Source organism: Corynebacterium freiburgense (genome assembly GCF_030408815.1).
Lineage (GTDB): Bacteria > Actinomycetota > Actinomycetes > Mycobacteriales > Mycobacteriaceae > Corynebacterium > Corynebacterium freiburgense.
In genome coordinates this window covers 2,824,498-2,939,840 of record NZ_CP047355.1, presented here as the reverse complement: position 1 = coordinate 2,939,840, position 115,343 = coordinate 2,824,498, and the positions used below count along the sequence as shown (strand labels likewise).

Genomic DNA, 115,343 nt, shown 5'->3' with positions numbered 1-115,343 from the left:
CTGCGAGCAACATAGAGAAGTTTGGTCATATGCCCCTGAATGAGTTTGTTAAATGCCTTTTGATCCCCGTCAAGGTAGAGCTGAATAAGCGAAGCCTCGTTTAATTGCATCGTCCCCCCAAGAGCCCGATAGATCCCGATTTGTTGTTTTAAAAAAGTTAAGCCCCAGCTATTCCTCCCGAGCTGGTATTTCCATTATTGGAGAAAAACAGGCTAAATTCCATGAACAGTGACAAAGAAGCTAGATTGCTACTACTTTTGGGGGGTGTGGGGGTGTGAAAAGACCTGCGAAGGTTTGGTACAGGGATGGAGAAGGCAGATTTGTGTTGTGGGTTCCTGGTTTGAGGGTGTGAGCTGGGGAAATGTTGTGGTGGGTTGTGGGTGATGTGAAATCTGCCTGATTTTCGGGGCAGGTGGGCTGAAAATCCAGGGCTTCCCGGTGGTTTGAGCTGGTTTTCGGGGTGTGCAGCGCTTTGCCTGGGTTTGGAGCTAGCTTCCTGGGGTACTGGCTGGTTTCCGGGGTGTTTGATAGGCTCACCCTATCAAACTAGTGATGTTTTCATCCCCACTGTCGTAGATTCCATAAAATCGCCTGAAAAAATGGAATTTGTGACAGCAAGCAACATTGCACACAATCGTTGACCTGGGGTTTGTCGCAGATTCCATAAAAACAGCGAAAAAAATGGAATTCGTGACAGGTTCCCTACCTATCGTGTCGCAGATTCCATAAAATCCGCCGAAAAAATGGAATCTGTGACAACACGCCCAACCGGCACCCAACCAGCACCCAAAAAGACCAAGCACCTCCCGACGAGAGCCCACCCAACCCTAACCAAATCCCAGGTCACCAGACGCACACAACCAAACCACCAGCCCCAAGAAACCACCAGCCTTAAAACCTAACCCACATAAATGTGGGGCGGGCCTCAAGAAAAAGGAGTCAAGTTGTGTTGTTTATGGGCCAAACAAGACCATGGTGGATACGGCGGCGATTGATACAACGAGGACGGTAACTACGGCAATTACGATTGTCATGACGCGCGAGTAGCCGTCGCCGAATCCAGCCTGGTTTTCAGGTTCTGGTGTTACTTCAGCTACGGGATGGATCTTTGCGTAGTCTTCGGTGAGTTCTAGTAATTGGTGTACGGTCTTGTCGGTTTCCACTACGGCATGTAATGCATCATCAAGTCGGTCTGGATGATTTGAGATGATGGCTGGGAATGCCAGTACAGCTTTGCCTTCACTGGTGATTCGTAGGCGCTGAGGGCTGTCTATTCCGAGGGGGCGTTGCGACGTCGCTAATGCTTGCAGTGCATGGGCGGCTGCGCGTGGGCTTGCCTCCTGAATGCTGGTCCAACTTACTCCTGGTGTCCACTCAGCAACAACGACACTTCCCCAGTGGTCGGTGAATACCTCCGAAATAGGTGCAACGCCTTTGAGTTTTTGATTGCCTAATTCGACAGTTCGTTTTGCAATCTCATGGGTGGGATCATCGACGAAAACCAGTGCAACTTCTTTTTCGGTTGCTTGCTCGCGAGCGTGCCAGAATTTCGCGCCATCTACGTGCCCATGGGATGCCAATAGTCGGAATCTTCCGTCCATAATGAGGGCGCCAGCCATCAATCTTGGACCGTGTACTGCACCACCGGACATAGGGCCAGGTGTGGCGCTTAAAGAGTCGAGTGTAAGCAGCTGAGTAGCTTCTACGGATGTTGTGCGGAGTCCTGGAATTCGGTTCACAATAGCGCCGAGGGAACTTAACTCGTCTAGTCCTGAACGGGAAAGCACCAGGCCGGTGCCAATAAGGAATACAATGCCGCTTAGGGCGACTCGTAACATAAACCAATAGTTGGTTTCGGAGGTGATTGCGGCCAATCCAAAATCAATGAGCCAAGCGAAGATAATACCAATCAGTGCGGAACCAATGGTCCATACGCAGGTTCGAAGAAGGTCTCGAGTACCCAAAGGCCCTAATTTGCGGCGAAGCAGGAAACCGCCAATGACCGCGCCGGAAATAAATCCACAACCGTTGGCCGCTCCCAGAAGAATCACAACATGGCTGGGGGTGGAAGCCATATAGATTGCCAAGTAGCTCAATACAACTTTAGTGCCGGTAATGCCAGCGATAATAAAGGTAGGAGTCCAAGCTTCCTCGCGGGCATAAAACACGCGTAGATGCAGGAGTACCAGGGCATATGGAATAAGTGTAAAAGCAGAGTAGCTAAGTGTGGAACCAAGTAAATCTGCGGAGCGGGAATCAAATTCCCCATAGGCGAAAAGCGCGTATGCGATTTGGCGGCCAAAGGCGGTAAAGAAAACAATGATGGGCAAAAGTGCCATCATGGTGAGTTTGGTGGCGACCTTAAGGTCATGAACAACCGCTTCATTATCGCCGTCTGCGGCATTGCGGCTTAGCCTTGGCATGATTGCCGTTAGTAGTGTCACGCCAATAACACCGTATGGAACTTGAAGAAGCAGCCAGGCAGATTGGTAAATGGTAATGGCGCTGGCATCGCTTTGGGAGGCAATGCGAGTAGCAATCACTAGTCCAGCTTGTGAAATTGCAACATAGACTACAATGGCCAGCGCCATACCGCCGAATTGTTTGAGCCGGTCATCGATTCCCCAGAGTGGTTTTAGGCTAATGCCTTCTCTGCGTAGTGAAGGCAGCATAATGAGTGCCTGCACAACGACACCAAGTGTTGTGCCTATGCCCAAAAGCAAAATATGGGGATCAGCAATACTTACTGGATCATTGGGGTCGAGTTTTCCAGGCAGTAACCAGTATGTTCCCAATACGGCAAGGCAGATTATGTTATTGATGACCGGAGCCCATGCGCCCGGACGGAACACGCCTTTGGTATTAAGCACCGCAGTAAATAGCGAAAACATTCCATAAAACAAAATCTGTGGTAGCACTAAAAACGCTATTGCAGTTGCTTGGCTTAGGTTCACTTGCCCATCAGAGCTAAGTTGCAATCGAGTAATCCATGGCGCCGTGGCTAGGGAAATTACTGTGACGCTTAATAAAAGCGTGAGTGAAAGTGTAAAGAGGCGCCGAATAAACGCAGCACCTTTATCTTCGTCTTCTTTCTCAGCCCGAACGAGTACCGGAACTACAAGTGAGGTTAATACCGCACCGAGCACGATTTCAGTGATTAGGTTCGGTAAGGTGTTTGCCGCATTAAAAGCGGATGCAACTGCAGTGCCCAGTGTTGAGCCAATGGCTACTGTCCTTAAAAAGCCGGTAATTCGGCTAAACAGTGTGGCAATGGCCATCGACCCTGTAGAGCGCACCACGTCGCCATCTGAGCTTTGTTCGACTTCGTCGATCGCTTCGATGACCTGTGGCTTCGGCTTAATCACGGGCGCTGGTGGCGCGGGAGTGATAATGCGGCTACGTTGCCAGGATTGGTTCTGGTTCACTCCACCATTGTGAGTGATTGCCGTCAGAGTTGCACATTTATTCTTTACGCGGCGCGCGTACTTGGGTTCGAGCGCTAGAATGCACCCGTTTTTGGGGAGCACGTTTGCGATTTTGTTTTCGTCGGTTGCTTCGAATGATTCTTGCTGCCAGTGCTACGCCTAGAATGGCGGCGGCGAGTAGTCCACTGATACTGGCGAATCCAGATCGTGTTTGCACACTGATTTCTACGGGGTCGCTAATTGCCGCACTATCTGGTGAGGCCAGCCACACGGTGAGGTCAGCGCGATCTCGTTGAGATTCCAGATCGGCGGTCATTTGCGTTGTAATTGATCCTTTGGCAGGGATTCGCAAAGATTCTGGGGTGTGGATAATGCCATCGCCGGTATAGCGAATATTAGCTACTACTGGAAGTGGTAAGCCATTGCGGGCAACAATAAGAAGGGGGGATGATTCGGAGATTCGGGTGTATACATTTCCTGGTGGCAATAGCGATACCGATGCGCGCAGTTGCTGCAGCATATCTCGGTTTCCATTGAGCGTCTGATCTGCCCTGCTGGTGACTGCAAGATAGTTTTCGCGATCCCTTCGACTTGCGGCGCTAAGCGCGCGTAGAATATCGCGTCGCAGGGGCGTCGTAAAGTCATATCGGCTCATTGCGATCATGGGGTCATTGACCATTAGGCCTGTGAGATCATCAATATAGTTCGCTTGCTGCGTTGCGCGTAGGACTTCGGTATCGCTAGGTGCTCCAGGGTCTGAAAATGGCACTCCATTCCCCTCCCCTGGGTCCACTTCCTCAATGTATTTTCGCAGTGTTTGCGGTTTCGCCAAACCTTCCTTCATTGCGGTTGCGGCGGCGTCGAGAAGCGAGGCGCCAGCTGTTGGCGATGCAATAGTTGAGGGTGGTACCGCGAGCACAGGTTTACCCTCCATAAGGGCCAAGCGTAACGACGTCGCGGCCACCAATGTTCGCGCATGTTCACCGTCCGCATAGTGGTTATAACGCCGAGCCTCATTGCTAAAACCCAAGGTCAGTGGTTTATCTCCTACCTCTGATAAGGTTTCCGCAAGTGATGCCTGGTATGGAATTGCATGTACACCTGGGGTTCCGGGTGGTAGTGCATTATCCGCAACCAGTACCTGAACCAAAGATCCGGATGGTCGGGCATGGGCAAGCCTATTAGGCATCTGGGGATTATTGAGTGAAGGTTCTGGGCCCATCCCCTGCTGCTCCGGTGGGGTTTGTTTTTCCCATTCGGTGGCAGGATCTTGTGAAGTCGCATATACAAGTGGACCAAGGTGCTGGACATATCCAGACCCAGGAATAACAATATTTTGTTCCGGGCGAACCCCTAAGATTCGTTCAATAACCTTCGGTCCACGAGCAATTGCCTCCCGCATGAGCCATTCATTGCCTGTCCGCGAGACTGCGTCAACATCCGTATCTGACCAAGGCAATGAGACCGTGCACCCGCCTTCGGCCAGTAGCCTAACCTTAGCGATCCACTCTCCCGCAACTAATTGGCCTGTTCCCGGAGTCAACTCCATATTATTGGCTGATCCCCAACTATCCCGGAGTCGTTTCTTTTGAGAAACTGGACTGGGCCGCTGCGAACCAACCGAATAACCACGGCTCATGCGTTCAACAACATCAAGGAGCTCTGGATCAATAGCCAAGCACATTGCATCCCGTAGTCCGCGATTGTTCGGATCCGATGTAGCTGCAAGTGCATCATCTACTAATTGGTCTAACCTGCCGCCATCAATGAGCTCGCCAGCAAGGCGTTCATCTTGGAGAATAAGCGGCGAAGTTCCAGGTGCTTCTCCAGTCTCTCCTGCAACCAAACCGGTATCTGCACTCAGTGGCCACAACATGGTAAACCCTACTGGATCTGCGGGTTTTTCCTCCCCTGGAACATGCAATAATACGCGGCTGGAATGCAGATATGACTCCATTTCGCCACCTATTTGTCCATTAAGGTTCACTAATAGCGGATATATTCCGGGTTCTGTAATACCCAATGACTCAAGAGACAGCGACCAAGATGCATCCTTTGTTTCACCAGGATCTAAATCCCACCCGAGACTACGAAAATCACCGGCATGAATATTGAAATTAGATTCCTGCTCGGACAGAATTTGTTTGGCATCAGCGACATTATGTACTTGTCCGGCTCGCTGAATTCGAACGGATAAATCAGTTACTTTTTGCGTTTCATTACTTTGAATCGCTGCTTTAATTCGAACATTTTTATCAACGGTGAATGCTTCGTTTATATCGATTCGGACGCTAGCTTGAGCGTCTTTTGCGCGCACCTTTGGCGCAGTCCATTGACTAACCACGAGAGGGTCATCAGGGCGTGTGGGTACCGGAATTGCATCAGCGGTGGGAACAAGCAAAAGCGGTGCTATGGCAAGCGGAATCCAACACCTCACTGTGGCGTCGCCCTTCCCTCCATATGCTCTTTTCGAGCGAGATCAGGCAATAGATCATGTGCCTTACGTGCTAGTTTTCGCTCATCCGCGTAGGCCAGGCGTTCAATAAGTTCACTCACAGGAATCCAGGAAACTTCTGTAACTTCCGGATCCTCGTCATTGAGGTCGCCATCCAAATAACGAAGCAAATGGTGATGGACGGTCTTATGAATGCGCATACCATCAGAAACAAACCAATAATCAATCACGCCAAGATCTGCAAAAACCTGTCCGTGAACTCCTGTTTCTTCCCAAACTTCACGTTCTGCAGTTGTGGCACGGTTTTCGCCTTGTTCAACATGTCCTTTAGGCATGGACCACAATAGCCGTCCACGACGGTCGAGGCGCCCAATAAGAGCAACATAGATTCGGCTGAGATCTACCGTCCCATCTTTTTGTACAGCCTCAGCTAAACCTGAGACGACTAATCCGCCAGCAGAGGTTTCATTGCTGGTTCGCATGCGTGTGGACTGGCGGCGAGGCTTTTGTGCCTTACCTTGGGGAGAACGACGTCGTGACTGTGCCGGACGCTTCCGGCGGCGACGGCGCTTACGATGAGCACCATCTTGTTGACGTTCCTTCTCGTTCATCCTCCTGATGGTATCAAACCACCGAGTAGACTCATCTGCGTGACAATAGAGGAAAACCAGCTCAAAGAACTCGAAGCCGTCCAAGAAGTATTAACGCCGCTCGCTCAAGCATTCGCAGAGCGTGGTCATAGTGTCTTTTTAGTAGGCGGGTCCGTCCGGGATGCCCTTTTAGGTGAACTTGGTCATGACCTTGATTTCACCACTGATGCACGCCCGGACGTGGTGCGAGAGATACTGGATTCCTATGCTGATACTGTCTGGGATACAGGCATTGAGTATGGCACATTGTCAGCGGAAAAAAATGGTCACCAAATTGAAGTTACAACCTTCCGCTCAGATGTTTACGACGGAGAATCACGAAACCCCGAAGTGACCTTTGGCGACACTTTAGAAGGTGACCTTATCCGACGCGATTTCAAAGTAAATGCGATGGCAGTGGAACTACATCCAGATGGCGGCTTAACGTTCCACGACCCCACAGGCGGTTACGCGGACTTGAAATCGAAACGCATTGATACGCCGTCAACCCCAGAGATCTCATTTAATGATGATCCATTAAGAATGTTGCGTGCGGCACGATTTGTTTCTCAACTCGGTTTTAGTGTGGCAGATCGCGTTCAAGAGGCTTTGGTAGAAATGTCTCCGCAGATTTCCCGTATTACAGTAGAGCGTGTACGGGCTGAGCTGGATAAACTCATGCTAGGCCGGGCACCATGGGCTGGCATCAATCTGATGGTTAATAGTGGAATTGCAGACCATGTGTTCCCCGAGATTCCAGGTATGAAACTCACTCAAGATGAACATATGCAGCACAAGGACGTCTATGCGCATTCGATGCAAGTCTTGCGTCAAGCGATTGAGCAAGAGGAAGAACCGGACCTTGTTTTACGGTGGGCTGCGTTTTTACATGATTGTGGTAAACCCGCTACAAGGGCTTTTAAACCAAATGGAGGGGTAACCTTCCATCATCATGAAGTAGTTGGTGCAAAGCTCGTTAGAAAGCGTATGCGAACTTTAAAATATTCGAAAAGTGTAGTTCATGACGTTAGCCAACTTGTATATTTGCATATGCGTTTCCATGGATTTGGAGAAGGGCGGTGGACTGATTCCGCAGTCAGACGGTATGTCAATGACGCTGGTCCTCTCCTGCCACGCCTTTTGAAGCTTGTTCGTGCGGATTGCACGACCCGTAATCAGCGGAAAGCACAACGACTGCAGCGTACATGCGACCACTTAGAGGAGCGAATTCAGGTTCTAGCCGCAAAAGAAGATCTGGAAAAAGTACGCCCAGATTTGAACGGTAATGAAATCATGGATCTTTTGGGATTGCAACCAGGACCGGATGTGGGTCGCGCGTGGGCTTTCCTTAAAGAACTGCGCTTAGAACAGGGACCTTTAGAGCGTGAAGAAGCAATCTTGAAACTTAAGGCATGGTGGGCCGAACAGAAGTAATATGGCAGGATTAATGGTTAGTTTTTAAAAACCTTAAGGAGGTGTCATGGAAGATTATTTTGCTGATCGACTTTTCCTAGCATTAGAACGAAATACTCCAAAGCCTGGGATGCTGCTTGTTGCGGCTCCTGGTATGTACTCTGATGATTTTGCGCGAAGCGTTGTTCTTATTGTCGAGCACAGCCAGTACATGACTTTTGGGGTTAATCTCACTTCTCGTTTGGATGTAGCAGTTGCAAATGTAATGCCAGAATGGTTGCCTTGTGTAGCTAAACCACAGGCGTTGTACCTAGGCGGGCCGCTTCATCAAGAAAGTGTCGTTGGTGTTGGCGTTACAAAACTCGGCGTTGATGAAAACGCTCATGAAGTGTTTAAGAAGCTGGCGAATCGCATAGTGCACGTCGACTTGCGGGCTGATCCCAATGAAATTGCAGAATACCTCGATGGTATGCGTTTATTTGCAGGTTTCGCCGAATGGGCTCCTGGTCAATTGGATCAAGAAATCAATAGAGGAGACTGGTTTGTTGCACCAGCCCTACCTTCAGACGTTATTGCTGCGGGAAGTACTGATGTTTGGGGTGATGTAATGCGTCGTCAGAACTTCCCTCTCCCCTTGTTTTCGACGTTTCCCATCGACATGATGGATAACTGATCATTGTGTTTCACGTGAAACAGGCTTTACGTGATTCTTGGCCAGTTGCGGTGGGATTAATGCCGCTTGGTTTAGCGTTTGGTTTGCTAATCACAGGTGCGGGGTTTGCTTGGTGGTGGGCACCAATTTTCTCCATCCTTATCTATGCAGGGAGTATGGAATTTCTTGCCGTAAGCTTGATAACAAGTGGCGTAGGAATTGTTTCTGCTAGCTTTACTGGACTGTTGGTCAATTTCCGCCATATCTTTTATGGACTAACATTTCCCCGCTCGGTTATTACGTCACGATTAGGCTTGTTGTACTCTACGTATGCGCTTACGGACGAGGCCTATGCATTAACCGCAGGAAAGGAAAATCCTGACCCCAGATATCTCCTACACATTCAGTGGATATGTCAAGCTATTTGGGTCGTGTCTGGAATTATTGGTGCTATAACTGGTTCGCTGCTGCCATCGTTTACCGGTGCAGAATTCGCGTTGACAGCATTGTTTGTGGTACTTGCCTACGAAGGTTTTCGGGCCAGCAAAGATTGGTCGTTGGTTGTCACCGCGTTTGCGTCATGTTTGGTAGGAAATATGGCGCTAGCTTTTTGCGTCTATTTTTCTGTGCTTGTACTGAGGTACCGAATTCCTCGTTTAGATGCAGTGCTTACTTGGAGGTACTAGTGTTTGGGCTACCAGAAGGAATCTCACTCGGATATACCGTGTCAATTCTATTGTCCATTGGTACAGTGACTGTCTTACTTCGCTGGCTGCCATTTAGGATCGTATCTACGCTTCGAGGTAGCAGTTTTTTAAATCTCCTAAGTCAGACAATGCCTGTGGGCGTTATGCTCATTTTGGTGGTTTACACCGCGCCAAGTTTTTCTTGGGCCTATCTATTTTCTGTTGCTATCACCTTGGCTCTTCATATTTGGCGTAAATCTGCCGTTCTTTCGATCCTTACAGGCACCTCGCTGTACATGCTCTTAATGAATATCTAGGCTGCTGGTTTTTACAACTTCTGTGCAGCTTCTATCCAGAGCGCCTCAAACTCAAGATGGGTTATGAGCTTGAAATCAATGTCCGAGTAAGATCCGTAAGAATCCGGATGTGGTACGTGCTTGTTTGGAACGGTCATAATGCCTTTACTGAGACCCTCAGACGACCAGATTCCAGAAATGCTATTTCCATCCATCATTTCGATGAGTCGCTTCATTTTGCACATATTTGTCCCCTCGATAGGGCTTAGTTCCGCAATATGAACCGGGCTGGCGAGACCAGGAATTGAGTAAGAAGTTTTTACATATACTTGTTTCACGTGAAACACCAGGTTTGTTTCCTATTCAGATAGCCGTGCGTATTGTGATGCTAATGCTGCGCACATCATAAGCTGTACTTGGTGGAAAATCATAAGTGGCAGGATAAGTATTCCAATATTGCTCCCGCCAAAAATAACCGCAGCCATTGGTAAACCGGTTGCAAGCGACTTTTTGGTACCACAGAATTGAATGGCAATTCTATGTGTTTTAGCGAAACGCAACTTCTTTGCTATGAAGTCTGTTAACCATAGCATGGACGCTACAAGCCCTATGGAAAAAATGATTAAACCCAAGATTTCCAAGACCCCGACTCTATTCCATATACCTTCAATTACTCCGGCTGAAAAAGCTGAATAAACCACCATGGCTATAGATCCTCGATCAACAACTTTAGTTGTTTTGTTTTCTGCGATGTCTTTCACTAAAGGGCGGAAGAGTTGCCCGAGGATAAAAGGGAGTAAGAGTTGGATCGAAATATCTAAAAAGACTCCCCCATCGATTATGACTGATTCTTGCGTCATCAAGAGCATCACCAACACAGGCGTAATAACAACACCAAGGAGGTTTGAAGCAGAAGCACTCACAATGGCCCCTGCGACGTCGCCACGCGCAATGGATGTAAAGGCGACAGATGACTGAACAGTTGATGGTACTAATGTCAGATATAAAATCCCAAGATATAACTCCTGCCCTATCCAATTAGCAGAAGGCGCAAGTGCCCAACCGATAAGTGGAAAGAGAATGTACGTAAAGCAGAGGATCGTTATATGTAGCTGCCAGTGTTTAAGCCCGGCTAGCGCTTCCCGTGTAGAGAGGCGAGCACCGTATAAGAAGAAAAGCAGGGCTATAGCTAATTTAATTGCGAGACTAAACCACTCAGCTGCTTGTCCGTGTATAGGAACGAAAATGGCTAAGATTACTGCGATGATTATTAAGGTAATAAGAGGATCTGGCTTTTTAAACGGCATATTGTCACGTTACTTCAAGGCAGTATGTTGCAGTGAATATATGCAAGGTTAATGGAGAGGGCAAGAGCCGGCGGATCAATGAATGTTCGCGCCGGCTCTTACAGTTGTTTCACGTGAAACAATGAGTGCTTAGAGAGAAGCTTCTAAGGTGTCGCCATTTGCAGTTAATGTAGCAGGCATTAATCCAGAGCGAGATGGTCCAGATTGTACTGCCCCATCTTCAATGGAAAAGATGGAGTTATGAGTGGGGCATTCTACAGTTCCGTCGTCGTGAACTATAGAGACGGGAGAGCCCTGGTGTGGGCAACTGGCAGAGTATGCTTTGTAGATGCCTTTGGTGGGTTGGGCAATAATAAATCCATTGACAATAATGGCTTTACCCAATGGAACATCGGAAGCTGGAACATCTTCTGTTTTGGTGCTACCGCAAGCTGCGAGTAATGCACCACCAAATGTTGTTGCTGTAGCAACTAAAAAGAGGCGGCGTGAGCAAGTCATAGATCTAGTATCCCACATAAAGATTAAAGTCACAGTGACGTTATTGGCCCTGGGCTGAGTAGCATAAATGCAGATCTTAATATTTATACAAATTAACCTCTGGGAGTTTCATGTGAAGCGAGGATCCGTTGCGGGTGCTCATTTTGGAAAGGTTGTTTGGCGGTGTTCAAAACCCTGCGGATATCGGTGCTCAGGTGAGGACTATCTCAAAAAGAAATGATTTCTCGTTTTTGAATTACTGGCGGTAATTAATTGGCCTCAAGGTGATGGGCAAGCGTCGCTGACCAATTTGGTCCATGTTCATACTTTCCCGGTTTGCTATTTTACGACGCCGCTTTAGCTTAGCGAGCGTCGATTTCGCTTAAACTGTTAGTAATGGTGCGCTGTGCCCCGCTCTTCCCGTCTTAGGGGCGAATTAAAGGCGAGTAATACGAAGTAATCATTGAGTGTTTCACGTGAAACATTTAGGAAAAGCAGTGGAAAAAAGTACCCATGTTTCACGTGAAACATGGGTACTTTACTGGCAAGGACTTAATCTCTTGTAGCCGATTTCATCTCTGTGACAAACTTCCGGATTCGCTCGAGCAATTCCGGTTCATCGTATTGCTCGATAAGCTTACTTAAAGCCGAACCGCAAATTGCGCCTGCGGCACCTGCTTTCATTGCATTCCGGACGTGTTCGGGGGTGGAAATGCCGAAGCCAAGGAGCGCCGGTGGACCGCCGAAACTTTTTAGGTGTTTCACTATGTCGGATAGTCCGTCGGTAGAAGATTCCCATTCGGTTCCGGTTACGCCGACACGTGAAACAGCGTAAGTATATCCCCTACTGTTTTCAGCTACACCAACAAGAGTGTCTGGTGTGGCGTGAGGTGGAGCAATAAAAATTGGGTCTATCCCCTGCTCGATTGCGGCTTTTGCAAACGGTCGTCCCTCACGTATCGGGACATCAGGCAATAAGACGGAATCAGCACCTGAAGCGGCTACGTCTTTGTAGAATTGCTCGGTTCCACGGGCGAAGGCAACGTTGCCGTAAATCAGAAGCCCAATTGGTATATGTGGATGTGCATCGCGTATTTGTCGAACGATTCGCAGCGCGGTATCTACATCAACGTTAGAATTTAAAGCTCGAATATGTGCCTTTTGGATGGTAGGGCCGTCAGCTACAGGGTCCGAAAAGGGAACCCCTAATTCAAGTGCGTCTGCGCCTGCTTGGATGGCCGTATCAATGATTTTGAAGCTGAGTTCAGGAGTTGGGTCCCCTAGCATGAAAAAAGGCACGAATGCACCTTCATCTCCCAAACGCTCAAACATTGCGGTGTATCGTTGGCTCATTGGTGCTCCTCTAGTTGGTATTCAGGGTGGGTCTCAAGGGTGGAGCGTACGTGATCTACATCCTTGTCTCCGCGACCAGATAATGAGACCAATATTGTGAGGTTATCGTCGGTGGATGTCTTGGCTCGCTTCAGTGCGTATGCCATGGCGTGGCTAGATTCAAGAGCGGGGATTATTCCTTCATAACGGCATAGAAGTTGGAAAGCTTCCAATGCTTCAGCATCTGTAATGCCTACGTATTGAGCGCGGCCAATGGAATGTAAGTAGGCGTGTTGTGGACCGACGCCGGGATAATCCAGCCCTGCAGAAATTGAATAGGATTCCTCAACCTGGCCGTCAGAAGTGCGCATAAGGTAGCTTCGAGCGCCATGTAGGATCCCTACTTTTCCGGCGTGGATTGGTGCTCCATGCTTGCCTGAATCGAGTCCTTCTCCAGCCGGCTCTACGCCGACTAATTCAACAGGATCATCAATAAAATCAGCGAAAATACCTATAGCATTCGATCCCCCACCGACACAGGCTGTGACAATATCCGGTAGGCGGCCGATTCGATCTAGGATTTGTGCCCGGGCTTCTGTTGAAATTACACGGTGGAATTCGCGAACAATTGTAGGGAATGGATGTGGCCCCGCAGCGGTACCTAGGAGATAGTGAGATTCGTGGAATGTAGCTGTCCAATCTCGGAGTGCTTCATTTACAGCGTCTTTAAGAGTACCTGACCCATTTGAAACCGGCACGACGTGAGCACCCATGAGTTTCATGCGATACACATTAGGCTGTTGGCGTCGGACATCCTCCTCCCCCATATAAATCACGCATTCAAGCCCAAGAAGTGAACATGCCAATGCAGTAGCGGTGCCATGTTGACCGGCACCAGTTTCCGCAATAATGCGGGTTTTGCCCATGCGCTTTGCTAATAGCGCCTGGGCGATTACTTGGTTTGTTTTGTGGGCACCGCCATGAACAAGATCTTCTCGTTTCAGAAAGATACGTGCATTGCCCTCTATCGGCAGATTAGAGCATTCAGTCAAAGGAGTGGGGCGTCCAAGATAGTCACGTAAATAGGTTTGCAGTTCTCGTTGAAATGATTCGTCATTCATTGCATCGACGAATGCATGCTCTAGTTGATCCAGCGCTGGGATTAGAAGTTCGGGAACGAATTGCCCACCGAACTCTCCAAAGTATGCGGGCAGAAGTGTCACGGGATTACCTGTCTGTACGGATGGTATGGAAAACGGTCGCCAGTTTAGTAGCGTCTTTATCTACGGAGTGTACGTACTCAACTCCGGAATTTAGGTCTAGGCCAAGGCACCCTGTACGAAGTGCAGAAGTAATATTGGAGGGGCCAATTCCACCAGCAAGTAGAGTTTTGTTCTTGACGTACTGAGGAATCGTAGTCCAGTCAAATTGGGTCCCGGTACCGCCACCACCGGAATCGAGTACCAGCATGTCTACGTGAGAGTAAAGAGCTTGTGCGTATTCGGAACCACGTGGATCACTCATTGAGATCGCCCGCCACATTTGCTTATTGGGAAGCGCTGAGCGCGCGGCGTCGATAAGCGCAAGTTCGTCGGCGACTGTTTCGCTTAATGGTGCATGGATTTGAAGTGCTGTAATACCTGGGGCATCGAGTTCAAAAAAGTTTGCTGTGCGTCTTGTAACCGCAACATAGGTTAAATCAGGTTCTGCGTCTATGATTTTTTGCGCTGTTTCACGTGAAACATTGCGGGGTGAATTAGCCTCGAATATCAATCCTCCATAGATAGCGCCATGCGCTCGCGCAAGCTGAGCTCCGCGAGCGGTAGTAAGGCCGCAAACTTTATGGGTGCCATAGACAAGTTCTCTGCACGCGCGGTCTATATCGGGTTGGCCGGTTAGTTGAGAGCCAACCAAGAATCCATGTACATGTGGTGCGACCTGTCGGACAGAAGCATGATCGCGGATACCAGATTCCGCAATCAACACAGTCCCTGCCGGCGCAAGCGGTGCCAGTGTCGCTGAACGGGATAGATCAATACTTAGATCATGAAGATTGCGGTGGTTAACTCCAATAATCTTTGCGCCTAAAGCGGCGGCGCGTTGCATTTCTTGTTCCGAAATCACTTCGGTCAAGATATCCAAGTTATACTCCTCCGCTAAGGCGGCAAGCTCACGATATTCATTATCTGACAAAATCGAGAGCATAAGGAGAATTGCATCGGCGCCGAAGAGCCGTGCTGCGCGGATTTGCTCGGGGGCAATAATAAAATCTTTACAGAGCACTGGAAGATGCGTGCTAGCGGCAACCGTGGCTAAGTGATCGTAATCTCCACCGAACCTGTCTGGCTCGCATAGTACTGAGATGGCAGAGGCGTAACGTGAGTAAACGCGAGCAATATCGCCAGGACGGTAGTCAGCTCGAATAAGTCCCAGTGACGGCGAAGCGGACTTACATTCCATAATAAAGCGATTTTCGCCATTTAAAGCCTTATAGAGGCTCTTAGATGACCTTTCCGGGTTTGGCATCGCCTGAATACGTTCAGCGATCTCAGGGACGCGCAAACGTCGATTTTGCACAATCTCTTGAAGTATGGTTGGTATCTCAGCCATAGTTCGCCTCCTCGTGGGTCTGTAGCCAACTACGAACTTGGCCGTTTTGGATTAAATCTTTTGCCAAGTCTGTACCTTCTCTAAAGTTTTGAACCCTGCCGTGCAGATAGAACATCGCTGCAGCATTCATGGCAATTGCGTCGGTGTGTGCTTCTGGTGCCTCGCCTGCGAAGACTGACCGTAATAGTTTTGCGTTTTCTTGGCCATCACCACCTTGAAGCGAAGATAATTGATGTGTTTGTACGCCAAAATCTTGTGGTGTAACGGTGTAGTGTGAAATTTCTCCGTCGCGCAATTCCCAAACTTCGGTAGGTCCATGGACAGCAAATTCATCAATACCAGACCCATGAACCACAAGCGCCCGCGAACGACCAAGCTCTCGCATAACCTGAATGACCGGTTCGCCAAGCGAAGGCTTATTTACGCCCATGAGTTGTAATTTGGGCTTTGCCGGACTTAGGAGCGGCCCAAGAATATTAAATAGTGTAGGTACACGTAGTGCTTTCCGTACCGGCATAACTAAAGCGATTGCCGGATGATATGCGGGTGCAAAAAGAAATGTGAAATTTGATGCTCTCACCTGTTTTTCAGCCCGGTCTACATCGAGGTCGAGTGGAATATTTAAAGCTTCGAGCACATCTGCAGACCCAGATTTGGAGCTTACGGATCGGTTTCCATGCTTAATGACCATATTGCCGCCTGCAGCAGTCACAAGGGATGCTCCGGTTGAAATATTGATGGTATTGGAGTTATCGCCGCCGGTTCCGGCGGTATCGAGGATCCCCTCCCCAGTTAGTGGAAAGGGGCGTGCTGCCTTAAGGAATGCTTGAGCTGCGCCGGCGATATCCGCTACGGATTCTCCACGGGTGCGGATGGTTGCTAGCAATGCTGCGATATGTACGTCATCATAGGCGCCCACCGTAAGCGGGGTAAATACTTCTTTTGCTTCTTCAACACTGGGGTTGGGATTATCAAGGTATCGACGAAGTTTTTCGTGGGCGTCGCTCATTTTCCGCCTCCAAGCGTAACTAGTGCTTTTTCTAAAATTTGTGGGCCGGTTGGGCTGAGGATTGATTCCGGATGAAATTGCAATCCCAGAACTTTTTCTTCGGGCGAATAGGCGGCCATAATAACTTTCCCAATTTCTGATTCACAGGTACCCAAAGTAAGAAGGTTTTTCGTCACTGTGACGCAACCGAGTGAATGGTAACGAGCCACCCGAGTTTCACCACCAAAAAATTCTTCGCCAGCTTTGGTTAATGTTAGCGTGTCTGCGACTCCGTGAACGGGCCCACATGGAACCACAGCACAGCCGAGGTGCTCAAGGATTGCTTGGAAACCCAGACAAATTCCAAGCAAGGGAATCTTGCCGTAAGATTCGGCAACAATATTCATTAGATTGCCGGCTTCACGTGGGTGACCTGGTCCAGGCGAAAGGCAAATTACATCTGGCTGTACTGACAATACTTTCTGAACATCGACAGTGTTTCGGAACACCACACAATCATGTTCTGCGAATGCATCCATGAGGTTGTATACAAAAGAATCGCGATTATCTATCAAAACTATCTTCATCGTTTCACCTCAACTTCAGCACCAACAGCGGCGGCAATGGCGTGCAGAACCGCATAGGCTTTATGGAGAGTCTCATCTGCCTCGGCTTGCGGGTCTGAGTCTCGTACTACCCCAGCTCCCGCTTGAACCGCAGCCATACCGTTATGGACGTATGCTGAGCGAATTACAATGCAAGTATCCATATCCCCTCCCCCGCGAAGGTAACCAACTGCTCCGCCGTACGAGCCTCGTCGGTGCTTTTCGACGCCCCGTAGCAGCTCTGTAGCACGAAGCTTAGGAGCACCCGTTAAAGTGCCCATATTCATACAAGCACGGTAGGCGTCAAGCGCGTCTAATTCTGGATGCAGAGTTGCAATTACGCGGCTTACTAAGTGCATAACTCGCGAATAGCGATCGACTTTCATAAGTTCAGCAACCTGTCGCGTTCCCGGTACGGCTACTCTGGCGACGTCGTTACGTGCAAGGTCTACGAGCATCGTGTGCTCAGAAATTTCTTTAGCATCTGTGCGTAGCTCAAGTTCATTACGAATATCGAGTTCATGAGTGCTACCACGTGGTCTTGTTCCTGCAATTGGATAAAGCTCAACTTGGCGCGTAGCAGCAGTGAACTTTAGGCTGGATTCGGGTGATGCTCCGAAAAGTTCAGAGCCGCCGCTACGCACATAGAACATATAAGGACTTGGATTCGTTTCACGCAGTATTCGATATGCTGCGAAAGCATCGTTGCAAGGAATCGTAAACGTTCGAGCTGGCACTACCTGGTAGATATCACCGTTCCTAATGTTTTCTTGTAGCTGAATTACCTGTTCCCTAAACTCTGCATCACTAATATCTGCCGTGGCGGTAAGTTTCGGTGTTTCACGTGAAACAGTCCGTTTAGGAAGCGGAGCGTCGATACGCTTCGCAAAATCTTCAATAACTGGTGACAAATCTTGATCAGGATCCAAAGAGAGTGCTTGGATTTCAGCAGTTTTCGCTTGATGATCAATAACGAGTAACACTTCAGCTACAAGGAATTCGTAATCAGGAAAGCTGTTTACAGAGTCCAAAACTGCCGGGAGTTCTTCAAATGAATCGAGATAATCAAAGGCAAACCCACCAGCAAGAAACGGCCAGCCTTCGATTTCATATCCAGGATCCATTTGTAATTTCCGGAGAACTTCGATGCTGCTCAGCGCAGTAAGCCTATCCCACTCATTGGGAGCATTGCTTACAGGAAATACGAGGTCTTGGCCAAGCTGGTTGCAAATCCTCTGCCGAATAAGCAGCCCGGATTGAGTTAATGGCTCGATGCTCACACGCTGCCCTTTACACGTGACTCGAGCACTGGCCTGCAACACGGCTATTGAAGAGAGACCTTCTTTTGACGTAATGTCTGCACTTTCTAAAAGTACAACATCGTTTCCATGATCTAAATGCTGGAAAAGAGCGGAAGCATCTTCGTGGTAGCGGACTGGTCGCGTAATAACGTTTGGAATCATGCCTCCCCCAAAGCAGTTCGAAGGGAGCCAATAGCTTCAGAGATATCAAGATCTCGTACTGGAAGTTGTTCAGGATCCTCGCCAGCGAGATCGCCTAGCAGTGCTCGAACATAATTTACGTCTTTATCTCCACGACCCGATAGATTAACCAAAATATTTAGTTCCTCGCCAGTCGCTTCTGCTTGCTCGGCGAGCTTCAAAGCGTATGCTAACGCGTGGCTTGATTCAAGAGCTGGAATAATACCTTCGTATCGTGAAAGCATGCGAAACGCTTGAAGCGCTTCAGCATCTGTAATTCCGACGTATTCTGCCCTGCCTGATTCCAGCAGAAAAGCATGCTCAGGCCCCACGCCTGGATAGTCTAAACCTGCAGAAACGGAATGTGATGGGAGAACTGAATCGTCTTCACCGAGCATTACATAGGAACGTGATCCATGGAGTATGCCTACTCGGCCACGGCAAAGAGGTGCTCCATGCTTTCCGGAGTCTAATCCTTCACCAGCAGGCTCGACGCCAATAAGCCGTACATTTTCGTTACCTTCTTTATTCGTTAGGTAATCAGCAAACGCGCCAATAGCATTTGATCCACCACCTACTGCAGCAACAACAACATCAGGTAGCCGTTCAGTAAGTTCCACCATTTGTTTGCGTGATTCACGTGAAATAATCGCCTGGAATTCTTTAACCAATGTTGGAAACGGATGTGGTCCAGCTGCGGTACCAAGGAGATAGTGGGTATTTTTATAAGACTTAACCCAGTCCATCAAAGCAACGTCAATAGCGTTTTCAAGGCCGTTGCCCTGTTCTTCTTCGACGGGAACTACCTCAGCACCCATAAGGCGCATGCGGTAGACATTAGGTTGTTGTCGGGCGATATCACGTGCCCCCATATAGATAGTGCATTTCATACCAAACAGTGCGGCAACCATGGCTGTGGCAGTCCCATGCTGTCCTGCACCAGTTTCGGCTATAAGCCGAGTTTTGCCTAGGCGTTTTGCTAGCAATGCTTGAGCAATAACTTGATTTCCTTTATGAGCCCCACCATGAACAAGGTCTTCACGTTTCAGAAATATCTTTGCTTTACCCTTCCCCTTCCCTGCTAATGGGAGATTTGCACATTCAGTGATAGGGGTCGGTCGGCCAAGATAATTATTGTAAAGTGTCCGCAGCTCTTCTTTAAAAGTAGGATCGTTGATAGCGTCTACATAAGCTCGCTCCAGTTCATCTAGAACTGGGTAGAGCATTTCGGGTACATATTGTCCGCCGAATTCGCCAAAATACGCATTGAGAAGCGTGTCACGGTGTTTAATTTCGGGGGTTTGCATTTAGTCTGCCTTCCTGAGTGAGGTTCCTTCACTTTTCGGCGGGACTTATGCAAACGAAGAAAAAGCCCGTGCTTCAAAGTGAAGCGTGCGAGCCTTAGATATGTCGGTGTATCAGTGGCTCGCTAGTTAGCGCGCCACCACCAGTTGGTAGGTTTTAGATCCTGTACTTTCGACATGCGACTAGATTAGCGTGAGGTGGCTCTCAATAGCAACTCCTATCTTTTGTGGGGAATTGCTAAGTACGAAGCCAATGTTTCACGTGAAACATTCAGTTTCCGAACCTTTGATACTGAATGCTTTTTACCCTCAGGACGATACTTTCGGAAGGGGTGCAGCTCCTTTATAAAAGACCGTATGCAGATAATTATTTGCATATAATTTAAAAGCTTAATTTAGGTATGGCATTTAGTATAAAGTACAATGACGGCAAATTAACTGCAGTTGAAATACTTATAGCGTGTCTTTTGCACTTCAATTACCATGAGTTGGTTGTGTAAAATAAGAATTTGTTTTGAAGGAGTGGGCGAAAGAAAAAATCCGCTATGTTGTTAGAGTGCTGTGCATGTGTGAAAGATTGTAGCTCGGAAAATTGTGAGCCTATAAGCCTTCAACTGCGACTTTGTAGTGTTTCACGTGAAACGTAAGGAAATTTAGGCTGAGGTGGGCAGTGATCCGAAGCCGAATAAACACTACTTTAATTTTTCGGTAACAAAAATATTCGAAACCAACTTTTAATGTCTAGTCCCTAGAATTATTGCTACCTCCGTATCTATAATGTGCTACAAGTGCTATTTTGGCTTTATCGGTCAATAATTATGCGAGCCCGTTGTCGTTCTTGGATAATTTGAGGTTTAGCGATTTCCGCAAGGGAAAGTTCCCGTGCCAGAGTGCAGGGCTTCATTAGCTCGAAGGAAAACTGCATTTTTTGCAGCAACGATTCGACTGTCCTATTTCTGTGGTGTGCAATCGGATTAAAAGTGCCAGGGTAATGAATTTCTAACCTGTTCGGATATAGTTCGATCTGTACCGTGCTGTTATGAGATTGTGGGGCGTAGCTTCGAGTAATAAGGGCTTGGAGCACCAGCTGTCTAGTGATCTTCAAAAGCTTGTTGCGCCGTTTTCCTTCGTAGCTTTTTTGATTCTCTGATGCTGGGAGGAATTGTGCGATTTCTCGCGGCGCGGCCTCGGTAATGTTCTGGATTGTTCCATTTAGCCTTCGAGATGCTAGGAATTTTTTTCCGTCTAAGCCTCTATCGCCGAAATGCAATGTAGGGAGTACTACTATTGTGGCTGATAATTCTGGAAAGAAACGTTGCGGTTCCGAGCCAAGTGTGAGCAATCCAGCGAGCGTAGGGTAGATATTTTCCCCTTTCTGGGTCAATGCGCCGATACGTTGTAAGATTTTCAAGTTGTTCAAGTGAGTTGTGGAATTCTCTGTATCATTCGCTATTCTTTGAACAAGAAATTCAGTCGAATGATGATCAAGATCGGCGGGTGCTGCTTTGACTACGGGTTCCGTATCATATTGTGGTTGTGTCACCATTATTGTGCAGCCGCCTTTTCCCTAAAAACTATAAGTCTTATAGGAATACCGTACACATTTCACCACTAAGTCGTAAGGTGTAGCAGTAAGAGCGAGAGTGCTATTGCCGTAAGTTACACTCGACTTTCAAAATTTGAGCATAAATTTAAAACTATGAGGGTTGATTGAATGTCTTCCGCTGAAGTGCTATCCAAGCTTATGAGGTCTAATTCTGGGATTATTTGTACGCGAGATGCCCTGGCCACGGGCGTTTCAGCGCCAACTTTTCTTACGTTTGTACGTAACCAGGGATTGGAACGGGTGGCGCATGGCGTTTATGCGGAACCGGGTGTGTGGATAGATGAACTTTGGGTTCTTCACCGTCGGGTAGAAAGAATTGTATTCTCACATCTCACAGCACTGTATTTGCATGGTATTAGGGAATATGAGCCGTCAAGTATCAATGTGACTGTACCCACCGGTTATAATGCCACTAATCTTAGGGGCGAGGGTTTTGAGGTATATTCCGTTAAAAAAGCGGCATTTGATTTAGGGAGAACTACAGTACGTACTCCGGAAGGCAATCAGGTTCCGGTTTATGATTTAGAGCGGACGATTTGTGATCTGGTACGTAGTCGTAGCCAAATGGAAAAACGTGAGTTAATTGAAGCTCTGGAACTTTATGTTCAGCGCCCCGACAAAGATCTCAACCAATTAGCGCGTTACGCAGAAGAGCTTCGCGTATGGCGGGTACTTAAGCCTTATTTGGAAATACTTCTATAGTAGTAGAGATTCCCCAGCCGGTTGGTTTGTCTTGTAATGCGTGATTGATTGTTTCAAGAAACCGTGTCTGCATTGGTGGTAGTTGATCGAGTGAAAACCACTTCACTTCAGAGTTTTCATCGTCTGCAACATGGGCTTCCCCTTTGACCGGAATGCAAAGAAATGCTGTGTCCATATAGCGCGCGTGATCACCATTAGAGTGAATGATCGGTCCAACAGCGCGAACCCAGAGAACTTTTACGATCTCTACTTTAACGCCTGTTTCTTCGAGGCATTCTCGGGTGGCAGCATCATTTGGTTGCTCGCCGGGCTCGCAAATTCCGGTAATCGGTGTCCACTGGTCGTTGTCCTTTCGGCGGACCAAAAGGATCTTGCCGTCTTGGATTACATAGGCGGAAACACCTGGTATCCAGAGTTCTGCATGGCCAATTTTTTCCCGTAATTGGAGGATAAATTCTGGGGTTGCCATAGGTATTTATTTATCAGAAGCAGCCGCAGCACGCCGGGTAGCATCAAGATCAACAGCTTGAAATGCCGCTCCCCCACCCTCACATGACCCTTGAAGTGAGCAAGAACCACAACCACCAGTCACGCCACAATCAGCTGCAGGATCGTTGGATTCTGAAGAACCAGAGGAACAACAACCATCACTACTAGCGGCGACTGATTGGGCGTCGATAAGCGCAACGGTGTGTGCTGCCATTCCCGCACCGATTCCAAGAAACGCAAGCCACGCTACAAACGCTAGTGCTACGAGAGCCCACATCCAGCCAGAAGCGGAAATCGCTAGAACAGCGCCAAGGAATAATGAAACACCAGCAAGAACCCAAAGTGGGCCAGCTATACGGTGAGCGGTATCCCAGAGTTCTTGAGTTTTACGTACTTCAGGAACACGAATGCCAATTACAGAATTACCAGGTAGCTTTTGTGCCCATGCTAATCCCCCAATAATGGCGGTAAAAACAGCAATAATGAGTAATGCTACAGCGAACACGATCATAAAAGTCAGCTTAGCCCGCTAACCTACAACGCTAGTACTTGGGCGTGCCTTGCGTAGCAGGAGATATTGCGGCTGGCTGCAGAGATAAGCGGGTGAAATCCACCTCAATAAGTTCTTAAGTGACAAGCCATGCAGTAACGTGACCGTCATGGAACTCAAAACGATGTCGCAGTCACTTCTTTTTCGCATCGCTGTGGCAATCATCCTGGGTATAGGATGCAGCTTCTTTTTCCCGGAAGGACTAGCGAGGGTATTTGTTACCTTCAATGGACTCTTTGGAAACTTCCTTGGCTTCTTTATCCCAGTGCTGATTTTTGCACTGATTACACCAGCGATCGCCGGCATTGGGAAAGGCGCCGGAAAATGGTTAGCAATTACAACTGGTGTTGCCTACACATCCACCATTTTTGCTGGCCTTATGGCATACGGTGCATCAATGGCCTTCTACCCAAGCTTGCTGGCTAATGAATCAGTTATGGAAGCCGAAGACATCGAAAAAGGTGCATTAGAGGGCTACTTCACTATTGAAATGCCACCGCCAATGGGCGTAATGACCGCACTCCTTCTAGCGTTCAGTATTGGCGTTGCCATGACGGCTGTAAAAAGCGAAACACTCTATGCAGGTCTACGTGATCTAGAGCGCGTTATTATGCGGGTGATTTCAAAGTTTGTAATCCCGCTCCTGCCATTATTTATCTTTGGTGTTTTCCTTTCCATGGGGATGAATGGCAGCCTACGAACCACCCTTGAGCAATTTGCAAAAGTACTAGTGTTAGCAATCGTTTTGACCATTGTGCTGCTGCTCATCCAGTTCTTTATTGCTGGAACAATTGCCGGTAGAAACCCATTTACAAGCCTGAAAAACATGATGCCTGCATACGCTACTGCATTGGGTACTTCCTCATCGGCGGCAACCATTCCAGTCACATATGCTTGTGTGAAAAAGAATGATGTAGCTCCGGGGGTTGCTGGTTTCGCCGTCCCACTTTGTGCAACAACACACCTTGCCGGCTCCATGCTTAAGATTGGACTTTTCGCATTTGCAATTGTCTATATGGAGGGCATTGATGTTTCGCCAGGTAAAGCCATTGGTTTTATTCTCATGTTGGGAATCACAATGGTTGCGGCACCAGGTGTTCCTGGTGGCGCTATTATGGCAGCTGTTGGGTTGCTTTCCTCGATGCTCGGTTTTACCGAGGATCAAGTAGCGCTTATGATTGCTGCATATATTGCCATTGACTCTTTTGGCACGGCGTGTAACGTTACCGGCGACGGTGCGATTTCCCTGGTAATAAATAAACTTGCAAAAGGCAATATTGAGCGTACAGCCCAAGAAGACGGGGATAATCGCCTGGAAATTATTGAAGAAGATGTAAAAGCTTCTGAAAAGGCCGAATAACTCAGAGTACTGTGGGTTAGTGCGTGCAATAACAACAGCTCCCCCGCCTAGGTCACCATAAAGGCAGCTATGGATCCTAGGTGGGGGTTGCTGTTTTTTGGGTGCAAGGTAAGTGGACAAGCGGTTACGGATTACACTGTTCTGCATGACCAAACCTAGTGATTCTCCTGCGTACCGTTATTCAGCCGAGCTGGCTGGCACAATTGAAAAGCACTGGCAGCAGTATTGGCGTGAAAATGGGACATTCCATGCGCCAAATCCGGTAGGTGCGCTAGCTGAATCGGGAGAATTGCCCAAGGAGAAACTATTTGTTCAAGATATGTTTCCGTTTCCGTCGGGTGCGGGCCTCCATGTTGGGCATCCACTAGGTTATATTGCTACCGATACATTTGCGCGTTTCCACCGTATGCTGGGGAAAAATGTATTACATACCTTGGGTTATGATGCCTTTGGTTTGCCTGCTGAGCAATATGCGATTCAGACAGGAACGCACCCGAGGGTAAAAACTCAAGAGTCAATTGACAATATGGAGCGTCAGCTTAACCGGCTGGGTTTAGGGCATGATAAACGGCGCGCTATAGCCACCACAGATACTGACTACTACCGTTGGACTCAGTGGATTTTTCTGCAGATTTTCAATTCATGGTTTGATCAAGAAATCCAAAAAGCCCGCCCGATTTCTGAGCTCCTGCCCCTTTTGGAATCCGGCGAACGTGCAATTCCTGCACATCTTGTAGAAGAGTTTGGTACGGCGGAGTTTACGAAGCTAACGAAAATTCAGCGGGCTAAGGTGGTGGACGCCTACCGGCTTGTATACCGCTCGCATTCAACTGTGAACTGGTGCCCAGGTTTGGGCACAGTATTGGCTAATGAAGAAGTTACTGCAGACGGTAAATCTGAGCGGGGTAACTTTCCGGTATTCCGGAAAAACCTTTCGCAATGGATGATGCGCATTACCGCATATGCAGACCGCCTCATCGATGATTTAGATGCCTTGGACTGGCCGGACAAGGTACGCTCTATGCAGCGCAATTGGATTGGTCGTTCTCGCGGCGCCGAGGTAGATTTCAAGGCTCAAGAGCACACACTTACAGTATTTACTACCAGGCCAGATACATTATTCGGAGCTACATATATGGTGCTCGCTCCCGAGCATAAGCTTGTTGACGCCCTGGTCGCTGGCGGGAGCGGCAGTTATGAGGGCGTGGATACGCGATGGACTTTTAATGCATCAAACCCTGCCGATGCAGTAGCGAAATATCGCGCAACAATTGCCGCGAAATCTGATTTGGAACGCCAAGAAAACAAAGAAAAAACCGGTGTGTTCCTCGGCGCATATGCAGTCAACCCGGTCAATGGGCAAGAAATCCCGGTCTTTATTGCAGACTATGTACTTACCGGGTACGGTACCGGCGCGATTATGGCTGTTCCTGCCCATGATGATCGCGACTATGAATTCGCCAAAGCATTCGGTTTGCCAATCCAAGAAGTAGTAGCTGGGGGCAATATTGAGGAAGCAGCCTTTACCGAATCAGGGGTAGCGGTACATTCTGCGAACGAGCAAGGGTTGGACGTTAATGGCCTGGCAAAAGATGCTGCCATTGCCACAACAATTAAATGGCTGGTTGAGCAAGGACTGGGGAAGGAAAAAATCCAGTACAAACTGCGTGACTGGCTTTTTGCTCGCCAGCGCTACTGGGGTGAACCTTTCCCAATTGTGTACGACGAAGATGGAATTGCACACCCCCTTCCTGCGTCAATGCTGCCTGTGGAACTTCCCGAGGTGGAAGACTACAAGCCAGTGTCCTTTGACCCTGATGATGCGGATTCTGAACCCCACCCACCGCTGGCAAAAGCGACCGAATGGGTCAATGTAGAACTTGACCTTGGTGATGGGCTCAAGCCCTACCGCAGGGACACAAATGTAATGCCGCAGTGGGCGGGATCGTCTTGGTACCAACTAAGGTATATCGACCCGGAAAACCACGCCGAGTTCTGCAATATTGAAAATGAGCGCTATTGGACAGGTCCCCGAAACCCCGAAGATTGCGGTGGTGTAGACCTTTACGTTGGTGGTGTGGAACACGCAGTTCTTCACTTGCTGTATGCACGATTCTGGCACAAGGTGCTTTATGACCTTGGCTATGTCACCTCGTACGAGCCATACCGAAAACTCTTTAATCAAGGCTATATCCAGGCATTTGCATATACAGATTCCCGGGGCGTATATGTACCAGCAGAAGAAGTGGAAGAAAAAGACGGGAAATTCTTCTATCAAGGTGAAGAAGTGACCCAAGAATACGGCAAGATGGGCAAATCGCTGAAGAATTCCGTTTCCCCGGATGAAATCTGCGATAACTATGGTGCCGATACCCTACGTGTGTATGAAATGGCGATGGGTCCCCTCGATGCCTCCCGCCCCTGGGCTACTAAAGACGTAGTAGGAGCTCAACGATTCCTTCAGCGACTGTGGCGGCTTGTGGTTAATGAAAACGACGGTGAAATCGTGCCTATCGACGCCCCACTCAACGACGAAGACAACAAAGCTCTACACCGCACTATTGCTGGCGTCCGCGAAGATTATGAAAACCTTCGCATGAATACCGTAGTGGCTAAGTTGATTGAATACGTCAATTACCTCACTAAGACCTATCCTGCAGGTGCCCCACGCGATGCAATCGAACCTCTGGTCCTAATGGTTGCTCCCGTAGCACCACATATTGCTGAAGAGCTTTGGTCACGGTTAGGACATTCGACAACGCTTACCTATGAAAATTTCCCTGTATTTGATGAATCCTGGCTGGTGGATGACCTCATTGAACTACCAGTACAGGTAAACGGCAAAGTACGTGGTCGAATACAAGTGGCTGTTGACGCAGACCAAGAAACTGTAATCAATACAGCTACCAATGATCCCCAAATTGCATCCCAAATCGAAGGAAAGACGGTCGTAAAACACATAGTTGTTCCCGGCCGGATGGTTAACCTCGTGGTGAAGTAATTCGGTAGTGAATAAGCCCTGCGCAGTCTATACAACAAGACAGTGCAGGGTCTTCGTCTATGAAGGCTAAAAACTTTCTGAATATCGAAATCCTTTAATTTTTATACAATAACACTTAAAATAAAAACTTGTAGGAGTGAAACAAAAGCTGCTCGTGGTGTTTGTTATCGTTTGCTTAAAAGGATGAGAAGTCGTATGTCGAGTTCGAAGGCCAGTATTTTAGCGGTACTTCGTACTTTAGCTTGATCGGGGAGGGATATTAGGGCGAGGTATAGAAAGGAAGTGAGCTTCCACGTGTCTTCGGAAGGAATATCGAGTTCATTTAATAAAGTCGAAGAAAATTGTCAATCTGTGCCAGGAAAAAGGATTCTCGCACCAGATTTAGCTCGGGGGTTCACATTGCTAGGTATTGCGGTCGCGAATGTCGTCGATTCTTGGTTGCCTCCTCCTGCAGTTGAAGGAAAAATAGTTAATCCGAATCTTGTTGAGGCGCCTGCGATCGATAAGTTTTTTGTGGTGTTTAATGCAGTATTCGTTCATATACGTGGGTTACCCATGTTTGCGACGTTGCTTGGTTATGGCATTGGATTGTTGACGTTGAGTTTGACCCGACGTGAGTATCCGATCAAAGCTGCTAAACGAGTATTGGTTCGAAGGTACGGCGTACTAGCACTTTTTGGATTGGTACATATGTTTTTCCTCTACTCAGGGGACATTATGTTTTTTTACGGGATCGCTGGGATGCTGCTTGCAGTTATGATCAGTTGGTCAGATAAAAGATTGTTAAAAATTGCTGCGATAGGTTTATGCATTTTTGCTTTCTTTATTTGTGTTTTTGCAGTGGGCTACTACATGTCACTGTTTGACTTGCCTAAGGGGGTTGAGTTTGGTGGGACTGCAGCAATTCCACAATCGTGGCTTGGTTATTTTTTGCAGGGGCCGACATTTCTACTATTCAACTTAACCAATCTGCCTTTTGAACTTATGTCCACAGGCATTTTAATAATTTTGGGTTTCCTTGCAGCTCGCAGGGGAATTTTGAGCCATCCAGAACGTCACAAGCGTTTGCTTACTTGGTTGGTAGTTGTTGCTGCAATCGTTGCACTAGTGGTTGGGACGCCTTTGGGATTAGTACGAATTGGGATGCTTCCTGAGGAGTGGGCGCCACTTCTTATGATTATGAATGGTAGTCTTGGTTTACTTACGGGGCCGGGGATTATTGCTGCAGTCGCCCTAGCTTCGATCTCTTTACAGCGACGACTAGATAGTGGTGAGGCTGATGGTCGTCCTTTTACGCTGCCAGTATTTATAGAAATGATCGTTGCGTTGGGTAGACGTTCGATGACTGGTTATGTCTTGCAATCTATGATTCTTTTGCCGTTAGTTGCTCCTTTTTTGCTTAATGTTTTGCAGTATCACGGAGTGGCTTTTTCAGATTTCGTAGGCTTGAGCGTCTGGTTGATTACACTTTGCGTAGCATATTTGCTTGAACACTGCGGGAAGAAAGGTCCGTTAGAAGCTCTCCACCGCAGACTCTCCTACGGTAAAGATGGACTGAGAAAAAAGTACATGGCTTAAGTTTGTGCGTACGTACTATTTCAAACGTCAGTATTATTTGCATAGATCTTTGACCAGCGCAATATTCCGTGACTAGAAACAATGAGCCTGTTGCACATTGATCCTTCGGACGTGAAGCTACTTCAAAAACTGCGACGAATCTATTATCGTGAGCAATGTTGTTTCATTTCGTTCTTGGGAGTTTCTAATGACAAATCCGTATAACCCTTACGATCCAAATGCACAGCAGCCCCAATTCAATCAAAATTTCGGGGCTGGCATGCCAGGTGGAATGCCCGGTAATGGCATGATGAAGCCTGAAAATTACCTTATCTTTACCATCCTTTCGACAATCATGTGCTGCTTGCCGCTTGGCGCGATTGGTATCTACTACTCACTGCAGGTGGATAAATGTTGGGAGCAGGGGCGAGTGGCGGATGCCGAGGCTGCGGGTAAGAAGGCGAAAAACTTTGCGATCGCAAGTTGTGTAAGCATTGTTATCTTCATGGTGATTTATTTTATTTTTATCGCCTTGGTGGGATTCGCGGGTGTAGCTTCAGAGACTGGCTCTAGCTACTAAACTGGAAAATTTTGCAAAACGAAGCTGCAGTAGAACAGATGCAGCTTCTTTTTGTATATTCACCCGCAGGTCGGGCTTAAAGCTCTTGGCGGTAACTATGTAAACACTTTAAAACGGGGGTAAAAATACCCCCGTTGTGATCTAGGTCATATTTGACTTTATGTAAATAAGCGTGGCGAATGGGGTGGGGTAAAAATCTGTGCGTAGGCTAAGGTACGTTGGCGTTATTGGGGGAGGTTGATATTGGCGTTTGGTAGCTTTGTGGGCGCCCACCCAAATTCAATTGTTGGAGTATGTAATGGCTCAACCAAATAATCCCTACGAACAACAGCGCGACTACAGGCAGTCTCATGGCGCATATGGTTATGGCTATGGTCAACAGGGGCAACCAGGAAACCCCTACAATCAAAATTCATATTTGCATATGGATGGGCAACAACAGTTTCTCCAGCAGCCCCCATACACGATGGGGTATCAGCAGGGAGTCCAAAAACCGGACAACCAGATGTTGTGGACGATATTGTCGGTGCTTTTTAGTGTTGGAGTATGTATGCCATTCGCCATTTTTGGAGCGATTGGAATGTACTTTTCCTCGCAGGTAGACAAACATTGGAGGATGGGGTTTGTTGATGAGGCGCAGCGTGCCTCTAGGCAGGCCAAGCGTTTTGCAATCATTGGTGTTTTACTCTCGATTGCGGTACCTGTACTCTATTTTGTCTGGATTTTTACGATGATAATCACTCAGGATTCTTCCTCAAACATCTATTAATTTTTTAGCTTTTCCCATTAAATAAAATTGGATTCCGAGCCTCAAAACTGCTAGAAACCCCTAATTAGGGGGTGTAATCTTTGCTGATTTGGGGTGGGATACTTGAGAGAGTTTAGTTCGGGTTGATATGGTCGAGACGTTTTTGTGTAAAACAATCGATTCGATAAGGGAGTTCATATGACGAACCCATTCGCTTCGGATGCGGCCGCTACTGGTGGCCAAAAGCCGGATAACTACCTAATTCTAACCATCCTGTCTACTATTTTCTGCTGTCTTCCAATTGGCGCATACTCGATCTACCTTTCCCTTCAGGTAGATAAGCTGTGGCAAGCTGGGCAATATGCTGATGCTGCTCAGGCATCTGAAAATGCTAAGAAGTTCGCTATTATCAGCGCCGTTGTCGGCATTATCGTAATGGTCTTGTACTGGGTACTCAGCATTTTCGTATTCGCAGGCAGCGCCGCAGTAGACACAATGGAAGTTGAGTAAGCCTTTTAGTATTAGGCTAAACACCATGAACACCCACACTTGTAATCATGAAATAGAAACTCATGAATCACCAGCTGCACCATTAGCAGTTGCAGCTGGTGCGGTGTGTGGGTGTTTTTTACTTACATTGGCAGACCCAACAACGCCAGGTGGGCCCACTCCCCTATGTCCTACAAAGTCAATTTTGGGGATTAACTGTCCTGGTTGTGGCAGTGCCCGTATGTTGTATTCAATTTGCCACTTAGATTTTCCTGCTGCAATCCATTACAACATCGTCGGTGTATTCGGATTGATTCTAGTGGCTTGGAGCTGGGTAGCTTGGTTTGCCCGAACCCTTGGGAAACGTATCCCGAAGTGGAATGATTGGAAGCATTCCTCTCTTGCGGTGGGGATTGTTATTACTGTTTGGTTCATTGTTCGATTAATTCCTTGGGAACCTTTTAGTCTGTTGCAAGTCTAGTCACTAGTTGTGCCAAGGTCGGGGGTACGATGGCTCGCATGGTGATTGCCAAACTTCGACTGTTAAATACATCATTTGTGCTGTATATCGTTGCGGTGTTAGCGCTTACGCTGGGAAAAACCTGGTTTACCATCGGTGGGTTATGGAAGACGGGGGCTCATGAAAAACAATCAATCAACTTAATTCCTTTTGAAGATTTTGTTACGGCCACCACTTGGTTTGCTCCGATTTTTAATTTGCTTGGAAACATTGCAATGTTTTTGCCGTTTGGCCTGATGTTGGGCTTAATGTTGCGGCTCCGGAAAACTCGAAGAAATGTAATTATCTTGGTGGCGTTGGCAGGTTTGGGTTTTAGCTTTTCGCTTGAAACTCTGCAGTACATCTTGAAAATTGGCTACTCAGACATGGGCGATCTTCTCTCAAATACTGCTGGGGCTGCAGCTGGCGCAAGGTTCGCGCTTGAGTTAGTGCGGAAAGCATCTCGATTGATTGCGCAACTAATGGTGTATTGCGTTGCGGTGGGCGCTGTGGTGATATTTGCTTTGTTGGGGATGGGGCCGGTATTGCTTGAAATCTTGCCAGAATGGCTTCATTTTGCGCCTAAATCTGGGAGATCGGGTTAAGGCTTAAAAAGCCAATATAAAATCCGGAAAAGGCAGTCAATTAGTTGCCCTCGATTCAAATTGCTTAATATGTTGCAAAGCTGTTATACGAGTGTGATTTTGGCCTATGAATTCTACTTAGGTTGCAGTTTTGAAACGCCGAATAGTGTGGTAGCTAATAAGCTACTGGGAACTATTCCCTGAGCTTTTGGCAGGAGGGACACCAGAATAGATTCCTACCTTCATAGACGGAATGTGAAATTGGTGTCTGACAAATAAAGCAAGGTTCGCCACTACGTCGATAAACATAAACTTCTCCACCGTGATCGTCTTTTCGAGGTTCGCGACCCATCGCTTCTGGTGTGTGCTGAGGGCGGACAGTGTCAATTCGCCCAGTACGTACCCCATCCTGCATAAGTAGAACGAGATCAGCCCAAAGTTCATCAAATTCTTTTGGCAGCAAGTCTCTGCCGGTACGTGTAGGTGAAATGCCGAGGCGAAATAGCGATTCTGCTCGGTAAATATTGCCCACACCAGCGAACAGCTTTTGGTCCATAAGTAGCGAACCGATAGAGCGTGATGAACGTTGCACTTTGTGCCATGTTGCGGTGTAGTCGGCGTCGATACGCAATGGATCAGCTCCAAGCTTTGAGGTAACTTGCGCCATTGCTTCGGGCGTAATTAAACGGCACCATTGAGGTCCGCGTAAGTCTGCGGCTACAGAATCGTTAGCAATACGCAGCCGGACCTGACCGACTGGCGGGGCTAGCGGTGAAAAACGCAAGGTGCCAATTAAGCCAAGATGAATATGGATAATGTGCTCAGGCTGTGGAGCGTCGAACAATATGAAAAGATGTTTGCCCCAAGCTTCAGCCTGGGCAATACGCGTTTGATCAAGGGAATCCGCAGCTGAAAAGCGGCCCTGAGGAGATGTGACCTGCACCGGAGCCCCTGCAAATGTAGTTTTAATTTCCGCGGCTAGGCGGTGAATAACGTGTCCTTCTGGCATGGTGTGTACATCCTAACGCAACGCCAAAATCCATAATGACCAGCACAGCAATTAAGTTGTGCACTTTGGAGACTAAGATATGTACGGTTAAGGAACCGCCATACATACGGAAGGCCAAAAACATGCTGCAAGCCATTGGGTTTGATCGCGAACGTTATATCGAAATGCAATCGCAGCACATTAACGAACGTCGCAGAGCAATCGGAGGCAAACTTTACTTAGAAATGGGTGGCAAGCTTTTTGATGATATGCATGCTTCCCGAGTTCTCCCAGGGTTCACTCCAGATAATAAAATAGCAATGCTGGAACGCATTAAAGACGATCTAGAAATCGTTGTGTGCATTAATGCCAAGGATCTGCAGCGCAAAAAAGTACGGGCAGACCTTGGCATTCCTTATGAAGAAGACGTATTGCGCCTTGTTGACGCGTTCCGCGAAGGTGGGTTTTTGGTCGAACACATCGTGCTTACTCAACTAGAACCCGAAAACCAGGCTGCTTTTGACTTTAAAGACCGACTGCAACGCCTAGGGCTTAAAGTTGCTTGCCACAGAACAATTGCGGGATATCCAACAGATATCAGGCGCATTGTGTCCGAAGAAGGCTTTGGGAGAAATGACTATGTGGAAACAACACGTGACCTTGTTGTAGTAACAGCCCCAGGCCCCGGCTCCGGGAAACTGGCCACCTGTCTTTCTCAGGTGTATCACGAACACCAGCGTGGAGTATCGGCAGGGTATGCCAAATTTGAGACCTTCCCAATTTGGAATCTTGCAATTGAGCACCCTGTGAATTTGGCCTATGAAGCCGCAACCGTGGATCTGGATGATATTAACCTGATTGACCCCTTCCACCTTGCGACCTACGACAAACAGGTAACAAGTTATAACCGTGATGTTGAGGTATTTCCGCTCTTAAAAGCACTCCTACTGCAGATTTCTGGGGAATCGCCCTATGAATCACCAACAGATATGGGCGTGAATATGGCTGGTTACTGCATCTCTGATGATGAAGTATGCCGCGCTGCAGCCGAACAAGAAATCATTCGCCGCTACTACCATGCCTTGGTGGAAGAGCGGCGGTCTGAAACAGATGACACCACCCTTTCAGACCGCGTGGCCATGATTATGAGCAAAGCAGGTATCGACGCCGCGAACCGCAATGTAGTTGCTCCCGCCTTGGCGCTAGCCCAAGAAACTGGTGATCCTGCCGCAGCGATGGAATTACCGGATGGCACGATTATTACTGGCAAGACAACAGAGCTTTTGGGCTGCTCTGCCGCAGTTGTACTCAATGCCTTAAAGCACTTGGCTGGGATTGATCATGGTGTGGATTTGCTCTCCCCCGCTTCCATTGAGCCGATCCAAACACTAAAAACTGAACATCTCGGATCTAGAAATCCAAGATTACACACAGATGAGGTACTTATCGCACTTTCTGTGTCAGCAGCAACTGATGAAAACGCGCGGAAAGCGCTTGATAAATTACAGGGATTGCGTGGCTGTGATGGGCACACTACAACAATCCTGGGCTCTGTAGATGAAAGTATCTTCCGTAACCTGGGAGTTTTGGTAACTTCCGAGCCTGAATATCAGAAGAAATCGTTATATCGTAAACGTTAGTGACGTTTCATCGACAGTTCGCTGAGAATTTTTTATGTAAATTCAGAAAAAAGATAAAGAATATCTTTTAAATTTGCTGGGTTGAAGTACTGCAATTCAGGGTTGAGTGTCCCAAAAGCCGTAGAAATTAGGCTTTTGTTCACTTGGCCCTGTTTTCTTATCGAAGATATTTGCTATCGATTGTGTGGAGTTTGTTTTGTACTTTCATTAACTATGGCTGTTTCTGTGAAGTACCCGCTTCCGCGTGTTTTTGAAGGCGATTTTGTCTTTGGGGGTGAAGGCTATTCTGTGCCCTGGCCTGGCAAGTTCGCTAACCACTACCCCCATTATTTGTGGTCGTTGTTACCTTGAAAGGGGTTCTTCTGTGTTAGCACTAAAAAGAATGTCAGAGTAGCGGGAGAAAAGACTTCGAAAGGAGGGTGTCGTGGTGGTGCGCGATCCCGTAGCTGAAGCACTTGCTTTGCAGGCTGCAACTACTCAAAAGGCTTCGTGGTCATTGTTGCGTTCGCCGCTAGCCCCAGTGATTGCCTCGGTACTAGGGGCCGTATATTCCGGAGATCGTCGTAGCATAACTGGTATCGAACTCATTGATGAATTAGATACTTTGCTTATGGAAATGCGGGAAGCCGGATTTAAGCTTCCTAAAACTACAGCCGAATATGTGAATGAATGGGTGCGCGCTGGTTATTTAATTCGTCATAGTCCAAGGGATTCAATTGATGAGTTTTACCAGCTTTCGGCGGCTGCGCATTGTGCAATGAATTATCTTTTTGAAGTTCAAAGTCCACCACGAACCGCCACTCGTTCGAGGCTGAATACGGTAATTCAGCAACTCGAAAATTTAGCTTCTGATACTGATGCTGATGAAACTAGGGTACTTGCAGGAATTGATGATCAGATCGAAGCACTTGAGCGTAGAAAAGAAATTATTCAGGATCGTGGTGTTGACGTAATTTCAGAATCGGAAGCTCGCGAGCGCGCCGAAAATATTTTGCAACTGGCTGCAGAAATACCGGGCGATTTTGCGAGGGTGCTCAGTGAGACTGAAGAGCTTGATCAGCAACTGCGAGAACAAATCCTGTTAAAAGAGATTTCAGCAGGTGATGTACTGGAGAATATTTTCCGCGGTGTTGATTTGATTCAAAATTCCGAGGCTTTTATGAACTTTTGTTCGATAGGGAAACATCTGCGATGTTGCAAACCACAATGGACGTAATTTTAGAGCGCCCATTTGTTGCTGCACTGACGCCTGACCAACGTTCTCAGCTGCGTTGGCTTATTCGGAATTTAGAAGATCATGCTGGTGATGTCTATGTTGCGGTGAATAGTCTTTCACGTTCACTCCGCCGGTTTGTGCAATCGCGTGACGCGGAATCACAGCAGGCGCTTGCCACCGCTATCGCAGGTGCTCAGGCTAAAGCATGGAAACTTAGCAATAGTCTCGATTGGAACACTCCAGCGAATGTTGATATCGAGTTGACCACTCGAGAGTTTTCTTCGGTGGGAGTTTGGGTCTTAGATGATCCTACTGACTACCGTATTGAAGGCGGGATGGAAGTCGCGCAACAACGTGAAACTGATTTGCTGGAGTTGTTCCAGCGTGTCCGTGAATCTGAGATCGACTGGGGCGATTTGGAATCGTCGTTAAAGCTTGTTCTGTTAGACCACCCCCGAGCCAGTATTGCGGAGATTTTTGAGTTACGGCCACCCACGCAAGGACTAGCTAGTGTTGTGGGCATATTAAAGCTTGCTTTGCAGTATGCAGAACGTGGTGAAGGAACTGAAGAAGTAACCTGGACTACCTCATATGGAAATCGGAAACTTGCGCGTTTACCGAGATATGAATTTACGGAAGCTCCCGATTTTGGTAATGCCAGCTTGAGCTTGGATCGATTGGTGCCATGGACTAGGGCGACCACAAAGGAGCACTCATGACGGAAAGCAAAGAACGTTCCACAACCCTGCGTGAGGGAGATAATGGCACGTTAACCGCAATGCAACGACAGGCGTTTGCTGCGTTGCTACAAGGGCCGTATGTATCGGCAGAACAAACACCAGAGCTTTTTCGAACGATCTCTGCAAACCGAGAGCTGCTTGCCCAACAACTCGATAATCTATTCCTTTCGTTGCATGTCGATGATTCTGCTGGGGTCGCTTATGCCAAAACATGGGATGTAGATGTTGAAGGAAAAACCACCTTAATGCGGCGTACACCCCTAACATTGCTGGAAAGTGCGATCCTATTGCATCTTCGATACGCGCTCGTAATGACAAGCCCGAGTGAGCGTGCAGTAGTCGGAGAAGAAGAGGTATTTGAGGCAATGCTTCCGTACCAGGAAGTTTCCGAAACTGAAGAAGCTGCATTGCGCGAAAAGTTTGATGCTGCGTGGGGCAAACTCATTGAAAACTCCATTATTCGCCCAGCTTCTACCGCGGGTCGTTTCGAGATTTCTCCTGTACTGCGATTGATTTTCAAAGGCGAAGAAATATCAGCGCTCACCGAGAGCTATAACCGATTAATCGGCGAAAATAGCGTGACCTTGAACGAAAACTCTGAGGACGACGATGAATAGTGACGTCAACGGACAATTCCGATTAGCACAAATTCAGCTTTATAACTGGGGCACTTTCCATGGTTTGCACACCGTTGATATTGCGCGTGCAGGTCACCTGATTACCGGTGCTTCTGGCTCAGGTAAGTCAACGCTTATCGACGCCGTGTCAGTGGTTTTGGTGCCACCGGTTACGGTTCGTTTCAATGCTGCGGCCCAGGACTCTGGAACACGTTCGGGCCGTAACCTTATTACTTATTGCCGTGGTGCGTGGCGTCGAGAACACTCCAGTGAATTTGATGAGCTTACCCAGTCTTATCTCCGTACTGGCCCTCAATGGTCGGGTGTGGCCCTTACCTACAATGACGGAAAAGGCAAGGTTGTCACTGCTATTCGTTTGATGTTCTTAAGCGCGCAATGCCATCACCCGAGTGATATTGTCAACCTTTTTTTGCTTTTTCCACGTGCTGCAGATCTTTCCGAATGCGAAAAAATTGCCAAAGACGAGCTCAATCTACGCCAAGCTAAGCACACTTGGCCCGAATTACTCGTTGTACAGCGCAACCATGCGCCCTTTATGAATGCTCTGCGAAAAGAACTTGGCATTGCAGACCAAGGCGCACTTACATTGCTGCACAGAACACAATCAGCAAAATCCCTTGGGGACCTTAATGCCCTTATGCGGGACTTTATGCTCCCCGAACCACCTACGCTCCAGACAGCTGCCGCAGCGGTTGAAGGTTTTACAGAACTTAATGCTGCATACCAGGCAGTGCAAAACTCTCGGCTACAAATCAAAGCACTCTCCCCTATTCGGAAGGCAAACGAACGAATAGCTGAGACCCGCAAAGAGCTTGAACTCACCAGTGCGGATCGGGATCATCTAGAGCGCTTTATCACCGGGCACCGTCTCACCGAGGCTGAGAAGAAAATGCTGGAAGTGCGGGCGTGTGTAACCAGCGTTGAAGAAGAACTCACAGCCGCAAAACAGCGAGTTCAGCATTTCCAACATGAACGCGATCAAGTACGTGATCTGATCCAAGGCCGTGAAGGATTAGGTCTTGTAAATGCACGCCACGACCACGAACGCGCACAAGCCAGGCTAATAGCCACACAAAAAGAGCGCGACGCGTTTGAGGCAAATGCAGAAGTACTCGACGCGACAGTTCCTGAAACCCGTGAAGGGTTTATTGATATGCGCCTGCAAGTTCAAGAACTTTGCGAAGAACTTGAACAAAGTGCGAAGAAATACACTAACCGTAGGCAAGAACTCTATGGTGTGCACCGAGTAATCCAAGACCGGCTGCTTTCCCTACACAAGGAACTTTCAGCGGTGCGAGCTTACCAATCCGCAATGGATAGTGAGCTTTTAGCGGCACGGGATGATATTTGTACCACACTAGATTTGCAGCATAATGATCTTCCATTTATTGCAGAACTCATTCAAGTAGATCCTGAAGAGCATCGCTGGCAAGCAGTGGCTGAGCGGGTTATGCATGATTTTGCCCGCACAATGCTAGTGCCAGAAGAACATTACGCGGCTTTTACTGACGCAGTTGAAGAACAAAATCTAAAAACAAAACTAAACTATGTGCGGCTCACTGGGTCCGATGACCCTAGGAATCAAGCAGTATTCCGTGCTGGCACATTGGCGACAAAAATTCAGGTAGAGCCAGGAAGATTCCATAGTTGGATTCAACAGCAACTTGCTTTGAAATTTGACTACACCTGCGTAGACAATATGGAAGAATTCCGGCGGCAACGCCGAGCAGTAACTCATTGCGGGCACGTAAAACACAACACTCGGCAACATGAAAAAGACGACCGTGAATTGCTTACTGATCGCACACATTGGGTGCTGAGCACAAGTAACGACGATAAAATCGACGCACTTACGTCAGCGATTGCGGCCGCACAACAACGCCTTGCGAAAGCAGATGAAGATGCCGCAGTGTTTGAAGAAAACACGAACCGTGACTACGAATCGCTGCGTGCAGGTAGGCAGATCATTGCGGTTACGGATTTTTCCGCCATCGATATCGAGGCATGTAAGTTTGAAGTCAGCCGATGCCAAGCCCGGATAGACGAATTAGTAGACGCAGAAGTCGAGTTAAAAGAACTTAAACGACGATTTACTGTTGTGGAAGACGAACTCAAGCAGGCAATGGACAATGCCGAAGACTTAACAAGTCAGCGGGGTGGTTACCTGCAAGAATTCCGGCAATCGGAGAATCTTTGCCACGAACTTCAAACAATGGTTGAAGATTTTGGCGAGCTAGCACAAGAAATCAAAGAGCGCCTTAATGCCCGATTCCTAAACTTTACGAGGTCAATCCGGTCTGACAATATCCTCCAGGTAAAGGATCGTGTAAGTAAAGAGCTGAATAAACAGATCACGAAATGTAACCGCGAAATCCAACAACAAGAACGTCTTGCTATGGAAGCAATGCTTGGATTCCTCAGTCGTTGGCCGGAACGGTCTGGGGATCTTGTAGCGGAACAATCGTATCGAGGTGATTTTGCCGCACTATTGGCGCGCCTTGAAGAAGATGACCTGCCGAATTTTGAGGCTCGCTTCCGTGAAATGCTCAGGGATCAAACAAAGCAGAACCTAAACAAACTCCTTTACCAGATTCAAAGTGCTCCACGGGAGATTCGTGATGCGATGGAGTTGATCAACGAATCTTTATCGACAACCGAATTTGAACCTGGAGCACACCTGCAGATCGAAGCCCGCGAAGCACTACCAGCTGAAGCCCGAGATTTTGTGGCGAAACTGCGAGAAGTTGTCGATGGTGTTCTAAATGATGAAGATGCCTTGGATAGCGAAGAACGGTTCTTAAAACTCAAGGAAGTAATTGAACTACTTAAGATTTCGGATGAATCGCCAGAGCGGATTTATCGTTTGCGGCTGGATACCCGTAAACATGTAACTTTCCTGGGCGTCGAATTGAACCTGGATGGTTCCCGAGGCGCAGTTTATGACTCTGCAGAAGGTCTTTCAGGTGGTCAAGCGCAAAAGCTGGTGTTCTTCTGCCTGGCTGCCGCACTACGGTATCAATTGACTGGTGCGGGGTTAAGCGAAGCAAGAGCTCGTAGCTGCGTTGTTGGAGATTGTTCCAGGTATGGAACGGTGATCCTAGACGAAGCCTTTGACCGCGCTGACGCACGCTTTACCCGGCGAGCTATGGACGTGTTTACAAAGTTCGGCTTCCACATGGTGTTGGCTACACCGGAAAAAATGCTACAAACCGTACAGGATTACATTGGTGGCGTTACCGTGGTGACTTGTCCGGACCGCAAGAAATCCACAACAAGTCAATTCCTTATCCAAGATGCCGCGGAAGCTTTAGAAATGGACGCACCCAAAGAAGCACGAGTGGAGCCGCATTCGGAAAGTTCAAAGGAGCGATCCAAAAGCGAGTACAGCGAGCAAGAAAATATTGACGAGGAAATCCCAGCGCCGGAAGATCTTGAATCAGAATCCTCCGGTCAAAGTGAAACGAACGACGCTCACGAGCGCGGGAAAGAATCGAACGAAGATAAAGTAGCAGACCAGATTTCTGAAAAAGAACGTGTGCGAAGTGGGTAAATAGCTCGCGTAGTGTCACACCTAGCAGGTGGTTCCTAAACTTCTAGTTTGTGTGAACCACCTGTACTTTTTTCCAAGCATGTAAAGCTTCAGAAGCTTCTGGCAAAAGAGTTAATGTCTCTATAACCTCAGGTGTTAGTTTTGCAGTATTGATGTAGCCAGAGGGCATAAGCTGCTCCCATAACTCCAATCCTTCAGACTCAAGGAATTCTTCAGCAGCATCGTCCGACAATGATGCCAGTTCTGCGAGTAGTTCTTTATCGGCAACAATTTGAGCTTCCTCTGGTGAAATTGCAACAATCTGAAGGCTTTCGGCAAGGTATTGAAGCCAATCGATTACTCCGCAGTATGCAGTTGGGTCTGCGATGTCATTGTTAGCAAGGTTATTAATGAGTATTTTTGTGACGAAGGGCGCAGCTGGGGAAACGGTTTCTTGGTGCACAATCGCGCCATTAAGGTGGTACAGCGCGGCCTTAATGCTTTGTTTGTCACTACCTAATAATGCGGCTAAATATACGGGTGTGTCGGTGGCTCGGCCATACATGTGAAGTATGCGTTCCCACTGTGGTTTGTTCATTGTGTGTCTTTCTTGCTAGTCACAATCGGTATACACCATGTACTGATGGCATTGCGTGCACTGGAAAAGGTATGCCGTCAAGGAGGAATCGCCGCCAAGGAGGTGTTGCAGGTCTTTATCTACGCCTTCCTGATACAGAAGAGACGACAATCCGGGTATTTTCTGGACATCTTCCCAAGTTGGATTCCCTAGAAATATTCCAGCGTCATTGCAGTGGGTTAACCATATATTTTGTTGCCAGGTGGGAAAACCAGGAGTGCGAAGCGAAACTTCTTCTACAACTTCATGCGGTAGATCTGCTGTTACATCATTAAACTCTGCATCAAATAATGCTGCTGCACTACCATCGGCGATACACCAAGGGCAAAGATCACTGATTTCATCTACAGCATAAGGTTGTAAGGCGTAGACCCAGCCTCGTTGCTGTTTGCAACACGGACACATTGCAGATGGGTTTTCTTCAAATATTCCTTGCGCTGTTGGGTTTGGAAAGTATTTAAATGTGGGAAGCTCTGCTTGTTTTGCTAGATCAGGCATGTTCACTCCTTGAGTTCCGCCATGTTTACAGTAAATCTAATGTATTTCGTGGAGTGAACGGGACGTCGAAAATATGCTTTTTATGTTCGAGCAATTCCCTGCTTCCAATAACCGGAGAACATTATTTTTTGTTTAGGTACATTTTTTGCTACAAGTGCGCGGCGCATGCCGGTCGCTAGCGAAGATTCCCCACATAGCCAGGCGTATTCGAGTGTTGCTGGATCAAAAGGCAGTATTTTTATGTATTCCGAAATTGGAATATTACGGTTGAAAGAGGCCAGATTCGACTCAGGAAAATTCGGTTCTAATTCATTATTGGTACCTTGTAATAGAACGTGAGTTCGCGCCTTTTCTTTGTTTGGGAGAGACGCAACAATATTACGAAGCGCGGGAGCTGCGGTTGGGTCAGCCACATAGAGCTGAGGACCTTCATGTTGGTAATGGCATGAACCAATTAACCGAACGCCGGCTAGATCACCGACTTTTGTGGTTAATGCCCAGATGGAGCCAGGGCCAGAAGTGCCATGCGTGACTATATCGAGGTCAATCTTTGCCTGGTTTTTATGGTGTAGTCGCACGGTGTACCAACGGAGGTTTACTGGCATCCCTTTAATTGCGGAACGGATATTTAAGATTTCTGGATTAGGTAGTTCAAAGGTTTTGCCAGGTTTAGGCATGATAAGGCCAATGTATTCATCGGCGCCGTAGAAATCGATATTTTGGAAGAGCTCTGCTTCTAGAGTGATTCTGCGAAGTTGTGGGGCAAGTTGCTGGGTATCAGTCACTGTCACTTGGGTAAGTTCTTCGCGGGGTTCACGTTCCGGTAGGTCAATTCGGCGTGACATGGCAAGGGACATGCCTTTGATAGTTGCTTTGTATAGTTTGTTTTTTAATGTCATAAGGCGAGGTTAGCCTAACTTTCATAGCGGGGAAGGGATATCCACTCGCTGATAGAGACAGAAAAACAAGGGGCTACACTATGACTATGGTCCAGAGCAAGATTCTCCTCTATTACAAATTTCAACCTATTTCGGATCCGTTTGCTGTGATGCTATGGCAGCGTGATCTGTGTGAATCTTTGGGATTAAAGGGCCGAATTCTGGTTTCGGAGCATGGTATTAATGGCACAGTAGGTGGGGAAATTACTGCTTGTAAGCGGTATGTTCGGAAAACAAAAGAATACTTCAAAGGAATAGAGTTTAAGTGGTCTGAAGGGGGTGCAGAGGATTTTTCAAAGCTCTCCGTAAAAGTTCGCGATGAGATCGTTGCTTTTGGGGCTCCAGGGGAATTAAAAGTTGATGAAGATGGAGTAATTGGTGGCGGAGTACATTTAAAGCCCGCGGAGGTAAATCAGCTGGTAGCTGAACGTGGTGATGAGGTGGTGTTTTTTGATGGCCGAAACGCTATGGAAGCCCAGATTGGCAAGTTTAAGGGCGCAATTGTGCCAGATGTGCGCACAACGCATGATTTTATTCCAGAGATTGAGTCCGGCAAGTACGACCACTTAAAAGATAAGCCAGTGATTACATACTGTACGGGAGGAATCCGCTGTGAGATTCTATCCGCATTGATGATTAATCGCGGCTTTAAAGAGGTATATCAAATCGATGGCGGCATTGTGCGCTACGGAGAGAAATTTGGCAATAAGGGCCTGTGGGAGGGCTCCTTGTATGTGTTTGATCGCCGAATGCATATGGAATTTGGTGACGACGCCGCGCAGCTTGGCCACTGTGTGCAGTGCAATGCCCCCACGAATACTTTTGTGAATTGTGATAATGGCGCTTGCCGGAAACAAGTACTTATGTGTGAGACTTGTGCGGCTTCGATAGAGGATGCGAATTGCGGCAGCGAAGCCTGCCAAGCATAGAAATAAGGGTAGGCTTATTGATATGAGTATTGTAAAGATTAATGCGCTTACTATTCCTGAAGGCCATGGCGAAGACCTTGAAAAAAGGTTCGAGGCGCGCAAACACGTGGTAGATAATGCCCCAGGCTTTGAAGGCTTCCAACTATTGCGTCCTGTAAAAGGCGAAACTCGCTATTTTGTAGTGACACAGTGGGCTGATGAAGCTTCTTACCAGGCATGGCGTGATAGCGATGAACGCAAAGGTAATAAGGATGATACGGCTGCCCATGATGGCAGTAGAAAACCGGTGGCAAAGAGTTTTGAACTTCTCGAGTTCGAAGTAGTTTTGGGGTCAAAGCCCGAGCATGCCTGAATTGCATCTCGCTGAGGATTCTGAATTCCTTTGCCCCCGGGACGTCGATACGCTAGTCCATGGCGTTATTGAAGTGCGGGCACCAGCGATTACTCAGATTGGTGGCGAACTCCTGGTCGCATGTGATGCGCGAATAGCACCTATTGAATCTGACTGGGAAGCAATCGGTGGTGCCATGGCTGCTGATTTACCAAATCCAAACTCATTGATCCTGGTGAAAAACGGCACTCCAAAATTGCTACGACAAGGCAAGGCGGAACCACAGCGCGGTTTTTCTGATCCCTCGTTTTTGACCGACGGCGAGCGGTTGGTGCTTTTCCACGCACGTAGCGCGGATGTTGGATTCTTTGGGTCTACTCCGTGGACATCCAACACCGACCGAGACACTCTTCATGTGGAAATTGGAATCTCAGATGATCTCGGCACTACATGGAAATTTCAAACCATTACCGGTGATGTATCCGCAGAATACCCAGCGGTATTTGCGACTAGTGGGCATGGAATAGTAGCTGGTGACCTATGGTTGCAACCGGCTGTAGTCCGCGCTGCCAATGGCGAAACACAACATATTACGTGGCGAAGTGAAGACCGGGGCGAAACCTGGAAACCTGGCGCAGCATGCGGACACGATTGTGACGAATCATGCATTGAACTCTGGGATGAAAAGCTCATGCTTTCAGCACGTTCCACGGCAGCATTTCAAAGCGGTGCCTTAGGGCGCTGGTATGCGGAATCCACAAACGGCGGAATTACATGGAGTGATGTGCAATGGCACGAAACACCACCTGCAGCCGCCTGCAATGCGAGTTTCTTGAAGACACCTCTAGGCCTCATATTGGTGTATGCGGAAGCAGGGCGAATGGGAGGAAGCATTGACCTTCGGACAGACCACGGTTGGGAAACATTAGTAAAACTAGGAACTGGCCAACCATTCGGATATTCCGACGCACTATGGTTCGATAATGCATTACACGTAGTTTATGAATCAGAAGGTTCACTACGCAAAGCGTGTTTTGTGACCGATAAGTGATACTTTCTGCGTCCTTGAACTTGCTTGCTAACGCTGGCCAATGATCAGCATAGTGCCAAAGCCAGTCATCCAAGCCAGTGTAAAAGGCATCAACACCCAAATTATCGCCAACCAAGGGCGCCACCTGCCATAGGAACGCCACTTTACATACGTAATCCAAGCGGCCAATAGTGTCCCACTAAGAGCGATAACCCCAGGGATAATTGGGAAGAGAATCTCGTATTGTCTGCTGCAAATCCAGTCAGAAATGCCCGCATCACATAAAGGTCCACCGCTGGTACGAGAAATAATCGCAATAATAAACGCGGTGAGAAATGTGACGACTGGGACAGCAATTGCAAACGCGATAGCCTGTCGAGTGGAAGATTGGTTTCGTTCTAAACGCTCTAACGGGTCATCGGTGATCTGCTCAGATGGTTCCTTTCCTGTAGGCAGTTCGATGGCACGACGCAATTCTTCAGAAATTTCCGTGGAACCAGGCAAATCGTTCTCGGGGTGGAAAGGGAATCGTTCTTCATGATTTGGCTTCTGGGGGTCGTGCATACTTTGACTTTAATGCTTGCGAGGCCGGAGTATAACCTCATTTGGATCACAATCATTTGGTGTATGAAGAACATTTACTACAGCACAGGCAACAGTCGAAGCCCGCAAATACTGCGAGGGATCATAAACCCCATCTTCCTGCTCCACAATATGCTGTTGCATTGGCGTATCGATCCTTCCCGGATGGATACTGGTGACCCGAATTTCTGGTTCTTCTGCGCGCAATGCATCACACCAAGCTCTGGCAGCGAACTTGCTTGCGGCGTATGCACCCCAATTCGGATTTGCGCGAAGGCCTGCTCCGGAGTTTAGGTACACTACATGTCCATTACTTGCACGCAGGGCTGGAAGCAGCTGATTGGTCAAAGCAATTGGTGCATATAGATTGATATTCATCGCTGCTTCCCAATCTTCGGTGGTTGTTTCACTCACACGGCCAAGATTTGCAATACCTGCGCAATGCACAAGTGCATGGACTTTTGACATAGGGGGAAGTTCGTAAGGCTTTAAAAGATCGGCTTTCCACCACGTGATACCAGGAACATCGCCTGGCTTGGTGCGATACTGACCTATAACTTGCCAACCCGCTTGATGGAGTTCAAAGGCTACCTCTAAGCCAACTCCACCACTGGCACCTGTAATAAACGCGGTCTTCATGGTTCTGAGGCTACACGCGTTCACTGAGAGGTTTAGTGAGTAACAGCAGGCTTAATCAGCATTGGAACCCGAATGTGTCGTAATATTTCATTAGTCGTAGAGCCGACAAAAACTCGTTCGAATGGCCCGAGTGGGGTTGATCCGATATACAACAAATCTCCCTTTTTCCATTTCAGTGCGTCAATCGCGCCAGACCAACCTTTACCCGATCCGATCTCGGTTGTTACTGAAAGCTGTGGATGTTTGGAAAGGACAAGATCGTGTGCACGATCTAAAAATGCCAATGACTGTTCCCTCCACTCATGAGAAAGCTCGGCCTCGAAATCAATGCTGTGTTCGAGTCCTTCATTGAGTTCTTCGGGAGCAAAGGTGACGATTCGCAGTGGAACTTGCCAATGGGATGCTAAATCTGCGGCACTATGAATCAATTCAGAAGCATCTTCAAAATCAACAAAAGCGCATGTTATACGGGTAACACCGCGTTTTGAAAGTTTAACGGAACGTGGTGTGAGCCCAAGCGGTAATGGGGAAGAGTGAAGCATTGCATCTGCTGTGGAACCTGCACGAAAACGACCCTTGGGTGCTCCTGCATGAGACCCAAGAACTACTAGGTCGGCCTGAAACGAAGTAGCTGCTTGAGTTAGCAAAGCTGTTTCAGAGGTCCCGTCAAGAAAAATAGAGAATTCCTCATCCCAATATTCTTTGGGGACATCGGCAGAAAGTAGTTCCTTTTTAATAGCAGTAGCACAGGCCGCAGACTTCTTTTTTAACCACTTTTGATATTTATTACCCATCTTATTTAAAGACGAAGTGGGCCATGGTCGAGTAAAAACCATTGCGGCTCGAAGGCATATTGGTGTTGTTCGTGCCAACCATGCAGCAAACTGCAAAGCCTCGGCGCCTGAGGCGTCGTTACGCCATGCAACCAGGATTCGCAAAGGCGCCAGCGCCTCGCCTTTTGAAGGAGGGTCGCCAGAGGCGTGTTTCTTGGGCATATATATTCGAACCTATACTGCGAAGCTATTCCATTGAATCCTCTTCTTCATCCTCGGAGGAGGCAGCAGCATAATTGAGTGCTAATTGCTTAATAAGCGGAGCGATGTTTTTTACAGCCTCAAGTTCATCAGGTTCCAAAGTGCTAAGCATCTCCGCTAAATAGCGTGTACGTTCGGAGCCGACGCGTTCTAGTTCGGTGCGTCCTAGAGCGGTAAGTCTGACTCGCACTCCGCGGCGATCCGCTGTATCACGCAATCGTTCGATCATCCCCCGCTGCTCGAGCTGGTGTAGCGCGTTTGAGGCGGTGGGCATTCGAATACCTTCTCGGCGTGCTACCTCGTTGATGCGTGATGGGCCGTTTTCGGCCAGGCGCGACATGATTGTGAGCTGTGGGCCTGTGAGGTCCGATTGGCTAGCGCGACGGAAGTAAGTCACATACAACTGAGTAAGTGACGGGCGGATAAGAGCGGCAATTTCCTCAGGTGAAGTATTCGACATGGCTTATATAGTACTCCTTAGCGCGCAACAATTAGGAATACCTCAACGTATAATTCTTGAATACCTTTGAAAAAAGTCGAGGTCTTGGCTACAAAGCGGCAAATTTGCTCAACCAAAAAAACTTTGAGTTGGCGGTATAAACGCCCAAATAAAATAGCGAACGTGTCGCATAAACGTTCCACTATGTTCTCGGTTGCTATATAAACAACCGTACCGTTGTGGCACAAAGGGGTGTGGAGAAACCAAAAAAATCAGTAGTAATACTTGCATTGGGCGTTAGACTAGCTGGGTGGTCGTATATCGTAACGAAGTCAGTCACCGGTGGGCGCGTCATCGCCTTCTGGAACAATGGCGTTCTGGTGCGGTAGCGAAGGATGCTGTATGCGATGCTAGTTTCCTTTTAGTTACAGCAGCCCGCTTTCATGGTCGTCCTGCTGGACGAAGCTGCCCAATATGTGAAAGTGAAGAACTCCGCACAGTGTTGTGGATTTTTGGCGACACATTAGGGAGAGCTTCAAATACTGCTCGTAATGAAGAGGAAATCGCAGCGTTTGCAGAATCTGGGCATAATGTCACCGTACATACAGTGGAAGTATGCCCTGCATGTAGATGGAATCACCTTCTAATGGCAAACACCGCAACAGTGGCGTAAAAACAGCCATTATCACCCTTAGTATTGGGTGGGAGGCGAATATCAAAATGGAGTGGAACCCTAGGTGAATGAGCAAAAAGAACAAAGGAAAAGGACGAGGACTAAAGCCAAAAAATCCAAAGCTGGACGGATTATTGGTGGCTCGTTTTTAGTAGTTACATTATTAGCGATCGTCGGTCCTATCGTTGCCTTTATGGTTGCGTATTTGACCGCTACGGTTCCGAAACCGGATGAGCTAGTAAACAAGCAGATTTCGTATATCTATGCGGCTGATGGGTCTACTGAGTTAGCGCGAGTAGTCCCTCCTGAGGGCAACCGTCAGCAAGTGAAATTTGACGAGATTCCAAAACATTTGCGAGACGCTGTACTTGCGGCAGAGGACCGTGAATTCTATAGCAATGCAGGTTTCTCAATTTCTGGTTTTGGCCGAGCAGTGTTAGGTCAGATTACTGGTGATAGTACTGCTGGTGGTGGTTCAACTATTACACAGCAGTATGTAAAAAATGCGGTTGTAGGTAATGACCGCACAATGACTCGTAAGTTTAAAGAACTTGTGTACTCGTCAAAGATGGCCAATGAATGGTCGAAAGACGAAGTTTTAGCTGCGTACTTAAATACCATTTACTTTGGGCGCAATTCATATGGTGTTTCAGCCGCTGCACAGGCATATTATGGAAAGCCTCTTGCTGAAATTACGCCATCTGAAGCTGCGTTCCTTGCAGGTGCTATTCAACGTCCAAGTCAATTGGATCCTTGGACAAATCGCGGAGAAGCAGAAACCCGATGGAATTATGTGCTCGATGGCATGGTGGAAACTGGTGCGATCTCTAAACAAGAGCGCGATCAGCAGGTGTTTCCGGAGGTAGTCGATCCAGCTCAAAATAGCGCGTATACCGAAGCGGCGGGAAGCAATGGTCTTATTAAAAACCAAGTAATCGCCGAACTAGCAGCATTAGGTATTTCCGAAAATGATGTGCAAACACGTGGTTTGCGCGTGGTTACCACGATCGATCCCACGGCCCAAGAAGGCGCGGTCGACGCCGTACATAATATTTTGCAAAATCAACCAGATAAATTGCGTTCTGCTGTGGTAGCGATTGATCCAAATACCGGGGCTGTAAAAGCATATTATGGCGGTGAAGAAGCAACCGGTTGGGATTTTGCTAACGCGGCGCTTCAGACAGGCTCCACCTTTAAAGTTTTTGGTTTGGCGGCTGGACTCCAGCAAGGCATTCCACTTTCCAAACTCTACAGTTCTGCTCCAGTCCAAACTGGTAACGTGACCGTGACGAATGTTGAGGGTGTTGGTTGTGGAACATGCGCGATTCAGGAAGCACTGAAGCGTAGTCACAATACGAGTTTTATTCGTTTCCAACAGGATTTGGAAAATGGCCCTCAAGATGTTGCAGACATGGCACATGCGTTGGGAATGGCGAAGTCTTTGCCAGGAATCCCAAAAACTCTTTCAGAAGATGGAGAATCCCCGTATGAGGGCATTATTTTGGGTCAGTACCAGTCACGTCCAGTCGATGTAGCGATTGCATTGTCAACACTTGCAAATGAAGGTGTTTGGCATAAAGAGCACTTTGTGCAGAAAGTTGAGACTGCGGGTGGCGAGGTGTTATACGAACACAAGGATGATGAAGGCGAGCGGCGCGTCTCTGCTGCAGTAGCCAATAATGTTATGGCAGCAATGTTGCCTATTGCGGCGTATTCCAATGGAAATACGCTTGCTGGCGGGCGTCAATCGGCTGCAAAAACTGGTACTACCCAATTAGGTGACACAGGCCAAAATAAAGATGCTTGGATGATTGGTGCTACTCCGCAATTAGCGACGGCCGTGTGGGTTGGAACCGAAGATAATTCCCCGCTGACCAATGCTTGGGGAGGGTCAATTTATGGTTCTGGGTTGCCAGCACAAATCTGGAAAGCCACTATGGATACTGCGCTTTCTGGTGAGCCGTTTGAAACATTCGGAGCACCATCGGGAGACCTTGGCTACAGCCCGAACCCTCAGGTAGTAGTTCCTACGCAAACGGCACCGGCAACTAGTGCTGATGTTGTACCTACAACAGTTGTGCCTGAAGGTGAACTACTAGTTCCCGAGCAAGAGCTTCCGCCGTTGCCAGAAATGCCGCCAGCTGCTCCAGAGCCAGTGGAAATAGCGCCTGGAATTCGGGTGCCCAATATATTTGGTGGACAGCGTTAGCGCTGTGAGAGTGCGACTGTAGCACGCTCGTTCACGACTCTAGGTCTATCGATATTCCGCCAGGTGTTGTGTTTGTTCCACTCCACAGCACCTGGCTTTTTCAATCAAAAGTCAGCAATCGGAGTTTGTATGAAACCCCCCGCCTCCATACTTGATCGCGACGAACAGCGCGTTCAGCCAGCACGAACTGAGCCAGCGGCCCAAGGGTTTACGGAATTTCTGGGTGGCCCTATGGGGCGCTATTCAGCAATTGGTCGTGCAAAGTTTTTGACGCCGCAGCGCACGCTTATTCTTGCGGGCTTATTGTTCCTGGGAACTGGGTTTTTTACTAAAGCTAATTGCACAATAGGGCAGCGCGTTGAGTGGGGTGTGCAGTTAGACTGGTCGGGGCGTCGACAATATCTTTCTGCGTGCTACACCGACATTATTCCCCTTTATGGTGCAGAGGGGTTAGACCAAGGCGGTGTACCGTATTTTTATTCATGGGTTGAAGATGGCGTCGTGCGCTTTATGGAATACCCTGTTCTTGCAGGGCTTTTCCAATGGATTAATGCTTCAATAACCCGCGCTATCTACCCCATTTTCGATGCCGCGTTCCCCGGGCACCTGCTACCTGAAGCAAGCCTCTACTTTTTTATTACTGCACTGGGGTTGACAACGTTTTGGATACTCTCCATCGTTATGGTGCGGAAACTCGCAGGAAATCGCCCTTGGGACACAGTGCTCATGGCGGTCTCTCCCCTAGTATCAGTCCACGCATTTACAAATTTTGATACTCCATCAATCGCTCTAGCACTCGCTGCAATGTTGGCAGTTCAACGTGGAAAAGTCTGGCAGGCAGGAATCTGGATTGGCCTAGGTTGTGCATTTAAAATGTGGCCAATATTCCTCTTAGGTGCGTATTTTGCGCTCGCGCTGCGCAATAAAGCGCTTCTACCGTGGCTGAAGATGCTTGCCACTACGGCTATTTCCTGGCTGGTGGTTAATGTGCCGCTTATTATCTTGGCTCCAGCTGGCTGGGCAGAGTTTTATCGGCTTAACCAACGTCGCGGATGGGAAGGTACAACGATTTACGCGGTAATTTCACGAATTACTGGTTGGCAGGGGTTTGATGCACCAGGTGAATCCGCGATTCTTAATGCTGTGAGCCTTGCGGCATTTGTATTCTGCTGCGTATTAGTGTTGTTTGTGGGGCTGAAAAGTCCGAAGGAGCCACGTGTAGCCGAACTGATTTTATTGATTCTGGTGGCATTTTTAATGACCAATAAAGTGTGGAGCCCCCAATACTCATTATGGCTCGTGCCATTTGTAGTGCTTGCGGTTCCGCGCTGGAAGTTAGTGCTCTGTTGGATGCTCGCCGAAGCCGCTGTGTGGCCGTTTTTAATGTGGCATATGCTCGGCGTTGACGACAAGGGCATTAACCATGAGCTTCTCGACGCCGTGATTGTCATCCGCGGCGCACTACTACTTACGCTCACCATTATTGTGATTCGGCAGCTGTGGAACCGTAGTGTTGATTATGTTGCACAAGCACATAACAATACGGATCCTACAGCTGGTCCCTTTGCCACAAGGAGCAGATCGTCATGACGAATACAGCCATGATCGTCACCATAGCGAGTGTGTTTCTAGGATTTTTATGCTTTGGTGGTTCGTTCGCGAGTTTTATGTACAAGAAACGACCAGTGCAGATTTGGGGCCTGTTTATTAGTGCCATCATTTTTATTACGGTTATTCCGGTCACAATCGCTGTATTCTGGGCGACACTCTTTGTTTCATAACCTAAATGCGCAGTCCTCTAGGGAAATGTGATTCAGGTAATACTATTTTTTTCCTAGGCATTTGTGGGGTACCTTTGAGAGGTTGCTGACGCAACGACCCTCCTGCCACGCCAATCAGGCGTGGCCGAATTGAGAAACACTAGACCACAGGAGGTGATGAGGTCCGTGCGTCAATACGAACTGATGATCATTCTCGACCCTAGTCAGGATGAACGCACCGTAGCCCCGTCCCTAGACAAATTCCTCGAGGTTGTCCGCAAAGAAAACGGCACCGTGGAAAAGGTTGATATCTGGGGCAAGCGTAAGTTGTCCTACCTGATCAACAAGAAAGATGAAGGCATTTATGCCGTCATCAACCTCAAGTGCGAATCTGCAACCGTGCTTGAACTTGACCGCTTGCTGAACCTAAGTGACGACGTGCTTCGTACTAAGGTTCTGCGCATCGACCGCTAATCGGCGACACAACGGCAAAAGCAGTACTATTATCGCTTTTGCTTCGTTGTAGTAACTGAATCCACTCAGCTCTCGCTAGAAAGTCGCATAGAAAGGCACAAGGTCATGGCCCTCGGAGAAACGAACATCACGGTGGTAGGCAATCTCGTTGCCGACCCTGAACTTCGCTTCACCCCTTCAGGTGCAGCAGTAGCAAACTTCCGAATCGCCTCTACCCCGCGGCGTCGAAACCCGCAAACAAATCAGTGGGAAGACGGCGAAGCCATGTATTTGACCTGCAATGTGTGGCGCCAAATGGCCGAAAACGTTGCCGAATCTCTGTCCAAAGGTATGCGCGTCATTGTTACCGGCCGGCTACGACAACGGTCTTATGAAACGCGTGAAGGCGAACGACGTAGCAACTTCGAAATTGAAGTTGACGATATTGGTCCTTCGCTAACCTTTGCGACAGCACAGGTGACTCGTGCCAGTCGAAGCAACCAAGGCGGCTACGGTTCTCAAGGTTCCGCGCCTGCACAGCAGCCAGCACAAAACCAAGGTGGTTTTGGCGGCGGCTTCAGTAATGCAGGGAATCAGCCCCAACAACCTGCACAACATCAAGGCGGTTTTGGCGGCCAACAAGGTGGCTATGGTGCAAATAACACACCAACACCAGATAACGATCCTTGGAACTCCGCTCCGGCAGCTGGTGGATACGGCGGTCCCGCAGACGACGAACCACCGTTCTAATATGCCGGGAGGCTACGCCCTCCCCCAGATCAACCATTAGTTTTCCGTTGATGTCAAAGACGACGTCCACGGAATGTACAACGAAAGGCAGGGATCATGAAGCTGATCCTCACCGCCGCCGTTGACAATCTCGGTGTCCCCGGCGACATCGTCGAGGTCAAGGCCGGCTACGGACGTAACTACCTGCTTCCACGCGGACTTGCAATTCCGGCAACCCGTGGTGCAGAAAAGCAGGTTGAAAGCATCAAGCGTGCTCAAGAAGCTCGTACTATTCGAGACCTTGACCACGCCCGCGAAGTGAAAGCTCAACTTGAAGCACTGGAAGGCGTAACCATTGCGGTTCGCTCCGCTGAAAATGGCAAACTCTTTGGTTCTGTAAAAGCTGACGACATCGCTGTAGCTGTAAAGAAAGCTGGCGGTCCCGCTTTAGATAAACGCTCCATCGAGCTTCCAAAAGCTCATGTAAAGAGCACCGGCAAGTATCAGGTCAACGTAAAGCTGCACGAAAATATCGCAGCTACGGTGAACTTTGAGGTCGTCGCTGCCTAAGAAGGCACGTGACGGCGGCTAATTTATAGCCCAACGACAACAGCATACAAACGGCCTTACGCCTAACCCTTGTGAATTCACACAAAAAGGCGTAAGGCCGTTTGTTTTGCCCAAAAGTTATTCACAAGTTGGCTCTGAACTGGAGTTTTCAACAGATGTTTCACATGTGACTGTGGATAACAATGATAAAGATGGGAAAACCGCAGGTAGGGGGTGGTTTCAGGGGGTAGCTATCCGCCCGTTTTTCACACCTTTTCCACATAGTTATCCACAGGCTAAAGGCGAGTTATCCACAGGGGTTGCAGCCTGTGGATAACTATGTCGAAAATCCACACACTTGTTAGCAAAGTGTTGTAAAAGGGGCGACCTTTACCTTGGAGTTGCCCACACCATCAAACATTTCGGTCGCGGCCTTGTATGCCTTATAAAGCGATGTTTGCGCGCGTTCTAGCCAGTCGCCGTATTTTCCTGTAATACAGCATCGTCATAGGTTCCAACAGTTGGGGGTGTGTCTGAAGGAGTTGGGGCGTCGTTACTTCCTTCCTGAACATCTTCCTCAACCTGCCCGCGATCACCGCGAGGACATGGGTCGTTATTTGAATGTTCTTGGCACGCCAACCAATTAACTGGATGAATATGAAGCTTGGTAATTGCGACAGGATGATCAAAGCACAACATTGTAATTCCGGAAAACTGATCGAAAAGCGAAAAAGAACCCCACGCAATATAAAAAATGATGGGTAAAAGGGTATCCTGGAACGCTGAAGTATGTTTGTGCTGACCTACAGGTGAAAGTCGGCCAGGCAATGGACCCGGAGGAAAAGGAGCTGGTCATTGAGTGATTCAATGAACGCCAGCTTCGACGATGGTTATCTTAATCCTGCGGGATCATACAACGATTACCCTGCTCCACAGGCTATGGGTTTTGAGCAGGGCGGAATCTACCCGCAATCAGACTACGATTTGCCCACTCCTGCGTTTTCCCGTGACCTGAGCCAGCAACGTCCCCCAAAAACGCAGCAATCGTTTCAACCAGGCGGCCCTGAGCATCCTCCAAATAGGGATTTTGGCAGGCAGCCTCCACACGATAATGAAGCTGAACAGGGTGTTTTAGGTGCAATGTTGCTGAGTCCTTCAGCGATTACGGATATCATCGAGACACTGACTCCAGAAGACTTTTACCGGCCTGCCCACCAGCTCATCTATAAAGCGATCCTTGATCTTTTTAGCGACAATAAAGAAGTCGATGCCGTTATTGTTGCTGGGCGTTTAGATCGCCACAATGACCTTGAACGAATTGGCGGCGCACCATACCTGCACACACTTGTACAGGTAGTGCCAACCGCCGCAAATGCCCGTTACTATGCGGAAATTGTTGCGGAAAAAGCTGTACTTCGCCGACTAGTGGATGCTGGAACACGGATTGTTCAACTTGGCTATGAAGGCACCGAGGGTGCGGAAGTTGAAACTGTTGTTGATATGGCACAGCAAGAAGTCTTTGCCATAGCGCAAAAGCGCACCACTGAGGATTATTCGATCCTTGCAGATATTCTGCAGCCAACCATGGATGAGCTGGATAAGATTGCAGCTGAAGGTGGTTTAGCAACAGGCATTCCCACAGGATTTGCGGACCTAGACCATTTGACCAATGGTTTTCATGGTGGCCAAATGATTATTGTTGCGGCGCGTCCGGGTGTGGGTAAATCTACTATTGCCTTGGATTTTATGCGTTCGTGCTCCATAAAGTCGGGGAAAGCTTCGGTGATTTTCTCTTTGGAAATGTCCAAAGTTGAAATTATGTTCCGGCTTTTGTCTGCGGAAACCTCGATTAAGCTTTCGGATATGCGTGGCGGTCGCATGAGCGACGAAGACTGGGCTAGATTAGCTACCCGTGCAGGTGAAATCGAAGAAGCACCACTGTTTATTGATGATTCGCCGAACTTGACCATGATGGAAATCCGCTCGAAATCGAGGCGGCTTAAACAGCAATATGACCTGCAAATGATTGTTGTGGATTACCTGCAGCTTATGAGTTCAGGGAAAAGAGTGGAATCCCGCCAGCAGGAAGTTTCGGAGTTTTCCCGTCAGTTGAAACTTTTGGCCAAAGAACTCGATGTTCCCCTTATAGCCATTTCGCAGTTGAACCGTGGTCCAGAATCCCGGACAGACAAAAAACCTCAAGTTGCTGATCTGCGTGAATCCGGTTCGCTCGAGCAGGATGCGGACATGGTGATGTTGCTCTACCGGCCAGATTCACAAGATCAAGATAGCGAGCGTCTCGGTGAAGCGGACATTATTTTGGCAAAGCACCGTGGTGGTCCGATTGGAACTGTCCCGGTAGCCCACCAATTGCACTACTCACGTTTTGTTGATTTGGCCCGTGGATAAGCTTTCACAAAATCCTATTCAACTGCTTTGCGTACTACGCGCGCCACTGGGACGATCGATGCAGCTGTGACACATGCGCCAAAGATAAGGCACGTGCTGTAACCAAGCCAGGGCCCTAGAATAGATAGCGCAAATGGTGCAAAGAAACCCACATAGGTTAGTGAATAGAACACCGCAATGAGTGCTCCGAGTTCATTAGGTGGAGCGATCTGTTCTACTTCACGTAGTCCGGAAACCATCATTGTGCCGTAGCTTGCCCCTAGGAAGATAGCGGTGGGTATAAGTAGCCAGGGGTTGAGTGTTGCTGCTACCCCAGCACCTAGCAGTAATCCGATTGTCGCTGTACTTAATCCTACGATCGCTGGTGGTACGTACCCATTGCCTAGTCTTGTGGCTAATGGTTGGATAGCAACACCTGTCAGCATGGTTACCGCACCTATTGCACCAGTGTAGGCAATTGGGGCGGGCGTGGTGCTGGCAACCAAGGATGTCAGTGTGGCAAAAGAAATTGTCGCTGTGCCAAAGACCCAAGGAGCCCATGCCGCAACTGTCCAAATAAATCGCGGTGAAAAGGCTGTTTTTGGGAAGAATTTCCGGTCTGCTGTAGTGATGACTGGTGGTGAAGGGGCGTTCCATACGAGCGGTATTACAAGAACCAATAGCGTGAGATGGAAAAGGAAGGGCCAGATATCTGGATTGGGTATCCATTCTGCAATCAAACCGCCAACCAATGGTCCGCCGCCAAATCCTGCGGAAAGTGCGATTGTTGCGCGTCGTGCGCCTGCTTGGGCTGAGTCAGTGGATACTTGTTTCAGCCATGCTGCTCCTGCGGCCATAACAAATCCAACGCCTGCTCCAGCGATAAAGCGCCCTAATGAGAGTAGCCAATTGGGGCCTACTCCCCCAGCAATAATGACAATTGATCCGATTGCTGAACAGACTAGTGCGGGTCGGATTAAAGCTCGCCGGCCTTTCCTATCTGAAAGCGGGCCGCCAATCAGCAATGCTGGGACTAAACCGCCTACGTATATGGCAAAAATCCATGTGACCTGGGTAGCACTAAGGCCATCGAGACGTTGGTATACGGGCAAAAGAGGCGCGAATATATTGGCGCCAAAGGCGATTGCAAATAGCCCAAGTGCAACACGTAACCAGACTGGCATCATCGCCACCTCCACTCGTTTCTTGTGATGCGGATTACATTATTAAAGTTGGTTCGTGCTTTCTTGGCCAAGCGCTCTACCCTACTTAGGGGACATTCGCAGGTTTTTATTTGGAAAGGTAGACCTTGGTATGGAAGCACTCCTAGTGATTATGGGAGTTTTGCTTGCAACAATGATTGTTGTGGCTATCGGTGATCGCATTGGTTTGCCTTGGCCGGTTCTTTTAACACTTGTGGCTGCGGCAACTATGGTTTTGCCTGGTATTCCGAGTTTGCATATTCCTCCCGAGTTAATTCTGCCTATTTTTATTCCACCGCTATTGTGGGCTTTGGCGCGTCGTACCAGTTGGGCTCAGATTCGTGAGCAGCGTGCAACATTGTTGAGCCTTTCGGTGTTTTTGGTGTTTGCTACCACTGCGGTAGTTGCGGGTACAGCAATGTGGTTGTTGCCTTCCTTGGGGGTAGCTGGCGCGATTATTCTTGGTGCCGCTCTTGCACCCCCAGATCCGGTTGCAGTGGATGCCGTCGCTGAACCAGCCGGTGTCCCCAGGCGATTGACCTCAACATTGCAAACTGAGGGGTTGTTTAATGATGCTGCGTCTATTGTGGCTTTTCACGTCGCTTTGGGGGCGTTAACGTTGGGTGAGGACCTAACGCTTCGGAGAGGCGTTTCGGAGTTTTTGTATTCTGCTACGGTAGCAGCGCTTTTGGGCTTGGTTATCGGCTTTTGTTCGGCGAAACTTACAGATTGGATGCATTCAACAGTTGCTCGGAACGCATTGACTTGGGTTATTCCATTCTTGACATATGTGGTGGCCGAAGAATTTCATGCTTCAGGTGTGATTGCTATTGTGATTGCGGCTGTAGAGATGAATTCTCGAGTGAGCGTGGATGCCGAAGATCGGCTTACTGGTCATGCGTTCTGGGAAACCATTGAATTGTTGTTTACCGGTGTTGCCTTTGGATTAATTGGGCTTTCGGTTCGGGATGCTGTGCTTGAAGTTGGGGCAGAGCTTTGGCATGCGGTGTTTGTTGGAGTGGTGTTATCGGTTGTTTTGATTATGGTGCGTTTTGCCTGGATGTGGGTATTTTGGAAGTTTAATATTGCCAAAGGGCGGAAAAATGTTGCACCGTTGCGTTTGCAAGAAGTGTTGTTGCTTACATGGGCAGGAATGCGTGGGCTAGTGACATTGGCATTGGTGCTTTCTATTCCTTCGGGGTCCGTGCCGATGCATCACGAGTTGGCAGTAATTGCTTTGGTTGTGCTTCTCATTACAATGGTGGTGCCAGGGCTGACATTGCCTTGGTTAATGCGGCAATTAAGTCTGGATCGTGGACCTGATGCTTCTGGGGATTTGGCACGTGCGGAATTGTCTAAGCGTGCGCATCACGCCGCTACTGATGTGCTGCACCGCTATACGGATGAATTACCGGCAGGTGTTGTAGCAAGTTTTCAGGAATGGTTAGCTCGTGAAACTGGTACTGAACACGTAGATATCCTTGATGATGCGCGTTTTAGTGAGTTACGACGCCGCGCAGCTCACGTTCGCGCGGAAGCTCTGGCGGCCGCGCAGCAAGAGTTACTAAAAGCTAGACAGGAACCAGGTATCGATCCTGCCGTTGTAGATGAAGTTCTGCATACTGTTGACAAGATGATTGTGGCTTCGCGGCGTCATTAAGTCTTATGAAAAGCGGCGTAGCCGGAGTGAGTTTGTTACCACAAACACTGATGACGCCGCCATTGCTGCACCTGCAAGCATTGGGTTAAGTAAACCGAGGGCAGCCACTGGGATTAGCACAACATTGTAGGCAAAAGCCCAGAATAGGTTGCCTTTAATGGTGGATAAGGTTGCGCGGGAAAGCTGGATTGCTTTGCTTGCTGAACGGAGATCATTGTTCATTAGCGTGATATCTGAGGCTTCGATAGCAACATCGGTGCCAGCGCCCATGGCAAGTCCGAGGTCTGCTTGGGCAAGTGCGGCGGCATCGTTCACTCCATCGCCCACCATGGCTACAATGCGACCTTTATTCTGAAGTTCAGAAACTTTGGTTACTTTGTCTTCAGGAAGCACCTCTGCAATTACTTCTGTGATGCCAACTTCGGCGGCTACTGTTTCTGCCACTTGCTTATTATCTCCAGTCAGGAGAATGGGCTTAAGACCCAAGGATTTAAGTTGCCGAATAGCTTCAGCGGAGGTTTCCTTTACGGTATCGCGAACTGCAATAATCCCAGCTGGGGTGTTGTTTATTGTTACCGCAACTGTGGTCGCGGCGTCGATACGCTCAGTTGAGCGGGTCACAGATACTTGCCGCTTATCGACGACCCCGTGCACGCCTACCCCAGGCTCGTTACGGAAATCATGCACTGGCGACGGTGAACCCGCAGACACAATCGCACGCGCAATAGGATGCTCGCTAGCAGCCTCAACGCTTGCTGCAGCATCCAAAACCTCTTGCTCCGAAAAACCAGCAAAAGTTCGAACCTCAGCCACTGACATGACCCCAGTAGTGACCGTCCCCGTCTTATCCAACACAACGGTGTCTGCCCGACGTGTGGACTCTAAAACCTCAGGGCCTTTGATTAATAAACCAAGCTGAGCACCACGACCCGTGCCCACCAATAACGCTGTAGGAGTAGCCAAACCTAATGCACACGGACACGCAATGATTAAAACCGCAACCGCAGCAGCAAAAGCACCACTCACTGAATTCTGCACAAACAAATGACCAATAAGTGTAAGAATCGCAGCGATTATCACCACGGGGACAAAAATCTGTGCAATCGAATCTACAAGCCGCTGAACCGGAGCTTTTTGAGCCTGAGCCTGAGTAACTAACTGGGCAATTTGTGCAAGCTTTGTGTCTTGTCCGATTCGGGTAGCACGAACAACAAGTCGTCCAGAAGTATTCAATGTTGCTCCAGTCACCGCCGAACCCTCCTGAACCTCTACAGGAATAGATTCACCGGTGAGCATTGATTCATCGATAGCTGAAGCCCCTGCAACCACTACTCCATCTGTAGCGATCTTTTCTCCTGGTCGAACTACAAAAAGATCATCAACCCGTAATGCTGAAATTGGACGGCGAGTCTCACGATCGTCGATAAGTACAGCGACATCTTTCGCGCCTAAATCCAATAATGCGCGCAATGCCTCTGAAGACTGCCCCTTAGCCCGTGCCTCAAGCCAGCGTCCAAGCAGCAAAAATACGATCACCATTGTGGCCGTATCCAAGTAAATATCATGTAGCCCACCACTTGCATGCGCGGTCAAACTGAAGTGCATAATCATGCCCTTCTCCCCCGCGCCACCGACAAACAAAGCGACCAAAGACCACAAAAAAGCTGCCGTTGTACCCAAAGAAATCAACGTGTCCATAGTGAATGCCCCATGGCGAAGATTAGCCCACGTCGCTTTATGGAACGGCCATCCACCCCAAACGAAAACAGGTGCAGCTAAGGTCAAGCAAGCCCACTGCCAGAAATCGAATTGCAGGGCGGGCACCATGGAAAGCACCATTACAGGGACGCCGAGCAGAGCGGAGACAATAAAACGTTGCTTTAGTTCTGCAAGTTCTTGAAGGCGCGCTTGATCAACCGACGGTAATTCTTGAGGGGCCTCCTCGATCGAGTCTTCTTGATTCCCTAATACAAAAGCCCCATAGCCAGTCTTTTGAATTGTTTGTACCAACTGATCCTGTGAACTAACTTCAGGGTCAAAATCAATCGCAGCGGTCTCGGTAGCAAAATTCACAGTGGCCTGGACGCCAGCCAGTTTATTTAGCTTGCGTTCTACCCGTGATGAACAGGATGTACATGTCATCCCCGTCACACCAATATCAATGTGTGCTAGCTCAAGCGTGGGATTAGTCACTGTGCAACCTCAAATTTGTAATCAATATGGCCTACATACGTAATAACCCGCGGAGCTATAGATGCATTCCGCGGGCGATCCAAAACTAAGGCTTAGCTTACTACGGTGTAGCCAGCTTCCTCTACGGCTTCCGATATTGCTGCGTCAGTGAAATCAGCGCCAGATACCGAAACGGTACCTGCTGCTACATCAACTTCAACGCCTTCAATGCCAGCCAATGCAGAAATTTCTTCCTTCACGGCTTGCGCGCAATGTCCGCAGGTCATTCCAGAAACTGTGTATGTTTTCGTGGTCATTCTAGGGATCCTTATCTAGGAAAAGGGAGATCAATAATTCAATACGGTAAGAAACTTCATCATATTATCCGTATCCTGTATACGGTGAGATGTCTATGATGGCAAACCTAGACCAGTACCTCATATGTAAGCACATCCACATTGGAATGAAATACGCCGATTTCCTGTTGGACTCCATGGAAAACACTACTGGTCAATCTGAACACCATAAGAAGGGAACCTTTAATGGCCACAATTGATATCACCGACGAGACATTTGAATCTGTTGTTTCACAAGATGGAATCGTACTTCTAGACTGCTGGGCTGAATGGTGCGGCCCATGTCAGCGCTTTGGCCCTATCTTTGAAAAAGTATCCGAAGCCCATCCAGACATGGTGTTTGCAAAACTAGACACCGAGGCGAATCAAGGCATTGCAGCTGCCCTGCAAATCCAATCAATTCCAACGCTTATGATTTTCCGGGATGGCATCATGGTATTCCGCGAAGCAGGCGCGCTTCCAGCGCCAGCACTGGAGGACCTTATCGGACAGGTTCAAGCACTCGATATGGAGGATGTCCGCCGCCAAATCGCAGAACAGCAAAACAACCAATAACAACATCTCCCCCATAATGATGTTGATACCCCCAACCACATTGGCACCACGCTAAGGGTTGGGGTTGTTTTATGTGTATTACTTATATGTGCACAAACATAAAGGTGCGTAGGATGGGGGCCAAATTTACCCTTTCGAACTCCCCTAAGAAAGGCGGGCTAGGTTCTTATGGCAAATCCATTTAGCAAAGGTTGGAAATACCTCACCGCGTCACTTGATCACGCTATTGATGAAAACGCTGATCCGAAAATTCAGCTCCAGCAAGCGGCGAATGAAGCGAAAAGACAGCATAAAACAATAGTTGAACATGCTGCGGTCTTGCTTGGAGATCGACGACAGTGGGAAATGAAGCTTCACCGGCTGCAGGAAGAGCAAAAGAAACTAGAAGGCCAAGCTCGCGCCGCAATTAGTGCGGGTGATAACCAAGTAGCAGAAATCTATGCCACCCAATTGGTGACTGTTGAGCAACAATTGCAAGACGCAAAGACCATGCATGCGCAAGCAGTCGACGCGGCGACTAAAGCGCAACAAATGGTGAAGGAATCTGAATTGCGTTTACAAGATCAGATGGCGCAATTCACCCAATTGCAGGCTCAAGCGGACCAGGCTGCCATGCAGCAAGCAAATGTACAGGCTATGGGCACTATGGAAAGTATGGCAGCCCGTCCAGATGCAAGTGTGCCCACCCTAGACGCAGTACGCGAAAAAATCGAACGACGATACGCCAATGCACTTGGTGCTCAAGAACTCGCCGAGAACTCTGTTTCCGACCGAATGCAGGAAATTGCCGCTGGCCGGAGTGACTTCCAAGCAAGCGCGCGCCTAGATGAAATCCGAGCTCAACTTGCGGCGGAGAAAACCGCCGAATTGGAGGCTGGTACGCAAAACGACGCTGCAGAAGCACATACACCAGAAACTTCAAATGAGACCTCTGCCACTACAGACACCGTTGAAGAAACAGGACAAGTGCAGCCAGAAAACTCGAACGGCAGTGCTGATCGGAATAGCAGCGATACAGTAGATGCGGAAATTGATCACGAGCCTGATCATGGTGCCAGTGAGCGTACTCCCACCGCAGATTGGGAATCAGGCCGAATTCCTAAAAACGAACGCCCAACATTCTAAAAAAATGCCCACCTTCAAATGTTCAAGGTGGGCATTTTTGGACTTATGATGGGTTTTTACGGTTTGTAAGGTTAATTAAGACCCCGCGAATACCGGAGTGAAAACCATCACGAAGGCTCACACGTTGGGATTCTGACAATGTGTATTCGTGGAGTGTTTCACAAGCAAATTGGAGGAGCGGGCGGTCTATTTCAGGTGGTAGTCCACCTCCGGAAAGTAAATGGGCTTTATCGCGCTGTTCATTCGATGCAGCATTTTCATACCACCAGGAAGCGTATTGCTGCCCGACATCAAATGGGGTCTGCACACCAGCAGATGCCCAAACCTCGTTGGGAAGAGGGACATAGCGGGAGCGAAGCTTTCGGCGAGGAGCCATCATTGAGGGATTTGGCCGAGACGTTGATTTAGGTATTGAAGCAGGTGATGGCCTAGGTGCAGGATCGACTTCCGCTTCATTAAAGTCCTGAGATGTTGGTGTTCCCCCATTTGCTGGTGGCTCAGTTGCTTGCTTGGCGGATTCGACTGGTGTAGCAAGTTCTGTAGAACTGGCTTCTGTAAAAGCAACCTGTGCTTCGGCACTGGTTTCGGTAGTAACGGTATCTTGGGTGTTCGCTGAGTCAGCTATCGTGTTTTCAGATGAGTGCGAGTGTGTTATTGCCGTTTGTAGCTCGGCTTCTACTGCTGAAAGGTGATCTTCTTCTTCGGTTTCAACTTCCATTGCCTCTGGAGGAATTGGCTGATAATCACCTTCTGTATTGCTTTGAATAGAAGCTGTATGGTTACTTACAACAATTCGTTCTTGTTCAGAGATAGAGAATTCGGATGCGATAAACTCAGGTACTGATGTAGGACCTGCTTCTTCATCAGGTTCAATATCACCGACCGGCTTACATCGCACTGTGGGCGGAAGAGGGCCCTCCAGTACTTGAAGTTGCATACAGTCAGCGAAGTCTTCGCGAGGGTCGAGGATTGTTGTGGAATCGCAAGCGTGCCGAAGGGCTGACGACATGGAGTCCCACCCAAAGCCATACAGATGCACGCGGACACCCGCAGCTGTTGCTTCTTGAACGCCAGGGATCATATCTGCGTCACCAGAAACAAGAACAATATCTGAGCATGTGCCCCTCACGCCGGCCAGCACCATATCAGCCACCAGACGAGTATCCACGGCTTTTTGCGTGCGGCGTTCTCCCCATTCTATGAGTTGACCTGCACGTAGTTGAACACCATCGCAGGTTCGAAGCGCCCGCTGATATCGGTGTGGCCCGGATTCCGGGATGCCGTCATACCAAAGTTGTCGCTGTATTGGTTGGCCTAATTGTTCATGGATCATAGTGCCAAGAACATTTACTACCTCTGGTAGATCGATTTCTAATTGTGCACGAGCTCCTGTTTCCCATGAATTATAAAAACTCGCAAGAAGATAAGAGGTGTCAACGAAGACAGTTGTGCGCTCAAGCATGGCTCCTAATTTCCGTTCATTAGTGTATTTAAGTCAGTTTGAGTTCTAGTGTGCCCTATGGTGGGGGGTCTCGTCGAAGTTAGGTGCGTGTTTATGGGGCACTTGTGATTTTGAAAATGGGTTGTGTACTGGGGGAAGTGTCTTGACGTAAGGGGTGGGCAAATATCTAAAAATAGCCGCAGAAGCTGGCATTTCTATAAAAGGATGTCGCCCGATTTATGGCACGCATTTGGGTTGTGGGCAATTTTACTGGCAAGTAATCCTGGTACATTAGTTGAGTACATAAGTAATTTACTAGCTATCTAGAGTTGGAATAAGTAAATGGATGAAGCTACAGCACCACTGTTTCGCCAAATTGCAACTTTTATCGAAGATTCAATCGTTGATGGCTCATTATCTGAGGGTGCACGTGCACCTTCGACAAATGATCTAGCTGTGTTTCACCAAATTAATCCAGCCACGGCGCGAAAAGGTTTGGGCCTATTGGTAGATATAGGAGTCTTGGAAAAGAAACGCGGTATTGGAATGTTTGTAACCCAGGGGGCCAAGAAAGCAATTGTTTCACGACGCCGTGAAGAGTTTGCGGCTGGATATTTAGCACCGCTCATTGATGAAGCGGTACGGCTAGACATGGATAGGGCAGAGCTTCATTCATTTATCGACCGAGTGGCAGAAAGCCGAGGAATGTATCAGTAGTGGCGGTTAAACTCGATAGAGTGAAGGTGATTTAGTCCACTAATTTGGTCGAATTACAGCTCTGATAGACCACTTTTTCAATTGGGTTGCTGGAACTTCATGTCGGGCAAAATAAACGGGGCGAAAAAGCTTTTTACCTCGGGATTTGTCAAGAAAATATTGGCTGTGTAGATTGGTTCAGGTCAGCAGGGCAGAAGGCGCAAGAGATTGTGTAATTATGCAGGCTGAAAATACTGCACGACTGGGGTTCCTTTAGTTAGAGGGACTTGTTGTTGTGGAATGTGTTGTTTGAGAACTCGATAGTGTGCCATGTTTGTTTGTTGTGGTTGATTGGTTTGTTTTGGCTGTTTGTTGTGGTTGGTTGTGTGTTGCTGGCGGGGTTCATGCTTCGTGAGCTGGCGTGTGGCTGGTCATGGTGGATGGTTGGGACTTGGTTTTCGACTGTTTTTTTGTTTTTTGTTTTTTTGGGCAACTGATTGTTTTTGTTGGTTGTTTGTTTTTGTTGGGATGTTGGCTTTTCATGATTGTTTGAGCTGATTGTTCTTTTTTGTGGAGAGTTTGATCCTGGCTCAGGACGAACGCTGGCGGCGTGCTTAACACATGCAAGTCGAACGGAAAGGCCCTGCTTGCGGGGTGCTCGAGTGGCGAACGGGTGAGTAACACGTGGGTGATCTGCCTCGTACTCTGGGATAAGCCTGGGAAACTGGGTCTAATACTGGATAGGACCATGCTTTAGTGTGTCATGGTGGAAAGTTGTTTCGGTACGGGATGAGCCTGCGGCCTATCAGCTTGTTGGTGGGGTAATGGCCTACCAAGGCGTCGACGGGTAGCCGGCCTGAGAGGGTGTACGGCCACATTGGGACTGAGATACGGCCCAGACTCCTACGGGAGGCAGCAGTGGGGAATATTGCACAATGGGCGCAAGCCTGATGCAGCGACGCCGCGTGGGGGATGAAGGCCTTCGGGTTGTAAACCTCTTTCGGCAGGGACGAAGCGTGTTTGTGACGGTACCTGTAGAAGAAGCACCGGCTAACTACGTGCCAGCAGCCGCGGTAATACGTAGGGTGCGAGCGTTGTCCGGAATTACTGGGCGTAAAGAGCTCGTAGGTGGTTTGTCGCGTCGTCTGTGAAATTCCGGGGCTTAACTCCGGGCGTGCAGGCGATACGGGCATAACTTGAGTGCTGTAGGGGAGACTGGAATTCCTGGTGTAGCGGTGAAATGCGCAGATATCAGGAGGAACACCGATGGCGAAGGCAGGTCTCTGGGCAGTAACTGACGCTGAGGAGCGAAAGCATGGGTAGCGAACAGGATTAGATACCCTGGTAGTCCATGCCGTAAACGGTGGGCGCTAGGTGTGGGGGTCTTCCACGACTTCTGTGCCGTAGCTAACGCATTAAGCGCCCCGCCTGGGGAGTACGGCCGCAAGGCTAAAACTCAAAGGAATTGACGGGGGCCCGCACAAGCGGCGGAGCATGTGGATTAATTCGATGCAACGCGAAGAACCTTACCTGGGCTTGACATATGCAGGATCGCGCCAGAGATGGTGTTTCCCTTGTGGCTTGTATACAGGTGGTGCATGGTTGTCGTCAGCTCGTGTCGTGAGATGTTGGGTTAAGTCCCGCAACGAGCGCAACCCTTGTCTTATGTTGCCAGCACGTGATGGTGGGGACTCATGAGAGACTGCCGGGGTCAACTCGGAGGAAGGTGGGGATGACGTCAAATCATCATGCCCCTTATGTCCAGGGCTTCACACATGCTACAATGGTCGGTACAGTGGGTTGCGAGACCGTGAGGTGGAGCGAATCCCTTTGAAAGCCGGCCTCAGTTCGGATTGGGGTCTGCAACTCGACCCCATGAAGTCGGAGTCGCTAGTAATCGCAGATCAGCAATGCTGCGGTGAATACGTTCCCGGGCCTTGTACACACCGCCCGTCACGTCATGAAAGTTGGTAACACCCGAAGCCCATGGCCTAACCGGCTGTTGCTGGAGGGAGTGGTCGAAGGTGGGATTGGCGATTGGGACGAAGTCGTAACAAGGTAGCCGTACCGGAAGGTGCGGCTGGATCACCTCCTTTCTAAGGAGTTTTGTTTTTTGTTTTTGTGGCTGCGCATCGTGTTGGTGTGTGGCTGGTTTGTTTTGTTGTTTCCAGGTGGACGGCATGTGATTGATTGCGTGCAGGTGGTTGGGGCAGATTGGTTGGCCGGTTGGTAATGGATGAGTGTGGCATGCTGTTGGGTGTCTGGGGTGACACGTGTTGTTGTGTTGTTTCGGGTGTTGTTTGTTGAACTGTATAGTGGACGCGAGCGTTTTTTCTTTTTGTGTGTGTTTTGTTGTGTTGTAAGGGCGCACGGTGGATGCCTTGGTATGCTGAGCCGATGAAGGACGTGAAAGGCTGCGATAAGCCTCGGGGAGTTGTCAATTGAGCGTTGATCCGAGGGTGTCCGAATGGGGAAACCTGGCCGTGGTTGTGTGCGGTCGCCATGCTGGTGAAGGTTTGATAGCTGGTGTGGAGGTTACGCGGGGAAGTGAAACATCTCAGTACCCGTAGGAGAAGAAAACAATAGTGATTCCGTGAGTAGTGGCGAGCGAAAGCGGATGGTGGCTAAACCATATGCGTGTGATACTCGGCAGGGGTTGCGTGTGTGGGGTTGTGGGATGTTGTTGTTGCGGGTGCTGCCGTGCCTGTGGCGTGCTGCGCGTGGTTAGGGGAAGTGGCTTGGAATGGTCTGCCGGAGTGGGTGAGAGTCCCGTACCTGAAAGCTGTGTGTGGTGTGTGTGATGATGTCCCGAGTAGCAGCGGGCTCGTGGAATCTGCTGTGAATCTGCCGGGACCACCCGGTAAGCCTGAATACTCAGTGTGACCGATAGCGGATTGAGTACCGTGAGGGAATGGTGAAAAGTACCCCGGGAGGGGAGTGAAAGAGTACCTGAAACCGTGCGCTTACAATCCGTCAGAGCCTGTGCCTCATGTGTTTGGGGTGGGGGTGATGGCGTGCCTTTTGAAGAATGAGCCTGCGAGTCAGCGGCATGTCGCGAGGTTAACATGTGTGTGTGGGAGCCGTAGCGAAAGCGAATCCTAATGAGGGTGTTGTAGTGGCATGTCCTGGACCCGAAGCGGGGTGATCTACCCATGGCCAGTGTGAAGCAGCAGTAAGATGCTGTGGAGGCGCGAACCCACTTAGGTTGAAAACTGAGGGGATGAGTTGTGGGTAGGGGTGAAAGGCCAATCAAACTCCGTGATAGCTGGTTCTCCCCGAAATGCATTTAGGTGCAGCGTCGTGTGTTTCTTGCCGGAGGTAGAGCTACTGGATGGTTAAGCGGGACCAACATCTTAGCGATGCCAGCCAAACTCCGAATGCCGGTAATGTTAGAGCACGGCAGTGAGACTGCGGGGGATAAGCTTCGTAGTCGAGAGGGAAACAGCCCAGATCGCCGGCTAAGGCCCCGAAGCGTGTACTAAGTGGAAAAGGATGTGGGATCGCGAAGACAACCAGGAGGTTGGCTTAGAAGCAGCCATCCTTGAAAGAGTGCGTAATAGCTCACTGGTCGAGTGGTTCTGCGCCGACAATGTAGTGGGGCTCAAGTACACCGCCGAAGCCGCGGCATCCATGCAGTGTTGTGTGGGTGGGTAGGGGAGCGTCGTGTGGCCGGTGAAGCTGCCGAGGAATCGAGTGGTGGAGGCTATGCGAGTGAGAATGCAGGCATGAGTAGCGAATGACGAGTGAGAACCTCGTCCGCCGAATGACTAAGGGTTCCTGGGTCAAGCTAATCTTCCCAGGGTGAGTCGGGACCTAAGGCGAGGCCGACAGGCGTAGTCGATGGACAACGGGTTGATATTCCCGTACCCGCGCACATGCGCCCATGGTGAATCAGTGAGACTAACCACCCGATAGTGCGCCTGCCGCGGACACGGTTACGTGTTCGCATGATGGTGGGTGTGGTATTCGCGTGGGGCCTAATATCTGGTAGTAGCCAAACGATGGGGTGACGCAGGAAGGTAGTCGAGCCACTGATTGGATTGTGGTGTAAGCGTGTAGCCCGCAGGCCAGGGAAATCCGGTACTGCCCCAATACGGTTGGGAGGGTGAGACGTGATGCGTACCCACAGTATGTGGGGATGTCGATGATCCTATGCTGCCGAGAAAAGCCTCTAGTGAGTGTGTGTGCGGCCCGTACCCGAAACCGACACAGGTAGTCAGGTAGAGAATACTCAGGCGATCGGGCGAACTGTGGTTAAGGAACTCGGCAAAATGCCCCCGTAACTTCGGGAGAAGGGGGGCCACGCGTGGTGACCCACCCTTGCGGTGGTGAGGCTGCGCGGGGCCGCAGAGAAGAGAGGGAAGCGACTGTTTACTAAAAACACAGGTCCGTGCGAAGACGATCAAGTCGAAGTATACGGACTGACGCCTGCCCGGTGCTGGAAGGTTAAGAGGACCTGTGAAACCCACCTGTGTGGTGGGTTGAAGCGGAGAATTTAAGCCCCAGTAAACGGCGGTGGTAACTATAACCATCCTAAGGTAGCGAAATTCCTTGTCGGGTAAGTTCCGACCTGCACGAATGGCGTAACGACTTCCCTGCTGTCTCAACCACAGACCCGGCGAAATTGCACTACGAGTAAAGATGCTCGTTACGCGCGGCAGGACGAAAAGACCCCGGGACCTTCACTATAGCTTGGTATTGATATTCGATACGGTTTGTGTAGGATAGGTGGGAGACTATGAGCCCATCACGCCAGTGATGGAGGAGTCGTTGTTGAAATACCACTCTGATCGTATTGGGTATCTTCAAACCTCGGCCCGTGATCCGGGTCAGGGACAGTGCCTGGTGGGTAGTTTAACTGGGGCGGTTGCCTCCCAAACAGTAACGGAGGCGCCCAAAGGTTTCCTCAGCCTGGTTGGCAATCAGGTGGCGAGTGTAAGTGCACAAGGAAGCTTGACTGTGAGACTGACAGGTCGAGCAGGTACGAAAGTAGGGACTAGTGATCCGGCACCGGCTTGTGGAAGCGGTGTCGCTCAACGGATAAAAGGTACCCCGGGGATAACAGGCTGATCTTCCCCAAGAGTCCATATCGACGGGATGGTTTGGCACCTCGATGTCGGCTCGTCGCATCCTGGGGCTGGAGTAGGTCCCAAGGGTTGGGCTGTTCGCCCATTAAAGCGGCACGCGAGCTGGGTTTAGAACGTCGTGAGACAGTTCGGTCTCTATCCGCCGCGCGCGTAGAAACTTGAAGAAGGCTGTCCCTAGTACGAGAGGACCGGGACGGACGTACCTCTAGTGCGCCAGTTGTCACGCCAGTGGCACCGCTGGTTAGCTACGTGCGGAAGGGATAACCGCTGAAAGCATCTAAGCGGGAAGCCCGTTCTAAGATAAGGTTTCACCAACAGGTGCCCCACAGACTATGGGGTCGATAGGCCAGAACTGCACACATAGCAATATGCAAGGTGACTGGTACTAATCCACCGAACACAACCACACCACACCACGCCACGCGTCCACTACACAGTATCAACAACCAACACCCACCCCACCAACCAGTCGGTGGCAACAGCGGCGGGGAAACGCCCGGACCCATCCCGAACCCGGAAGCTAAGCCCACCAGCGCCAATGGTACTGCACACGGAAGTGTGTGGGAGAGTAGGACACCGCCGACACCACAACCCACAAAGCCCAACCACCACGGTTGGGCTTTACCCATACCCACAACATGGTACGTGTAACTTTTATGGCAGATTTCCAATCTAAAGAACATGAAGTTATGTGTCCGCTATTTCGCAGGGGGAGTGGCGATCTGTGCTTTCGTCACTAGCCTTGTCGCATGTAGTTTCGAAAATGTAAATAGCGCGTATGTAAGTTTTTCGGGGGTATCAAGTAGTTTTAGTGGCTCTATAATCAAGTGCACTAAAGATATAGAAAGCGGTGCTATCAAAGTTGTTATCGACCAGCGAGATAATGACGAAGAGCCGCGTTACATCGAATTCAAGCACAAAGACAATATGGTTGATGTTGCAGCACGTCACCGCGAATATGATTTTTCAGCGAGCAGCCTGCCGGTGACGAAAAATGGAAACGACTTTGTATTTGAAGGTTTAAGTAGCCAGGGGATGGGAACTCCAATAAAAGTTCAAGGATCATTCCGTTGTGTGCATATTGATTGATTATCAGATAATCGATCTACGCCGTGGAGTGCAGCAGGCGATTGTAACTTTCGTAAAAGGGACGTCGTGAAGTAAAGCAAGAGCCCTGAATATCTCTGCAAGCAGCGTAGAGTCATGCAGCAATTAAAGCTCTTGGCTCTGATGGTAAGGTTGTTAGCACAAGGATATGATATAGAGATCTCAAAGCGAGTAAAAATGAGTTATTTCCGCAGGGTTTTGAGATTATCTACTTTATTAGTTATAGCGATTAATGTATTTTTAGCTTACTTTGACATTATCAATATCAAAAACGCGGTGTTTATCACTATCATCCTTGAATTCCTTATTGGCCTGTTGTTTATGTTCTTTGTGGGCCAAGGTATTCGGCGTTATCGAGAATCTCGTGCTCAGGGTGCTAGCTTTAATGCATCGGCCGGGGTGTTTTTTGCTGAGATCCTTCCACGCCCAATATTAAAGTTGGCCAAACATGAATTGGATATGTGGAGGCTTATAAGCTTTTTGGTACGCCGCAAGATAAACGTACCTGACGGTGCCATCACTTTCCGTTATGGAAGCGAACAACGAGCAGTATTTATCGCCCTTCTTATTGTTTCTATCGTTGAGATTGCAGTTGTTGAAGTAATTGTGCCGTGGAATACGGTACGAATCATAGTAATCGTCTTATCTATCTACGGCGCGATTTGGTTGGTGCTATTTTTTCTATCGTTTCGGATTAATCCGCACTATCTTCATGATGGCCACCTGGTACTTAGAGTTGGTTTATTGGCGAAGATAAGGATTGAACTTAAGGACATCGCATCAATTTCTGCGATCCATAGGACTTGGGAAAATAAGTTTTTGTCAGTGAGTGACGGTAATGCAGTAATTAAACATGGAAGTGATACCAATGTTCAGATTCGATTACGCGAGCCTATTTTAGGATTGGGCGATACTGCATCGTGCTTTTCAAATAGTGTTTATTGCGCCGTTGACGATCCAAAAATGTTCACGTCTACTGTAAAAACAAGAATGCTCTGAGTCATTGAATTTGCGCCATGTAGACCTTTGTGGGTTCGGCTTTTCGAAGCAACAATATCTACGGTAGTTGCACTGGTTTGCATCCTCTGGTTGATGGAAAGAGCACTCTGAGGGTGGAAGTGATTATGGCTCGCAGCGTCTTACAATAATGACATGCAAAAACTGTTTTCAGCTGCAGCCACGTATGCAGTGCTAGGTCTGGTTTCCGGTGTGTTCTATCGGGAGTTTGGTCGTTTTAATGAATACTTTGGTCCAACCCGGCTTTCAACCTTGCATACGCACCTGTTGGTTCTGGGGATGTTCTTTTTCCTTATTGCGATTGCTTTGAATGCAACGTTGAAGCTTTCCGAAAACAGTCGTTTTAACGCATTTTTCTGGACTTACAATATTGGTGTGCTTTGGACGGCTGGCATGATGACGTTTAAGGGAATCAATCAAGTATGGGACCCAAACTTTGTAATGTCACCTGCGTTAGCTGGGATTTCTGGATTAGGGCATATTATCCTGACAGTCGGAATTGTCCTTTACTTCATGATTTTGAATAAGCAGATTAAGCGAGTATCCAAGACTGCGTAGTTGGACAATGTAGCCCCTGATTGGTTTCACTTTGAAGCCGTCAGGGGTTTTTTATAATTCTCTCAGAAAAACAGTTCTACCTGCGGATTTGTCAAGGTCAAGGGCGTTGTGTAGATTAGAACGAGTCAGCGCAAGAAACGTATCTGTTTAGTAAGAGATAATCTTTGTGTTGGCTAAGCCAAATGGAATGTTCGTCGAATTTTCGACGTCCATTAGTGGCAATCTTACACTGCAAGTGCTGCTTTGCAGTTCCTTGTTGTGGAATGTGTTGTTTGAGAACTCGATAGTGTGCCATGTTTGTTTGTTGTGGTTGATTGGTTTGTTTTGGCTGTTTGTTGTGGTTGGTTGTGTGTTGCTGGCGGGGTTCATGCTTCGTGAGCTGGCGTGTGGCTGGTCATGGTGGATGGTTGGGACTTGGTTTTCGACTGTTTTTTTGTTTTTGTTTTTTTGGGCAACTGATTGTTTTTGTTGGTTGTTTGTTTTTGTTGGGATGTTGGCTTTTCATGATTGTTTGAGCTGATTGTTCTTTTTTTGTGGAGAGTTTGATCCTGGCTCAGGACGAACGCTGGCGGCGTGCTTAACACATGCAAGTCGAACGGAAAGGCCCTGCTTGCGGGGTGCTCGAGTGGCGAACGGGTGAGTAACACGTGGGTGATCTGCCTCGTACTCTGGGATAAGCCTGGGAAACTGGGTCTAATACTGGATAGGACCATGCTTTAGTGTGTCATGGTGGAAAGTTGTTTCGGTACGGGATGAGCCTGCGGCCTATCAGCTTGTTGGTGGGGTAATGGCCTACCAAGGCGTCGACGGGTAGCCGGCCTGAGAGGGTGTACGGCCACATTGGGACTGAGATACGGCCCAGACTCCTACGGGAGGCAGCAGTGGGGAATATTGCACAATGGGCGCAAGCCTGATGCAGCGACGCCGCGTGGGGGATGAAGGCCTTCGGGTTGTAAACCTCTTTCGGCAGGGACGAAGCGTGTTTGTGACGGTACCTGTAGAAGAAGCACCGGCTAACTACGTGCCAGCAGCCGCGGTAATACGTAGGGTGCGAGCGTTGTCCGGAATTACTGGGCGTAAAGAGCTCGTAGGTGGTTTGTCGCGTCGTCTGTGAAATTCCGGGGCTTAACTCCGGGCGTGCAGGCGATACGGGCATAACTTGAGTGCTGTAGGGGAGACTGGAATTCCTGGTGTAGCGGTGAAATGCGCAGATATCAGGAGGAACACCGATGGCGAAGGCAGGTCTCTGGGCAGTAACTGACGCTGAGGAGCGAAAGCATGGGTAGCGAACAGGATTAGATACCCTGGTAGTCCATGCCGTAAACGGTGGGCGCTAGGTGTGGGGGTCTTCCACGACTTCTGTGCCGTAGCTAACGCATTAAGCGCCCCGCCTGGGGAGTACGGCCGCAAGGCTAAAACTCAAAGGAATTGACGGGGGCCCGCACAAGCGGCGGAGCATGTGGATTAATTCGATGCAACGCGAAGAACCTTACCTGGGCTTGACATATGCAGGATCGCGCCAGAGATGGTGTTTCCCTTGTGGCTTGTATACAGGTGGTGCATGGTTGTCGTCAGCTCGTGTCGTGAGATGTTGGGTTAAGTCCCGCAACGAGCGCAACCCTTGTCTTATGTTGCCAGCACGTGATGGTGGGGACTCATGAGAGACTGCCGGGGTCAACTCGGAGGAAGGTGGGGATGACGTCAAATCATCATGCCCCTTATGTCCAGGGCTTCACACATGCTACAATGGTCGGTACAGTGGGTTGCGAGACCGTGAGGTGGAGCGAATCCCTTTGAAAGCCGGCCTCAGTTCGGATTGGGGTCTGCAACTCGACCCCATGAAGTCGGAGTCGCTAGTAATCGCAGATCAGCAATGCTGCGGTGAATACGTTCCCGGGCCTTGTACACACCGCCCGTCACGTCATGAAAGTTGGTAACATCCGAAGCCCATGGCCTAACCGGCTGTTGCTGGAGGGAGTGGTCGAAGGTGGGATTGGCGATTGGGACGAAGTCGTAACAAGGTAGCCGTACCGGAAGGTGCGGCTGGATCACCTCCTTTCTAAGGAGTTTTGTTTTTTGTTTTTGTGGCTGCGCATCGTGTTGGTGTGTGGCTGGTTTGTTTTGTTGTTTCCAGGTGGACGGCATGTGATTGATTGCGTGCAGGTGGTTGGGGCAGATTGGTTGGCCGGTTGGTAATGGATGAGTGTGGCATGCTGTTGGGTGTCTGGGGTGACACGTGTTGTTGTGTTGTTTCGGGTGTTGTTTGTTGAACTGTATAGTGGACGCGAGCGTTTTTTCTTTTTGTGTGTGTTTTGTTGTGTTGTAAGGGCGCACGGTGGATGCCTTGGTATGCTGAGCCGATGAAGGACGTGAAAGGCTGCGATAAGCCTCGGGGAGTTGTCAATTGAGCGTTGATCCGAGGGTGTCCGAATGGGGAAACCTGGCCGTGGTTGTGTGCGGTCGCCATGCTGGTGAAGGTTTGATAGCTGGTGTGGAGGTTACGCGGGGAAGTGAAACATCTCAGTACCCGTAGGAGAAGAAAACAATAGTGATTCCGTGAGTAGTGGCGAGCGAAAGCGGATGGTGGCTAAACCATATGCGTGTGATACTCGGCAGGGGTTGCGTGTGTGGGGTTGTGGGATGTTGTTGTTGCGGGTGCTGCCGTGCCTGTGGCGTGCTGCGCGTGGTTAGGGGAAGTGGCTTGGAATGGTCTGCCGGAGTGGGTGAGAGTCCCGTACCTGAAAGCTGTGTGTGGTGTGTGTGATGATGTCCCGAGTAGCAGCGGGCTCGTGGAATCTGCTGTGAATCTGCCGGGACCACCCGGTAAGCCTGAATACTCAGTGTGACCGATAGCGGATTGAGTACCGTGAGGGAATGGTGAAAAGTACCCCGGGAGGGGAGTGAAAGAGTACCTGAAACCGTGCGCTTACAATCCGTCAGAGCCTGTGCCTCATGTGTTTGGGGTGGGGGTGATGGCGTGCCTTTTGAAGAATGAGCCTGCGAGTCAGCGGCATGTCGCGAGGTTAACATGTGTGTGTGGGAGCCGTAGCGAAAGCGAATCCTAATGAGGGTGTTGTAGTGGCATGTCCTGGACCCGAAGCGGGGTGATCTACCCATGGCCAGTGTGAAGCAGCAGTAAGATGCTGTGGAGGCGCGAACCCACTTAGGTTGAAAACTGAGGGGATGAGTTGTGGGTAGGGGTGAAAGGCCAATCAAACTCCGTGATAGCTGGTTCTCCCCGAAATGCATTTAGGTGCAGCGTCGTGTGTTTCTTGCCGGAGGTAGAGCTACTGGATGGTTAAGCGGGACCAACATCTTAGCGATGCCAGCCAAACTCCGAATGCCGGTAATGTTAGAGCACGGCAGTGAGACTGCGGGGGATAAGCTTCGTAGTCGAGAGGGAAACAGCCCAGATCGCCGGCTAAGGCCCCGAAGCGTGTACTAAGTGGAAAAGGATGTGGGATCGCGAAGACAACCAGGAGGTTGGCTTAGAAGCAGCCATCCTTGAAAGAGTGCGTAATAGCTCACTGGTCGAGTGGTTCTGCGCCGACAATGTAGTGGGGCTCAAGTACACCGCCGAAGCCGCGGCATCCATGCAGTGTTGTGTGGGTGGGTAGGGGAGCGTCGTGTGGCCGGTGAAGCTGCCGAGGAATCGAGTGGTGGAGGCTATGCGAGTGAGAATGCAGGCATGAGTAGCGAATGACGAGTGAGAACCTCGTCCGCCGAATGACTAAGGGTTCCTGGGTCAAGCTAATCTTCCCAGGGTGAGTCGGGACCTAAGGCGAGGCCGACAGGCGTAGTCGATGGACAACGGGTTGATATTCCCGTACCCGCGCACATGCGCCCATGGTGAATCAGTGAGACTAACCACCCGATAGTGCGCCTGCCGCGGACACGGTTACGTGTTCGCATGATGGTGGGTGTGGTATTCGCGTGGGGCCTAATATCTGGTAGTAGCCAAACGATGGGGTGACGCAGGAAGGTAGTCGAGCCACTGATTGGATTGTGGTGTAAGCGTGTAGCCCGCAGGCCAGGGAAATCCGGTACTGCCCCAATACGGTTGGGAGGGTGAGACGTGATGCGTACCCACAGTATGTGGGGATGTCGATGATCCTATGCTGCCGAGAAAAGCCTCTAGTGAGTGTGTGTGCGGCCCGTACCCGAAACCGACACAGGTAGTCAGGTAGAGAATACTCAGGCGATCGGGCGAACTGTGGTTAAGGAACTCGGCAAAATGCCCCCGTAACTTCGGGAGAAGGGGGGCCACGCGTGGTGACCCACCCTTGCGGTGGTGAGGCTGCGCGGGGCCGCAGAGAAGAGAGGGAAGCGACTGTTTACTAAAAACACAGGTCCGTGCGAAGACGATCAAGTCGAAGTATACGGACTGACGCCTGCCCGGTGCTGGAAGGTTAAGAGGACCTGTGAAACCCACCTGTGTGGTGGGTTGAAGCGGAGAATTTAAGCCCCAGTAAACGGCGGTGGTAACTATAACCATCCTAAGGTAGCGAAATTCCTTGTCGGGTAAGTTCCGACCTGCACGAATGGCGTAACGACTTCCCTGCTGTCTCAACCACAGACCCGGCGAAATTGCACTACGAGTAAAGATGCTCGTTACGCGCGGCAGGACGAAAAGACCCCGGGACCTTCACTATAGCTTGGTATTGATATTCGATACGGTTTGTGTAGGATAGGTGGGAGACTATGAGCCCATCACGCCAGTGATGGAGGAGTCGTTGTTGAAATACCACTCTGATCGTATTGGGTATCTTCAAACCTCGGCCCGTGATCCGGGTCAGGGACAGTGCCTGGTGGGTAGTTTAACTGGGGCGGTTGCCTCCCAAACAGTAACGGAGGCGCCCAAAGGTTTCCTCAGCCTGGTTGGCAATCAGGTGGCGAGTGTAAGTGCACAAGGAAGCTTGACTGTGAGACTGACAGGTCGAGCAGGTACGAAAGTAGGGACTAGTGATCCGGCACCGGCTTGTGGAAGCGGTGTCGCTCAACGGATAAAAGGTACCCCGGGGATAACAGGCTGATCTTCCCCAAGAGTCCATATCGACGGGATGGTTTGGCACCTCGATGTCGGCTCGTCGCATCCTGGGGCTGGAGTAGGTCCCAAGGGTTGGGCTGTTCGCCCATTAAAGCGGCACGCGAGCTGGGTTTAGAACGTCGTGAGACAGTTCGGTCTCTATCCGCCGCGCGCGTAGAAACTTGAAGAAGGCTGTCCCTAGTACGAGAGGACCGGGACGGACGTACCTCTAGTGCGCCAGTTGTCACGCCAGTGGCACCGCTGGTTAGCTACGTACGGAAGGGATAACCGCTGAAAGCATCTAAGCGGGAAGCCCGTTCTAAGATAAGGTTTCACCAACAGGTGCCCCACAGACTATGGGGTCGATAGGCCAGAACTGCACACATAGCAATATGCAAGGTGACTGGTACTAATCCACCGAACACAACCACACCACACCACGCCACGCGTCCACTACACAGTATCAACAACCAACACCCACCCCACCAACCAGTCGGTGGCAACAGCGGCGGGGAAACGCCCGGACCCATCCCGAACCCGGAAGCTAAGCCCACCAGCGCCAATGGTACTGCACACGGAAGTGTGTGGGAGAGTAGGACACCGCCGACACCACAACCCACAAAGCCCAACCACCACGGTTGGGCTTTACCCATACCTAGACTGCTTCATTCAAGATCCTCTAAATACCGTCTTGCTGGAGCTAGTGGATATGGATCAAGAACAGCCAGACCATGATGCCGGAAGATAAAGGCGTCGGAGTCATAACGCATCAATGCCACTTGGGTAAGTAAGGCATATAGCTGGCCCAATAATATTGGCAAGTCTGCATCCTCTAATGCCATCATGAGGTGTTCGTGAGCGGCCTCCCAATTGCCAATATTCATGTATCCAGCGGCTATAAGCTGATGCGCTGCTAGTCGGAGCCCAACAGGGTCTTTTGTATGAGATACCAGGGCTTGTTCAGCTTTCTCAATTGCCTGATGCGGCGCATCTAGAAGAATTTCTCGGGCATTGTTGAGTACATCAAATCCGGGATCCATTGAGGCATGGATTTCAAGAGTTTCGTCTAATGGCAACCCCCGTGAAAGATGAGCAGCGTGATTTTTTAAATTCTCCCATGAAATGCGTTCGGCTGGACTTAATTCACCGGGGTTTAGATCAGGATCATCGCTTAATAACTGAATTACACGCCAACCAAAAATAGTAGGGCCGCCGATTCCTATTGCAGAATCGGCGGCGATACATTCGTTGAGGTTCATACCTCCAACGTTAATCTGTGATTGCCTCCAATGGCTGTGTCCGCGCCGCACGGCCTGCTGGCCAAACTGCGGCGAGGACACCCACAATTGCCGAAGCAGCAACGATTATTGATACTTGCGCCCATGGAACAACGATATTTTCAAGGCCATCGGAGGATAGAACTTTAACAAATCCCCATCCGAGACCAAGTCCAATAGCCGCACCAATAAGTGCACCGAATACGGAGATAACGGCAGATTCAATATAAATCATATGGCGAATCTGGCGTCGTTGAACGCCTACGGCTCGTAGCATGCCGATCTCTTGGCGTCGTTCGATAACGCTAAGGGCAAGGGTGTTTACAATGCCAAGCACAGCAATGATTACAGCCAATGCAAGTAGACCGTATAAAATGCCGAGCATTTGGTTAATGCCAGCGGCGTTTTCGCCTGCGAATTCTTCCTTGTTTTGGACACTTACCACCAATGATTTAGCAACAGCATCCTCAATTTCCTGACGGAGTTGCTTTTGATTGACGTTGTCTTCAGTGACAATAAATACTTTTTTAGGTTGAATTTCCTGGTCAACAAGAAATTCCCGGGCAATGTCGTATGAGATATAACCACTGCCTACAGCAACGTTTGATTCATAAATGGCATCAAGGCGGAATTCTTTGTCGCGGATTTTTACATTGTCACCAACTTTTACTTCAAGTCCTTTGGCAATAGCCTCGCTAAGGGCTACTTTGCCGCCATCGCCTTCCTTGTATTTCAGTTCAACTACTTTATTTAAATTGCCTTCAACTACAGGTACGCTTGGTCGTCCGAAGCTACCGCCGGCAACTGCGCCCAAAGGCAGATCATTAACGGTAAGTGGGGCATCGTAGATAGTGGTTACTTCCTTAACGCCTTGGATGCCTTTTACTCGCTCAATGTCTTCGCGCGGGATACTTAGGGCCATTGATTGTGGACCAGTGAGCACATAGTCAGATTTCACCGTCGTATCAATCATGTCGGAGAGGTTTTCGCGCATTGTTGCCCCGAGCATGCTAATGGAACTAACCATTGCAAGCCCGAGTGTGAGAGCGAATGCAGTGGCTGAGGTTCGGCGGGGGTTGCGTCGTGAGTTTGTCGATGCGATGCGTCCTACCGCGCGGAATGGTGCACCAACGATCCGTCCTAGTGTCCCGACAATTGGGATTGATATAGCTGGACCGGCTAACCAGGTGCCAAGGATTAGGCTGATGGCGCCACAACCAACAACGATCGATCGTGTTGAAGTGGTTCCTAGATCACTATTGAGTGCGCCTAGAAGAACTGCCGCAATGCCTAGAGCGACTAAGACAACGCCAAATATCGTCCGGATGAGTAAGGATGGGGGCTCTTGGTTTCGCATTGCTTGCACGGGCCGGATTGATCCTGCACGGCGTGCTGGGGCCCAAGCACTAAGGACAGTAATAAAGATACCTACTGCTAGTGGGATAAGTATTGATTGGGTATTTAGGGTGAAGCCTTCTAGTGGCAGTCCGATTCCTTGAGCCTCCATAACGGTTCGGAGGAGTTGTACAAGCCCTACACCACCGAAGATGCCGAGAACGGAGCCGATCACGCCGACCAGGATTGCTTCGAAGATTACGGAACGAGTGATCTGTGATTGTGAGATGCCAATGCTTCGCAGCAATGCGAATTCTCGGTTGCGTTGCGCCACAATCATGGAGAACGTGTTGGAGATAATAAAGGTACCTACCAAAAGTGCGATTCCGGCAAAAGCCCATAGGAAGTAGTTCACGAATGAGAGCGCACTTTTAATTGTTTTGCTTACGTCCTCAACCAGTTTTGAAGCGGTCTCAACTTTTAAGTCTGGGTACTCTTTGGCGAGTGTCTCGCGGATTGAGTCAGCTTTATCTCGGTCGTTTAGTTGGATAATTGCCTGGTCAACGGATTGTCCATTACTAAAGTGTGCAAGGTAGTCTGGCTCGGGAAATATAACACCAACCCAGCCGCCTGCATTATCTGCGGAATCGAAAATACCAACAACTTTAAATTCTTTGCGTTCCTTGGGAGTGATCACAGTAACGCTGTCATTGACAGAGATTTTGCCGCGTTCGGCCGCAGATTTGTTTACGGCGATGGTGTCGGCTTCGCTGGGCATCGCGCCGTCGATAATTTCGGTGCTTGTATTGCGGGTTTGGCCTTCAAAGGTGGATAACGCTTGGGAAGGAGCGCCTCCGGTTTGGATGGCGCGGTCGTCGGAGCCACCTAAGACAATATGCGCACCTGTTATATCTACATTAACGTTTTTAATATCGGGTCGTTTGCGTAGCTGATCAATAACTTCGAGTGGTACGCCCTGAGGGTTTTTTTCGCCTCCTGCGATGACGACATCGACATCATCGAAGGCAGTGGATACGATGTCGTCAAAGCTAGAGGATAGACTCGCAGTAAACATACTGGAGCCAGCGATAAACGCGGTACCCAAGACCACTGAAAGAACTGTTAACGCTAACCGCACTTTGTGGGCAACAATAGTGCGGACGGAAATTGTTCGCATTGTTGCCATTTAGAGTTCCTCAATCCGGGCCATAATGCCGAGAATGCCCTCTGTCGTCGGGTTATTAAGTTCTTCTACAAGCCGTCCGTCGGCAAGAAATACTACTCGGTCGGCATAGGATGCTGCTTTTGGATCGTGGGTAACAATAACAACGGTCTGACCTAAATCATCTACTGAGGTGCGCAGGATATTAAGTACTTCCGCTGAAGAATTCGAATCGAGATTTCCTGTGGGCTCATCTCCAAAGATGATTTCTGGGCGAGAAACTAGCGCGCGCGCTACGGCTACACGTTGTTGTTGGCCGCCAGAAAGCTCGCTTGGGCGGTGATCTAGGCGGTCCGTAAGTCCAAGGCGAGAAGTTACTTCTGCAAACCAATCATTATCTACTTTCCGTCCTGCAACATCGGATGGAAGCGTAATATTTTCTTTCGCAGTCAGCGTTGGTACAAGGTTAAATGATTGGAACACAAACCCTAGTCGATCACGCCGCAATGAGGTGAGGTCTTTATCTCGGAGTTTCGAAAGATCGGTTTCTCCAATAAATGTGGAACCTTCGGTTACGGTGTCAAGACCAGCCATGCAGTGCATCAGCGTGGATTTACCTGAGCCAGATGGGCCCATGATTGCTGTGAATTGCCCGCTTGAGAACTGAATATTTACATTATTCAAGGCTACGACGGCGGTTTCGCCGTGACCGTAGCGCTTTATGAGGTTCACCGCGTGCGCAGCAATGGCTGGCTGCATAGCTTATGTCCTTTCAATCGTCATGCTGTTTGTTCAGCAAGAGTTCATCTCGGCGGCCTAGGAATTGGCGTTCGTAGGCAAGTGCGTTTCGACGCCGCGTTGCCGCGCTGTGGCTACTGTACCTTGACTGAGCCTATGTCGGCGTGCAACTTAAGGTTGAGGGTGCCTCCCTGGCCTTGAACATGAGAGGCATCTGTGTGGCATTCTGTTTCACCTATTTGGGCATCACAACTAACTTGTACTGGGACTTCTTCTGGTAGTTTAACGGTGATATCGCCAGTAGTGATTGAAACTTCTACGTCTCTATTTTCAGGAAGCTGTGAGAGATTACTCAAATCTAGATTTATATCACCTACATCTAAGCGATATTCAGACTTAAGATCCTCCGGGGATGAGATGCTTTGGTTAATATTGCCGATCTCTCCGCCATCAGATATCGCGGCCAGTGGTATTACCGAAGCAAATAGAAGCACAGGAGCAGCGATAATTCCACCAATCACGATCCACGGCCATACACGGTGCTTTTTTCGCAGTTGGGTTTCCATAACGGGCCGTGGTTCGGGTAGATCCCAGGCAAACGGAGCTGTACCGAGCGGATCCCAGGCAGGCGGTGTGGTTCGGGTAGCTGTATAAGCGGAAAAAGGGTCATAGGAGTTTGATGGTGTATTGCCTGACATCGGAGTACCTTGTTGTGGAGGAATTGGTTGTTTGGAATGTAAGAACCACCAAATCAATAGTGAGATTACTACGGTAAGTAACCCACTATAAGAGAGCGTGACAAAACCAGCGCCAAATAGCGCGAGTGTACATATAAGGATCCAGCCGTGTTGTCGAGCTTTTACTAGCTCAGGGTTTTTATCGGTATTTTTGGCAAAAATCGCTTCGCCTGGAGATATTGTGGCTGGTCCGCTAGGCATTAAAAGCCAACAGAGCAAATACACAATAATGCCGGGGCCAAATAACGCTGCACAGACAAATAGAATTCGAATAAGGGTGGGATCTACTTGGTACCGAACGCCGATTCCCTCGCAGATACCAGCGCCTGGCGCTGAACTGCCAAGTTTTGACGGATATCTAACGGGTCTGGTTTCCCACATTTCACGGAGTGTTTGGTTCATAAGAGGATTCCTTTGCCGAGTTTTCACCTTATAAGTCAATGGTGCTGGCAGGAGCTGTTGTCATGCATCAGGGATCGCCCTGAAAAAACCCTTATTTGCTGTTGAGGGCTTGGATTCGTGTTGAACGGAACGTACGGTTTTCACTGGTGAAGGGGTCAGTAAAGGAGAGTTCACGTGCGAGAAGGCAGAGTGGTTGCGTGAAATCCTCGTTAAGGTTAAGTGGAAGTAGCTCGGGGTAAAGCGGATCATTGAGGATTGGAACGCCGGCGAGGTTCATGTGGAGACGAAGCTGATGTGTCCTTCCAGTTTTGGGCGCCAGGATATAGCGTGCGTAATTGGTGTTTGGGATGGGTTCTACCCGCACTACTTTGGTAAGGGCGTTTGGTGGGCCGTCGATAATAGTTGCTTGAACAACACCGCGAATTTTTTCTATGCGGTTTTCCCAAATTGTGCCGGCATGGATAGCTGGGTCGAAGCGTGCGATTGCTTCATAGGTTTTGTGGGCTTGGCGGAGTGCAAACAGATCTTGATATGCACCGCGGACTTCAGGCCGCGTGGTGAAAACCAGGACGCCTGAAGTGAGGCGGTCAAGCCGGTGTGCTGGAGAGAGGTCTTGGTTTCCAGTGATGCGTCGGAGCCGGACAGTGGCAGTTTCAGTAATATGCCTGCCGCGCGGCATAGTGGCTAGAAAAGGAGGTTTATCTGCAACAAGTAGGTTTTCATCCTGGAATATGATTGGGATGTCATAGGGGACCGGGCGTTCTGGGCCCGGTGTGCGGTAGAACCAGATATTGGCCCCTGGGGAAAGTACTTCATCGGGCGCGTATCGACGCCCCTGAGGGTCGGTTACCTCACCGCGCAAAAACCGTTCATCTACTGCGGCATCGTTATCATCGGGATGTTTGTGTGTTTGTGTGCGTATAAGGTGCAGCAAAAAATCCCTGGCGGTGATTGGTGCAGTGTCTTTAGGCAGCTGTACTCGTGATGGATTTAAGCCATTCCGAACGGGTAGCGGTGGTTGCCGCCGGCGTACTAATCTTTCGACCATGGATATGAATGCGCTCCTTGGGCCACTATTGGAATTCTTCAATCATGGTATTGGGAAACTGTCCTCAGATGTGTTTTTCGCACTTTATAAGGTGTTTTCTCCTGATAATGCCGATGCTGCTCATAAGGTTGAGATTCCGAAATAATGGTTGCTATATCGGTCCTTGATTTGGTGCCGGTCTCCACCACACCAAAGGCTGCGGTTTTTGCGAGCATTGCTGCGGCAAAGATTGCAGAAGAGGCTGGTTATACCCGTTATTGGATTGGGGAATATCACAACAACCCTGCGTTAGCCTGTAGTGCTACAGCACTGCTTGTGTCGCAGATTGCGGCGGCTACTTCGCAGATTCGAGTTGGTGGTGGGGGAATGACTTTGTCAGAACGTACACCAATATCCCTAGCAGAAGATCTTGGGACCCTCGGTTTGCTGTATCAAAAGCGTGTTGAAGCCGCGTTGTCAGTGGCTTCTTACGCGGATATTTCAGCAGCCAGAAAGGTTCGTAGCCATCTTGCAGGGTTGGTTGGTTTTTATGCGCAGACGCCGTTGTGTGTATACGGTTCCTCATTGAATACTGCGATGTTTGCTGGCCAAGCAGGTTTGCCGCTGGCGATTGCAAGCCATATTGTGCCCCAACACTTAGAATCTGCAATTGCGGTTTATCGTAAGTCGTTTGTGCCTTCTGCGCAGTGTGAGCAACCTTATGTTTTGGCGAGCGCGAATATTATGGTGTGTGATTCTCGTCAGGAAGCGCTATTTCAGTTCACAACGCTCCAACAAATGTTCGGCGATGCTGTTTCAGGGAAACCTGGATTGATATCACCACCACGTGAGGTGGATATGCACCCTATGGTAAAAGCCCAGATGAATAGCGCACTTTCCGTTTCGTTTGTGGGTACTGGGCCTGATGTGGCATTGCGATTGCAAGAATGGGCAAACGCTCATAGTGTCGACGAAGTATTGAGTGTTACTTACGCCTATGATCCGAAGGTTCGGGAGGGCTCCATTAAAGAATTGGGCAACTGGTTCTAACCAGTGCCGTGTAAACTGGGGTTATCCGAGAGAAAGGTGAATAATGAGCAAGGATAGAAGTGTTGTTGTAGCGGTTGACGGGTCACTTGCGTCCTTGGCGGCCGTGCGTTGGGGCGCGAACACTGCCATGAAGCGTGGAATTCCATTACGGCTCGCCGCCAGTTACACAATGCCCCAGTTTCTTTATGCAGAGGGTATGGTGCCTCCGCAAGAACTTTTCGATGATCTCCAAACAGAGACCATGGATAAAATTGAGGTGGCTCGTGCCGAGGCGGAGAAAGTAGCGCCCGATATTGAGATTCTGCATACATTGGCAGAGGGTAGCCCGATTGATATGCTGCTGGAGCTTTCTAAAGACGTCACAATGATTGTGATGGGTTCTCGTGGTTTAGGTGGGCTTTCCGGCATGGTCATGGGCAGTGTCTCGGCTGCTGTTGTTAGCCACGCGCAATGCCCTGTAGTTGTTGTTCGGGAGGATCTTGATGAGGCATATAAATATGGCCCAGTAGTGGTTGGTGTTGATGGTTCTGGCGTGAGCCAAAAGGCTATCGAATATGCATTTGCTGAGGCCGATGCCCGTGGTTGTGAGTTAATCGCGGTGCATACATGGATGGATATGCAGATTCAGGCTTCGCTGGCGGGACTATCTGCGGCACAGCAGCAGTGGGAAACGGTGGAACAAGAGCAGCACATGTTGTTGGGACACCGCCTGGCTGGTTTTGCCGAACAGTATCCTGACGTAAAAGTAACCAAGATCGTTACGCGAGATCGTCCAGTGCGTGCACTTTCCGACGCCGCGTTAGGTGCGCAATTGCTGATTGTTGGGTCTCATGGTCGCGGTGGTTTTAAAGGAATGCTTTTGGGATCAACCTCGCGAGCATTATTGCAATCCACCCCATGCCCAATGATGGTGGTGCGTCCGCAAAGCAAGTAAGCTACACCGTTTGAACGGCTCAAGCGCCGTAGAAACCAAACCGATATTCGGTCTAATGGTTGAGGGCTTGAGCCATTAATTTTTATATATGGTCGGGGTGATTGTGTTTCTGGGTGAAGATAGTAATGAAAACCTAGTTGTGGTTAAGCTGTGTTTGAACTAAAAAATTGCGCCAAATTTGTCTGGTGAAGAGGGCGTATTGGGCATGTTGGAGCCCATCATTTTGGGGGCATTTACTGGAGTTTTCGTGTATTTGTCGCGATGGTTTTCCATATGGAACTAGCATTAAATTTGCATGGTAGAAAGTATGCGGTAGATGTTAAGCTGCGGTAACACATATATTACGTTCCTGTTGCATTCTTGCTAAAAGGTCGATTTAGGGGTTTTTCAGCTTTAGGGTTGGGGATGTATTCATTTTTGAAGGGAGAAAATTGTCATGGGACTAGGATTAGGATTTTTAGGCTGGATCATTATTGGTGGTCTTGCTGGATGGATTGCTTCAAAGATCAAAGGCACTGATGCGCAGCAGGGGATCGGTTTAAATATTCTTGTAGGTGTTGTAGGTGGCATTATTGGTGGCTGGCTACTTTCACTTTTGGGATTTGATGTTGCGGGTTCTGGTTTGATCTTTAGTTTCTTTACCTGTTTACTTGGAGCCGTCATTCTATTGACCCTGGTCCAATTGGTTCGCAAGTAACACCTTTGACCGTTTGAATTAACTGCACCCCGCGTATTAAAGGGGTGCAGTTTCGTGTTTTTACGGCGGATTTATAAACTTGTCTCGAGTTAAGGTTGGTTTTCCGGGTGGACGATCTGACCATCTCCGGTTTCCTGGGCGCGGGGTAGGCTTTCCAGGGGTTTTAAGCCGCTTTCCCTGCATTTTGATAGGCTGACCCTATTGAAATGGTGATGTTTTCATCCTTACTGTCGCAGATTCCATAAAATCGGCTGAAAAATGGAATTTGTGACAGCAACCCATGTTGCGCACAAGCGTTGACCTGGGGTTTGTCGCAGATTCCATAAAAACAGCGAAAAAAATGGAATTCGTGACAGGTTCCCTACCTATCGTGTCGCAGATTCCATAAAATCCGCCGAAAAAATGGAATCTGTGACAACATAACCGCACCAGCTCCAAAACCATCAACTGCCACAACGGCTCCCAAAACTAAAACCCCAATCTCTGGGCAGTACAGACCAGCAACCGGGGAGCAGTTTAGTTCAGCGTTTGAAATCTGTCGGGGGTGGATCGCAAGGGCTATATGGACAGAATTGTCTGTTTCTGGGGTACTCTAGATATCCTAAGAGCATTGTTGTGCATCCTGGAAGGGAAGTGGGACCGATCGCCACCAAGAAGAGCAACCGGAGGAATAGGCCGAGTCCTCGGGAGCGTCTTTTAGCTAGTGCTACCAGCCTTTTCACTACGGAGGGTATCCGGGTAATTGGTATTGATCGGATTCTTCGAGAGGCTGATGTTGCCAAGGCAAGTCTCTACTCCTTGTTTGGTTCGAAAGATGCTCTTGTCATTGCCTATTTGCACGAACTTGATGAGCGTTGGCGTGCTGATTGGCGCGCCCGCACCGCCAATATGGATAATCCGGAAGATAAAATCCTGGCTTTTTTTGATCAGTGCATTGATGAAGAGCCCAAGAAGGACTTTCGGGGATCCCATTTTCAGAATGCCGCAAATGAGTATCCCCGTCCGGAAACTGAAAGTGAGCTTGGTATTGTTGCTGCGGTACAAGAGCACCGGGCTTGGTGCCATCAAACTATGACTGATCTTCTTACGGAAAAGAACGGTTATCCAGGGACTACACAAGCTAGTCAGCTGTTAGTGTTTTTGGATGGCGGCTTAGCGGGTTCGAGGCTAAGTAGAAATATTCTGCCTTTAGAAACAGCCCGAGATTTGGCGCGACAATTACTTTCTGCACCGCCAGCTGATTACTCGATCTAAAAAAATTTACAGCACACCTTGTTCACGGGCAGCAGCCACGGCTGAGGTGCGGGAACGTACGCCGAGTTTGTCGTAGATATGGACAAGATGTGATTTTACTGTCGCCTCAGATAGGAAAAGAACTTTGCCGATATCGCGGTTGGATGAACCACTTGCTACAAGCTTAAGTACTTCCAGTTCACGCGGGGTCAGTGATGTTCGAGGTGTGCGCACCCGAGTCATAAGTCGGTTGGCAACCACCGGGGATAGTGTTGAATCGCCTTCTGCTGCGGAGCGTACTGCGGCGAGCAGTTCCGCGGGTGGAGCGTCTTTTAGTAAGTAACCAACTGCGCCAGCTTCAATTGCGCCCAGAATATCGGCATCCGTGTCATAGTTGGTCACAACTAGGACATTCGGCGGGTTCTCAATTGTGCGCTTGATTTCCGCCGTTGCGTCAGCGCCAGTGGAAACGAGAGTGCCTTCAGCACCTGCGCCGAAGCGCAGGTCCATTAGGATTACGTCAATTCCGCCGTTTTGGGCCGCTGCAATCGCTGCCTCCGCTGTGGAGACTTCACCAATGACTTCAATGTCTTCAGCTGACTCCAAGACTGCTCTTAGGCCAAGTCGGACGATTTCATGGTCATCAGCTAATAGAACTCGAATCATCGTCAGGCTCCCTTGTTGGTATACGTAACCTTTGATTCTAGTTCGGTAGGGACGGGAAGTGCCACAGAGACGGCTGTTCCGCCCCCAGGTTCGGATTCAACGCTTAGCGAACCACCTTGTTCGTAGGCGCGTTGACGCATTGCGTCCAATCCGATATGGCCTAGGCCTGCGGGACGTGCCCCTATGGAAGCGGGATCGAAACCAATGCCATCATCAACGATGTCTAAGCGAATTTCTTCGTCGCCGTAGGTAAGGGTGATCCGGCAGCGATCAGCATGAGCGTGTTTTCCTACGTTTCCGACTGCACCTTGGGCAATTCGGAGCAAGGATGCTTCAGTGCGCATTGGTAGTTGCCGTTCTTCGCCTTCAACTACCACGCTAATTTCGGTACCAACAACGCTTTGCGCAACGCGGTGAAGTGCTCCTTCAAGTGATGTTTTGGATAGTGCTGCGGGTTGTAATGCAGCGATCATTGCGCGTGCTTCACCGAGATTATCTGCGGCTGTTGTGCGAGCCTGTTGGATGCGACGAACAGCGGATTGCGCGGCGTCGTCAGGTATTTTTTCTAGGTCACGCTCCGCTACATGGAGCAACATTTGGATGCTGGAGAGTCCTTGAGCCAGTGTGTCGTGAATTTCGTGGGCAATGCGCTGGCGCTCTGCAGCAATGCCTGCGGCGCGCTCTGTTTCGGCGAGTTGTGTGCGTGTTTGTAATAACTCATCGATGAGTTCTTGGCGTTCTTGAGAAACGGTCCAAAGAGCTTGGAAAGCGTAATTAATACCGACCGAAACCATGGCGGCAACACATGGGCCCAAAACACTGCCGATAGTGATATGTGGATATTGGCTTACTACGGAAACAATGGTGGCTCCAATGACGGCAATAAGACCACGAATATCGTCAAGAATTTGGAGGTATAGAAAGTACAGTGCGAACACAAGATATACCGCTGAAGTCTGAATCGGCACCATTATGACCCAAATACAGGTCAAAGCTAGCAACCATAATTGCTGGGCTAGAGGCTCTTTAAGGTGCCGGTTTCCAATAAAGTACACCGCACCGTATAGGCAGCTAAGGCTGATCATAGTGAGTGACTCATTAGTGGGGAGCCGAACTGAAGCAATCACAATCACCACCAGCAACATTGCAGTCAAGATATGAATGCCTTGCCGCAAACCATGATTGCCGGGGGCGGACGATTCACTGTTCATATACAGCAACCCTAGACTGGAGATCATGCGTCGTACAGTTTTACTCCTTTGTTCTGCGTTACTGGTAGCGTGCAGCCCCCAACTGGGAGGGGAAACCCCCACCACAGATACACTGTCAGCCACACCAATCACAATCGGGCCATTGGATCAAGGGTTGCCTAGCGACGCCCTCCCAGAAGTACCGCGTGAAGCAAACACACCGTGCCCATACCTAGATACTGAATGGGTGGCTGATACCAATGGTCAGAAAGTAACAAGTCAGGGAATTGATGAGCGTTTTGATGTTCCCGCTTGCGTTTTTTGGTCCTACCCTGATGAGCCGCAGCTTCAGGTCATTATCCGTACTATGCCAAACGAAAAAGCAGCTGTTGATGTAGTGAACTGGGCAGCGCCGATCGATATCACCGAAATTGCCGAAGAACCAGAAGGTTGGTCTGGGGGGCGCATGGGGTTTGAAGACCGTGCAGTATATGCGGTTCAAAAAGCCAATATAGCCGTGGTTGTGTTCTCCAACCAGAGCCAATCGCTCAAAGCAGAGCTGGTAGCCAAAGAAGTGATCACCCGGCTAGGGCTGTGAAAACGCAGCCCTAGTGCCAGTGTGGTTTATACGGCGACGTCGTTATACGGCATAAGAACGCTGATGTAAGGGAAAATTACTTCCATAAGGAGTAGGAATACGCCCACCAAGAGCACTAAAGACACAAGGAGTTTGATTGGCCAGGGCCCCGGGATGGCTCGCCAGATAAATCCATACATGGTATTAGCTTTCCTCCAGTTCGGCTGGGCGTTGACCTTGCTGTTTTGGTTCGCTTCGAACCAGCATCGCATGCACGATCATTCGCTCAGCATTGGAAAATTGAGGGTGGCAGGTTGTCATAGTCATCAGGGATTCCATACCTGGGTTTATTTCTGTGGTCGCCACTCCAGGGATGGGATGAATGGTAGCAATATCGCCAGGTACAGTAATGATACGACCATTCACACCGGAGTAATCTCCAGTGGTTAGACGTTCGGCCTGTTCTGGGCTTAAGCAATGCAGTGCTTCGGAACGTCGTTGCTCACCTTGAGCATCGATCGGCAGAACCCGATAGATTTGCCATGCCGTGCTGGTTTCAACCACGATGGCGTCGCATGTATTGAGGTTTCCAAGATCATTAAAAGGGGCACCTTTTCCTACGCGGTGACCGGCAACTGCAAAATTACCTGGATCCCCTGGAAATTGGCTTTCGGTATAACGCCCTGGACCGGCGAGTAAGTCTTCATCACTTGTGCCTTCCACAATTGCGAAATGGAAATCAGAGCCGAACGCTGGAATATACATACGCGCAAACGCTTCACCGAGTTCAGGGGCTAGCTTTTGCCTTGGGTTTACGTTTTTCCACTGTTCATCGAGCTTGTCTGAAACTCGGGTTTGTTGCCTATTGGCTTCAAGGTTTGTCCAATAAGACTCATAGAAAGCAAAAAGAAAAAAGAGGACACCGGCTGTAATAAACAGTTCACCTAATACTTGGGTAAAGCTCAGGCGTCGCGGCTCTGCAGCATGGCTCATGGCGACAGAGTTTATCATTGCGCGCTACCATCTATCCGAGGAATCAATCTGAAAGGAAACAAATGGAAGTTTTCATCTACCCAGTTTCTGGAGTGATGAAGCTCTGGCATCTGGTTCTGCATGATGTTTTCGGCGTAAATGACCAGGTTGCTTGGCTTGTTTCTTTATTCGGTTTGATTGTTACTGTGCGCTCAATTGTCTTGCCGCTTGCCTGGAAGCAATTACGGGCTACCCGAATTATGGTGAATCTACGTCCGCAAACAAAGGCGATTGCGGATTCGTTTGCTAAGCGTACAGATGCAGATGCAGATAAGGAACAACGAGAAGCAATTAAGGCGTTGCATAAGGAGCATAATTTCAATGCAAGCTCTGGTTGCTTTCCGGCATTGATTCAGATTCCTGTGTTTATTGGTTTGTACCAGGTGTTACTCCATATGGCACGACCTGTTGAAGGAATCGATGCTGAGGTTATCCATCCCATCGGATTTTTAAATAGTGATGAGGTACGTTCCTTTCTAAAAGTAAGGATCTGGGATATTCCAGTTCCTGCGTATGTATCCATGTCACCAGAACAATTGGTGCAACTAAACACCAACCGTGATGATGTGTTTTGGTTTGTGCTACCGCTCGTAGTTGTTGCAACAATCTTCACGGTTGGGAATATGGCGTATTCAATTCGGCGTTCATACCTCACCATCGATCATGAAAACCGTGTAGCACTGCGGATGAATCGCTTTATTATCTTTATGGTTTTGGTGATTCCGTTTATGCTGATTTCTGCGGCTGTGTACTCTCCAGTTCCTGCGGCAATTGTGGTCTACTGGGTAGCTAACAATCTATGGACCCTTGCCCAGATTGTGGTGATTTCTGTGCTCCTTGATCGAAAAATGCCACTTACAGATGAGTTCGAGAATTTCCAAGATGAAGCATTTGTGCGCAGGTTAGAAAAAGAGACTGCACGTAAGGAGCGAAAACGAAGCATCCGCCGACATAGATTGTTGATGCTTGTCCAGCCGCACAAACTACTCGAGCATCGGCGAGAGATCATCAGAATAAAAAAGGAATATCGCGAACAAATTCGTGCAGAGCGCGAGAAAAAACGGGAAATTCGTAGGCTACGTATGGCCGCTAAAAAAGAACGCCGCACACAACGCAGCTCCAAAAAGGAGTCTGCGGAAACCCAGGCCGAGCAACAACCTGAAACGTAAAACGTTATTAAGGTGCTGGCGGGGTAGCGATTGTGTGCAGCAGATAAAATTAGAACAGCAGTGAGCTCAAAAGCACTTGGCTAAAGAGTTGAAGAGGGCCATGTGTAATAGCCCTCTTTCGGGACCCCAAACTAGTTGGAGTGTGCGTTGTCGTATGCCTCAATAATTGTGGCAGGAATCTTTCCGCGTTCTGCAATGGTATAGCCATTGTCGTGAGCCCACTCGCGAATTGCGCGGGTGCGTGCGCGGGAAGCATTCATGCTGGTAGGTACAGCTGCACGACGACGACCGCGGGCTGCGGCGTCGCGGCGAGCTGCGGCAATGTATGGTTTGAGGGCTTCACGGAACATATCTGCATTTTCTGCAGAGAGATCCATCACATAATCAATACCGTCAACAGAGAAGCGAATTACATGAAGCTTATCTGGAGTCAACGGAGTGTTGTTCAGGTCATCGAAGTACTGAGTAATTTCTCGGCGTGCCATAACTCAAAAATCCTTGCTTCTTGGGCCAAGTAGGCGGTTGTTATTACTGAAGAGGTGCGCAAACTGCGTGTTCTTCTGTTTAGTATATATGCCAAGAAACAATTTGGGGATTTTAGTTCAAAATTAGACCGAATGAATTTTTTGTTGAACTTCCTGAAGTAGCAAATCGAGGTCATTTGAAGTGCTTCGATGAACACGCCGACGTTGTTCCCCAGTCATATATTCTGAATTATCTACTGCACTATCTAATTGATCTAGGCGTTCATTGACATCGCGAACAAACCCACTTGGAAGCTTTGTGTTCTCAACTGTCTTTCGGATTCCCGCAATTCGCGCTTTCAAAGGTGCTCCATGGCCAGAATATTGTGCTAATTCGTGTGCACTTACTCCGAGTCGCTGAGCTTTCAAAGAAAGAAGTTGTTCCCGACCAAAAGTGATTGCGCGATATGCCAGTGGAATTAAAACAGGTACTAACACGCGAGCTGCAGCACTGTAGCGCATAATATTCGCTTTATTAAATCGACCAGCCCGCATTTGTGCGAGTGTATTTTTCGCCATAGTGCGTTCATGCTTACGCTTTGCTTTTAGTCCTCGTCGTTCTGCTTTCAAGAGTGCTTTTTCTTGGGCGGCGAGGAGTTTTGCTTGGTGGAGTTGGGTCTTTGCATTTAGCCGAACTTCTTCTTTGGCCTTTACTTTTGCGGCTTTGATTTCGGCTTTTGTGCGGGCTCGGCTTTTGCGGATTGCTTCGAAGATTCCCATGGCTCTCCCTAATGAGTTGAGGGTGTTTTATCTGTTATCACCTTACCTGTCTAGGCTGGTAGGCATTGTGGAAAAGGACATTACGGATCTTTTGGGCTGTCGTTATCGTGCTGTGCAACGTAGGAAGTTTCCTGACGTCCCGCCGACAGAGGCAGCAAAGCAACGTGCGGCCCGTGCGGAGGAGGGGCGTCGTCAAGCAATGCAATTACTGCCGCAGGCTGGGATAATCCCTGGTTTTACGCGTATTGACGCCCTCGGGGAAGAGGAAACCTTTGATGCGTTGGTGGCCGGCGCAGATCTTATTACAAATGCGGAGTTTGTGGTGTCGGATGTGCGGGTGCATATCGACGTCCTTGTGCGCGATGCCGACAACTATATTCCTGTGGTAGTAAGCAGTCACAGGGTGGCTCGACCAGCGAAAACGGCGAAACAAGAGACAGTGCCCACGAGCGAATTGGGCATCGGTCGTCCAGTTTATGCAGGCTGGAAAGTTCGTAATCATGCTGCTGATACATACCGTCTAGCCCTTGCTGACCGAGCTCTTGCAGAATACGGTTTAGCCAGCGGCAAAGGTGGCGCAATAGGGCAAGACCCTTCACTTACTTTTATTGAGCCGGTAGCGCCTCTGCAAAACGGTCTAACGCAAGCGTTGGAAACACCAGAACCAACTACTCCGCGACGCATGAAAGAATGCAAGAGCTGCAGATATTGGTTTGATTGCGAACGCGAACTAGTGGCCCGCGATGATATTTCGCTGCTACTGAGTGGGGACTCTGGCTCGCACTATATCAATCAGGGCATCACTACAGTGCAGCAGCTTATCGACGCCAACCTAGGTGAATCTTCCCAGTTGGCGCGGGCGTGGCGGAAGGGAATTCCAGTATTGCGTCGCAATGACGTAACTATGGCTCGATATGATATTGAAATAGATATTGATTTGGAAGCGTACCTAGACCATGGTGCTTATCTGTGGGGTGTTAGCGATGGTCAAACGTACATTCCATTTGTAACCTGGGAGCCGCTCGGTGGTGAGGCAGAAGCGCGAAATTTCGCTATGTTTTGGAACTATCTAAAGGCCAAGCTTTTGGAAGCTAGAACACAAGGCAAGTCGATCGCGGTCTACTGTTACTCCAACCATGGTGAGAACTACTGGATGAGGAGTTCTGCGAAAAGATTTGCGGGCTACCCTGGAGTTCCAAGTGAGGGGGAGGTCAATGCTTTTCTGAACTCCCCTTACTGGATCGATGTATTCCGTGAAGTAAGGAAGCAATTAGTGGGCCCCGAGGGGCTGGGATTAAAGATTGTTGCGCGTGTGGCGGGTTTTTATTGGGAAGGTGATTTAGATGGTGAAGCTAGTGTGAATGCGTATAGGCAAGCTTTCAATGAAAATAACGCTGAAATACGTGAGCAAATACTTCGCTATAACCGGGATGATTGCTTAGCAACGGGGGCGGTTAGAAAATGGTTAAGTCACGGAGCGCCAGGTATTCCAATCTTGCACTAAGAAAAATTGGTAGATTTTCGCTTTTTTGCACAATGAGTCTTCTTGATCGTTTCATGTAAGTGCTCTCGTGAGTGTTAACACTCTGGAAAAGTATCCCCCTCGGCAATTTTTGATTGGGCCCTAATAAATTGGGGCATGATTCGCTCATTGAAAACCTCGTGAGAAATAGGTTACGTGTCACATAAATCTTGAGTGCAGATATTTTGTCGCTATGTAGGCGAAAATGGGCGCAAGATTGTGTATTCCTATAGGAGTAATAGTTGAAATACTAAAAAACTTAAAAAATATTATAGCTGCAATGTTGATATATTGGTCCTGTGGGGGACTGGTCAGTTTTTATTAGCGAAGTATACTGCTGCAGTACCAAATATGGTCATAAGAAAAAGTAGTCCACAGATAAGGCCGGCCCAGCCGAAATAAGAAAATATATAACCGGACACCCAGCCAAGGACAGAAGAACCGCAATAGTAGCAAAACAAGTACATACTTGTAGCCTCAGCTCTGTGTGAAATTGCAGTTTTGCCAATAGCGCCTGAAGCTGTGGAATGGAGTGCGAAAAAGCTGGCAGTAAAAAGCAGAAGAGCTACCATGGTTATGCCGAAGTGGGTTGACGCACATCCAATGAGCCCGAGTGTGGAGGTTATAACGAGGCCAACAACAGTGTTTGCCGTTCCAAATCTTGCTACAAGTGTTGCGGCGGTAGTTGAGCTCCAGGTGCCTGATAAAAACAGTAGGAATAGTGATCCGGTGACTGCTTCGCTCAAATGAAACTGAGAGACCATCCGATATCCCAAGTAGTTATAAAGCGAAACGAAGGCACCCATATTAAGAAAGCCTGAAATAAAAAGTGCTGCCAGTTTTGGATTTTTCCAGTGCATCACCATGATCCGGAATTCTGACCTAAAAGTCAGGGTTTTCGGGTGAAAGCGCTGTTGACTGGGGAGCAACCAAACGAAAAGTACAGCAAACGTCAATGCAATGCACCCATTGACAAAAACAGCATTTTGCCAAGGCATAAACTCTACCGCAGTAGCGGGAATTAGGCGGCCTAAAAGTCCGCCGATAGATGTGCCTGCCACATAGAGCCCCATCATATGGCCAAGATCTTCGATGCGAACCTCTTCGCTGATCCAGGCCATTGCTACAGCTGGAACTCCGGCTAAAAGGATTCCCTGGATTGTGCGGCCAATAATAAAAGCTTCAATTGAAGGCAACCACGGCAATACAAGTCCAAGGCCAACTGCGAATACGACTGAGACGCTAAGAATACGTCCACGTCCAAATCGCTCCGAAAGTATGGATGCCGGGACGATACAAACAGCGAGTGCTCCAGTGGTGGCGGATATAGTAAGAGCCGCCTGTGATGGCGAAATGCCTAGATCTTGGGTGAGTGTGGGAAGAAGTGCTTGCGTTGCGTATAGCGTATTGAATGAAGCTAGACCAGCCGCAACCATGGCGAGTACAGCGCGAAGATATTGTCGGTCACCGCGGTGTAATCCACTCATGCATAGACGATATCGAATCGCCGGGTTGATTGGGGCCCCACTGGTGCAATAAAAAGCGATAAATACGCTTGTGGGTTGTGCCTGTCAATTTTACGACGAGCACAACCCACAAAGAAACGAATGTGATTTTACTTCACTGCGGTTGCATAGCGTGCAGCAACTTCATCCCAGTTGAAAACGTTCCATACGGCGTCTACATAATCTGCCTTAACGTTCTTGTACTGAAGATAGAAAGCGTGTTCCCACATGTCGAGAAGAAGTAGTGGAGCGAGGTCAATCGAGAGATTGCCCTGTTGATCGGTCATTTGTTCAATAACAAGGCGCTTACCAACCTTGTCATAACCTAAAACTGCCCAGCCGGAGCCCTGAAGGCCTAGAGCTGCAGCATTGAAGTGCGATTTAAAGGCTTCAAATGAGCCAAAGTCGCGGTTGATTGCTTCTGCAAGTTCGCCTGTGGGTTCACCACCACCATTTGGTGAAAGGTTCTTCCAAAAGAGTGAGTGGTTGGTGTGTCCGCCGAGGTTAAAGGCTAGATCTTTGCTTAGTGCGGTAACGGCTACCCCAATGGAGCCATTTGCGCGAGCATCCTCGAGTTTTTCCAGGGCTGCATTCGCACCATTTACGTAGTTTTGATGATGCTTGGTGTGGTGGAGTTCCATGATTTCGCCGGAGATATGCGGCTCGAGCGCATCGTATGCATAGTCGAGTGAGGGGAGTTCGTAGACGGCCATACTTGTCCTTTCTAAGTCTGGTGTTACCCATGATAAGGCAAATGCGAACTTGCGCAAGGCACGCCTTTATGTAGAGAAATATTTAGGAGCTCGCATGTGTTGCAGGTTGCGAGAAGAAAGGAAGCTGTACATGGGTTGGGTGTTTAAGAAAACGCCAGAAATGGTCACCGCTGAAACTGCACTCCGAGGCGGCAGTGCTCCGGTCCTGGACGAACCAAAACCACATACCGTATTGGGAACTCCAATCACAGGTCCGTGGCGAGAGGGACAACAAAGCATTCTTATTGGAATTGGCTGTTTCTGGGGTGCGGAAAAGCTCTTCTGGGAGTTAGATGGGGTGGAGTCAACCTCTGTTGGGTACGCAGGCGGCTATACACCAAACCCAACATATAGGGAAGTGTGTACGGGACGTACTGGTCATACCGAGGTGGTGGAAGTGGTCTATGATCCTGAGCAGATTTCTTTGGACACAATTATTACGGCCGCGCTTGAAGCACATGATCCTACGCAAGGTTTTCGTCAGGGCAATGACGTAGGTACACAGTACCGTTCAGCGTTCTACACATTAGGCGATTCGGCGATTGACGACGCCGCCCACATTAAGCAACGCCTTAATGATTACGCTGAACGTTTGGCTGTGCATGGGTACGGTCCAATTACTACAGAAGTGGCACCGCTTCATGGAGAGTACTACCGGGCAGAGGATTATCACCAACAGTATCTTGATAAAAATCCACAAGGATACTGCCCACATCATTCCACAGGTGTTGCCTGCGGTTAGGAGTATAGACCCGGATAGGCAAAAAGGGTGGTTGCGGGAAAACGCAACCACCCTTTTATTGTATTAGAGCAAAGTGCTCAATTAGGCAGCGGCAATAACGCGCTCAACGAGGGAGTTGAGGGCCTTGACCTGCTCATCGGAAGCATTGAGCTTGCCGTCAACAACATCGGAACCGAGGTTGATGGAAACTTCTTCTGGAACATCCTTGACCTTAAGGGTGCCCATGATGGTGCGCCAGTGCGCAACAGCATTGCGGCCCCCACCGAAGGAGTAGCCAACATAGCCGACTGGCTTGTCGTTCCACTCAGAAGCGAGGTGGTCGATGGCGTTCTTGAAAGCGCCAGGAACAGAGCTGTTGTACTCAGGGGTTACAAAGATAAAGCCTTGGCAATCGTCGATTGCCTTGCTGAAAGCTGCGACCTTTGCATCCTTGTACTCTTTGTTGAGCATCATCGGAGGGGTGTCGCCGGTGAAGAGAGGGAGATCAAACTTCTGGATGTCGATGATTTCGAAGTCTGCGCCGGTGGCATTCTCAGCTACCCACTGGCCGATGCTTTCGCCCACACGGCCTTCGCGGATACTGCCTACTACGATTCCAATTTTCATAGAAACTAACTTAGCAAAAATGGGGTCAGGTCAACAAAAACAGTGCATTTAGGGTTTTTATGACTCCGTTTTCCTTGTTCGAAGGTACGCGCCATTTAGCTGCATTTGTAAGAATCGGATGGGCGTTATCAACTGCAAAAGAAAGTTCTGCTTCCCACATCATTTCAAGATCATTGAGATAGTCTCCAAAGGCCGCTGTACGGTCACGTCGAATGCCCATAGCACTTTGCAGTTCTAGGAGAGCAACTCCCTTATTGATATTGGAATCCATGACGTCGATCCAATATGGGCTGGAAATCGTGGCCACATATTCTGGGCCGAGATCGGGAGTGGGATATGTTTCCGAGCCTTCAAAGGCAAATAGTGCAACCTTTACGCAAGCGATGTCCTTAAGATCATCAAAATTATCGACGATCTCATAAGATGCGTAGTACTTTTCCACTTCGGTGCGAAATTCAGCTGAACCGTCCTCGATATAGGCAATATCGGCTGTGCATAGCACTAAACTTGCTGGCAAATCGATGGTGCGCACGGCGTCGATAAGTTTTTGGACGATGCGCGGATTAAGAACGGTGGAGTGGATAACTTCGCCTTGATGGACTAATACATTGCCATTTTCAGCAATAAATGTATCTGTATCGGGGAAAAGTTTAGCCAAGGTGGCATACTGCCTACCACTGGCTGGTACGAATGTCACACCAAACTCTTGCATTTGCGCATGAATATCGGAGAAGCCAGGTGGTATTGCGCCAGATTCATCAAGGAGCGTACCGTCCATATCACTCACCACTAATTTAGGAATTTTAGGTGGGTAGTGGTCTAACGTTTGACCTCGACGTCGATCCAAATGACGAGCAATCAGACCACAATCCACGGCTGCTTGGACGTCGTTTGCATAATTATCCCCAACCATTAACGTCTTGGAAGGCTCTACACCAAGTCGCTCGAGCGCCGCCTGATAACACCGAGGGTCAGGTTTCGAATACCCCAACTCCTCGCTGGTCAGCAATGTAATCTTTGGGTGTGCAAGGCCAGTACGCTCTAGTTTTAATTTTTGGATCTCTGTTGTGCCATTGGTAAGAATGCCAATTTTGGCACCTGTGGCTAAAGCGTGATTCAACGACGATTTAGCATCATTGAAAGCTTGGCAATTCTTTAAATACAGTGCAAAGAGTTGTTCGAATAGTGTGTCTGCTTCAGCATCGGAACAAGATGGCTGCCCCAAATACTCTCGAACACTGTTTCGCCGTTGCTCTTGGCGCGTTATTTTGCCTTGCTCATAGGACTTAAACCATCGTTGCTCAATTTCGAACCAACGCTCGACTTCCGGAGACTTATTGAGGGCGGACCCCCATGCTTCTAATGCGTCATGAGTGGATCGATAGTGGTCAATAAGGGTCCCGTCAAGGTCAAAGAGAATTGCTTGGATGGTCACGTTGCCTGATTGTACGTCCCTTTTTTACATGTTTTCGGAAAGTGTTCAAATTGATACACTTCGATGGTTATCTACTGTTAAAAAACGGTATTTTTGAGGCTGAGCTTCTGGCGATAAATTGCTAACAAAATAAAAATTGCTTATCGGGTGTTGCTATTCATCGAGTGCGGTAACCATCACAAAATCGCTCAAGTAAAGCTGGAGGATTTTGCAGACAGGGAGGAGGTAATATCGCACTCTTATTTGATACCTAAAGCCGTGGTTGTGGATGGTTACGTGTGGAGTTGAGATGTCCTGGTTGACCTAAGTCTGATTTGTGGAGCTATGGTGAGGCGCCCAAAGATTTTTCTGAAAGCGGAAAAACCAAAAAGTAATCGGAAATAAAAGACATAGGCTTATGGCGAAGGAGCCGAATACATCACTAAACCAATGGTGTCCTAGATAGATTCGAGAAAAACCCATAAGAAGCGAGAAACTAAGCGCTAGCCAATATGCATACTTAGAACCAATAATTACCGCGAAGATTCCGGTGATTAGGGCTGCATTCATGGTGTGACCGCTCGGAAAACTCCAGGTGTTTTCAATAGGTGCAATGGCAAATTCATGTGGTGGTCGAGGGCGCTCTATAAGAACTTTAAGTGCGTGAGAGACTAGGGTGCTGGTGGCGGCCGTAGCGCTAAAGAAAACAATCGGAAAAGCTGAGCGCCGTTTGTAGGAAATATATGCAGTCGGGATTGCCAAGATTGCGGTCAATATAGGGAATTGCCCAAAGTGAGTGAACGCTGTTACTCCATGTGCAAAAGGTCGTTCTCTTTGGAAAAAAGAGAATATCCAATGGTCAAGAGGTATAAGTGTGTGGCTATAGTATGCGATGCCTGCCATACAAAGCGCGGTTGCGCTTCCTATGGAAGCTGTTCGGAAGGTGAACATGGTCAGCATTGTATCCTGTGAGAAATCGGGCACATTTCCACGTTGAAAGCTTGTAAACGGAAATAATCGGGCATAGGCTTATGGGAACCATATAGGCAGTTGAAAGAGGGCGGACATGAAGGTCAGCGTCGGAAACAAGGTTGTACTCATTGGTGCGGGGGATGTTGGTGTTGCTTATGCGTACGCGCTAGTCAATCAGGGGACATGCGATCACCTGGCAATCATTGATATTGATGAGCGAAAGCTTGAAGGCAATGTGATGGACCTGAACCACGGTGTTGTGTGGTCGCATTCTCGGACAAAAGTAACCAAAGGCAGTTACGAGGATTGTAATGACGCCGCTATGGTGGTTATTTGTGCCGGTGCAGCCCAGAAACCTGGCGAAACGCGCTTGCAGCTGGTTGACAAGAACATGAAAATTATGAAGTCCATTGTTGACCAAGTAATGGCCAGTGGATTTGATGGGATTTTCCTTGTTGCCTCAAATCCTGTGGATATTTTGAGTTATGCGGTTTGGAAGTACTCTGGTTTACCTTCGCATCGCGTATTGGGTTCCGGAACTGTTCTTGATTCTGCCCGTTTCCGCTACATGTTGGGTGAAATGTATGAAGTAGCTCCAACTTCAGTACATGCCTACATTATTGGTGAGCATGGTGATACGGAATTACCTGTGCTTTCGTCCGCAACTATTGCTGGTGTGTCTATGCGTAAGCAATTGGAAAAGGACCCAACGCTTGAGTCTCGTCTTGAAAAAGTGTTCGAAGAAACACGTGATGCTGCATATGCGATTATCGACGCCAAGGGCTCCACGTCATATGGCATTGGTATGGGCTTAGCCAGGATTACCCGCGCAATTTTGCATAACCAGGATGTTGCGCTTCCAGTTTCTTGTTTGCTCAATGGCGAGTACGGCGAAAGCAACATTTATATTGGTACACCAGCTATTATTCACCGTAAGGGCGTGCGGCGTGCGGTGGAGTTGGAACTCACCGATCATGAGAAAGAGCGTTTTCGGCATTCCGCTGCTACATTGCGCGCCATTCAGGAGCAGTTTTTCCCAGCTGAATAGGAGACACTATGGCGCCAGATCTGCCTCGGCTTATTGCGGATGTTGATGGTTTGCTTTCTGAATTGGATCAAGAATCAGCCCGCTTTGCACGGCAGTTAGATTTGGTGCATTCAACGCATGCGCATGGTGCTTTGAATATGGTGCACTATGCGCATTTGCGGTCGCGCGATCAACGGCGTCTTCAAGCAGGGTTGGAGGCATTTGGCGCTACGCGGCTGTCTACAGCGGAGCCTGCGGTCAAAGCAAGGCTTAAGGCTGCACGCAACGTTTTGGGTGCCCTGTATGGAGACGCGATTATTTATACAAAGCAAGAATTGGCCGAGGCTTTTGCTCACGCTGATGAAATTCTTGAACAGCACACACTTGAACTGTTTGGGCCGGGGGATGACGAGGCACCGTCGCGAATTATGGTGACATTGCCAACAGAAGCCGCATATGATCTTGACCTTGTTCGTGGGCTTATTGATGCTGGAATGGATTTAGCCCGCATTAATTGCGCTCATGATGGGCCTGAAGTTTGGCGAGCCATGATCGAAAACGTGCATAAGATTCGCCCAAATATGCGCATTAGTATGGACCTTGCAGGGCCAAAGATTCGTACAGCGGGCATTGCCCCTGGCCCTGCGGTTGGGCGTGCACGCGTACTTCGCGACGCCGCTGGCCAAGTCATTCACCCATCGCATCTCTGGTTGAACACTACTGGCATCCCCGCCCCCGATGTTCTTGGTCGCCCAGCATTGTGTGCGCGTGTCGACGCCGCCTGGCTCGCCGACCGCAAGGAGGGGGACGTCGTCACGCTTATTGATAACCGCGGACTAGCGCGCGAATTTGTGGTGAAGATTTCAGGTGAAGGCGTCCTTGCTGAAGGTCAGCGCAATGCCTGGATTGCTGACGGCACCCCAATAACCTGTAATGGTTCCACAGCGATCTTGAGTGGCATTCCCCCAACATTGCAACGCTTACGGCTCACTCAAGGTGATCAACTTATTCTTACTACAGCCCAAGATGATTGTGTGCCTATACCAGGACAAACACCTGTCCTGGGTTGTACCCTTCCGGAAGCAGTACGGGCACTACAAGTAGGGGAACGTGTAATTTTTGATGACGGCGCACTTACCGCTATCGTTTGTGCGGCAGATAAAGAAACCCGAACACTGGAAATCACCCGTGGTACCGCCAATCTGGGAGCCCACAAAGGCATAAATCTCCCTGACACGCAATTACCGTTGCCCAGCCTTACTGAAGAAGACGAACGCGACCTGCAGTTTATTGCGCAACATGCCGATATTGTGGCCGTAAGTTTTATTCGCACTCCAGAAGATGTGGCTTATGTTCTGGAACGCGTTCCCGAAAACCTAGGGCTCATTCTTAAAGTTGAAACCATCCCTGCACATAAAAATCTTCCACTTATCCTGCTAGAAGGAATGCGCCATCCCAAACTTGGCATTATGATTGCGCGCGGCGACCTTGCCGTAGAACTAGGTTTTGAACGCCTGGCGGAAGTACCTTCGCACATTATGTCAATGGCTGAAGCTGCCCATGTGCCAGTAATCCTAGCCACGCAAGTACTCGAAACAATGGCAAAATCTGGGCTGCCGTCCCGGGCCGAAATAACCGACGCCGCCTTTGCGCTTAGAGCCGAATGCGTCATGTTGAATAAAGGCCCACACATTACCTCCGCAATTGAAGTACTAGTAAAACTGTGCCGAAAACTCGGACGCAGCCAACGCAAAACCAGAATGCTATTGCGCCATATCCAGAGCTGGGACGAAAACTAAGGTGCGGTATCTTCGAAAACATGGCTAAAAAGAAAAAGAAGGATGACCTCCCCGAAGGTATGAGCCGCCGCCAGGCAAAACTCGCAGCTCGGGCAGCAGAACGCGCCGCATTTGAACGTGATCCGCGCCCATACAATGAACTGCCAATGGAAGCTGAATTGGTGGCCATGCAAGAATTCGTACCTTCAGCCGTGGCCACAGCCACCATTAACGATGTAGAAATCAATATTGTCACCGTGCTACCAGGCGCAGTCGCAGGCCTAATCCGTGAAGCCGAAATCGGTGGGGAGCGCTTTGTGGCTCTGCAAACCCGTAACCGCTCACACAACCCAGGCCGTGACCTTGCATATGCGCTGACTTGGGCACTTAATGCAGCGCCAGGATCAACTCTGGAAAGTTGCGTAGCTGACGGCACCCAACCCGCAATATCTGAACTGCTCGGCTCCGTAACATTTGAAGTTACCCCACACCAAGATTTCCAATGGTGGCTCCCCAAAGACACCGACCTCAACCCCGAAATGGCAAACTCACTGAAGCAAGCCAACGACTCAGTTATGCCTTCTTGGCCAGTTGAAGCCAAAATTTCCGGTAGCGCATGGTGGATTGATCCAGGCGAAAAAGCGCATATCCGCTGGGTGCGCACAGACAATGAAGAACAATTGCTACGTGCTTTAGCCCGTATCGGCGCCGCTGGTCAGCTGCACCTGGGGGAAGATACCAAGTTTGCTGGTGTATTCCGCACCCACGGAATTGCTGTGCCGGTATTTGATCTTGACCCAACAATTCCCCATATTGAATTTGCGCCCGCACTAGAAGCGCTGGATAAACTCATTTCAGCCGAACTAGAAAATGAAGCCCAATTGACGCCAGCCGAACGGCGCCAATTGGAAAATATTAAATCACGGCAGGTCACAATCCGTTAGCCCGACTAAGGGAGCCATTGAAGCAATTTCTTATGCGAATCCTCCGCCATTGCTTTATTGGCTTCCTCCGTGCCGCCAAGCCGCAAAAACCCGACTTCATCTGGTGCGCCTAATGCATGCCCACCATCGGGATAAATGTGTACTTCTGCCCTATCCCCCACACGTTGCTGGATATCCTTTGCAGCGGTAGAAGAACCCCAAAGTTCATCTTTTTCACCCGCAACAATAAATAACCTAGCCTTTGTTTTCTCTATCTTTATGCGGGCTTGTTCGCGTTCTGCCTCAGGTGTGTTTTTTAATGCACTTGAATAGGTGGGTTCAAATGTTACCGGTTTTGCTAGAGTCAATGAAACCGCTTGCCAAAACAACACAGGACCATCTGCTTGAGAAAAATTAATATACGGGATTGGTTTATCTTCCCAAGTGAAACTGGGGTGGTACTCCATTCGTCCGCCCAATCCTTGCCAGTGGTGCATTGTGGGGGCAACTAAAGCCACATTATCAATTTCTGGATAATAGGTTGAAAGCAAAAGCGCCAATTCAGCGCCTTTCGATCCACCCATGACAGTGATTGGCTTAGACAAATTGGGCAATACATCATTAAAGAGTTCTAACGGTACGTTTTCGAGCGTTTCTTTTTGCCCAGGTTGCCCAAAATAATACAGGGCATACACTTCATGCCCTTCAGCTGCGAGTTTCGCGGCTGTGACAGTATCTGCGCTGCCTTCAGAACCACCAAACGTGACTATGGTGCCAGGGTGTTTTTTCTCATCAGGAACTAGGTGATAGCCACGTGCATATTCGCCTTGAAAATCGGAAACGGTTATACCTTCTGTAGGAGGTGGCGCAGAGGCTATTTCAGAATTTTTCCAAGAGGAAGTATTCCATGCCCGAATACCAAATACTAGCGCTACTAATACAACCAGTATGGCCACGAATATCAGCCCTATACGCAGTAAAATTCGTGCAATTTTCATACATAAATTTTACCGCACATACTTTCTTGAGTACAGCATAGGAGCTGCATGATTTTTAACCATAGAATGCGATGGCTCAGTGTGATTAGCGCAGCTTGCTAAATAGCTCCTCGGAGGCCACTTCATCCCAAAGTACAACATTGCCAACGTCATAGTCTGCAAAGCCGCCAACAGGAACAGTTTCAGTAATCATGCCACCACGCATGCGTATTGCTAGCCATGCTAGGTGCCAAGCATGGTCACTTTTTCCTACGGTAAAAGTGCTAGCGGCTTTGGTAATAAACGGAATTGTATTGAGCGGTTTGAATTTAGAGGCTTCGGCCATGAGTGCGCTAAAAAATTGGCGTTGCCGAGCTACGCGGTCTAAATCACCCTGCGGGGTCGCACGGGTACGTACAAATCCTAGAGCAGTGGGGCCATCCATAATTTGGCAGCCAGGCTGCAGATTAATCCCAGCCAATGGGTCGTCGATTGGCTGTTCTACGCAGATTTCAATGCCGCCGAGGGCGTCGACAATTCCTGCGAAGCCTCCAAATCCGATTTCGGCATAATGGTTAATGCGTAGACCCGTAGCCTGTTCTACAGTTTGCGTGAGTAATTTGGGCCCGCCGACAGAAAAAGCTGCATTGATTTTATCGTATCCGTAGCCCGGAATTTCTACATAAGAGTCGCGGGGGATCGAAACTAGTGTCGGTTCCCCGGTTAGGGGAATATGCAGCAACATAATGGTGTCTGTGCGCCCATGGCCAATATCGCCGCCGGTGGCAAGCCGTTGTATTTCTGCCTCATCGAGTCCTTGACGAGAATCCGAACCAACCAGAAGCCAGTTTGTCCCACTGGTGTTTGAGATCGATACATCAGGGTCTGCATCAACTCGTTGAAGAGAAGCATCAATAAATAGCACACTTGCGATAACGAGCGTAAGGATTGTCAGTAGCCCCAATGCAAATACACGCTTTGCGCTACCTTTTTTGCGGGGGCGCTTTGGTTTCCTCGGTGTCTGCTGTGGTACCGGCGAACCGCTATATACCGGGGGCCTGTTATTCCTGCCGCCACCATACCCGCCACCAGTGTTTTGGGTGGAACTGGGGTTTTGGTTTTGAGGGATCCGAACATGCCCGACGTTTCCAGGGCGAGACGCCCGGTGTTGAGGTAGCGGCCCTTGCGGATTCCGATGCTGAGGCAATTGTTGCGGTGATTGCCCAAGTGCGGCGGAATGACGCGCCGGAGGCTTTCGTTGGGCGCTGCTGGAGCGTCGAACAGGGCGGCCAAAACGATCAAGTATCGGCCTACCTGAGCTATCGCGGGCTATGTCATCCATGTGGATTACCTTAGTGCAGTTAGGAGGGGATAGCCGAGGAAGGCAACAGCATCTATAAGGAAATGCCCAATAATCAGCGGCCACACACGCCCAAAACGCTGATATACCCAGGCAAATAGCACTCCCATAACAATGTTTCCAAAACCTGCGCTTACCCCCTGGTACAGGTGATAACTCCCTCGCAAGCTTGCCGACGCCGCGACCGCCGCCCATGGCCCCCACCCCAACTGCTTAAGTCGCACCAGCAGCCAAAACACCACAACGGTTTCTTCTGCGAACCCATTAGCGAAACTCCACACCAAGCTCATCGCATTTGCATTCGGAATCACTTCCTTTGTCCAACCAAATTGCAAGGCGCCTAGATATAACACCAAACCTGGTAATCCAATTACCGCAGCCAATAATGCCCCTTGCGGAAAGTCCCAACGGCGCAGCCTCGGCATATGGATACCGTCTTTATCCAAAAGCACTAACACCAAAAGTCCCCAACCGATAAGGACTCCGGCCGACGTCAATTGCAATAACGGATCTAGCCATGTTGTTGTCTGTGGAGCATGTAGCTGCACTGACTGCTGGTTGAGTGGATCCGGTTGGAGTAGGGCGTCGATAAGCCGCAGAAAGGAGCGCAAACCTTGCATGCCAAAGGTCACAAGCAGTACAACGCCAATTTCTTTTTTCATCGATGCAACACCCCAGCTACACCCAGTAACTCCGCAGGTGACGCCGATACCGCGCCCAAATGCACACTTTTCCCAGCATAAGGAATAGAAATCGCGGCACCTCCGGTCATATTAAATAACGAAGCCCACGGGGTCCACTCCGTCTGTGCTGCGAAATCGTCCGCAGGCGCAAGCTGTGAAAACGTACCGATAGGTGGCGGGTCAAACGCCAGTGAGGGCGTCAACAAAACATCCACACCCCACCGTTGCGCAATATCCGAAACCTTATGAAACCTCTCCAACGCCAAGCCCCGATCAACTTCCAATGACCGCAACCAATCAATAATCGGCGAAGCTTTGCCTTTAATTTTCCGCGAAAGCAAAGCAATCACCTCTGAAAACGCCTGGAAGACCCAGTCCCCATAACGCTCGACCTCAACCACTGCAAAACCAGCATCAGATAGCTCATTCGCGGCCGCACCTGCGGCACCAGCCCACGCCGGCTCAACCTGGCCATCCCCATGAAGCGGCTGTGTCAATACACCAATACGCAGCCTCCGCGAAACCGGAACAATCCTATGCAAAAACGCAGCATCCTCCACGGACCTTGTAATAAACCCCTGCACAGTCAACTTTCCACCTCGACTTACATGCGCAGGTTTAAAACCAACAAGGCCCGTCGCCGCTGCCGGAACTCGAATAGAACCCCCGCCATCAGACGCATGAGCAGCAGGAACCAACCCCAAAGTCACAGCCACAGCAGCCCCACCTGATGAACCTCCAGGCGTGCAACCAGGAAACCTTGGATTATCCACAACGGGAAACCCAATCGGTTCCGTATATGCTGTCATCCCCATTTCTGAAGTCTGAGACTTTCCCGGAACTACCATTCCGCCTTGAATCAAAGCACTAATAAACGGATCTGTAACCTGCGGAAATTCTCGCCGATACACCGCGCCATACGCGCACGGAAAACCATGAACGGGAGATAAATCCTTTACCGGAATTGGCAAGCCGAAAAAATGATCGAATTGTGCAGGAATATGATTCGTGCGGACATTTGAATTTGACGATGCAGTAGGTGAAAGCGGAAACTTTCGCTCCAGCTTCCTGGCATTATCGAAAGCAAAATCCAAATCAAGCGAAGCGAAACAAGGAAACGCTTTGGGAAGACGGTGGTCAATCTCTTCGATCAACTCCGAAGGTCGCACTTCTTTCCCGTGCAAAGCCGCAGAAAGCGCTGGCAAGGGTAAATCAAGCGGGGAATCTTTGGGCACGAACAATAAGTTTACTCAGTAACTTTTGGTAGCAGCCCCGGGCTCGAGGGCTCAATTGAATGGCTGGGCGCGTAGGCCAAGTTTGCTGTCTGGTTGCTTTGAATAAGCACGCTCACACGGTCGGTGATACAAAAAGGGCAAGTTTTTTAAAAACCCTTCCATTTTGTATCAGTTGGGTTTTTCTGACCTGGGGTTTTGCAGAGGCGGGTGATACAAAAAGGGCAAGTTTTTCAAAAAGTAGGGAAAAAAAGTTTCACTTCCCTCACTGGTCACAACGTCTCAGTGACGTTTTAAGGATATGAAGCGCATCCAGAAGCATAATTAAACGCCGGAAAACGCCCTCAACAAAAAGTGTGCAATCTAGATTGCGGCGAGTTGATAACTGGTACCTCCGGTATTAGGCCGCTTGAGTAACCCTATACAGTGTTTGGTATGACCAAAGTCGCGTTTCTTGGCCCTGCTGGAACTTTTACGGAAGAAGCTCTTTGGCGTTTTGTCGGCATGGGCTGTTTCGAGGGGGAGGTTGTGCCGTTGGGGGTTGGGAGTCCGGGGGAAGCATTGGATGCTGTTCGCAATGGTGATGCGGAGTTTGCGGTGGTAGCTATTGAGAATTCGGTGGATGGGTCAGTGACTCCTACGTTTGATGCGCTCGCTGGAAATGGGGTGCAGATTTTTCAAGAGACAGATATTGAGGTGATGTTTTCTATTTTGGTGCGGCCAGGCACCAAAGAGATTCGAACGTTCGCCACGCATCCGGTGGCTCGTCAGCAGGTAAGGGGTTGGCTCGCTGAGCATTTGCCTGGGGTGGAGTTTGTCGCGGCGTCGTCAAATGCTGCGGCTGCGCAGATGGTGGCGGAGGGGCGTGTTGACGCGGCGGCTGCTCCTGGTCGGGCCGCAGAGTTATTTGGTTTGGAGCGCATGGCTGATGAGGTTGCCGATGTGCGGGGAGCACGGACCCGTTTTGTTGTAGTGGGAAGGCCGGGTGTTCCTACGAGGAGGTCGGGGGCGGATCGGACCGCGGTGGTGTTTACATTGCCGAATAAGCCCGGTTCATTGGTGGGTGCGTTGACGGAGTTTGCATTGCGTGGGGTGGATATGTCGCGTATTGAATCCCGGCCGACCCGCACGGGGTTGGGGACCTATAGGTTCCATGTTGATCTTATTGGGCATATTGACGACGCCCCGATCGCCGAGGCCCTACGGGCGCTATATCTTCGCTGTGAGCAGCTTTCTTTTTTAGGTTCGTGGCCTACATTAGACATAGTGTCTAGAACGGATACTGATCGGTTAGCTGAAGCCGCAGCATGGGTTGATGCGGCACAGAAAGGACAATGTTTATGCTGATTTTGGTTCGCCATGGTCAAACGCATTCAAATGTGGCGAAGATAATTGATACTCGTCCTCCGGGTGCGGAATTGACGGAACTTGGGCGTACTCAAGCCAGCGATTTAGGGCTAGAACTCGCCCAATACGATTTGTCTTCTATTAACTGCTCAGTGGCTCTTCGTGCTCAGCAAACAGCCTTACTTTTGGCTGCTTCGTACCACGGTGCCACAGGGAAGCAAATACCGGTGGATATCCAAATGGGTGTACATGAAATTTATGCTGGCCAATTGGATGGTCGGGATGATCGTGAAACAGCAGACTCGTATACGAAAGCCTTTAAAGGTTGGTTAGAGGGCGATATTGGTTCTCGGCTTCCCGGCGGTGAAAACCATGTAGATGTGCTTCAACGTGCTCAGCCAGTACTGGAAACCTTGGCCGCAAGGGATGGGATTAACCTATTGGTGAGTCACGGGGCGGCGATTCGCACGATGGCACGATGGGCAACCGGAGTGCCCGCTGAATTTGCATTTGAAAACTACCTGCCAAATGGTCGCACCGTAATCCTGGATCCAGGGGGCCGACCGTTTGGCGAATGGAATGTAGTGAGCTGGGGTTAACCCCAGCCGAGGGCATGGAGGTCATCATCACTGAGGCCAAAATGATGGCCTACCTCGTGAATCACTGTGATTTTCACTTGCTCGATAAGTTCATCCTCGGTGGAACACATATCTTGGAGGGCGTTTTTATAGATCGTAATCGTGTCAGGTAAATGCCCGGAATTGCTAAATGTGCGATCGGGAAGCGCAACTCCCTCATATAAGCCCAAAATATGAGGGGAGCGAGGATCATAGGTGCCGATAAGGATTACAGTATTGCGCATATGGCGTACGAACTGTTCTGGGATTTGGTCTAAACCCAGGTCGACTAGTTCTTCAAAGCGCTCGTCACTGACCTCGATCATTACTGTGGATTCCGAAGCGGGTTTCGGGTTGGCTGTGGGGGAGGTGGGGCATCGTTAATGGTGAATTCGCCCTTGGCGCTACCTTTCAATGTGGCAAATGTGCCATCCTCATTGGCTTTAATAAGGGAGCAATTGACGGTGTGAGTTCCACCTGCCCAGGAGTTCACCGGGATGGTAGTCCAGAAGGTCTGCAACGTGGAATTGTAGAGGGCATCGTCACCGCCAATATATTCCATACCAACCTGGGTGCAGTGGCCTTTAAGGAACCCATCTTGCTCTTCAATACTGGGGGCATGTTCAGGAAAATGTACTGCTAAATCCACAATGCCAGTTACTTCATATGTGTGTGGCTCGGCGCAGTCTACGACGTGCGTGGCTTGCGCGGCGTCGACACGCACACATTCGCCGGGTTGAGCGACACGTGCCTGGTCCTGCTCATTGGCGCGGCCCGTAGTGAGTTGAAGATTACCTTGATCATCGGTGACCTGTAGTCCACACAACATAGTGCGGTCCCCATTTTTCCAAGCCTCTGCAGGCGGCAAAATAGGGGCGATTGAATAACGGCCATGAGGATCGTAGCGGCCCTGGAGATAATCAACGGTGGGTTGGCGGCATAGCTCTTCTCGTAATTGGGCCTGGCGCGTCATATCCGGAATCGGGGCTTTTGGCCCAAACTCACTCGAAGGGTATGTGGCAAGGTTTTCTCGTGAGGATACTTCAAAGCGGTGCTTTTGAGCACAGTCAGTTTGTTCAAAATTTTTTAGCGTGCCGTTTTGAATTTCCCAGGTAAGGCAAGCACCAACATCAGCTGTTGTAAACGGCGCTGCCCCTTGAGGTGTAGTGAATTGAGGAGTTTCCTGAGTAGGAGTCATGAACCGAGTCACGCCGAATCCGGCGACGGCGACCACGGCGGCGGCCAAAGCCAATCGGACAGTTGGGGCAGTGCGTATGGTATTCATCGTGTTCCATCATGCACCACTTGTTGCCGAGTCGGTAGTAGAGCCTTCACCAACACGCCTAGAATTCCTACTTTGCGAACCAATATGATCCCTTGTGCGCGACACATGTGTTTTCAGTGCGTACCGATCAGTTCTATATAAGGAACAGCACCATTCAACAGGCCGCTCACCCGAAAACGATTGACGAACAATTCTTAATAATGCGGTTCCCGGCTCAACTTCCAAAAGCTCTGCAATGTCGTCTGAAGCATTGACCGCTGTTGCTGTTTGTTCCGCATCGGTGATGGGCACCTGGTAGACATTATCCAAAATTGAATAGACAGAGTTATAAACATCATTTTCCAGCAGATCGGGGGCGAATCTGCTGTTATACCAACCATCATCGATGGCGTAAGGTCGACCATCCCCAAGACGTAATCTACGCAAATGTGTATGCGCAGATTGAGAACCAAAAAACCCTTGGATATCGGCAGGTGCAGGCCCTCTACCAGCTTGTAAAATCTTACTGGAAGCCTGCAAGTGTTGAGCCGACATCTCCGAAGAAAACGAAGCCAAATTCAGCCTTGAAACAAGTGGGCTAGGAGCTACAAATGTCCCTTTGCCGCGGGCACGTTTTAATGTTCCTGCCGCAACAAGATCCCCAATAGCGCGGCGTACGGTAATCCGACTCACGCCATAGGTTTCTTCTAGCACCCGTTCTCCAGGCAGCATATCGCCAGGTGAAAGCTGGGTTGTGCAGATTTCTTCCAGGATTTCTCTCAACTGTGCATGCTTTGGCTTCGAACCGTCGGTTAACGGCCTTGCCACGGGTTTCTCGGCCATACGACCAGATTACCTGCCTGGTGATAACCAGGAGGTTAAATGTGGTAAAAACCCCACGCTGGTGGGTGCTTGGTGCCAGCTGGTATGTTTCCGAAAAATAAGCGATGGTTAGGTACAACGCAGATTCCGCACATAAGGTAAGGCTATAACCATAGAAGGCAAGACCGGTTATGTATGGGGCGGGGGATGATTAGGCTCAGCAGGCCGTGGTACCTCGGGTGCAAATACGAAAGATTTTTGTGAGCGCTTAATCTTTAAGGTCCGCCGACGAGGCCTACTGTATTTCCCAATAGCAATTCCTTGGGGCGCCACAATGGCAAGGTAGGCTGGTGAGCGTGATTGATCTTAGATTTCTCCGAGAAAACCCTGATGTTGTCCGTGCTTCCCAGGTAACCCGTGGTGAGGACCCCGAGCTGGTAGACCAATTAATTGCGGCCGATGAAACTCGGCGTGAATCAATTAGTACGGCGGATTCCTTACGGGCAGAGCAAAAGGCGTTTGGGAAGAAAATAGGTCAAGCTACGCCTGAGGAGCGTCCTACTTTACTTGCCGGTTCAAACGAGCTTAAAGCGAAGGTAAAGGAGGCAGACCTGGCGCAGAAGGCGGCGGAGGAGGAAGTTCACCGCCTTCAGATGTTATTAAGCAATGTGGTGGAAGGCGCCCCTGCGGGAGGAGAAGACGATTACATTGTGCTTGAACACGTGGGCAAACCACGGGATTTTGCTGCGGAAGGATTTGAGCCAAAGGACCACCTAGAACTTGGTGAAAATCTTGGGCTTATTGATATGGAACGTGGCGCGAAAGTAAGCGGTGCGCGTTTCTATTTTCTTACTGGGTATGGTGCGATGCTGCAGCTCGCTATGTTGAGTTTGGCTGCTCAACGTGCGGTGGCGCATGGCTTTCAGCTTATGAT

General features: G+C 49.2%; 100 protein-coding genes, 6 rRNA genes and 2 pseudogenes (2 of these 108 only partly in view). 56 read left to right on the top strand and 52 right to left on the bottom strand.

Features of this window, described 5'->3' with window-relative positions; genetic code table 11:
* The 4 genes and pseudogenes from CFREI_RS13215 to CFREI_RS13200 all read right to left on the bottom strand — a co-directional run.
* Positions 1 to 110 carry the 5' portion of a sigma-70 family RNA polymerase sigma factor gene (locus tag CFREI_RS13215; RefSeq protein WP_027011529.1) on the bottom strand. The gene continues 406 nt to the left of window position 1, outside the view, so the window shows 110 of its 516 coding nt (coding positions 1–110); its start codon is at positions 108 to 110; the stop codon falls past the left edge of the window.
* Positions 111 to 953: 843 nt separating this feature from the next.
* Positions 954 to 3,425: a murein biosynthesis integral membrane protein MurJ gene (murJ, locus tag CFREI_RS13210; RefSeq protein ID WP_051255747.1), complete on the bottom strand. Its 2,472-nt coding sequence runs from the start codon at positions 3,423 to 3,425 to the stop codon at positions 954 to 956.
* Positions 3,426 to 3,462: 37 nt separating this feature from the next.
* The gene (locus CFREI_RS13205) at positions 3,463 to 5,862 is read right to left on the bottom strand and encodes a DUF6049 family protein (protein WP_051255746.1); all 2,400 of its coding nucleotides are present in this window, start codon (positions 5,860 to 5,862) and stop codon (positions 3,463 to 3,465) included.
* Positions 5,859 to 6,527: pseudogene (locus tag CFREI_RS13200) on the bottom strand (NUDIX hydrolase); the annotation flags it as partial. The gene CFREI_RS13205 and the pseudogene CFREI_RS13200, both read right to left, overlap by 4 nt.
* 3 nt (positions 6,528 to 6,530) lie before the next feature.
* Here CFREI_RS13200 and CFREI_RS13195 point away from each other — a divergent pair.
* The 4 genes from CFREI_RS13195 to CFREI_RS13180 are packed head-to-tail and all read left to right on the top strand — an operon-like array spanning position 6,531 to position 9,577.
* Positions 6,531 to 7,943, top strand: a complete 1,413-nt coding sequence (locus tag CFREI_RS13195) for a CCA tRNA nucleotidyltransferase (RefSeq protein WP_240483173.1) — start codon at positions 6,531 to 6,533, stop codon at positions 7,941 to 7,943.
* A gap of 46 nt (positions 7,944 to 7,989) precedes the next feature.
* A complete protein-coding gene (locus CFREI_RS13190; protein ID WP_027011527.1) occupies positions 7,990 to 8,595 on the top strand; it encodes a YqgE/AlgH family protein in 606 nt (201 codons plus the stop codon).
* Between the two features lie 59 nt (positions 8,596 to 8,654).
* Positions 8,655 to 9,260 (top strand): AzlC family ABC transporter permease, encoded by a 606-nt coding sequence (locus CFREI_RS13185; protein ID WP_240483189.1) that lies wholly within the window; start codon positions 8,655 to 8,657, stop codon positions 9,258 to 9,260.
* Positions 9,155 to 9,577 carry an AzlD domain-containing protein gene (locus CFREI_RS13180; RefSeq protein WP_084170622.1) on the top strand — a complete coding sequence of 141 codons (423 nt, stop codon included), beginning with the start codon at positions 9,155 to 9,157 and terminating at the stop codon, positions 9,575 to 9,577. The genes CFREI_RS13185 and CFREI_RS13180 overlap by 106 nt, the downstream gene beginning before the upstream one ends.
* A gap of 338 nt (positions 9,578 to 9,915) precedes the next feature.
* Here CFREI_RS13180 and CFREI_RS13175 read toward each other — a convergent pair whose 3' ends face one another.
* The 10 genes from CFREI_RS13175 to CFREI_RS13130 all read right to left on the bottom strand — a co-directional run bounded on the left by CFREI_RS13175 (position 9,916) and on the right by CFREI_RS13130 (position 21,206).
* The gene (locus CFREI_RS13175) at positions 9,916 to 10,863 is read right to left on the bottom strand and encodes a bile acid:sodium symporter family protein (protein WP_027011523.1); all 948 of its coding nucleotides are present in this window, start codon (positions 10,861 to 10,863) and stop codon (positions 9,916 to 9,918) included.
* Positions 10,864 to 10,992: 129 nt separating this feature from the next.
* Positions 10,993 to 11,361: a Rieske (2Fe-2S) protein gene (locus CFREI_RS13170; RefSeq protein ID WP_240483172.1), complete on the bottom strand. Its 369-nt coding sequence runs from the start codon at positions 11,359 to 11,361 to the stop codon at positions 10,993 to 10,995.
* A 531-nt stretch (positions 11,362 to 11,892) separates the two neighbouring features.
* A complete protein-coding gene (trpA, locus tag CFREI_RS13165) occupies positions 11,893 to 12,693 on the bottom strand; it encodes a tryptophan synthase subunit alpha (RefSeq protein ID WP_027011521.1) in 801 nt (266 codons plus the stop codon).
* Positions 12,690 to 13,895, bottom strand: a complete 1,206-nt coding sequence (gene trpB, locus CFREI_RS13160) for a tryptophan synthase subunit beta (protein ID WP_027011520.1) — start codon at positions 13,893 to 13,895, stop codon at positions 12,690 to 12,692. The genes trpA and trpB (CFREI_RS13160) overlap by 4 nt, the downstream gene beginning before the upstream one ends.
* Before the next feature lie 4 nt (positions 13,896 to 13,899).
* Positions 13,900 to 15,282, bottom strand: coding sequence for a bifunctional indole-3-glycerol-phosphate synthase TrpC/phosphoribosylanthranilate isomerase TrpF (gene trpCF / locus CFREI_RS13155; RefSeq protein ID WP_027011519.1), 1,383 nt, complete (start codon positions 15,280 to 15,282; stop codon positions 13,900 to 13,902).
* Complete coding sequence (trpD, locus tag CFREI_RS13150) at positions 15,275 to 16,291, bottom strand: anthranilate phosphoribosyltransferase (protein WP_027011518.1); 1,017 nt, start codon at positions 16,289 to 16,291, stop codon at positions 15,275 to 15,277. The genes trpCF and trpD overlap by 8 nt, the downstream gene beginning before the upstream one ends.
* Positions 16,288 to 16,857, bottom strand: coding sequence for a glutamine amidotransferase-related protein (locus tag CFREI_RS13145; protein ID WP_027011517.1), 570 nt, complete (start codon positions 16,855 to 16,857; stop codon positions 16,288 to 16,290). The genes trpD and CFREI_RS13145 overlap by 4 nt, the downstream gene beginning before the upstream one ends.
* The gene (locus tag CFREI_RS13140) at positions 16,854 to 18,338 is read right to left on the bottom strand and encodes an anthranilate synthase component 1 (protein WP_027011516.1); all 1,485 of its coding nucleotides are present in this window, start codon (positions 18,336 to 18,338) and stop codon (positions 16,854 to 16,856) included. Before CFREI_RS13140 ends, CFREI_RS13145 begins: the two co-directional genes overlap by 4 nt.
* The gene (gene trpB, locus CFREI_RS13135) at positions 18,335 to 19,663 is read right to left on the bottom strand and encodes a tryptophan synthase subunit beta (protein WP_027011515.1); all 1,329 of its coding nucleotides are present in this window, start codon (positions 19,661 to 19,663) and stop codon (positions 18,335 to 18,337) included. The genes CFREI_RS13140 and trpB (CFREI_RS13135) overlap by 4 nt, the downstream gene beginning before the upstream one ends.
* Before the next feature lie 799 nt (positions 19,664 to 20,462).
* Positions 20,463 to 21,206 carry a DUF8451 domain-containing protein gene (locus CFREI_RS13130; protein WP_027011514.1) on the bottom strand — a complete coding sequence of 248 codons (744 nt, stop codon included), beginning with the start codon at positions 21,204 to 21,206 and terminating at the stop codon, positions 20,463 to 20,465.
* 168 nt (positions 21,207 to 21,374) lie between these two features.
* Here CFREI_RS13130 and CFREI_RS13125 point away from each other — a divergent pair, with 168 nt between their 5' ends.
* Complete coding sequence (locus tag CFREI_RS13125) at positions 21,375 to 21,968, top strand: type IV toxin-antitoxin system AbiEi family antitoxin domain-containing protein (protein ID WP_027011513.1); 594 nt, start codon at positions 21,375 to 21,377, stop codon at positions 21,966 to 21,968.
* Here the strand turns inward: CFREI_RS13125 and CFREI_RS13120 are convergent.
* Complete coding sequence (locus CFREI_RS13120; RefSeq protein WP_051255745.1) at positions 21,940 to 22,437, bottom strand: NUDIX hydrolase; 498 nt, start codon at positions 22,435 to 22,437, stop codon at positions 21,940 to 21,942. The genes CFREI_RS13125 and CFREI_RS13120 overlap by 29 nt on opposite strands.
* A gap of 6 nt (positions 22,438 to 22,443) precedes the next feature.
* Positions 22,444 to 22,968 (bottom strand): SdpI family protein, encoded by a 525-nt coding sequence (locus CFREI_RS13115; protein ID WP_035111258.1) that lies wholly within the window; start codon positions 22,966 to 22,968, stop codon positions 22,444 to 22,446.
* Between the two features lie 148 nt (positions 22,969 to 23,116).
* Between CFREI_RS13115 and CFREI_RS13110 the strand changes: the two genes are divergently transcribed.
* The 8 genes from CFREI_RS13110 to CFREI_RS13075 all read left to right on the top strand — a co-directional run bounded on the left by CFREI_RS13110 (position 23,117) and on the right by CFREI_RS13075 (position 31,846).
* Positions 23,117 to 24,367 (top strand): dicarboxylate/amino acid:cation symporter, encoded by a 1,251-nt coding sequence (locus CFREI_RS13110; RefSeq protein WP_035111254.1) that lies wholly within the window; start codon positions 23,117 to 23,119, stop codon positions 24,365 to 24,367.
* 145 nt (positions 24,368 to 24,512) lie between these two features.
* Positions 24,513 to 27,368 carry a leucine--tRNA ligase gene (leuS, locus tag CFREI_RS13105; protein WP_027011512.1) on the top strand — a complete coding sequence of 952 codons (2,856 nt, stop codon included), beginning with the start codon at positions 24,513 to 24,515 and terminating at the stop codon, positions 27,366 to 27,368.
* Positions 27,369 to 27,662: 294 nt separating this feature from the next.
* The gene (locus tag CFREI_RS13100) at positions 27,663 to 28,946 is read left to right on the top strand and encodes a DUF418 domain-containing protein (RefSeq protein WP_051255744.1); all 1,284 of its coding nucleotides are present in this window, start codon (positions 27,663 to 27,665) and stop codon (positions 28,944 to 28,946) included.
* 187 nt (positions 28,947 to 29,133) lie between these two features.
* Positions 29,134 to 29,505, top strand: coding sequence for a CD225/dispanin family protein (locus CFREI_RS13095; protein ID WP_027011511.1), 372 nt, complete (start codon positions 29,134 to 29,136; stop codon positions 29,503 to 29,505).
* Positions 29,506 to 29,803: 298 nt separating this feature from the next.
* Positions 29,804 to 30,274, top strand: coding sequence for a CD225/dispanin family protein (locus CFREI_RS13090; RefSeq protein ID WP_051255743.1), 471 nt, complete (start codon positions 29,804 to 29,806; stop codon positions 30,272 to 30,274).
* Positions 30,275 to 30,451: 177 nt separating this feature from the next.
* Positions 30,452 to 30,763: a CD225/dispanin family protein gene (locus CFREI_RS13085; protein ID WP_051255742.1), complete on the top strand. Its 312-nt coding sequence runs from the start codon at positions 30,452 to 30,454 to the stop codon at positions 30,761 to 30,763.
* Positions 30,764 to 30,788: 25 nt separating this feature from the next.
* Entirely contained in the window at positions 30,789 to 31,223 is a 435-nt protein-coding gene (locus tag CFREI_RS13080; protein ID WP_240483171.1) for a DUF2752 domain-containing protein, read from the top strand.
* Positions 31,224 to 31,261: 38 nt separating this feature from the next.
* Positions 31,262 to 31,846, top strand: coding sequence for a VanZ family protein (locus CFREI_RS13075; RefSeq protein WP_169719119.1), 585 nt, complete (start codon positions 31,262 to 31,264; stop codon positions 31,844 to 31,846).
* A gap of 172 nt (positions 31,847 to 32,018) precedes the next feature.
* Here the strand turns inward: CFREI_RS13075 and CFREI_RS13070 are convergent, their stop codons facing one another.
* Positions 32,019 to 32,834 (bottom strand): Fpg/Nei family DNA glycosylase, encoded by an 816-nt coding sequence (locus tag CFREI_RS13070; RefSeq protein WP_027011509.1) that lies wholly within the window; start codon positions 32,832 to 32,834, stop codon positions 32,019 to 32,021.
* A gap of 122 nt (positions 32,835 to 32,956) precedes the next feature.
* On the opposite strand from CFREI_RS13070, the gene CFREI_RS13065 reads away from it, so the two are divergent.
* From CFREI_RS13065 to CFREI_RS13050, 4 genes and pseudogenes are all read left to right on the top strand, one after another.
* On the top strand, positions 32,957 to 34,453 hold the full coding sequence (locus tag CFREI_RS13065; protein WP_027011508.1) for a DUF1846 domain-containing protein: 1,497 nt from the start codon (positions 32,957 to 32,959) through the stop codon (positions 34,451 to 34,453).
* A gap of 424 nt (positions 34,454 to 34,877) precedes the next feature.
* Positions 34,878 to 36,388: pseudogene (locus CFREI_RS13060) on the top strand (DUF3375 domain-containing protein).
* Complete coding sequence (locus tag CFREI_RS13055) at positions 36,385 to 37,026, top strand: DUF4194 domain-containing protein (protein ID WP_051255738.1); 642 nt, start codon at positions 36,385 to 36,387, stop codon at positions 37,024 to 37,026. Before CFREI_RS13060 ends, CFREI_RS13055 begins: the two are co-directional and overlap by 4 nt.
* Positions 37,019 to 40,597: an ATP-binding protein gene (locus CFREI_RS13050; protein ID WP_051255737.1), complete on the top strand. Its 3,579-nt coding sequence runs from the start codon at positions 37,019 to 37,021 to the stop codon at positions 40,595 to 40,597. Before CFREI_RS13055 ends, CFREI_RS13050 begins: the two co-directional genes overlap by 8 nt.
* A 43-nt stretch (positions 40,598 to 40,640) precedes the next feature.
* Here CFREI_RS13050 and CFREI_RS13045 read toward each other — a convergent pair whose 3' ends face one another.
* The 3 genes from CFREI_RS13045 to CFREI_RS13035 form a co-directional block, all read right to left on the bottom strand.
* Positions 40,641 to 41,174: a hypothetical protein gene (locus CFREI_RS13045; protein WP_035111248.1), complete on the bottom strand. Its 534-nt coding sequence runs from the start codon at positions 41,172 to 41,174 to the stop codon at positions 40,641 to 40,643.
* Positions 41,175 to 41,189: 15 nt separating this feature from the next.
* On the bottom strand, positions 41,190 to 41,711 hold the full coding sequence (locus CFREI_RS13040; RefSeq protein WP_035111245.1) for a CbrC family protein: 522 nt from the start codon (positions 41,709 to 41,711) through the stop codon (positions 41,190 to 41,192).
* Positions 41,712 to 41,791: 80 nt separating this feature from the next.
* Positions 41,792 to 42,568: a siderophore-interacting protein gene (locus CFREI_RS13035; protein WP_169719117.1), complete on the bottom strand. Its 777-nt coding sequence runs from the start codon at positions 42,566 to 42,568 to the stop codon at positions 41,792 to 41,794.
* 128 nt (positions 42,569 to 42,696) lie between these two features.
* Here CFREI_RS13035 and trhO point away from each other — a divergent pair, with 128 nt between their 5' ends.
* From trhO to CFREI_RS13020, 3 genes are read left to right on the top strand one after another with little or no spacing between them, the layout of a single operon-like run.
* The gene (gene trhO, locus CFREI_RS13030; protein WP_027011505.1) at positions 42,697 to 43,578 is read left to right on the top strand and encodes an oxygen-dependent tRNA uridine(34) hydroxylase TrhO; all 882 of its coding nucleotides are present in this window, start codon (positions 42,697 to 42,699) and stop codon (positions 43,576 to 43,578) included.
* A 22-nt stretch (positions 43,579 to 43,600) separates the two neighbouring features.
* Complete coding sequence (locus tag CFREI_RS13025) at positions 43,601 to 43,930, top strand: antibiotic biosynthesis monooxygenase family protein (protein ID WP_027011504.1); 330 nt, start codon at positions 43,601 to 43,603, stop codon at positions 43,928 to 43,930.
* A complete protein-coding gene (locus tag CFREI_RS13020) occupies positions 43,923 to 44,960 on the top strand; it encodes a sialidase family protein (RefSeq protein WP_051255735.1) in 1,038 nt (345 codons plus the stop codon). Before CFREI_RS13025 ends, CFREI_RS13020 begins: the two co-directional genes overlap by 8 nt.
* 27 nt (positions 44,961 to 44,987) lie before the next feature.
* Here CFREI_RS13020 and CFREI_RS13015 read toward each other — a convergent pair whose 3' ends face one another.
* From CFREI_RS13015 to CFREI_RS13000, 4 genes are read right to left on the bottom strand one after another with little or no spacing between them, the layout of a single operon-like run.
* Positions 44,988 to 45,503: a hypothetical protein gene (locus CFREI_RS13015; RefSeq protein ID WP_205618438.1), complete on the bottom strand. Its 516-nt coding sequence runs from the start codon at positions 45,501 to 45,503 to the stop codon at positions 44,988 to 44,990.
* A 9-nt stretch (positions 45,504 to 45,512) separates the two neighbouring features.
* Positions 45,513 to 46,160 (bottom strand): SDR family oxidoreductase, encoded by a 648-nt coding sequence (locus tag CFREI_RS13010; RefSeq protein ID WP_027011502.1) that lies wholly within the window; start codon positions 46,158 to 46,160, stop codon positions 45,513 to 45,515.
* A gap of 32 nt (positions 46,161 to 46,192) precedes the next feature.
* The gene (locus tag CFREI_RS13005; protein ID WP_027011501.1) at positions 46,193 to 47,155 is read right to left on the bottom strand and encodes a universal stress protein; all 963 of its coding nucleotides are present in this window, start codon (positions 47,153 to 47,155) and stop codon (positions 46,193 to 46,195) included.
* A gap of 25 nt (positions 47,156 to 47,180) precedes the next feature.
* Positions 47,181 to 47,654 (bottom strand): MarR family winged helix-turn-helix transcriptional regulator, encoded by a 474-nt coding sequence (locus tag CFREI_RS13000; protein WP_027011500.1) that lies wholly within the window; start codon positions 47,652 to 47,654, stop codon positions 47,181 to 47,183.
* A gap of 289 nt (positions 47,655 to 47,943) precedes the next feature.
* Here CFREI_RS13000 and CFREI_RS12995 point away from each other — a divergent pair, with 289 nt between their 5' ends.
* The 7 genes from CFREI_RS12995 (at position 47,944) to rplI (ending at position 54,027) form a co-directional block, all read left to right on the top strand.
* Positions 47,944 to 48,306 carry a DUF5318 family protein gene (locus CFREI_RS12995; protein ID WP_027011499.1) on the top strand — a complete coding sequence of 121 codons (363 nt, stop codon included), beginning with the start codon at positions 47,944 to 47,946 and terminating at the stop codon, positions 48,304 to 48,306.
* A 64-nt stretch (positions 48,307 to 48,370) separates the two neighbouring features.
* Positions 48,371 to 50,515 carry a transglycosylase domain-containing protein gene (locus CFREI_RS12990; protein WP_051255734.1) on the top strand — a complete coding sequence of 715 codons (2,145 nt, stop codon included), beginning with the start codon at positions 48,371 to 48,373 and terminating at the stop codon, positions 50,513 to 50,515.
* Positions 50,516 to 50,644: 129 nt separating this feature from the next.
* Positions 50,645 to 52,105 (top strand): glycosyltransferase family 87 protein, encoded by a 1,461-nt coding sequence (locus CFREI_RS12985; protein ID WP_035111242.1) that lies wholly within the window; start codon positions 50,645 to 50,647, stop codon positions 52,103 to 52,105.
* Positions 52,102 to 52,296: a hypothetical protein gene (locus tag CFREI_RS12980; RefSeq protein ID WP_027011497.1), complete on the top strand. Its 195-nt coding sequence runs from the start codon at positions 52,102 to 52,104 to the stop codon at positions 52,294 to 52,296. Before CFREI_RS12985 ends, CFREI_RS12980 begins: the two co-directional genes overlap by 4 nt.
* 165 nt (positions 52,297 to 52,461) lie before the next feature.
* Positions 52,462 to 52,749: a 30S ribosomal protein S6 gene (gene rpsF, locus CFREI_RS12975; protein ID WP_027011496.1), complete on the top strand. Its 288-nt coding sequence runs from the start codon at positions 52,462 to 52,464 to the stop codon at positions 52,747 to 52,749.
* A gap of 105 nt (positions 52,750 to 52,854) precedes the next feature.
* Positions 52,855 to 53,478, top strand: coding sequence for a single-stranded DNA-binding protein (locus CFREI_RS12970; protein ID WP_027011495.1), 624 nt, complete (start codon positions 52,855 to 52,857; stop codon positions 53,476 to 53,478).
* 96 nt (positions 53,479 to 53,574) lie between these two features.
* The gene (rplI, locus tag CFREI_RS12965; protein ID WP_027011494.1) at positions 53,575 to 54,027 is read left to right on the top strand and encodes a 50S ribosomal protein L9; all 453 of its coding nucleotides are present in this window, start codon (positions 53,575 to 53,577) and stop codon (positions 54,025 to 54,027) included.
* Positions 54,028 to 54,474: 447 nt separating this feature from the next.
* Here rplI and CFREI_RS12960 read toward each other — a convergent pair whose 3' ends face one another.
* Positions 54,475 to 54,705: a hypothetical protein gene (locus CFREI_RS12960; RefSeq protein ID WP_156907670.1), complete on the bottom strand. Its 231-nt coding sequence runs from the start codon at positions 54,703 to 54,705 to the stop codon at positions 54,475 to 54,477.
* A 168-nt stretch (positions 54,706 to 54,873) separates the two neighbouring features.
* On the opposite strand from CFREI_RS12960, the gene dnaB reads away from it, so the two are divergent.
* Entirely contained in the window at positions 54,874 to 56,415 is a 1,542-nt protein-coding gene (gene dnaB / locus CFREI_RS12955; protein WP_027011492.1) for a replicative DNA helicase, read from the top strand.
* Positions 56,416 to 56,429: 14 nt separating this feature from the next.
* Here the strand turns inward: dnaB and CFREI_RS12950 are convergent, their stop codons facing one another.
* The gene (locus CFREI_RS12950; protein WP_035111235.1) at positions 56,430 to 57,581 is read right to left on the bottom strand and encodes an MFS transporter; all 1,152 of its coding nucleotides are present in this window, start codon (positions 57,579 to 57,581) and stop codon (positions 56,430 to 56,432) included.
* Between the two features lie 127 nt (positions 57,582 to 57,708).
* On the opposite strand from CFREI_RS12950, the gene CFREI_RS12945 reads away from it, so the two are divergent.
* Positions 57,709 to 59,256, top strand: coding sequence for a cation:proton antiporter (locus CFREI_RS12945; protein ID WP_027011491.1), 1,548 nt, complete (start codon positions 57,709 to 57,711; stop codon positions 59,254 to 59,256).
* Positions 59,257 to 59,259: 3 nt separating this feature from the next.
* Here CFREI_RS12945 and CFREI_RS12940 read toward each other — a convergent pair whose 3' ends face one another.
* Complete coding sequence (locus CFREI_RS12940) at positions 59,260 to 61,398, bottom strand: heavy metal translocating P-type ATPase (protein WP_084170684.1); 2,139 nt, start codon at positions 61,396 to 61,398, stop codon at positions 59,260 to 59,262.
* A 143-nt stretch (positions 61,399 to 61,541) separates the two neighbouring features.
* Entirely contained in the window at positions 61,542 to 61,745 is a 204-nt protein-coding gene (locus tag CFREI_RS12935) for a heavy-metal-associated domain-containing protein (protein WP_027011489.1), read from the bottom strand.
* 225 nt (positions 61,746 to 61,970) lie between these two features.
* Here CFREI_RS12935 and trxA point away from each other — a divergent pair, with 225 nt between their 5' ends.
* Together trxA and CFREI_RS12925 are read left to right on the top strand one after the other, a co-directional pair.
* Entirely contained in the window at positions 61,971 to 62,339 is a 369-nt protein-coding gene (gene trxA, locus CFREI_RS12930) for a thioredoxin (protein ID WP_027011488.1), read from the top strand.
* Between the two features lie 168 nt (positions 62,340 to 62,507).
* Positions 62,508 to 63,464: a PspA/IM30 family protein gene (locus CFREI_RS12925; protein ID WP_084170621.1), complete on the top strand. Its 957-nt coding sequence runs from the start codon at positions 62,508 to 62,510 to the stop codon at positions 63,462 to 63,464.
* Between the two features lie 43 nt (positions 63,465 to 63,507).
* Here the strand turns inward: CFREI_RS12925 and CFREI_RS12920 are convergent, their stop codons facing one another.
* Positions 63,508 to 64,926 carry an NYN domain-containing protein gene (locus tag CFREI_RS12920; protein WP_027011487.1) on the bottom strand — a complete coding sequence of 473 codons (1,419 nt, stop codon included), beginning with the start codon at positions 64,924 to 64,926 and terminating at the stop codon, positions 63,508 to 63,510.
* Between the two features lie 321 nt (positions 64,927 to 65,247).
* Between CFREI_RS12920 and CFREI_RS12915 the strand changes: the two genes are divergently transcribed.
* From CFREI_RS12915 to rrf (CFREI_RS12870), 10 genes are all read left to right on the top strand, one after another.
* Entirely contained in the window at positions 65,248 to 65,622 is a 375-nt protein-coding gene (locus CFREI_RS12915) for a GntR family transcriptional regulator (protein WP_027011486.1), read from the top strand.
* A 546-nt stretch (positions 65,623 to 66,168) separates the two neighbouring features.
* Positions 66,169 to 67,697, top strand: a 16S ribosomal RNA gene (locus CFREI_RS12910).
* Positions 67,698 to 67,950: 253 nt separating this feature from the next.
* Positions 67,951 to 71,096: ribosomal RNA gene (locus CFREI_RS12905) — 23S ribosomal RNA — on the top strand.
* Between the two features lie 60 nt (positions 71,097 to 71,156).
* Positions 71,157 to 71,273: ribosomal RNA gene (rrf, locus tag CFREI_RS12900) — 5S ribosomal RNA — on the top strand.
* Together the 16S, 23S and 5S rRNA genes form the textbook arrangement of a ribosomal RNA operon.
* Positions 71,274 to 71,369: 96 nt before the next feature.
* Positions 71,370 to 71,777: a hypothetical protein gene (locus tag CFREI_RS12895; RefSeq protein ID WP_027011479.1), complete on the top strand. Its 408-nt coding sequence runs from the start codon at positions 71,370 to 71,372 to the stop codon at positions 71,775 to 71,777.
* 114 nt (positions 71,778 to 71,891) lie between these two features.
* Positions 71,892 to 72,794: a hypothetical protein gene (locus CFREI_RS12890; protein ID WP_027011480.1), complete on the top strand. Its 903-nt coding sequence runs from the start codon at positions 71,892 to 71,894 to the stop codon at positions 72,792 to 72,794.
* 153 nt (positions 72,795 to 72,947) lie between these two features.
* The gene (locus CFREI_RS12885) at positions 72,948 to 73,370 is read left to right on the top strand and encodes a DUF2871 domain-containing protein (RefSeq protein WP_027011481.1); all 423 of its coding nucleotides are present in this window, start codon (positions 72,948 to 72,950) and stop codon (positions 73,368 to 73,370) included.
* A 530-nt stretch (positions 73,371 to 73,900) separates the two neighbouring features.
* Positions 73,901 to 75,429 (top strand): 16S ribosomal RNA (locus tag CFREI_RS12880).
* Positions 75,430 to 75,682: 253 nt separating this feature from the next.
* A 23S ribosomal RNA gene (locus CFREI_RS12875) occupies positions 75,683 to 78,828 on the top strand.
* 60 nt (positions 78,829 to 78,888) lie between these two features.
* A 5S ribosomal RNA gene (gene rrf, locus CFREI_RS12870) occupies positions 78,889 to 79,005 on the top strand.
* 56 nt (positions 79,006 to 79,061) lie between these two features.
* Here rrf (CFREI_RS12870) and CFREI_RS12865 read toward each other — a convergent pair.
* The 5 genes from CFREI_RS12865 to CFREI_RS12845 form a co-directional block, all read right to left on the bottom strand.
* On the bottom strand, positions 79,062 to 79,655 hold the full coding sequence (locus CFREI_RS12865; RefSeq protein WP_027012848.1) for a hypothetical protein: 594 nt from the start codon (positions 79,653 to 79,655) through the stop codon (positions 79,062 to 79,064).
* A 10-nt stretch (positions 79,656 to 79,665) separates the two neighbouring features.
* Positions 79,666 to 82,194 (bottom strand): ABC transporter permease, encoded by a 2,529-nt coding sequence (locus tag CFREI_RS12860; RefSeq protein ID WP_027012849.1) that lies wholly within the window; start codon positions 82,192 to 82,194, stop codon positions 79,666 to 79,668.
* Positions 82,195 to 82,929 carry an ABC transporter ATP-binding protein gene (locus CFREI_RS12855; protein ID WP_035112193.1) on the bottom strand — a complete coding sequence of 245 codons (735 nt, stop codon included), beginning with the start codon at positions 82,927 to 82,929 and terminating at the stop codon, positions 82,195 to 82,197.
* 113 nt (positions 82,930 to 83,042) lie between these two features.
* Positions 83,043 to 84,047, bottom strand: coding sequence for a PspC domain-containing protein (locus tag CFREI_RS12850; protein ID WP_027012851.1), 1,005 nt, complete (start codon positions 84,045 to 84,047; stop codon positions 83,043 to 83,045).
* A gap of 91 nt (positions 84,048 to 84,138) precedes the next feature.
* Positions 84,139 to 85,095 carry a pseudouridine synthase gene (locus CFREI_RS12845; protein WP_035112194.1) on the bottom strand — a complete coding sequence of 319 codons (957 nt, stop codon included), beginning with the start codon at positions 85,093 to 85,095 and terminating at the stop codon, positions 84,139 to 84,141.
* Here CFREI_RS12845 and CFREI_RS12840 point away from each other — a divergent pair.
* From CFREI_RS12840 to CFREI_RS12820, 5 genes are all read left to right on the top strand, one after another.
* The gene (locus CFREI_RS12840) at positions 85,094 to 85,240 is read left to right on the top strand and encodes a hypothetical protein (RefSeq protein ID WP_169719157.1); all 147 of its coding nucleotides are present in this window, start codon (positions 85,094 to 85,096) and stop codon (positions 85,238 to 85,240) included. The two genes, CFREI_RS12845 and CFREI_RS12840, sit on opposite strands and share 2 nt — an antisense overlap.
* On the top strand, positions 85,240 to 86,124 hold the full coding sequence (locus CFREI_RS12835; protein WP_035112195.1) for an LLM class flavin-dependent oxidoreductase: 885 nt from the start codon (positions 85,240 to 85,242) through the stop codon (positions 86,122 to 86,124). Before CFREI_RS12840 ends, CFREI_RS12835 begins: the two co-directional genes overlap by 1 nt.
* 43 nt (positions 86,125 to 86,167) lie before the next feature.
* Positions 86,168 to 87,058 (top strand): universal stress protein, encoded by an 891-nt coding sequence (locus CFREI_RS12830; RefSeq protein WP_027012854.1) that lies wholly within the window; start codon positions 86,168 to 86,170, stop codon positions 87,056 to 87,058.
* Positions 87,059 to 87,494: 436 nt separating this feature from the next.
* On the top strand, positions 87,495 to 87,755 hold the full coding sequence (locus CFREI_RS12825; RefSeq protein ID WP_027012855.1) for a GlsB/YeaQ/YmgE family stress response membrane protein: 261 nt from the start codon (positions 87,495 to 87,497) through the stop codon (positions 87,753 to 87,755).
* A 615-nt stretch (positions 87,756 to 88,370) separates the two neighbouring features.
* On the top strand, positions 88,371 to 89,009 hold the full coding sequence (locus CFREI_RS12820; protein ID WP_156907766.1) for a TetR/AcrR family transcriptional regulator: 639 nt from the start codon (positions 88,371 to 88,373) through the stop codon (positions 89,007 to 89,009).
* Between the two features lie 6 nt (positions 89,010 to 89,015).
* Here CFREI_RS12820 and CFREI_RS12815 read toward each other — a convergent pair whose 3' ends face one another.
* Together CFREI_RS12815 and CFREI_RS12810 are read right to left on the bottom strand one after the other, a co-directional pair.
* A complete protein-coding gene (locus tag CFREI_RS12815; RefSeq protein WP_027012857.1) occupies positions 89,016 to 89,654 on the bottom strand; it encodes a LuxR C-terminal-related transcriptional regulator in 639 nt (212 codons plus the stop codon).
* Between the two features lie 2 nt (positions 89,655 to 89,656).
* Positions 89,657 to 90,865 carry a sensor histidine kinase gene (locus CFREI_RS12810; RefSeq protein ID WP_051256017.1) on the bottom strand — a complete coding sequence of 403 codons (1,209 nt, stop codon included), beginning with the start codon at positions 90,863 to 90,865 and terminating at the stop codon, positions 89,657 to 89,659.
* A 25-nt stretch (positions 90,866 to 90,890) separates the two neighbouring features.
* On the opposite strand from CFREI_RS12810, the gene CFREI_RS12805 reads away from it, so the two are divergent.
* The gene (locus CFREI_RS12805) at positions 90,891 to 91,442 is read left to right on the top strand and encodes a DUF2020 domain-containing protein (RefSeq protein ID WP_027012858.1); all 552 of its coding nucleotides are present in this window, start codon (positions 90,891 to 90,893) and stop codon (positions 91,440 to 91,442) included.
* A 26-nt stretch (positions 91,443 to 91,468) separates the two neighbouring features.
* Here CFREI_RS12805 and CFREI_RS12800 read toward each other — a convergent pair whose 3' ends face one another.
* A complete protein-coding gene (locus CFREI_RS12800) occupies positions 91,469 to 91,621 on the bottom strand; it encodes a hypothetical protein (protein ID WP_027012859.1) in 153 nt (50 codons plus the stop codon).
* Between the two features lie 4 nt (positions 91,622 to 91,625).
* On the bottom strand, positions 91,626 to 92,414 hold the full coding sequence (locus CFREI_RS12795; protein WP_027012860.1) for a class E sortase: 789 nt from the start codon (positions 92,412 to 92,414) through the stop codon (positions 91,626 to 91,628).
* Positions 92,415 to 92,476: 62 nt separating this feature from the next.
* Here CFREI_RS12795 and yidC point away from each other — a divergent pair, with 62 nt between their 5' ends.
* Positions 92,477 to 93,622: a membrane protein insertase YidC gene (yidC, locus tag CFREI_RS12790; RefSeq protein WP_035112196.1), complete on the top strand. Its 1,146-nt coding sequence runs from the start codon at positions 92,477 to 92,479 to the stop codon at positions 93,620 to 93,622.
* A gap of 131 nt (positions 93,623 to 93,753) precedes the next feature.
* Here the strand turns inward: yidC and CFREI_RS12785 are convergent, their stop codons facing one another.
* Together CFREI_RS12785 and CFREI_RS12780 are read right to left on the bottom strand one after the other, a co-directional pair.
* Positions 93,754 to 94,107, bottom strand: a complete 354-nt coding sequence (locus CFREI_RS12785) for a histone-like nucleoid-structuring protein Lsr2 (RefSeq protein WP_027012861.1) — start codon at positions 94,105 to 94,107, stop codon at positions 93,754 to 93,756.
* Positions 94,108 to 94,230: 123 nt separating this feature from the next.
* Entirely contained in the window at positions 94,231 to 94,866 is a 636-nt protein-coding gene (locus tag CFREI_RS12780; protein ID WP_027012862.1) for a DUF6474 family protein, read from the bottom strand.
* A 67-nt stretch (positions 94,867 to 94,933) separates the two neighbouring features.
* Between CFREI_RS12780 and CFREI_RS12775 the strand changes: the two genes are divergently transcribed.
* The gene (locus tag CFREI_RS12775) at positions 94,934 to 96,370 is read left to right on the top strand and encodes a TM0106 family RecB-like putative nuclease (protein ID WP_027012863.1); all 1,437 of its coding nucleotides are present in this window, start codon (positions 94,934 to 94,936) and stop codon (positions 96,368 to 96,370) included.
* A 329-nt stretch (positions 96,371 to 96,699) separates the two neighbouring features.
* On the opposite strand, the gene CFREI_RS12770 is transcribed toward CFREI_RS12775, so the two are convergent.
* Positions 96,700 to 97,875 (bottom strand): MFS transporter, encoded by a 1,176-nt coding sequence (locus CFREI_RS12770; RefSeq protein WP_035112197.1) that lies wholly within the window; start codon positions 97,873 to 97,875, stop codon positions 96,700 to 96,702.
* Between the two features lie 128 nt (positions 97,876 to 98,003).
* Positions 98,004 to 98,606, bottom strand: a complete 603-nt coding sequence (locus CFREI_RS12765) for a superoxide dismutase (RefSeq protein WP_027012865.1) — start codon at positions 98,604 to 98,606, stop codon at positions 98,004 to 98,006.
* Between the two features lie 130 nt (positions 98,607 to 98,736).
* On the opposite strand from CFREI_RS12765, the gene msrA reads away from it, so the two are divergent.
* A complete protein-coding gene (msrA, locus tag CFREI_RS12760; RefSeq protein WP_027012866.1) occupies positions 98,737 to 99,387 on the top strand; it encodes a peptide-methionine (S)-S-oxide reductase MsrA in 651 nt (216 codons plus the stop codon).
* 81 nt (positions 99,388 to 99,468) lie between these two features.
* On the opposite strand, the gene CFREI_RS12755 is transcribed toward msrA, so the two are convergent.
* The 3 genes from CFREI_RS12755 to CFREI_RS13405 all read right to left on the bottom strand — a co-directional run bounded on the left by CFREI_RS12755 (position 99,469) and on the right by CFREI_RS13405 (position 102,310).
* Positions 99,469 to 99,993 (bottom strand): NADPH-dependent FMN reductase, encoded by a 525-nt coding sequence (locus tag CFREI_RS12755; RefSeq protein WP_027012867.1) that lies wholly within the window; start codon positions 99,991 to 99,993, stop codon positions 99,469 to 99,471.
* A gap of 25 nt (positions 99,994 to 100,018) precedes the next feature.
* Positions 100,019 to 101,428 (bottom strand): Cof-type HAD-IIB family hydrolase, encoded by a 1,410-nt coding sequence (locus CFREI_RS12750; RefSeq protein WP_051255972.1) that lies wholly within the window; start codon positions 101,426 to 101,428, stop codon positions 100,019 to 100,021.
* 303 nt (positions 101,429 to 101,731) lie between these two features.
* Positions 101,732 to 102,310, bottom strand: a complete 579-nt coding sequence (locus CFREI_RS13405) for a phosphatase PAP2 family protein (RefSeq protein ID WP_353959539.1) — start codon at positions 102,308 to 102,310, stop codon at positions 101,732 to 101,734.
* Between the two features lie 163 nt (positions 102,311 to 102,473).
* On the opposite strand from CFREI_RS13405, the gene CFREI_RS12745 reads away from it, so the two are divergent.
* From CFREI_RS12745 to CFREI_RS12735, 3 genes are read left to right on the top strand one after another with little or no spacing between them, the layout of a single operon-like run.
* Positions 102,474 to 103,427 carry an L-lactate dehydrogenase gene (locus CFREI_RS12745; protein ID WP_027012869.1) on the top strand — a complete coding sequence of 318 codons (954 nt, stop codon included), beginning with the start codon at positions 102,474 to 102,476 and terminating at the stop codon, positions 103,425 to 103,427.
* A gap of 8 nt (positions 103,428 to 103,435) precedes the next feature.
* The gene (locus CFREI_RS12740) at positions 103,436 to 105,205 is read left to right on the top strand and encodes a pyruvate kinase (protein WP_027012870.1); all 1,770 of its coding nucleotides are present in this window, start codon (positions 103,436 to 103,438) and stop codon (positions 105,203 to 105,205) included.
* A 20-nt stretch (positions 105,206 to 105,225) separates the two neighbouring features.
* Complete coding sequence (locus CFREI_RS12735) at positions 105,226 to 106,128, top strand: DUF5926 family protein (protein WP_027012871.1); 903 nt, start codon at positions 105,226 to 105,228, stop codon at positions 106,126 to 106,128.
* Between the two features lie 5 nt (positions 106,129 to 106,133).
* On the opposite strand, the gene CFREI_RS12730 is transcribed toward CFREI_RS12735, so the two are convergent.
* From CFREI_RS12730 to CFREI_RS12715, 4 genes are all read right to left on the bottom strand, one after another.
* The gene (locus CFREI_RS12730; RefSeq protein ID WP_027012872.1) at positions 106,134 to 107,105 is read right to left on the bottom strand and encodes an acyl-CoA thioester hydrolase/BAAT C-terminal domain-containing protein; all 972 of its coding nucleotides are present in this window, start codon (positions 107,103 to 107,105) and stop codon (positions 106,134 to 106,136) included.
* A gap of 85 nt (positions 107,106 to 107,190) precedes the next feature.
* The gene (locus CFREI_RS12725; protein ID WP_084170763.1) at positions 107,191 to 108,426 is read right to left on the bottom strand and encodes an LCP family protein; all 1,236 of its coding nucleotides are present in this window, start codon (positions 108,424 to 108,426) and stop codon (positions 107,191 to 107,193) included.
* A 5-nt stretch (positions 108,427 to 108,431) separates the two neighbouring features.
* Entirely contained in the window at positions 108,432 to 109,106 is a 675-nt protein-coding gene (locus CFREI_RS12720; protein WP_027012875.1) for a CPBP family intramembrane glutamic endopeptidase, read from the bottom strand.
* On the bottom strand, positions 109,103 to 110,362 hold the full coding sequence (locus tag CFREI_RS12715; RefSeq protein ID WP_035112200.1) for an amidase: 1,260 nt from the start codon (positions 110,360 to 110,362) through the stop codon (positions 109,103 to 109,105). The genes CFREI_RS12720 and CFREI_RS12715 overlap by 4 nt, the downstream gene beginning before the upstream one ends.
* 432 nt (positions 110,363 to 110,794) lie before the next feature.
* Between CFREI_RS12715 and pheA the strand changes: the two genes are divergently transcribed.
* Complete coding sequence (pheA, locus tag CFREI_RS12710; protein ID WP_027012877.1) at positions 110,795 to 111,706, top strand: prephenate dehydratase; 912 nt, start codon at positions 110,795 to 110,797, stop codon at positions 111,704 to 111,706.
* A complete protein-coding gene (locus tag CFREI_RS12705) occupies positions 111,700 to 112,305 on the top strand; it encodes a histidine phosphatase family protein (RefSeq protein WP_240483213.1) in 606 nt (201 codons plus the stop codon). The genes pheA and CFREI_RS12705 overlap by 7 nt, the downstream gene beginning before the upstream one ends.
* Here the strand turns inward: CFREI_RS12705 and CFREI_RS12700 are convergent.
* The 3 genes from CFREI_RS12700 to CFREI_RS12690 are packed head-to-tail and all read right to left on the bottom strand — an operon-like array spanning position 112,302 to position 114,430.
* Positions 112,302 to 112,649, bottom strand: coding sequence for a metallopeptidase family protein (locus CFREI_RS12700; protein ID WP_027012879.1), 348 nt, complete (start codon positions 112,647 to 112,649; stop codon positions 112,302 to 112,304). The genes CFREI_RS12705 and CFREI_RS12700 overlap by 4 nt on opposite strands.
* Complete coding sequence (locus CFREI_RS12695) at positions 112,649 to 113,608, bottom strand: septum formation family protein (protein ID WP_027012880.1); 960 nt, start codon at positions 113,606 to 113,608, stop codon at positions 112,649 to 112,651. Before CFREI_RS12695 ends, CFREI_RS12700 begins: the two co-directional genes overlap by 1 nt.
* Before the next feature lie 9 nt (positions 113,609 to 113,617).
* Positions 113,618 to 114,430: a GntR family transcriptional regulator gene (locus tag CFREI_RS12690; protein WP_084170764.1), complete on the bottom strand. Its 813-nt coding sequence runs from the start codon at positions 114,428 to 114,430 to the stop codon at positions 113,618 to 113,620.
* 335 nt (positions 114,431 to 114,765) lie between these two features.
* Between CFREI_RS12690 and serS the strand changes: the two genes are divergently transcribed.
* Positions 114,766 to 115,343: the start of a serine--tRNA ligase gene (gene serS, locus CFREI_RS12685; RefSeq protein WP_027012881.1), read on the top strand. It continues 691 nt past the right edge of the window; only the first 578 of its 1,269 coding nucleotides appear in the window; its start codon is at positions 114,766 to 114,768; its stop codon lies beyond the right edge, outside the window.

Bases quoted from the DNA above. Each gene is read 5' to 3' on its own strand.
- CFREI_RS13190 (WP_027011527.1), top strand. From the start codon at position 7,990: ATGGAAGATTATTTTGCTGATCGACTTTTCCTAGCATTAGAACGAAAT.
- CFREI_RS13185 (WP_240483189.1), top strand. From the start codon at position 8,655: ATGCCGCTTGGTTTAGCGTTTGGTTTGCTAATCACAGGTGCGGGGTTT.
- CFREI_RS13180 (WP_084170622.1), top strand. From the start codon at position 9,155: ATGTTTGGTAGGAAATATGGCGCTAGCTTTTTGCGTCTATTTTTCTGT.
- CFREI_RS13175 (WP_027011523.1), bottom strand. From the start codon at position 10,863: ATGCCGTTTAAAAAGCCAGATCCTCTTATTACCTTAATAATCATCGCA.
- CFREI_RS13170 (WP_240483172.1), bottom strand. From the start codon at position 11,361: ATGACTTGCTCACGCCGCCTCTTTTTAGTTGCTACAGCAACAACATTT.
- trpA (WP_027011521.1), bottom strand. From the start codon at position 12,693: ATGAGCCAACGATACACCGCAATGTTTGAGCGTTTGGGAGATGAAGGT.
- trpCF (WP_027011519.1), bottom strand. From the start codon at position 15,282: ATGGCTGAGATACCAACCATACTTCAAGAGATTGTGCAAAATCGACGT.
- trpD (WP_027011518.1), bottom strand. From the start codon at position 16,291: ATGAGCGACGCCCACGAAAAACTTCGTCGATACCTTGATAATCCCAAC.
- CFREI_RS13145 (WP_027011517.1), bottom strand. From the start codon at position 16,857: ATGAAGATAGTTTTGATAGATAATCGCGATTCTTTTGTATACAACCTC.
- CFREI_RS13140 (WP_027011516.1), bottom strand. From the start codon at position 18,338: ATGATTCCAAACGTTATTACGCGACCAGTCCGCTACCACGAAGATGCT.
- trpB (WP_027011515.1), bottom strand. From the start codon at position 19,663: ATGCAAACCCCCGAAATTAAACACCGTGACACGCTTCTCAATGCGTAT.
- CFREI_RS13130 (WP_027011514.1), bottom strand. From the start codon at position 21,206: ATGGTGACACAACCACAATATGATACGGAACCCGTAGTCAAAGCAGCA.
- CFREI_RS13125 (WP_027011513.1), top strand. From the start codon at position 21,375: ATGTCTTCCGCTGAAGTGCTATCCAAGCTTATGAGGTCTAATTCTGGG.
- CFREI_RS13120 (WP_051255745.1), bottom strand. From the start codon at position 22,437: ATGGCAACCCCAGAATTTATCCTCCAATTACGGGAAAAAATTGGCCAT.
- CFREI_RS13115 (WP_035111258.1), bottom strand. From the start codon at position 22,968: ATGATCGTGTTCGCTGTAGCATTACTCATTATTGCTGTTTTTACCGCC.
- CFREI_RS13110 (WP_035111254.1), top strand. From the start codon at position 23,117: ATGGAACTCAAAACGATGTCGCAGTCACTTCTTTTTCGCATCGCTGTG.
- leuS (WP_027011512.1), top strand. From the start codon at position 24,513: ATGACCAAACCTAGTGATTCTCCTGCGTACCGTTATTCAGCCGAGCTG.
- CFREI_RS13095 (WP_027011511.1), top strand. From the start codon at position 29,134: ATGACAAATCCGTATAACCCTTACGATCCAAATGCACAGCAGCCCCAA.
- CFREI_RS13090 (WP_051255743.1), top strand. From the start codon at position 29,804: ATGGCTCAACCAAATAATCCCTACGAACAACAGCGCGACTACAGGCAG.
- CFREI_RS13085 (WP_051255742.1), top strand. From the start codon at position 30,452: ATGACGAACCCATTCGCTTCGGATGCGGCCGCTACTGGTGGCCAAAAG.
- CFREI_RS13080 (WP_240483171.1), top strand. From the start codon at position 30,789: ATGAACACCCACACTTGTAATCATGAAATAGAAACTCATGAATCACCA.
- CFREI_RS13075 (WP_169719119.1), top strand. From the start codon at position 31,262: ATGGTGATTGCCAAACTTCGACTGTTAAATACATCATTTGTGCTGTAT.
- CFREI_RS13070 (WP_027011509.1), bottom strand. From the start codon at position 32,834: ATGCCAGAAGGACACGTTATTCACCGCCTAGCCGCGGAAATTAAAACT.
- CFREI_RS13065 (WP_027011508.1), top strand. From the start codon at position 32,957: ATGCTGCAAGCCATTGGGTTTGATCGCGAACGTTATATCGAAATGCAA.
- CFREI_RS13055 (WP_051255738.1), top strand. From the start codon at position 36,385: ATGACGGAAAGCAAAGAACGTTCCACAACCCTGCGTGAGGGAGATAAT.
- CFREI_RS13050 (WP_051255737.1), top strand. From the start codon at position 37,019: ATGAATAGTGACGTCAACGGACAATTCCGATTAGCACAAATTCAGCTT.
- CFREI_RS13045 (WP_035111248.1), bottom strand. From the start codon at position 41,174: ATGAACAAACCACAGTGGGAACGCATACTTCACATGTATGGCCGAGCC.
- CFREI_RS13040 (WP_035111245.1), bottom strand. From the start codon at position 41,711: ATGCCTGATCTAGCAAAACAAGCAGAGCTTCCCACATTTAAATACTTT.
- CFREI_RS13035 (WP_169719117.1), bottom strand. From the start codon at position 42,568: ATGTCCCTTGCCATGTCACGCCGAATTGACCTACCGGAACGTGAACCC.
- trhO (WP_027011505.1), top strand. From the start codon at position 42,697: ATGGTCCAGAGCAAGATTCTCCTCTATTACAAATTTCAACCTATTTCG.
- CFREI_RS13025 (WP_027011504.1), top strand. From the start codon at position 43,601: ATGAGTATTGTAAAGATTAATGCGCTTACTATTCCTGAAGGCCATGGC.
- CFREI_RS13020 (WP_051255735.1), top strand. From the start codon at position 43,923: ATGCCTGAATTGCATCTCGCTGAGGATTCTGAATTCCTTTGCCCCCGG.
- CFREI_RS13015 (WP_205618438.1), bottom strand. From the start codon at position 45,503: ATGCACGACCCCCAGAAGCCAAATCATGAAGAACGATTCCCTTTCCAC.
- CFREI_RS13010 (WP_027011502.1), bottom strand. From the start codon at position 46,160: ATGAAGACCGCGTTTATTACAGGTGCCAGTGGTGGAGTTGGCTTAGAG.
- CFREI_RS13005 (WP_027011501.1), bottom strand. From the start codon at position 47,155: ATGCCCAAGAAACACGCCTCTGGCGACCCTCCTTCAAAAGGCGAGGCG.
- CFREI_RS13000 (WP_027011500.1), bottom strand. From the start codon at position 47,654: ATGTCGAATACTTCACCTGAGGAAATTGCCGCTCTTATCCGCCCGTCA.
- CFREI_RS12985 (WP_035111242.1), top strand. From the start codon at position 50,645: ATGAAACCCCCCGCCTCCATACTTGATCGCGACGAACAGCGCGTTCAG.
- CFREI_RS12980 (WP_027011497.1), top strand. From the start codon at position 52,102: ATGACGAATACAGCCATGATCGTCACCATAGCGAGTGTGTTTCTAGGA.
- CFREI_RS12970 (WP_027011495.1), top strand. From the start codon at position 52,855: ATGGCCCTCGGAGAAACGAACATCACGGTGGTAGGCAATCTCGTTGCC.
- rplI (WP_027011494.1), top strand. From the start codon at position 53,575: ATGAAGCTGATCCTCACCGCCGCCGTTGACAATCTCGGTGTCCCCGGC.
- CFREI_RS12960 (WP_156907670.1), bottom strand. From the start codon at position 54,705: ATGTTGTGCTTTGATCATCCTGTCGCAATTACCAAGCTTCATATTCAT.
- dnaB (WP_027011492.1), top strand. From the start codon at position 54,874: ATGAACGCCAGCTTCGACGATGGTTATCTTAATCCTGCGGGATCATAC.
- CFREI_RS12950 (WP_035111235.1), bottom strand. From the start codon at position 57,581: ATGATGCCAGTCTGGTTACGTGTTGCACTTGGGCTATTTGCAATCGCC.
- CFREI_RS12945 (WP_027011491.1), top strand. From the start codon at position 57,709: ATGGAAGCACTCCTAGTGATTATGGGAGTTTTGCTTGCAACAATGATT.
- CFREI_RS12940 (WP_084170684.1), bottom strand. From the start codon at position 61,398: ATGACATGTACATCCTGTTCATCACGGGTAGAACGCAAGCTAAATAAA.
- CFREI_RS12935 (WP_027011489.1), bottom strand. From the start codon at position 61,745: ATGACCACGAAAACATACACAGTTTCTGGAATGACCTGCGGACATTGC.
- trxA (WP_027011488.1), top strand. From the start codon at position 61,971: ATGGCCACAATTGATATCACCGACGAGACATTTGAATCTGTTGTTTCA.
- CFREI_RS12925 (WP_084170621.1), top strand. From the start codon at position 62,508: ATGGCAAATCCATTTAGCAAAGGTTGGAAATACCTCACCGCGTCACTT.
- CFREI_RS12920 (WP_027011487.1), bottom strand. From the start codon at position 64,926: ATGCTTGAGCGCACAACTGTCTTCGTTGACACCTCTTATCTTCTTGCG.
- CFREI_RS12915 (WP_027011486.1), top strand. From the start codon at position 65,248: ATGGATGAAGCTACAGCACCACTGTTTCGCCAAATTGCAACTTTTATC.
- CFREI_RS12895 (WP_027011479.1), top strand. From the start codon at position 71,370: ATGAAGTTATGTGTCCGCTATTTCGCAGGGGGAGTGGCGATCTGTGCT.
- CFREI_RS12890 (WP_027011480.1), top strand. From the start codon at position 71,892: ATGCAGCAATTAAAGCTCTTGGCTCTGATGGTAAGGTTGTTAGCACAA.
- CFREI_RS12885 (WP_027011481.1), top strand. From the start codon at position 72,948: ATGCAAAAACTGTTTTCAGCTGCAGCCACGTATGCAGTGCTAGGTCTG.
- CFREI_RS12865 (WP_027012848.1), bottom strand. From the start codon at position 79,655: ATGAACCTCAACGAATGTATCGCCGCCGATTCTGCAATAGGAATCGGC.
- CFREI_RS12860 (WP_027012849.1), bottom strand. From the start codon at position 82,194: ATGGCAACAATGCGAACAATTTCCGTCCGCACTATTGTTGCCCACAAA.
- CFREI_RS12855 (WP_035112193.1), bottom strand. From the start codon at position 82,929: ATGCAGCCAGCCATTGCTGCGCACGCGGTGAACCTCATAAAGCGCTAC.
- CFREI_RS12850 (WP_027012851.1), bottom strand. From the start codon at position 84,047: ATGAACCAAACACTCCGTGAAATGTGGGAAACCAGACCCGTTAGATAT.
- CFREI_RS12840 (WP_169719157.1), top strand. From the start codon at position 85,094: ATGGATATGAATGCGCTCCTTGGGCCACTATTGGAATTCTTCAATCAT.
- CFREI_RS12845 (WP_035112194.1), bottom strand. From the start codon at position 85,095: ATGGTCGAAAGATTAGTACGCCGGCGGCAACCACCGCTACCCGTTCGG.
- CFREI_RS12835 (WP_035112195.1), top strand. From the start codon at position 85,240: ATGGTTGCTATATCGGTCCTTGATTTGGTGCCGGTCTCCACCACACCA.
- CFREI_RS12830 (WP_027012854.1), top strand. From the start codon at position 86,168: ATGAGCAAGGATAGAAGTGTTGTTGTAGCGGTTGACGGGTCACTTGCG.
- CFREI_RS12825 (WP_027012855.1), top strand. From the start codon at position 87,495: ATGGGACTAGGATTAGGATTTTTAGGCTGGATCATTATTGGTGGTCTT.
- CFREI_RS12815 (WP_027012857.1), bottom strand. From the start codon at position 89,654: ATGATTCGAGTTCTATTAGCTGATGACCATGAAATCGTCCGACTTGGC.
- CFREI_RS12810 (WP_051256017.1), bottom strand. From the start codon at position 90,865: ATGAACAGTGAATCGTCCGCCCCCGGCAATCATGGTTTGCGGCAAGGC.
- CFREI_RS12805 (WP_027012858.1), top strand. From the start codon at position 90,891: ATGCGTCGTACAGTTTTACTCCTTTGTTCTGCGTTACTGGTAGCGTGC.
- CFREI_RS12800 (WP_027012859.1), bottom strand. From the start codon at position 91,621: ATGTATGGATTTATCTGGCGAGCCATCCCGGGGCCCTGGCCAATCAAA.
- CFREI_RS12795 (WP_027012860.1), bottom strand. From the start codon at position 92,414: ATGAGCCATGCTGCAGAGCCGCGACGCCTGAGCTTTACCCAAGTATTA.
- yidC (WP_035112196.1), top strand. From the start codon at position 92,477: ATGGAAGTTTTCATCTACCCAGTTTCTGGAGTGATGAAGCTCTGGCAT.
- CFREI_RS12785 (WP_027012861.1), bottom strand. From the start codon at position 94,107: ATGGCACGCCGAGAAATTACTCAGTACTTCGATGACCTGAACAACACT.
- CFREI_RS12780 (WP_027012862.1), bottom strand. From the start codon at position 94,866: ATGGGAATCTTCGAAGCAATCCGCAAAAGCCGAGCCCGCACAAAAGCC.
- CFREI_RS12770 (WP_035112197.1), bottom strand. From the start codon at position 97,875: ATGAGTGGATTACACCGCGGTGACCGACAATATCTTCGCGCTGTACTC.
- CFREI_RS12765 (WP_027012865.1), bottom strand. From the start codon at position 98,606: ATGGCCGTCTACGAACTCCCCTCACTCGACTATGCATACGATGCGCTC.
- msrA (WP_027012866.1), top strand. From the start codon at position 98,737: ATGGGTTGGGTGTTTAAGAAAACGCCAGAAATGGTCACCGCTGAAACT.
- CFREI_RS12755 (WP_027012867.1), bottom strand. From the start codon at position 99,993: ATGAAAATTGGAATCGTAGTAGGCAGTATCCGCGAAGGCCGTGTGGGC.
- CFREI_RS13405 (WP_353959539.1), bottom strand. From the start codon at position 102,310: ATGGCAGGCATCGCATACTATAGCCACACACTTATACCTCTTGACCAT.
- CFREI_RS12745 (WP_027012869.1), top strand. From the start codon at position 102,474: ATGAAGGTCAGCGTCGGAAACAAGGTTGTACTCATTGGTGCGGGGGAT.
- CFREI_RS12740 (WP_027012870.1), top strand. From the start codon at position 103,436: ATGGCGCCAGATCTGCCTCGGCTTATTGCGGATGTTGATGGTTTGCTT.
- CFREI_RS12735 (WP_027012871.1), top strand. From the start codon at position 105,226: ATGGCTAAAAAGAAAAAGAAGGATGACCTCCCCGAAGGTATGAGCCGC.
- CFREI_RS12730 (WP_027012872.1), bottom strand. From the start codon at position 107,105: ATGAAAATTGCACGAATTTTACTGCGTATAGGGCTGATATTCGTGGCC.
- CFREI_RS12725 (WP_084170763.1), bottom strand. From the start codon at position 108,426: ATGGATGACATAGCCCGCGATAGCTCAGGTAGGCCGATACTTGATCGT.
- CFREI_RS12720 (WP_027012875.1), bottom strand. From the start codon at position 109,106: ATGAAAAAAGAAATTGGCGTTGTACTGCTTGTGACCTTTGGCATGCAA.
- pheA (WP_027012877.1), top strand. From the start codon at position 110,795: ATGACCAAAGTCGCGTTTCTTGGCCCTGCTGGAACTTTTACGGAAGAA.
- CFREI_RS12705 (WP_240483213.1), top strand. From the start codon at position 111,700: ATGCTGATTTTGGTTCGCCATGGTCAAACGCATTCAAATGTGGCGAAG.
- CFREI_RS12700 (WP_027012879.1), bottom strand. From the start codon at position 112,649: ATGATCGAGGTCAGTGACGAGCGCTTTGAAGAACTAGTCGACCTGGGT.
- CFREI_RS12695 (WP_027012880.1), bottom strand. From the start codon at position 113,608: ATGAATACCATACGCACTGCCCCAACTGTCCGATTGGCTTTGGCCGCC.
- CFREI_RS12690 (WP_084170764.1), bottom strand. From the start codon at position 114,430: ATGGCCGAGAAACCCGTGGCAAGGCCGTTAACCGACGGTTCGAAGCCA.